General features: G+C 41.1%; 83 protein-coding genes and 1 pseudogene (1 of these 84 running past the window's edge). 49 read left to right on the plus strand and 35 right to left on the minus strand.

All coding sequences use genetic code 11. The annotated features are described in order from the left end of the window. Nucleotides 1–252 (plus strand): helix-turn-helix domain-containing protein (locus tag HDC92_RS06685; protein WP_183873184.1); only part of this gene is annotated, 252 nt, incomplete at its 5' end. A gap of 174 nt (nt 253–426) precedes the next feature. Here the strand turns inward: HDC92_RS06685 and HDC92_RS06690 are convergent. The 6 genes from HDC92_RS06690 to HDC92_RS25355 all read right to left on the minus strand — a co-directional run bounded on the left by HDC92_RS06690 (nt 427) and on the right by HDC92_RS25355 (nt 4,359). After that, nucleotides 427–1,221, minus strand: coding sequence for a helix-turn-helix domain-containing protein (locus HDC92_RS06690; protein WP_183873186.1), 795 nt, complete (start codon nt 1,219–1,221; stop codon nt 427–429). A 28-nt stretch (nt 1,222–1,249) separates the two neighbouring features. After that, nucleotides 1,250–1,678 (minus strand): hypothetical protein, encoded by a 429-nt coding sequence (locus HDC92_RS25120; protein ID WP_255484467.1) that lies wholly within the window; start codon nt 1,676–1,678, stop codon nt 1,250–1,252. Between the two features lie 93 nt (nt 1,679–1,771). Then, complete coding sequence (locus tag HDC92_RS25125) at nt 1,772–2,224, minus strand: NAD-dependent epimerase/dehydratase family protein (RefSeq protein WP_255484468.1); 453 nt, start codon at nt 2,222–2,224, stop codon at nt 1,772–1,774. A 155-nt stretch (nt 2,225–2,379) separates the two neighbouring features. Further along, nucleotides 2,380–3,171 carry a helix-turn-helix domain-containing protein gene (locus tag HDC92_RS06700; RefSeq protein WP_183873188.1) on the minus strand — a complete coding sequence of 264 codons (792 nt, stop codon included), beginning with the start codon at nt 3,169–3,171 and terminating at the stop codon, nt 2,380–2,382. Further along, complete coding sequence (locus HDC92_RS06705; RefSeq protein ID WP_183873190.1) at nt 3,171–3,980, minus strand: oxidoreductase; 810 nt, start codon at nt 3,978–3,980, stop codon at nt 3,171–3,173. The genes HDC92_RS06700 and HDC92_RS06705 overlap by 1 nt, the downstream gene beginning before the upstream one ends. A gap of 109 nt (nt 3,981–4,089) precedes the next feature. Further along, a complete protein-coding gene (locus tag HDC92_RS25355) occupies nt 4,090–4,359 on the minus strand; it encodes a zinc ribbon domain-containing protein (protein WP_221270929.1) in 270 nt (89 codons plus the stop codon). Between the two features lie 626 nt (nt 4,360–4,985). On the opposite strand from HDC92_RS25355, the pseudogene HDC92_RS06715 reads away from it, so the two are divergent. The 6 genes and pseudogenes from HDC92_RS06715 (at nt 4,986) to HDC92_RS06740 (ending at nt 10,382) form a co-directional block, all read left to right on the plus strand. Further along, nucleotides 4,986–6,409: pseudogene (locus tag HDC92_RS06715) on the plus strand (DUF3375 domain-containing protein). Nucleotides 6,410–6,412: 3 nt separating this feature from the next. Then, nucleotides 6,413–6,976, plus strand: coding sequence for a DUF4194 domain-containing protein (locus HDC92_RS06720; protein WP_183873194.1), 564 nt, complete (start codon nt 6,413–6,415; stop codon nt 6,974–6,976). A gap of 3 nt (nt 6,977–6,979) precedes the next feature. Then, nucleotides 6,980–8,125, plus strand: a complete 1,146-nt coding sequence (locus HDC92_RS06725) for an ATP-binding protein (protein ID WP_183873196.1) — start codon at nt 6,980–6,982, stop codon at nt 8,123–8,125. Continuing rightward, entirely contained in the window at nt 8,100–8,453 is a 354-nt protein-coding gene (locus HDC92_RS06730; RefSeq protein WP_183873198.1) for a hypothetical protein, read from the plus strand. Before HDC92_RS06725 ends, HDC92_RS06730 begins: the two co-directional genes overlap by 26 nt. A gap of 58 nt (nt 8,454–8,511) precedes the next feature. Further along, a complete protein-coding gene (locus tag HDC92_RS06735; protein ID WP_183873200.1) occupies nt 8,512–9,198 on the plus strand; it encodes an SbcC/MukB-like Walker B domain-containing protein in 687 nt (228 codons plus the stop codon). A gap of 2 nt (nt 9,199–9,200) precedes the next feature. Continuing rightward, nucleotides 9,201–10,382 carry a Wadjet anti-phage system protein JetD domain-containing protein gene (locus HDC92_RS06740; protein WP_183873202.1) on the plus strand — a complete coding sequence of 394 codons (1,182 nt, stop codon included), beginning with the start codon at nt 9,201–9,203 and terminating at the stop codon, nt 10,380–10,382. 83 nt (nt 10,383–10,465) lie between these two features. Here HDC92_RS06740 and HDC92_RS06745 read toward each other — a convergent pair whose 3' ends face one another. From HDC92_RS06745 to HDC92_RS06775, 7 genes are all read right to left on the minus strand, one after another. After that, nucleotides 10,466–10,837, minus strand: a complete 372-nt coding sequence (locus tag HDC92_RS06745; protein ID WP_183873204.1) for a hypothetical protein — start codon at nt 10,835–10,837, stop codon at nt 10,466–10,468. Beyond that, nucleotides 10,834–11,361, minus strand: a complete 528-nt coding sequence (locus tag HDC92_RS06750; protein ID WP_183873207.1) for a peptidoglycan-binding protein — start codon at nt 11,359–11,361, stop codon at nt 10,834–10,836. The genes HDC92_RS06745 and HDC92_RS06750 overlap by 4 nt, the downstream gene beginning before the upstream one ends. Beyond that, nucleotides 11,280–11,687: a hypothetical protein gene (locus HDC92_RS06755; RefSeq protein ID WP_183873209.1), complete on the minus strand. Its 408-nt coding sequence runs from the start codon at nt 11,685–11,687 to the stop codon at nt 11,280–11,282. The genes HDC92_RS06750 and HDC92_RS06755 overlap by 82 nt, the downstream gene beginning before the upstream one ends. A gap of 127 nt (nt 11,688–11,814) precedes the next feature. Beyond that, a complete protein-coding gene (locus tag HDC92_RS06760) occupies nt 11,815–12,462 on the minus strand; it encodes a DUF6266 family protein (RefSeq protein ID WP_183873211.1) in 648 nt (215 codons plus the stop codon). Between the two features lie 248 nt (nt 12,463–12,710). Continuing rightward, complete coding sequence (locus HDC92_RS06765) at nt 12,711–13,910, minus strand: hypothetical protein (protein WP_183873213.1); 1,200 nt, start codon at nt 13,908–13,910, stop codon at nt 12,711–12,713. Next, nucleotides 13,907–14,551 (minus strand): DUF6266 family protein, encoded by a 645-nt coding sequence (locus HDC92_RS06770; protein WP_183873215.1) that lies wholly within the window; start codon nt 14,549–14,551, stop codon nt 13,907–13,909. The genes HDC92_RS06765 and HDC92_RS06770 overlap by 4 nt, the downstream gene beginning before the upstream one ends. Nucleotides 14,552–14,555: 4 nt before the next feature. Then, nucleotides 14,556–14,813: a hypothetical protein gene (locus HDC92_RS06775; protein ID WP_183873217.1), complete on the minus strand. Its 258-nt coding sequence runs from the start codon at nt 14,811–14,813 to the stop codon at nt 14,556–14,558. Between the two features lie 284 nt (nt 14,814–15,097). On the opposite strand from HDC92_RS06775, the gene HDC92_RS06780 reads away from it, so the two are divergent. Further along, nucleotides 15,098–15,280, plus strand: coding sequence for a hypothetical protein (locus HDC92_RS06780; protein WP_183873219.1), 183 nt, complete (start codon nt 15,098–15,100; stop codon nt 15,278–15,280). Between the two features lie 49 nt (nt 15,281–15,329). On the opposite strand, the gene HDC92_RS06785 is transcribed toward HDC92_RS06780, so the two are convergent. Then, complete coding sequence (locus HDC92_RS06785; protein WP_183873221.1) at nt 15,330–16,796, minus strand: GntR family transcriptional regulator; 1,467 nt, start codon at nt 16,794–16,796, stop codon at nt 15,330–15,332. Nucleotides 16,797–17,055: 259 nt separating this feature from the next. Between HDC92_RS06785 and HDC92_RS06790 the strand changes: the two genes are divergently transcribed. From HDC92_RS06790 to HDC92_RS06810, 5 genes are all read left to right on the plus strand, one after another. Continuing rightward, nucleotides 17,056–17,670 carry a hypothetical protein gene (locus HDC92_RS06790; protein ID WP_183873223.1) on the plus strand — a complete coding sequence of 205 codons (615 nt, stop codon included), beginning with the start codon at nt 17,056–17,058 and terminating at the stop codon, nt 17,668–17,670. A 240-nt stretch (nt 17,671–17,910) separates the two neighbouring features. Further along, a complete protein-coding gene (locus HDC92_RS06795) occupies nt 17,911–20,304 on the plus strand; it encodes a protein kinase domain-containing protein (RefSeq protein WP_183873225.1) in 2,394 nt (797 codons plus the stop codon). 11 nt (nt 20,305–20,315) lie between these two features. Continuing rightward, nucleotides 20,316–20,747 (plus strand): MauE/DoxX family redox-associated membrane protein, encoded by a 432-nt coding sequence (locus HDC92_RS06800; protein ID WP_183873227.1) that lies wholly within the window; start codon nt 20,316–20,318, stop codon nt 20,745–20,747. Between the two features lie 79 nt (nt 20,748–20,826). After that, a complete protein-coding gene (locus tag HDC92_RS06805; RefSeq protein WP_183873229.1) occupies nt 20,827–21,096 on the plus strand; it encodes a DUF6520 family protein in 270 nt (89 codons plus the stop codon). A gap of 63 nt (nt 21,097–21,159) precedes the next feature. Then, complete coding sequence (locus HDC92_RS06810; protein WP_183873231.1) at nt 21,160–22,197, plus strand: hypothetical protein; 1,038 nt, start codon at nt 21,160–21,162, stop codon at nt 22,195–22,197. 23 nt (nt 22,198–22,220) lie between these two features. Here the strand turns inward: HDC92_RS06810 and HDC92_RS06815 are convergent, their stop codons facing one another. The 5 genes from HDC92_RS06815 to HDC92_RS06835 all read right to left on the minus strand — a co-directional run bounded on the left by HDC92_RS06815 (nt 22,221) and on the right by HDC92_RS06835 (nt 30,291). Continuing rightward, complete coding sequence (locus HDC92_RS06815) at nt 22,221–23,744, minus strand: TlpA family protein disulfide reductase (RefSeq protein WP_183873233.1); 1,524 nt, start codon at nt 23,742–23,744, stop codon at nt 22,221–22,223. Continuing rightward, entirely contained in the window at nt 23,734–25,137 is a 1,404-nt protein-coding gene (locus HDC92_RS06820) for a RagB/SusD family nutrient uptake outer membrane protein (protein WP_183873235.1), read from the minus strand. Before HDC92_RS06820 ends, HDC92_RS06815 begins: the two co-directional genes overlap by 11 nt. A gap of 10 nt (nt 25,138–25,147) precedes the next feature. Continuing rightward, the gene (locus tag HDC92_RS06825; protein WP_183873237.1) at nt 25,148–28,387 is read right to left on the minus strand and encodes a SusC/RagA family TonB-linked outer membrane protein; all 3,240 of its coding nucleotides are present in this window, start codon (nt 28,385–28,387) and stop codon (nt 25,148–25,150) included. Between the two features lie 122 nt (nt 28,388–28,509). Further along, nucleotides 28,510–29,676 carry a FecR family protein gene (locus HDC92_RS06830; protein ID WP_183873239.1) on the minus strand — a complete coding sequence of 389 codons (1,167 nt, stop codon included), beginning with the start codon at nt 29,674–29,676 and terminating at the stop codon, nt 28,510–28,512. A gap of 57 nt (nt 29,677–29,733) precedes the next feature. Next, nucleotides 29,734–30,291: an RNA polymerase sigma-70 factor gene (locus tag HDC92_RS06835; RefSeq protein ID WP_183873241.1), complete on the minus strand. Its 558-nt coding sequence runs from the start codon at nt 30,289–30,291 to the stop codon at nt 29,734–29,736. Between the two features lie 158 nt (nt 30,292–30,449). Here HDC92_RS06835 and HDC92_RS06840 point away from each other — a divergent pair, with 158 nt between their 5' ends. From HDC92_RS06840 to HDC92_RS06855, 4 genes are all read left to right on the plus strand, one after another. Beyond that, nucleotides 30,450–30,836 (plus strand): helix-turn-helix domain-containing protein, encoded by a 387-nt coding sequence (locus tag HDC92_RS06840; protein WP_183873243.1) that lies wholly within the window; start codon nt 30,450–30,452, stop codon nt 30,834–30,836. 385 nt (nt 30,837–31,221) lie between these two features. Beyond that, nucleotides 31,222–32,055, plus strand: a complete 834-nt coding sequence (locus HDC92_RS06845) for an NEW3 domain-containing protein (protein ID WP_183873245.1) — start codon at nt 31,222–31,224, stop codon at nt 32,053–32,055. Nucleotides 32,056–32,059: 4 nt separating this feature from the next. Then, entirely contained in the window at nt 32,060–33,007 is a 948-nt protein-coding gene (locus HDC92_RS06850; RefSeq protein WP_183873247.1) for an ABC transporter ATP-binding protein, read from the plus strand. Nucleotides 33,008–33,012: 5 nt separating this feature from the next. After that, nucleotides 33,013–33,978: an ABC transporter permease gene (locus tag HDC92_RS06855; RefSeq protein ID WP_015808682.1), complete on the plus strand. Its 966-nt coding sequence runs from the start codon at nt 33,013–33,015 to the stop codon at nt 33,976–33,978. Between the two features lie 16 nt (nt 33,979–33,994). Here the strand turns inward: HDC92_RS06855 and HDC92_RS06860 are convergent, their stop codons facing one another. Together HDC92_RS06860 and HDC92_RS06865 are read right to left on the minus strand one after the other, a co-directional pair. Further along, nucleotides 33,995–34,420, minus strand: coding sequence for an HIT family protein (locus HDC92_RS06860; protein ID WP_015808681.1), 426 nt, complete (start codon nt 34,418–34,420; stop codon nt 33,995–33,997). Between the two features lie 149 nt (nt 34,421–34,569). Continuing rightward, nucleotides 34,570–36,435 (minus strand): FG-GAP-like repeat-containing protein, encoded by a 1,866-nt coding sequence (locus HDC92_RS06865; RefSeq protein ID WP_183873249.1) that lies wholly within the window; start codon nt 36,433–36,435, stop codon nt 34,570–34,572. Nucleotides 36,436–36,762: 327 nt separating this feature from the next. On the opposite strand from HDC92_RS06865, the gene HDC92_RS06870 reads away from it, so the two are divergent. Next, nucleotides 36,763–37,737, plus strand: a complete 975-nt coding sequence (locus HDC92_RS06870) for a DUF1080 domain-containing protein (protein WP_183873251.1) — start codon at nt 36,763–36,765, stop codon at nt 37,735–37,737. A 300-nt stretch (nt 37,738–38,037) separates the two neighbouring features. Further along, complete coding sequence (locus HDC92_RS06875) at nt 38,038–41,265, plus strand: chondroitinase family polysaccharide lyase (protein WP_183873253.1); 3,228 nt, start codon at nt 38,038–38,040, stop codon at nt 41,263–41,265. 50 nt (nt 41,266–41,315) lie between these two features. Here the strand turns inward: HDC92_RS06875 and HDC92_RS06880 are convergent, their stop codons facing one another. Further along, on the minus strand, nt 41,316–42,524 hold the full coding sequence (locus HDC92_RS06880; protein WP_183873255.1) for a glycoside hydrolase family 88 protein: 1,209 nt from the start codon (nt 42,522–42,524) through the stop codon (nt 41,316–41,318). 264 nt (nt 42,525–42,788) lie between these two features. Here HDC92_RS06880 and HDC92_RS06885 point away from each other — a divergent pair, with 264 nt between their 5' ends. The 8 genes from HDC92_RS06885 (at nt 42,789) to HDC92_RS06920 (ending at nt 58,661) form a co-directional block, all read left to right on the plus strand. Next, nucleotides 42,789–45,950, plus strand: a complete 3,162-nt coding sequence (locus HDC92_RS06885) for a SusC/RagA family TonB-linked outer membrane protein (protein ID WP_183873257.1) — start codon at nt 42,789–42,791, stop codon at nt 45,948–45,950. Nucleotides 45,951–45,968: 18 nt separating this feature from the next. Then, the gene (locus HDC92_RS06890; RefSeq protein WP_183873259.1) at nt 45,969–47,618 is read left to right on the plus strand and encodes a RagB/SusD family nutrient uptake outer membrane protein; all 1,650 of its coding nucleotides are present in this window, start codon (nt 45,969–45,971) and stop codon (nt 47,616–47,618) included. Between the two features lie 2 nt (nt 47,619–47,620). Next, nucleotides 47,621–49,258: a sulfatase gene (locus HDC92_RS06895; RefSeq protein ID WP_183873261.1), complete on the plus strand. Its 1,638-nt coding sequence runs from the start codon at nt 47,621–47,623 to the stop codon at nt 49,256–49,258. Between the two features lie 11 nt (nt 49,259–49,269). Further along, nucleotides 49,270–50,772 (plus strand): sulfatase, encoded by a 1,503-nt coding sequence (locus HDC92_RS06900; RefSeq protein WP_183873263.1) that lies wholly within the window; start codon nt 49,270–49,272, stop codon nt 50,770–50,772. A 7-nt stretch (nt 50,773–50,779) separates the two neighbouring features. After that, nucleotides 50,780–52,174 (plus strand): sulfatase, encoded by a 1,395-nt coding sequence (locus HDC92_RS06905; RefSeq protein WP_183873265.1) that lies wholly within the window; start codon nt 50,780–50,782, stop codon nt 52,172–52,174. Between the two features lie 130 nt (nt 52,175–52,304). Continuing rightward, nucleotides 52,305–56,375, plus strand: coding sequence for a two-component regulator propeller domain-containing protein (locus HDC92_RS06910; RefSeq protein ID WP_255484469.1), 4,071 nt, complete (start codon nt 52,305–52,307; stop codon nt 56,373–56,375). Between the two features lie 102 nt (nt 56,376–56,477). Beyond that, complete coding sequence (locus HDC92_RS06915) at nt 56,478–57,398, plus strand: ROK family protein (protein ID WP_183873269.1); 921 nt, start codon at nt 56,478–56,480, stop codon at nt 57,396–57,398. 15 nt (nt 57,399–57,413) lie between these two features. Further along, nucleotides 57,414–58,661 carry an MFS transporter gene (locus tag HDC92_RS06920; RefSeq protein WP_183873271.1) on the plus strand — a complete coding sequence of 416 codons (1,248 nt, stop codon included), beginning with the start codon at nt 57,414–57,416 and terminating at the stop codon, nt 58,659–58,661. On the opposite strand, the gene HDC92_RS06925 is transcribed toward HDC92_RS06920, so the two are convergent. Beyond that, the gene (locus tag HDC92_RS06925) at nt 58,658–59,143 is read right to left on the minus strand and encodes an Lrp/AsnC family transcriptional regulator (protein ID WP_015808631.1); all 486 of its coding nucleotides are present in this window, start codon (nt 59,141–59,143) and stop codon (nt 58,658–58,660) included. The genes HDC92_RS06920 and HDC92_RS06925 overlap by 4 nt on opposite strands. A 466-nt stretch (nt 59,144–59,609) precedes the next feature. Between HDC92_RS06925 and HDC92_RS06930 the strand changes: the two genes are divergently transcribed. The 7 genes from HDC92_RS06930 to HDC92_RS06960 all read left to right on the plus strand — a co-directional run bounded on the left by HDC92_RS06930 (nt 59,610) and on the right by HDC92_RS06960 (nt 74,580). Continuing rightward, the gene (locus HDC92_RS06930) at nt 59,610–62,357 is read left to right on the plus strand and encodes a hypothetical protein (RefSeq protein ID WP_183873273.1); all 2,748 of its coding nucleotides are present in this window, start codon (nt 59,610–59,612) and stop codon (nt 62,355–62,357) included. Next, a complete protein-coding gene (locus HDC92_RS06935) occupies nt 62,357–63,904 on the plus strand; it encodes an MGH1-like glycoside hydrolase domain-containing protein (protein WP_183873275.1) in 1,548 nt (515 codons plus the stop codon). Before HDC92_RS06930 ends, HDC92_RS06935 begins: the two co-directional genes overlap by 1 nt. Then, a complete protein-coding gene (locus HDC92_RS06940) occupies nt 63,901–65,529 on the plus strand; it encodes a glycoside hydrolase family 28 protein (RefSeq protein ID WP_183873277.1) in 1,629 nt (542 codons plus the stop codon). Before HDC92_RS06935 ends, HDC92_RS06940 begins: the two co-directional genes overlap by 4 nt. A gap of 17 nt (nt 65,530–65,546) precedes the next feature. Then, entirely contained in the window at nt 65,547–68,369 is a 2,823-nt protein-coding gene (locus tag HDC92_RS06945) for a glycosyl hydrolase family 95 catalytic domain-containing protein (RefSeq protein WP_183873279.1), read from the plus strand. Next, on the plus strand, nt 68,366–71,881 hold the full coding sequence (locus HDC92_RS06950; RefSeq protein ID WP_183873281.1) for a malectin domain-containing carbohydrate-binding protein: 3,516 nt from the start codon (nt 68,366–68,368) through the stop codon (nt 71,879–71,881). The genes HDC92_RS06945 and HDC92_RS06950 overlap by 4 nt, the downstream gene beginning before the upstream one ends. Nucleotides 71,882–72,013: 132 nt before the next feature. Beyond that, the gene (locus tag HDC92_RS06955) at nt 72,014–73,597 is read left to right on the plus strand and encodes a sodium:solute symporter (protein WP_183873284.1); all 1,584 of its coding nucleotides are present in this window, start codon (nt 72,014–72,016) and stop codon (nt 73,595–73,597) included. A gap of 47 nt (nt 73,598–73,644) precedes the next feature. Beyond that, the gene (locus HDC92_RS06960; RefSeq protein WP_183873286.1) at nt 73,645–74,580 is read left to right on the plus strand and encodes a dihydrodipicolinate synthase family protein; all 936 of its coding nucleotides are present in this window, start codon (nt 73,645–73,647) and stop codon (nt 74,578–74,580) included. 5 nt (nt 74,581–74,585) lie between these two features. Here the strand turns inward: HDC92_RS06960 and HDC92_RS06965 are convergent, their stop codons facing one another. After that, on the minus strand, nt 74,586–75,458 hold the full coding sequence (locus HDC92_RS06965) for an AraC family transcriptional regulator (protein WP_015808623.1): 873 nt from the start codon (nt 75,456–75,458) through the stop codon (nt 74,586–74,588). 243 nt (nt 75,459–75,701) lie between these two features. Here HDC92_RS06965 and HDC92_RS06970 point away from each other — a divergent pair, with 243 nt between their 5' ends. From HDC92_RS06970 to HDC92_RS07035, 14 genes are all read left to right on the plus strand, one after another. Further along, nucleotides 75,702–77,315: a fucose isomerase gene (locus tag HDC92_RS06970; protein WP_183873288.1), complete on the plus strand. Its 1,614-nt coding sequence runs from the start codon at nt 75,702–75,704 to the stop codon at nt 77,313–77,315. 41 nt (nt 77,316–77,356) lie between these two features. Further along, a complete protein-coding gene (locus HDC92_RS06975) occupies nt 77,357–78,031 on the plus strand; it encodes a DUF3826 domain-containing protein (RefSeq protein ID WP_183873290.1) in 675 nt (224 codons plus the stop codon). 229 nt (nt 78,032–78,260) lie between these two features. Further along, on the plus strand, nt 78,261–81,404 hold the full coding sequence (locus HDC92_RS06980; protein ID WP_183873292.1) for a SusC/RagA family TonB-linked outer membrane protein: 3,144 nt from the start codon (nt 78,261–78,263) through the stop codon (nt 81,402–81,404). A 10-nt stretch (nt 81,405–81,414) separates the two neighbouring features. After that, nucleotides 81,415–83,292 (plus strand): RagB/SusD family nutrient uptake outer membrane protein, encoded by a 1,878-nt coding sequence (locus HDC92_RS06985; protein WP_183873294.1) that lies wholly within the window; start codon nt 81,415–81,417, stop codon nt 83,290–83,292. 39 nt (nt 83,293–83,331) lie between these two features. Beyond that, entirely contained in the window at nt 83,332–84,294 is a 963-nt protein-coding gene (locus HDC92_RS06990; protein ID WP_183873296.1) for a hypothetical protein, read from the plus strand. A gap of 250 nt (nt 84,295–84,544) precedes the next feature. Then, nucleotides 84,545–87,706, plus strand: coding sequence for a SusC/RagA family TonB-linked outer membrane protein (locus HDC92_RS06995; RefSeq protein ID WP_183873298.1), 3,162 nt, complete (start codon nt 84,545–84,547; stop codon nt 87,704–87,706). A 10-nt stretch (nt 87,707–87,716) separates the two neighbouring features. Continuing rightward, entirely contained in the window at nt 87,717–89,528 is a 1,812-nt protein-coding gene (locus HDC92_RS07000; RefSeq protein WP_183873300.1) for a RagB/SusD family nutrient uptake outer membrane protein, read from the plus strand. A 14-nt stretch (nt 89,529–89,542) separates the two neighbouring features. Beyond that, entirely contained in the window at nt 89,543–91,087 is a 1,545-nt protein-coding gene (locus HDC92_RS07005) for a DUF5123 domain-containing protein (RefSeq protein WP_183873302.1), read from the plus strand. A gap of 404 nt (nt 91,088–91,491) precedes the next feature. After that, nucleotides 91,492–92,115 (plus strand): hypothetical protein, encoded by a 624-nt coding sequence (locus HDC92_RS07010; RefSeq protein WP_183873304.1) that lies wholly within the window; start codon nt 91,492–91,494, stop codon nt 92,113–92,115. 316 nt (nt 92,116–92,431) lie between these two features. Continuing rightward, nucleotides 92,432–92,719: a hypothetical protein gene (locus tag HDC92_RS07015; RefSeq protein ID WP_183873306.1), complete on the plus strand. Its 288-nt coding sequence runs from the start codon at nt 92,432–92,434 to the stop codon at nt 92,717–92,719. A 200-nt stretch (nt 92,720–92,919) separates the two neighbouring features. Further along, entirely contained in the window at nt 92,920–95,883 is a 2,964-nt protein-coding gene (locus tag HDC92_RS07020; protein ID WP_183873308.1) for a hypothetical protein, read from the plus strand. Beyond that, the gene (locus HDC92_RS07025) at nt 95,880–100,373 is read left to right on the plus strand and encodes a DUF6443 domain-containing protein (protein ID WP_183873310.1); all 4,494 of its coding nucleotides are present in this window, start codon (nt 95,880–95,882) and stop codon (nt 100,371–100,373) included. Before HDC92_RS07020 ends, HDC92_RS07025 begins: the two co-directional genes overlap by 4 nt. Before the next feature lie 7 nt (nt 100,374–100,380). Further along, nucleotides 100,381–100,710 (plus strand): DUF6984 family protein, encoded by a 330-nt coding sequence (locus HDC92_RS07030; protein ID WP_183873312.1) that lies wholly within the window; start codon nt 100,381–100,383, stop codon nt 100,708–100,710. A 332-nt stretch (nt 100,711–101,042) separates the two neighbouring features. After that, entirely contained in the window at nt 101,043–101,570 is a 528-nt protein-coding gene (locus HDC92_RS07035) for a hypothetical protein (RefSeq protein WP_183873314.1), read from the plus strand. 187 nt (nt 101,571–101,757) lie between these two features. Here the strand turns inward: HDC92_RS07035 and HDC92_RS07040 are convergent, their stop codons facing one another. The 11 genes from HDC92_RS07040 to HDC92_RS07090 form a co-directional block, all read right to left on the minus strand. After that, on the minus strand, nt 101,758–102,150 hold the full coding sequence (locus tag HDC92_RS07040) for a VOC family protein (RefSeq protein ID WP_015808617.1): 393 nt from the start codon (nt 102,148–102,150) through the stop codon (nt 101,758–101,760). Between the two features lie 116 nt (nt 102,151–102,266). Further along, on the minus strand, nt 102,267–103,562 hold the full coding sequence (locus HDC92_RS07045; protein WP_183873316.1) for a nucleoside hydrolase-like domain-containing protein: 1,296 nt from the start codon (nt 103,560–103,562) through the stop codon (nt 102,267–102,269). Then, the gene (locus HDC92_RS07050; RefSeq protein ID WP_183873319.1) at nt 103,559–105,040 is read right to left on the minus strand and encodes an FGGY family carbohydrate kinase; all 1,482 of its coding nucleotides are present in this window, start codon (nt 105,038–105,040) and stop codon (nt 103,559–103,561) included. The genes HDC92_RS07045 and HDC92_RS07050 overlap by 4 nt, the downstream gene beginning before the upstream one ends. Nucleotides 105,041–105,042: 2 nt before the next feature. Further along, entirely contained in the window at nt 105,043–106,017 is a 975-nt protein-coding gene (locus HDC92_RS07055; RefSeq protein ID WP_015808614.1) for an ABC transporter permease, read from the minus strand. Nucleotide 106,018: 1 nt separating this feature from the next. Next, the gene (locus HDC92_RS07060) at nt 106,019–107,524 is read right to left on the minus strand and encodes a sugar ABC transporter ATP-binding protein (protein WP_183873321.1); all 1,506 of its coding nucleotides are present in this window, start codon (nt 107,522–107,524) and stop codon (nt 106,019–106,021) included. 7 nt (nt 107,525–107,531) lie between these two features. Then, on the minus strand, nt 107,532–108,158 hold the full coding sequence (locus HDC92_RS07065; RefSeq protein WP_183873323.1) for a DUF2291 domain-containing protein: 627 nt from the start codon (nt 108,156–108,158) through the stop codon (nt 107,532–107,534). Nucleotides 108,159–108,161: 3 nt separating this feature from the next. After that, on the minus strand, nt 108,162–109,094 hold the full coding sequence (locus HDC92_RS07070; protein WP_183873326.1) for a D-ribose ABC transporter substrate-binding protein: 933 nt from the start codon (nt 109,092–109,094) through the stop codon (nt 108,162–108,164). 41 nt (nt 109,095–109,135) lie between these two features. After that, on the minus strand, nt 109,136–110,098 hold the full coding sequence (locus HDC92_RS07075; protein WP_015808610.1) for a transketolase family protein: 963 nt from the start codon (nt 110,096–110,098) through the stop codon (nt 109,136–109,138). A 10-nt stretch (nt 110,099–110,108) separates the two neighbouring features. Next, entirely contained in the window at nt 110,109–110,933 is an 825-nt protein-coding gene (locus HDC92_RS07080; protein WP_183873328.1) for a transketolase, read from the minus strand. Then, nucleotides 110,912–112,318, minus strand: a complete 1,407-nt coding sequence (locus HDC92_RS07085; protein ID WP_183873330.1) for an L-fucose/L-arabinose isomerase family protein — start codon at nt 112,316–112,318, stop codon at nt 110,912–110,914. Before HDC92_RS07085 ends, HDC92_RS07080 begins: the two co-directional genes overlap by 22 nt. Before the next feature lie 2 nt (nt 112,319–112,320). Continuing rightward, nucleotides 112,321–113,085, minus strand: a complete 765-nt coding sequence (locus HDC92_RS07090; RefSeq protein WP_015808607.1) for a DeoR/GlpR family DNA-binding transcription regulator — start codon at nt 113,083–113,085, stop codon at nt 112,321–112,323. A 311-nt stretch (nt 113,086–113,396) separates the two neighbouring features. Between HDC92_RS07090 and HDC92_RS07095 the strand changes: the two genes are divergently transcribed. Further along, nucleotides 113,397–115,343, plus strand: the 5' portion of a protein-coding gene (locus tag HDC92_RS07095; RefSeq protein WP_183873332.1) for an outer membrane beta-barrel protein. 864 nt of this gene lie beyond the right edge of the window; the window shows 1,947 of its 2,811 coding nt (coding positions 1–1,947); its start codon is at nt 113,397–113,399; its stop codon lies beyond the right edge, outside the window.

The following is a 115,343-nucleotide window of genomic DNA, read 5'->3' on the forward strand; positions in this document are numbered from 1 at the left end:
CTTTCTCGCTTTGCATACCTTACGGGTCGTAGTCTTTCGGGATTTAAACGTGATTTTGAAAAAATTTATAGTATGACACCTGCAAAATGGCTTCAGCAAAAACGTTTGGATGAAGCCTATTATCTTTTGAAAGAAAAAAAGCAAAAGATTACAGAGGTGTACATAGAAATTGGCTTTGAAGATTTATCCCACTTTTCCTATGTATTCAAAAAGCATTTTGGCATTCCGCCGAGTAAATTATCTAAAGAATAGCAGCAATTGATTAAAACAGTATTATCGATTGTTCTGTGAACAGTTAGCTATTTCTGATGAACTGACAAGTTTATTCTTTGAGAATTCAATGTACCAACTACATAAGTTTTTCCAAACTCCATTGAAAAAGTGTAGCAAAGCAACCACAACACATGAAATATTTTTAAAGCTGTTTTATTTGTTAAGAAAAATTCCTGAAGGTGTTTGTCCAAATTCTTTTTTAAAGGCGAAAGAGAAATGCGATAAATCCTCAAAACCAACTTCCAGATAGACATCACTTGGCTTTTTATTTTGCTTGCTGATTTGAAAATATGCTTCATCCAAGCGTTTCTTTTTAAGCCAACTTGCGGGATTGTTCCCAAATGTCTTTTGAAAGTCCCTCTTAAATGTTGATAAGCTTCTACCTGTGAGGAATGCAAAACGTTCCATGCTAATATTAAACCTGAAATTTCGGTTCATGAATTCTTCCAGGTTGATTTTTTCGGGAATGCCGAAGTTGAAAAAGACATTGGCAAAAGCAGGGTCATTTTTCAATAATATGAGCAATAACTCTTCTCGCTTTACATCTGCAAAAGTTTGATCAATTTGGTCGTTGCCATTATAATAAGGTGCTAAAGACCGGATGAAATTTTTAATCAATTCATCTTCTTCTGCAAATAGAAAAGAATTATCCGTACCAAATACACCAATCGATATTGGATGTTTTTCCAAAAAGCTCCTTAAAAATGGTTCATCAAAAGTGATTACTATTTTTTCAAAAACAGCTTTTTCATTTTTATATTTGGTATAGCGGGCAAGATGATTTTTCCGGGCAATGCAATAATCGCCCGGATTAATCGAATAATTTTCTCTTCCGTCATAAGCCTTCATCGAACCTTGTAATAAACACAAGAAAAAATGCTCAGGAATAAACTGCTCCGGCGAAATTTCAGGGCCTAAATGGCAAGATTGTGTTTCGTTGAATTTCAATTTTATAGTAATTGGTATTTATTGTAAATTAAACATTTGTAAAACAATCAGCGCTTGAAAGTATCGCTTCTTCTTTGCTGCGTGGCTGCCAATTTAGAACATCCTTAGCTTTCTGATTAGATATTTTAATATAAAATTCCTCAGATGTAGCTTGCATTTCTGCAATTTTTCCAGCCTTTTCAGGCCTTTCATTTTTGATTAGCTGTGCAATATCGTAAAAACTTACTGCTCCTTCAGCAGTTGCTAAAAAACGTTGTCCATTGGCTTCTGGATGCAACATTGCCTTGATATGGATATCTGCAACATCACGCACATCTACCGCACCAAAAGTGAATGCCGGACTTTCTCTAACCGTGCCTTCCATAATTGCTTTGATTACACCTTCATAAGATGCAGGATAAATATTTCCGATGACCGGACCAAAAATACCAACTGGATTAACAACGGTTAATTCCAAATCACCTCCCTGCTTTTGGATAAAATCCCAGGCTGCTTTCTCGGCTATCGTTTTTGATTTGATATAGGGCTGGATTGGTCCATTTTCATCCGTTCAATCTTCTTCAGTGAAGATATGATCTTTTGGATTTTTACCATAGCCAATTGCCGCAAACGAAGAAGTAAGTACAACACGTTTTACGCCTGCTTCTTTTGCAAACTTTAAAACTCTTAAAGAACCATCCCGGGCAGGTATGATCAGTTCATTTTCGTCTTCAGGCTCAACTAACGGAAATGGCGATGCCACGTGTAAGACATAGTCGCAATTCTTCAAAGCCTCGTCCCAACCCGCATCTGCTATTAAGTCTGCCTCAAAAAAAGATAGTTTTCTAAAATCGGTTATCCCTGCTTCTTCTAAAGCATTAATGACGCTTTCTTTCCTGGCTAATGAACGTATTGTGGTTTTAACGGTATATCCTTGCAGCAATAGCTGTGAAATAGTATGAAAACCTACAAAACCTGTTCCGCCTGTTACTAATACTGTTTCTTTATTTTCTTTATTTTCCATTTTTTAAATTTTAATAGTACAAAATTACCTAAAGCAGCACTGCCTAAGTTTGTTGTAAAGGTCAATTTTGCTTTGGTGTGGAGGTCAAAACATATCGATACAACTCACGATGCTGAAAATAATAAGACTTTCTATTAGAAGATGAAGCTTATGTGCTAAACGAAAGAAGCATTTACGCCAAATTCTCGCTTGAAAGCTGTTGAAAAATGGGATAAGTTTTCAAAACCAACTTCTAAATAAACCTCGGTAGGTTTTTTTTTCTTTTGTGAAATGAGAAAATAGGCCATTTCTAGCCTTCGTTTTTGCAGCCATCTTTCGGGTGTAGCGTTGAAAGTCTTTGTAAAATCCCTTTTGAATGATGAAATACTCCTACCTGTGAGTTTTGCGAATTGTGGAATAGGGACATTGTATGAAAAATACCTGTTCATATAGGCTTCCAAATCAATTTTATAGGGTTCGCTAAAATCAAATAAAAAGTTTCTAAGAGCTGGATTTCCAAGCAAAATTTCAATCAGTTCTTTTGTTTTAGTCTGTGCTAAAATTGAAGTTAGTCTATCTGGTTGCTGAAAATAAGGCATCAACGAATTGAAATAAGCTTTCATGAACTCATCATTCTCTATTTGCAGATTGGGTTCTCCTAAATAAATCCCGTCTGCTTTGATATCATATTCGGCACTAAAATTCTTCAAGGTTTGCTGGTCGATACAAATACTGATGGACTTAAAAGGTTTTTCGCCATCTGCTTTTTTTACAGTTTTTACCAATTGATTTTTTCGTACCAAAGCCAAGGTTCCCGGCGGATGAGAAATAACTCCTTCAGGTGAAAACACCTCTGAAAAGCCTGATATAATAAAAACAAGCCAATGTTCGGATACAAATGGGTCGTGAGTAAATTCACCCGTTAAGGAAGAAAATAAAATGATGTTATGTTGATTTTTTGTTTCCATTATCCTTTATATTGGCCCATAATTATTTTGTCTAGCATTTTATCTGAAACAATTTTGCGTGCCAATAGAATTTGCCTGGCATTAGAGCCGCCAGAATATCTCGTTTTAGGATTTTTGGCCTCGATGCTATCTTTTACGAGTTTGGCAATTACTATAGGTTCAGGGAAATTCTTGTTTTCGTTTAACTTCTCTAAACTTGCCGCCATATCCTTGTAAACAGTATTGGCCGATGTACGCTGCAATGTTTGGTTTGCAACGTCAGCCCACTCTGATTTTATACCACCAGGTTCAACAACAATCACATCAATTCCGAATGATTTTACTTCCAGTCGTAAACTATCGCTCAAAGCTTCCAAAGCAAATTTACTTGCGTGATACCAACCTGCCATTGGAAAAGCTATCTTTCCACCAATCGAAGAAATATTAACTATTTTTCCGTATTTGTTTTGACGCATTTTTGGTAGTACCAACTGGGTTAAACGCATTGCTCCAAAAACATTTACCTCCAGTTGGTAGCGGGCATCATCCATCGAAACATCTTCGATAGCTCCTGATGAACCAAAACCGGCATTGTTGACTAAAATATCAATACTTCCCGTTTCTTTATAAATTTGATTTACACAGGCTAAGATACTTTCTTCTTTTGTCACATCCAACGAAATAGCTTTAATACCGTGATTTTTTAAATCTTGCATTTTATCGGTTCTACGAGCTGCACCATATACATTGTAGCCATTTTCAGCTAAATAAATTGCGGTTGCTTTTCCAATTCCTGCTGAAGCTCCAGTTACTAATACTGTCTTTGTCATGATTATTTATTTTAATGTTATGAAGCAAAATTACGTAAGTGAGAGGGGCACAGGTTTTCTGAAAGGTCCAAATTTATTTGCTGAGAAGTCCGCTTGTTTTGTTGTAAGCTTAACCAGGATTTTTTATGAGGTAATTATCGGTTATAAGGTTTCGTTTTATAGCTTTAAAAAGCGAAATAAAACAGCATTTTGGCTTCCATTTTTTGATATAATTAATAAGAGCCTCATTTGTTTTATCTGCGCGAATACGATAGCTGCAAGTCGATACACAATGATAATAAAAGTACCGGGCAGTAAGTCCTTTAAAGGCACTGCCAGATAGTTTTTTTCCGCAATCGGGGCACAGCAAAAAAAATCTTAAGATTAGCTCTTCTGGCAAGGAGACTTTCCTATTTCCATTTACTGGCTTTTTTTCCGATTAAGAATATCCTGGACCTTATTAAACAGGTTTACAGTAATATAGGTTCATGTATACCTCTGATCAATTGTTCGGGATCCTTTTTATATGCTGGTACAAAAATATTACCGCAATAAGTTGGGTTCCGGATTGCCTGATAAAAACTATTCCTTGAACAAAAGCAGACCTTTTCTTTTGGCAAGAAAATAAATCTGGCTTACATTATAGTTATCATGCGCAATTTCATTAAAAGCCCGTTTCATTATTTTAGCTTTACTACAGTCCGGGTATATATATTTATGGCCATTCTCTGATACTTTATTAGTATATCCAAGGAATTTTGAAAACAACTGAAGAAATAATGGAGGAAGCAAATCGCATTTGGAAATCCAGATCGAAACCAAAGTCCTTTAATTGACTTGGTTTTTATTATACTCAGCCATAACCATGCTTTTAGATGGGTTGTGGCTAAGTATAGATAATTATAGCTAACCATAACTATCATTTTATATGGCTTAAGGCTAGATATAAATTAGAAAGCTCGTTAATAATTTGGTTTTTTCATTGAATATAATTACGTTCACATATAACTAACGGTCATAAATCCAATGAATTACGATAAAGCACTCTCCTTATATCGAAATGATAAAACACTGCAAATTCTGCGGGCAAACCATTTTCCATTATTGGTTAGCTTTTTTCATCTGGTATTTAAAGCCCAAAATAGAATATCTTATACGCAATCTAGGTTAGTAAGTCTTTTAGGTGATTTTATATTTTCTTTGGATCGGCAGGGGATAAAAGAATACCCTAACGCAGCATTAGATTATCTTCAGGACTGGGTTGACAGGGTTATCTGCGCAGGTATTATGAAACGGCCGATGAACCCGTTTATGAGTTGTCTCCAGCATCAGAAAATGCCTTGAAATGGTTAGATGATTTAAATAAACAACAATTTGTGGGCACCCATAGCAGACTTATCCAGTTTTTTTCACTTTTGCAGCAAATTGTAAATAAGAATGCCGGTCCCTATGACCGGATCAAACATTTAGAAGAAGAACGCAAGAAAATTGACCTCGAAATAGACGAAATCAGAAAAGGTAATTACGAAAGGCCTTCAGATACTCGTATTAAGGAAGATTATTTTCTTGCCGAAGAAACAGCCCGAAGTTTGCTGGCAGATTTTCGACAGGTGGAAGAAAATTTCCGCGAGCTGGATACCCAGACCAGACAAACCATTATCAAGAGTAACTTAGCAAAAGGAGCTCTGCTTGATGACATTTTTGAACAGCAGGATTATTTGTGGAACACCGACCAGGGTAAAAGTTTTAAGGCTTTTTGGGAGTTTCTGATGAGTGAAAGCATGCAGAAAGAATTGGAGCATTTGCTCGAAAGGATAAATGATATTCCCGCAATAAAACAGGTCAAAAAAGAACAAATTGTCGATCGTATTAAAACAAATCTGGTTGATGCCGGTGATAAAGTTAATCGCAGCAATGATGGTCTTATAGCGCAGTTGCGCAAATACGTTGAACAGAAAAACCTTTCTGAAAGCAAATACATTATGCAAAGTATAGAGGCGATTGAGCATCTTTTGATTGAAAATAAAGAAACTATAGATGTGCAGCAACCCCTAATGGAAATTGATGGCGTATTCAGACCCTCATTTGTTATGGAGAGACCTCTTTTTACGCCGCCAATAAAGATAGCTTTTGAACAAACCACTATCAATGAAGGTTTTGCAGATGTCAATACCGATATCCTTTTTGACCAGTTTTATGTTGATGTAGAAGAATTGAATAATAATATTAGGTTACTATTACAGCATAAGTCGCAAGTTTCACTTTCAGAGCTATTGCAACATTATCACGCATCCAAGGGCATTGCTGAAGTATTAGGTTATATGCAAATCGCTACCACCAATAACAAACATTTTATCAACAACAACCAAACGGAAATATTCAACCTTTTGAATTCCGATACGGGAAATCAATACGAGTTAACAGCACCATTGATCATTTTTAACCGATAGACTATGAAATTAGATTTTTCTCTAAGCCTGATTTCCTTACTTAAGGGAGTAGTTACTAGTTTTCAAAAGGAAGCCTGGGAAAATTTGATACAATTTGAACCCCAGGTAAAAAGATACTATTTACCCTTTGGATTGGATCTTTATCTAGATAGGAGTGATGGATATGCATTTTTAAGGCAGTTGGATGTAGAGGATGAGCAGCTGCCTCGCCTGGCAGAAAAACGGCAGCTTAATTTTTTTGTCTCCCTGCTGTGTCTTACATTAAGAAAGTTTTTGCTTGAACAAGATGCAATTGGCGGTACAGTCAGGGCAATTGTGACAAGGGATGAAATTGTAAACCGGCTTAAAATATTCCTTCCAATTGCCAACGATGAAGTAAAACAGCAGGATAAAATAGTTGCCACTATCAACAAAGTTATGGATATGGGTTTTCTGCGTAAGCTCGATGAGCAACAGGAAAGCTACGAAATCCACCGTATCATCAGGGCATATATAGATGCAGCAGTGATTGATGACACACTGGCCCGACTGCAAGCGCATGCAACAGACAAAAATATAACTGATTAGCAAATGAGTGAAGATTTTTTAAACGGAGAGGATCTGAACAAAGCAGGTTTCAGGTTACAATATCTGGAGGTTCTAAATTGGGGTACATTCGATAAGATGCGCTGGCAAATTCAGCCTGATGGTCAAAATGCGTTGCTTACCGGCGATATAGGTTCCGGTAAATCCACCTTAGTTGACGCATTGACCTGTCTGCTGGTTCCTCACAATAAAATAGTGTTCAATAAGGCTGCCGGAGCAGAAGGAAAAGAACGTAATCTATTGAGTTATGTAAAAGGAGAATATAAAAAGGAAAAAGAAGAGATTACTAAAGTTGCCAAGAAAATATACCTCCGTCCTGATGACAATACCTATTCAGTAATTACAGCAAATTTCCATAACGAGGGATATAATGAACACATCAGCCTGTCACAGGTATTTTGGATTGGCAAAGAGGGTAGGGTTGACAAGTTGCTTATCATCGGATCACTACCGCTTACCATTTTAAAGCATTTTAGCGGGTTTTCCGATATCAATGATTTGCGTAAAAGATTACGCAATACCGAGGGTGTACAATTGTTTAATGACAATTTTAGTCAATATAGTGAGCATTTCAGACGGCTTTTTGGAATGAACAGTGATAAAGCTATAGATCTTTTTTACCAGACTGTGTCTATGAAGTCTGTAAGTAGCTTAACAGATTTTGTACGCGATCAGATGCTTGAGCGTACAGATGTTAAAGAACAGATCTCTGCATTGCTCAGTCGTTTTGATGATTTAAACAAAGCACATGCAGCAGTGGTAAACGCGCGCGAACAGTCTCAAATTTTGGCGCCATTAACTTCCTCCGCAATTGAATACGATGAGGTTGCTAAAAAGATAGATCATGTGGAGGCTATGTTGGACGTGGTACCTGCATGGTTTGCAAGGCAAAAGCTAGGCTTATTAAAGGATGCCATACAACACCAGCATGAGAAATTGAATAATGCAACCGGTCTTCAAAAAAAATTGGCAGATCAGGTTAGTGAACTAGAGAATAAAAAAATAGGGTTGCTGCAGGACATAGAAAACAATGGAGGAAAACGTATTGAACAAATTGACCAGGAAATCAGGCAACACGATATAGATACAAGTTTCTGCATCGCAAATGGAACTGTATTTTCCGATAGTTGACAGCCATTTGTCCGGAAAAGAATTGCGTCTGAATACAATTGATAAAGAGCGGGACCAATTTAAACGGCATTTTGAAGGAGAACAGGGCGAGCTCAAAAAATTAAGACATAAGCTGGGTATGTTACGTTCCACAGTAGAGCGCAAAATGAGGGAAATTAAAGAGCATTCTAAAGTAGAATATAATGAAATCTCGGAAAGCATAGATGCACGTTCTGAGTACATAGCAAAATATGAAAAGCTTAAAACTGAAGATCTGAAAAGACATGAGAACCGATTTAAGGAAGAACTAAACAAAAACACGATCAATAAGCATTGCCACATTCGATAGCAAGCTTGAGAAGCACGAAAATGATATCAGGCAAAAAATCAAGTTGATAAATGAGCATTTGAGTGAAATTGTTTACAATTCTACAAAGGATTCCTACATCATCATACTGATAGATCCAACGGTGAACAAGGAGGTGCGGTTATTTAGAGAAGAACTCAAAAAATGTTACATCCATTCGTTTAGTAGCAGTACCGACCTGTACACTGAAGAAAAGTATGAACAGGTGAAGCGAATTTTAGACCGTTTTGCAAGCGGGGATAATATTGATCGGGATTGGACCAATACTGTGACCGATGTTAGGCAATGGTTTGAATTCAATGCGAGTGAAAGACTTAACGAAAATGACGAAGAAGTAGAGTTTTATGAAGGTTCTGGTGGTAAAAGTGGCGGGCAGAAAGAAAAACTGGCTTATACCATACTTGCAAGCGCATTGGCCTATCAATTCGGCCTACAGTTTGGTGAGCGAAAAAGCAGAAGTTTCCGTTTTGTAGTTATTGATGAGGCTTTTGGACGCGGAAGTGACGAGAGTACGAGATACGGCCTTGAATTGTTTAAGAAGCTAAATTTACAGCTGTTAATTGTTACACCTTTACAAAAAATACACATCATAGAAGGACATGTCAATTCTTTCCATTTTATCAGCAATAGGGATGGCAACAACTCACAAGTAAGCAATTTTACCAAGACAGAGTATCATAAGGAAAAAGCCAGGTTTAATGGGGTATTTCAAGAAAACGATGTTTAACTATGATCAGTCCCGAAGAAATAAAGCGCCAGGCGTTAAAATGGTGGGAGCCATTTTTGCGAAGTAAATTCAATACTGATAATAATGAGTTATTTTTTCCTAAGCAAATAGCCCGCATTGGGAAAGTACATGCATCACAGATTACCATTAGGCTTGAGTTATACCAGCAGCAAATAGAAAAGCTATACAAATATTCAAAAAATGTACTTGGTTCAGGTTACCGGATTAAAACCGCTGATAAAACTTTTAGACGAATAGGGACACATGAAATCCCTGATGTTATTGAGTTTGAGACCACTGAAGATTATTTGTCATTTATAGGGAAGAAAAAAGAATACAATTCTTTTTTAAGCAACTGCGAATTGTTGATGTGTAACCTACCTCAACTTAAAGACTGGATTAGGGATAACTCTATGGTTTTGACCAATTCTACTTTAGATTGGAATTCAATAATTACTGTATGCCGGTATTTTATAGCCACACCAAGACCCAACGTATATCTGCGACAGTTGCCCATACCGGTGCATACCAAATTTATAGAGGAAAACGCTGCTCTATTGCAGACCCTACTAAATGTTCTTATACCAGGTGATATCCGCAACCCAAAGCAAAAACGTTTTGTTGAAAGATATTATTTAAGGCACGACGAGCCACTGATCCGTATCCGAATGTTAGATGAAAAGCTGGCCCTGCAAGGAGGAATTACCGATCTAACTGTCTGTCTTTCCGATTTTAATCGAATGGATTGGGGCTGCAGTACCGTACTGATTGCTGAAAATAAGATGAATTTTTTAACTCTTCCGGCAATGCCCCGCGCTATCGCCATTTGGAGTGGTGGAGGATTTAACGTTAGCCATTTGAAAAATGCCTTATGGCTTCTAGATAAGTGTATTTTTTACTGGGGAGATATCGATGAGCACGGTTTTCAAATCCTGCACCAGATCCGCAGTTACTATCAACACACGAAAAGTATAATGATGGACAGACAAACATTTGATGCCTTCCAGGATTTTTGTGTAGAAGGAGAACGTAACCGATCTGAAAATCTACACTTTTTAGATCGGGAGGAGGCTGAACTATATGCTTACTTGAAAACTTTAAGTGGTAGAAATAGACTTGAACAGGAAAAGATACTTCAGGTATATGTTAATCAAATCATTGCTCAATTAAACACTTCATTGTAACTGTAATATTAAAGCCTTTCAATTGTGCAGTCAGCAACTGCACAATTTGAAGGCTTCTTTAGTTATCTACATTGCCTATTAAATCACCTCTTTTTAAGCAACACATAACATCCAACAACCATTAACCCAAGCCCAATATAAATCCAATATTTTGTGGGTTCGATTTGTTTTGTATGGTTTTCTTTTTTATCAATTTTGTTTTCATTAGTTGCCAGGTTAATGGCCTTTGCTATGCCCCGCTTTTCTTTAATTTGCTGAAACTGGTACAGGCCACTGTCATTCCAATAAGTGAATACCTGTGTTTCTTTATCTGCATTTTTCAAAACCAGCATATCAGCTTCCGATTGCTTTGAGGCGGTCTGGCTTGCAGAACTGCTGGTTTTGCTTGTCTTTTTAAATAGGTTACAACCTGCTACAAGCATGGCCAGTAAAAGGAAAATGGTTAAAACTCTCATTGCTTAACTCCTTCCCCCGTCCAATCCGCGTAACAATATATCATTCTGCTGTGCCTTACGCGGCGATATACACCATTACCTTCCCTTGATCCGGCAACATTTGTATTCCCCTCAATCGAGCCAACCCAGCTGTTTTTTGTCCATTCGACAATGCCGCAGTGCGCTATGCGTTTCAGGTCATTAAAATAAATGCCTAAAACCAGGCCGGGCACCGGTTTCCCGGCAAGTCGATTTTTTGGAAACAAGGCAGGGCTCCAGGCGGTCCTGGGCTGCGGATAACCCGCCTGCCCAAACACCCAGGATATAAAGGAAGCACACCAGGGCACTTTCTTTAAACCAGCATAGACATTGTACTGATCTACCCGCACGCCACTGTTTTCCATAGTTTCCTGAACACCAATCTCTTTTTTTGCAATAGCGAGAACCTTTTCCCGGCCATCATTTATAGAACTGCTGCCAGTACGCCAACTGCTGCCCACAATAGCAAACCAAGCGATGCCCAGTAAAATCCTAATTGTTGCCATGATTCCATTTTTTTAAATTGTTCAACCATATTGCCAAGTAGGGGCAAACCGAGTTTTATCCAAAACTGTTGCAACAGCCACCAACACAATCCTAAAATTGTGGTAAAACAAATCAGGCTAAGCAAGATCAGCAGCCATATATTCGGATGGATGTAGCCCGCTGTCGGATCAGCATGCACAAGTAGTTGTTGCAGCAATAGCCATAACAACAGAAGTACTCCAACCAACGCATACGCCGGATAATTGCGTGTGCTGTTTTTAATAAACCGATTAACAAATGGATCTCTTTCCGAAATCTCATTCTTCACTATTTTTAAAGTATTCATCACATTAATTTTTAATTGTTTACAAAAAAGAAGGCTGCCCAGGCAGAGGTTGCGAACTGCGCGTCACACGCGGTGTCCACCTAAGCTGCAAATCAACTACCCGAACAGCCCTTCCTATCAATTCAGCTTATAGCACAATGAACGCTCCGACGTAAAAAGTATCGGACACCATTTTTTTATGGATTACTGAACTAAAGTTAATGTAGCAATGCACCTCATCACCACTGTAATCTCCAGGTACTAATAAATTGTAGCTTAAAGCTGTTCGGGCGGCAGCACCTGGCAAAACAACTAGGCTGTCTTTTACAGGGTTATATACCACCACATTGGCCCTGTCTGTAGCATCCTTATACTTCCCGTCGGGCACCGTGTTCAGCCAAATAAAATCGATACGGGCTGCTACTGTAATGGATACCTCAATGCCATTGGCCAGCAACAATTTACCCCTATTGATCTTCAATTTGCTGTAGTCGATGCTGAAATTGGGTGCTACGCCGGTAATGGCTTCACGCAGGTTGTAGGAAACGGCTTCGTTCATTGCGCTGGTTGGTCCGCCAGCGGCTCCAAAGCCCTGGTCAACTAAACCGCCAATCCGAGCTAAAAATTTGGTAACCAAACCAAATTTAAAACGCTGATTGATCTGCGCTTCAGTAGGGGGTTTGTTACTTATCCTGGGTAAACCCCTGATCACATCTAATGTACGCCAATAAGCGCCTACCACGCTGCCTGTCTTTTTGCGGAATCCACCGAGGACTCCTTGTCTGATAATTCCCATAATTTTAAGGATTAAAAGGTTAAAAAATCTGTTCGTTCGTCAACCTGAAAAATCTTTGGCGACCAGTCGATCCTTACGCCTTTAAGGATGGACTGGTACCCCGGAGTTGAGGGCGGATATTTCATTGATGACCATGCAAAGAGAAATATTTATTCAGAACTGTGGCAGTCCCGGGGGGTATGGTACCCACTATGTAAATCAGCTTAAAAACAGGGTTGCTGCCAGTACCAGGGCAATAAAATTTTTATTTAAATAATAGTGAATTCCTCATCCAGATGCTTTATCATTTGCATCAACTTGCTCTTGATGTGTTTAGCTGTACTTTGCACCACCTGCTTGTACTTGGTTTCCAGACTGGCTGCAGAAATGCCGCTGCTCCCTGTACCCGGCGTGTTAAAACTTCCGGCCACAAAGGCCATCAGCTCTGTACGCACACCAACATCTATTACTTTTGCTTTAATCAGCAGTTTAAAAAAGTAGGCCAGCTGGTCTACGCTCATATCAGTGCGTATCTTATAGCTTCCATCAGGAGCATGCATACTGTTTTTGTAAGCAGGTGTAACGATACCAGGCCTTGCAACAGGCATGATAACCTGTTTTAACCGTTCCAGACACCCCAGTTCGGTTTTCACGAACTTTAAAAGGATCTCATTGATCTTGCTGCAGTTCGGATCAAAACCCTTTGCAGCCTTCCGAAAATTATGCATACTAAAATCATGTTGGTACCTGTACAATTTACTGCACTTTTCGTCAATGGTCTCCATTTCTGCAAGGTCTTCAGTAATGCTTTTCTGGTAATATTTTATAAAGCTTTCCGAATTAAAATTGGTTTCATACAATTGACGGATCAACGGGGATGAAATATAATTTTTATCCCATTTTTCGCATTCCTGTATCAATATGTCCATCACACGTTTCAGGTAAGCTATTTTGTAATAGCTGCAACGTTTGCTCCGCAATAGGTCTGAAACCGGATCCTTGATTACCTTTTGCAGTTCAGCTTCTACATTTAATTTTGTTAAGCCTGCACATAGTATGTCAAATTGATTTGCTATAATTATCTGTTCCTTTTTAAGATGCAGTTTAGGTAAACATACTTCATCGCTGGCATAGTGGCTGCAATGTTCATTAATATGCCCTATAATTTGATCGAGGCAGGTCACGACAGCCTTTTTTAGTGGAAGCAGTGGTTTGGACAATTGCTGGTGGCGGTCGGCCGCATCCAGCAGATAAATGCTTTCACGTTGTACCTGCCGGATCTGTCGTCGGATCAGCTCTTTTCCAAAAATGCTATAGGAAAATTGATCAAGATGCTTAAGCATTTCTTCAGCCACTCTGGGTAAAGTTTCTATCCAAACATTTATTTCCTGTTGTGTCATTTCATACTTTCTTAGGTCCATATCATTCACAATCAATTTTCTGAGCGTTAGGGTTGTGTGCGTTCTCATAATGGTTCCATCCTTCCCATATAAATGCTGTCGGCTATCTTTTTTCGGTTCAAAGAACTTACACTTAAATAAACTTCCAGCGCATGGCCAATAAATTGTGGGTTAAAACTAAAATGATGCTGCAAAGCCATTCTTTTAACACCTCCGGTAAAACCATCGGCCAAATTCAGGTCCGGGCAGTAAAGCACCAACATCAGCTGGTCATCAAATGAAGCCCTGCTATCTTCATTTTGTAGCCAGGTAATTTCAATCTGGCTGGCTGCAGTTAACCTTACAGTTGCGGTATTTAAATTTGGTAAATCACCCTGGCTGATGATCATCTTTGAAAAATCGGTACCCAGGTTAGGGTAGGTTCCTGTAATTGCCGCATGGTAATTAACCGAATAGGCAACGCTAAGTGCCGTTTTGCGAATGGCTAGATTAGCAAAGCCAATAGTTACATAAGGTTGAAAAGGTACAAGCAACTGGTTTACAAATTTCATTTTTTGCCGGTTGGCGATCTGCGCTGTTGTAGGTGGGATGGGTTCAGCTTTTGTCCTCGGTGCCTGTTTAATGTAAGGGATTCCCATCCATGATGAGCCTATTATCGGACCTAATTTACCAGTTATGGGGCCCAAAATGCCCCTTTTTAATTTTGCCATAATTTTAAATGTTAAAAGGTTTATGTTTCAGGGTTAATAAATTCATTTTGTGAGCGCAGTACCACTTTTTTGCAATAGGATAGGAGCAGGTCTTCGCCGGGAGTAATACAGGATCAGCTTGTCCTGAAGTATTCCTACCCAAGTCCTCGCTGATGCCTCTTTCAGTCCTGCTGCCGGGTACACACACCAGAACCTGGGTTGCAGCCATCACGGCAAAAGGCGTGGCTTTTAATAGCATGGTATAAGCTGCGGCTGTTTTCATAAACCGAAAATACCTTTGATGAAAAAGCTTAGGGGCGCTTTGTTCGCTTAATGCGTAATCACTTATGATATGCGTTTTTAGTTACAATATTTGGTTTTGTGCTTAGTGTGCGGCGATTGACATGCTATTCGCTATGTGCGTTATTAAATTATTGATTAACCAATAATTAGTATATTGGCGAATTAGTGAATTTTTTAACCAGCTGCAAGGCTAGGTTCCACAAAGGTTAATTGACCATTGTGCTATTCGCCACTTATTCTGTTGCGGTACAACTAAACCTTAACATGGAACGAGTATGCATATATCCCGAGGATATTTGTGCGATTACCGGACGTAAGCAACGGTATGCGCAAAAATTGCTGAAACACCTGAAATTAATTTTGAACAAGGAAAAACATCAGTGTATTACCCGGCAGGAACTTGCCGACTACCTGGACATTGATGTAGAGCTGATCAGGTTAAAATAGCGATGTAAAGAGACAATCCCGGTTTTAAAAATGATCGGGATTGTTTATTTTAACCATGGCCCGTATTGTTAAACTTTTCATACATAATTTTAGCAGCTTCTTCTACTTCATTCAGGTCAAAAGACCCGAAACCAAGACGCATGTCCTGAATGTGATCATTTGGTCTTTGACTGTAAGGCAGGTAGGGAACTGTTTTTCCTATCGCTGTAAGCATTTCCATATATCCCTTTAACAACTGCGGACTATGAAAATGAAGCCAGAAAGTTAAACCGCAAACAGGTTTATAAATCGTAGCCATACCGCTTACATAGTTCTCCAATTGCAAATTAAGCTGAAATCGATGTTCTGTTTTCTCAGCCTTTAAACGATGCAGCGGGGCGGTCCATTCACCAGTGTTCAGCAGATCGGCAATAACTAGTTCATTCATGATATTACGGTAAGAATAAGGGGATAGCGGCCAGCTTTTAAACCTGTTGATCATAGGAGCGGCGGCCAGAATGGTCCTGATGGTTTGCGCGTAGGTAGTTAACATACTTAAAGCCCCTATATAAATTACATGACCTTCATGTGCATAATTGATAAGCGGTTTAAATTGGGCATAATCATACAAAAACTCATGCTGATCGTCTTCCTCAACAATATAAAAACGATTTGCTTTCGCGATATTTAATAAAGCTTCACAGGTGGCAGCGCTTAAGGTATTGCCTTCGGGATAACTACATTCCGGCCGTAAATAGAAAGCCTTAATTTTTGTTTTTTCCAGCAATGTAGTTAACTTATAAACCAGATCGGGGTCAAGTGTGCGCATATAAATCACCTGTGCGCCGGTTTTTTGAAGTACAAGGTTAAGTTCCATATCCTGTACCGAGGTGCTAACAACAATATCCCTTGCTTCCAGCAAGGTGCAAAATACGCTGGTTAAACACTCGGTGCGACTTGTAATGATGTGCATACAGTCAGGATCTCTGCTAAAACTTCTTCTGGCCCCGTTGTATTCCAATACTACATTTTTTAAGATCTGACCATTTAGATAAGTTAATTGCTGTACCTGGCTTTTGGTTGCATAAGATCCGGCACGGACTTTAAAGCGCTTATAATATTCAGTAGATGGGAAATATTGCGGGCTAGGCACATCGAAGCCTACACTGACAAAGGTGTGTTTGAAGTTGAACGGTTTGATCAGCTCAAGGTTTAGCTTGTGCAGGGGTACAGGCATTTTGAAAATTGAAACTGTAGGTGGGTACAATAAATCGTGTCCTGGAAAATCCGGAGATACCTGTGTACCAGAACCTATCCTGCTTTTTAACCAGCCCAGTTCAGTTAACCTGGCATAAGCCCGCATCACCACATTTTTATTGATGTTGTTTTTCTTTGCTACAAGCCTGTAAGGGGGCAATAGATCAAATGGTTTGAGTTTGCCCTGTTCAATTTTATCGATAATATAGTCCTGAACCTGAGAGGTATATAACCCGCGGTTTAGGCCAGGAATAAGCCACAGTTCTTTGTCCGGCTCCATAAGAACATATTTTATGAATAATAAGGCCACGAAACTAATGTAATTTGCGAAATGTCCAGAGAGGTTAAAATTGACCCGTTAGAATTAATGGAATTGACCCATAAGAAATAAAGCTGGTTTAATGAACTTCGCCCTCTTAAAAATAACTAACCAAATATTAATATAAAAGACTAATGATTTTGTGTTTAAAATCAAAAAAATAATGTGATTTGAGCTGAAGATGCAATTTTAGCCACATAAAATCCTCAGAACCAAACTTATGGACAATATTAAAAAAACACTGATAGATCAATGTATTCTGTCGCATTTTGTTAATCCTAAAGAAAGTTTAATTGATCGGGTATATGCGGCCTGCCGGTTACACAATACCATCAAAGGTCAGGAGCTGGAAGTACCAGGCGAATTTAATGAAGGTAGAATGTGGCTTCCTGTTTCATCAATGGTACATAGTTTTGTTAAAGACACTGCTACAAATAATACCTGGGGTACCAGGATCTGGAAAAAAAAACAGTTTATCTTTTTTACCCCCTGTTTACTGGAAAAGAAAGGGCGAACCGATTATATAGGTATGATAGAAGGGGGAACGGTATTGTCTATCGGTTATCCGGAACTGGAAGATCTGATGATCAGTTACGCAGAGGTTGATAAATGGATAAAATATCTATCCTCAAAAAACGAGCAGTACTACCAGGAACGGGCGCAGCTTTTGCATAAAGAGCCTATAGACCGTGTAGCCCAATTTATTAAAGAAAATCCAGCCTTCGTTGGTTGCACAAGTCAGGCTGTACAGGCCAGTCACGTTCGGTTAAAGCGGGGCGGGTACATCAACCAGCTCAAAAAAATAAAGGAAAGGAATTTAATAGGACAATCCTAAACGCGCTGCTGTACAACAAGAATGTACACAGCCAGACAACAGGATTGTATACCCGTGAACAACACGTTCTTAGCATCTGCAAGTAATTTTGGGTATGAAAAAACTGATCATAAAACCCTATTTGAACCGTGGCCTTTTCTGGATGGCGAAAGTCGGAACAGGTAAATATACTGCTAACGAAAGGGGGTAACATTATCAAAAATTTTAGGAAATGTCATCAGAAGATGGAATAAATATAATATGGAAACTACGCTAAACGCAACGCATAAAAAGGTCATTACTAATGAAGACTATAGTCTGGTTCTTGATAAAATGGGTGTTGATTATACATCAGACCATCTTTTTCTGGCTGTTGGCCAGCCTTCAATATCCGGTATGTTGGTCGTATATGCATCAGTTATACGGAACCAGATTGCTGATTTTCTGGTTGAAGTAGTGCCTGTACTAACCGCAAACAATATAAGCTTTCGGATAGTGAAAGACAGGCAAACTGCTAAACAAGTTTTAAGTGGCATTTATGGTGTAGATAATATTGGCAAAATAATGACGATTTATATTCCTGTAGGGGAAAATGAAAGTGGGATACTACAGGAGCTTATAGGCATATCAAAAAATTATAAGGGCCCTGCTGTTCCTGGCTGCTTACCACTGGGTGGGTTGTTATACATAAGTAATTCAGTAAACGGAAATGGAACAGATGTTATTACTCGTGCAAATAGACAAGGGTTTTTAAACCATACCTATCTCATTACAGGCACACTTAAAAAACATATAAAAGGTGATGTTTTAACAGCACTTTATTTGAAGAAGTTTTATATCCCCGCTAAATGTGTAATTAAAGAGGGGGTGCATTATATGTGGAGTGATGATGCAGGAAGGGACATTACCGACAGGTTGCTGTGGCAGCAAAAAATACACCAGGACCTGGCCGAAAGGGTTAATACACCTAAAATTCTGGAAGTATTTGAGACAGCGGATAGTACCTGGCTTACTATGGAGTTTATAAAAGGTAAAACCTTAACCGAGTTTATCAATACGCTTTATAGTGGCCGAACCTGGTTACAGCTGGACATCAATGAGCGTAAAAAATTATTAGTACTGCTTTTAAAAGTAATAGAAGCCATTGAAATATTACATAGTGAGGGTTACCTGCACAGAGACATTACTCCAGAGAATTTTCTGGTTACAAAAACAGAAAAATTGTATATGATCGATCTGGAATTGGCCTACCACGAAAAACTGATGTACCCGCTGCCAGCGTTTGGTTTGGGTACTCCGGGCTATATGTCGCCAGAACAGCAACAGAATAAAATACCTACTGTTAAGGAAGACATATACAGCCTTGGGGCATTGATGATAGTTTTTTTTACCAATCTCCCGCCATATAAGTTCGAACTTAAGACACCAGGTTTAGCTGAGATCCAATTGCATTACTTTATCGGAGATTATATGATATCGGGCTTACTCGAAGCATGTTTTTTTGAAGAACCCATGGAAAGGCCATCCTTAGATACCATTAAACAGATTATCCGGAAATTTAAGGGACAAACTGACCCTGCAATAACCGGAATTGATGAAGTAGCACTTGTTCCTGAAAGATCAGCGATAACAGCCTTTATTGATACAGCGCTGCAGGGCATGATTTATTCCTTCTGTGGGCGAAACAAGTGTATCGCCATATCTGCCTTACCTGAAATGGCATACCTGTTTTATTTGACGGGGGCAAATTATACTGCTAACCAAATGCACCAGTATATCAGCTCCTTTTTACTGGAGCATATCGAAAATCACAAAAACTTTCAACCAAATAAATCACCTGGCCTTGTAAACGGACTTGCCGGCAATGCACTGGCATTACATTATGGAATGCTAACGGGCTTATTTAGTATCACTGCCGAAAATTTGACGCGGCTGACCTATTGCTTTTATAGTTTATCGGATGGTTTGTTTTTACGTTCTGGCATAGCAGGCCAGGCTTTGGCAGCCTGCCTGATTTTCAATAATGATCCTACCGCTTATTTGAAGGACCGGATCATGAGCTACCTGAATGTACTGGTTACTGCGCAATTAAGGGATGGTTCCTGGTCTGGAGATACCGGGATAACAGATCAGCAATTGTTTGGTTTAACAGATGGGATGCCCGGGATTATCATGGCCCTTATTCAGTGTGATAGGGTGCTGCCCGGCAACGAAGCGAAATATGCTATTGAAAAGGGATTGCTATGGCTTAAAAGAAATTTTAATCAAAGGCTGATGATTAATGAAGTTGCTTTTACTGCATTGACATTTTTGCATGCCTACGAGCATCTGAAAATTAAAGAATACAAAGAAATAGCAGAAAAAATGCTTTGGAAGTGCCCTGCTTACGCAGTAAGTGCAAATTACAATCTGGAAACAGGAATGGCAGGGATTGGGCTGGTATATACTGAAGCAGCCAGAATTACACAGCATCAGGAATGGAAACGGCGGGCCTGCTGGATATATCGCTTGTTTGAAAATACGGCAATAAACGTTGAAGACAAAAAAATAAGCTGGCATACCTCATCGACAGATCCTGATGATTTAAGCCTGCTTACCGGTATCAGTGGTATTATTTATTTCCTGCTTCAATTCAAAACATTATTTAATGAATAATCCAATCACAGATGAAAATAAACAAAAGCACCATTGTAGCTATCATTGCCTATCTTTTTGTACTGCTCTTTTTATATGCGGCGACAAATAAGTTGCTGGATTTTGAAAAATTTAAGGCCCAGATTGGGCAATCTTCAATGCTGACAGCCTATGCTCCGGTTATAGCCTGGGCTATTCCATTGCTGGAAATAGTGATTTCCGTATTTCTAATGGTACCCAAAACGGTAACTGCTGGACTGTATGCCTCATTTACGCTGATGGTGATGTTTAGTGCTTATATCAGTATAATGCTAACCCTGAGTGAGCATGTGCCCTGCTCGTGCGGAGGTATTTTACAAAAAATGAGCTGGGGGTCGCATTTGATTTTCAATATCGTATTTGTAATACTGGGACTTGTTGGAATATTACTTAAAACCAAATTTACCTTAAAGGCTAAAGCCTGAAGTAAGACATTTTATTGCAATAGATCAGAGGACGCTGAAAATCTGTGAAGAGTAGGCATTTAAATTAAAGATTAACAAAATGAAAAAAATCTTTCTTTCTGCCTTAGTAGCTACAGTAGCTATTGGTGGAGCATTTTTATCTCAAGGTGAAGCTAAAGCTTCAGGAAAAGTAACCAGGACACCGGGCATTTATTACCTGCCATCTAACCAATGTGCAACAGTAGATTGTACCGGAAGCGGAACAGACTGCGACATCTTATTTCCAGACCTGCCAGATACACGTACTGTTACCGAAGGAAGCTATGATTGTGACTTTCCTGTACAACCAATTGTAGGACAATTGAATTAATCCTTAACATCCGGGTAAGCAAGTCTTCCTTGCCCGGATGTATTTATTTTAATATATATTGATATGAAGAAGTTGTTGCTGATCATCCTTTTTGTTGCATTTGGATTATTGATAGTATTTCTGCTATATGTTTCATCCCGGAGCAGTATTGATCAAAAAAATGGTTTTAACAGAACCTTTAATAATATCGGAATAAAGAAATTAAATGAATTTGATTTAAAGTTTGCTAATTATTACATCAGTGGTATAACGAACAGCAACATTTTTTTAGGTAACCATAAAGCTACCTTACATGGTGTAATGATCTCCGCTGATCTCAGAGACACGGTACATATTAATAATCCCAATTTTATTAAGGATACGATAGATATATGGGCAATAAAGGTTCAGATTGATTCGCCAAATGTATATTATATGGAAAGGATGACACCAGCGTATGCCCAGGCCATACTTCCGTTTGCTGAAACAAAAAGAATAGACCTGAATGATATAAAATTTGATCGCATCAAGGTGATTTCGAAAAACAGTTTTGTTATCAGGTATTTTCAATCAAAACACCGTGTTTTACAAAAGATTACCATTCAACCAACAATCAAAAGAAAGGGGATATTCAGGTTATCTGATGGAATAAATAATGATTTTGCACTTGATGGCTACCTGGCCTATAACAAGGCAACCGGAAAGCTCATTTACATTAACTATTATAGTAATAAGTTTATCTGTTTGGATACCAATATGAACTTCGTTTATATAGGCAATACCATCGATACCAATCGTATAGCAAAAATAAAAGTAGCTGAAATCAATAAAACCAAAACAAAGGAAAAGCTGATGTCAGCTCCTCCTTTGCAGGTAAACAAAAGGGGGTATGCAGATGGCAAGTGGCTTTACATCCAATCGTTGCTGGCCTCTGACCAGGAACCTTTAAAGCAATTTAACACCTATACAGTAATTGATATTTACCATATTGAAAACGGAAAATATAGCCACAGCATCCAGGTGCCCAATATAAACGATAAAAAGCTTACAGATTTCATAGTGCTTAACAATAAATTGTATGCACTGTATGACCATTATATGGTTAGTTATGAAATCCATTAAGCCGATCTCTGCAGATGAGATAATCAGGATTGTTCCTGTAACAATGCCGATCTGATGAGCTTTAAAACTTCTGAACCACTAAGCCCAATTTCAATCTTGGTAATCAAATTGCCGTTTTTGTCTACCAGGATAATAAAAGGTGCTGCTACAATATTGTAATATTTAGCATAAGGGTGTTGCATTCCCTTTCCTTCCATATACAGATTGATATGAGTCGGATTGGTATACAGACCACTTCGTATTCCGGTTCTCCATCTATCTTTACTGTTGTCAACGTTTAAACTCACAAACTTAAATCCGGGTTCATTTTTTAAGTAGGGCTGCACCTCCTTTTCAAACATCTTATAAAATAGCGCACAACCACTACATCCAACGCCCCACATATCAATAAGTACAACATTACCTTTCAGCTCTTTAAGGGAAATTGTTTTTCCACTGGTATCCGGAAATTCAAAAGGAAAGGCAGGGCTACCACTTTTGATGGAAGATTTTTGGATCAGCACTTTTTTCAAATAAGGATCCTTAATGATTGATCTGGCATCTTCCAGACATGCTACAAAATCATTTGGACTGTAATTTTGAACATTAAGTGTATTGCCCGGGAAGTAAAGAAAGTAGGTTAGCAATCTTTCTCGCAAAAATCCTTTGTATCTGGCTTTAAGTTTATCATATATCCGTTTAAAAGGATAATCATTACCATTGTTTTCAAACCAGGTTTCAACTTGTATGTTGTTTACCAGATAACTAAGATAGGAGTTATTGTAGCCGGCTATATTTTGGTTCACCTCAATTTCCGGGAGCTTATGGGCCATAAAACTTTTGATGATATCTGCCTGCACTTTCGGATCTTTTGCCTGCATGTATTGAAACCTTAGCTGACTACTCCACATGATGTATTGTGCAATATACTTTGCTGTAAGGTAATGGAACATAGCTGGACTTAGACGGTTTTTAAAATTTTTGATAATAGCGGTGACTTGCTCATGCTCTGCCAACAAAAATTTATAAACCTGATCGTAATATGAATAGCTGTACTTAATACCGGTGAGGGGCTTGTCCATCTGGTTTCTTCGGTAGTTCCAACCTACTCTGAAAATATCCAAACTGTCTTCACAGCTATATTTTCCTACATTATTACCGCTATACTTTGGTATATTGCCACTGTATTTATTTGTCGGGTTGGCTACATACGCATTGATCTCAAGAAACAAACTGTCACCTGGCTCAATTTCTCTTTCAAATAACATATAATTGCGGCCTTTTAAATTCATTCTGATCGCAGCTGGTTGATGAATGGTATCTAACACAACCAGAAAACTTCCATCAGTATGCACGGGAACAGTTAGTTTCTTATAACTCCATTTTGGATTGTCTTCATTTATATTCACAACAATGCTGTCATCGGGATTTAATCCTCTGGTTATTTTGCCGAAGATTTTAGCGGGAAGCTTTTGCCAGGCTTGACCAAAAACCGGCACATTGATAATCAAAGCTAAACCTGCCAGAATAAATATTGTTCTGGCAGGCTGGTTTATTTTAATATCCATCGTTCTGTTTTACGTTAGGATTAGTATTAAGTTCAGTTTGTGGAATTGGAAATAATTTGTCTGTGTTTTGCCAGTTGGAACCTTTGATTAAAGGCAGTATAACTTCAGCGCGATTGGTGCGGTTAAGATCGAACCAGCGGTGGGCAGATTCAGAGAACAGTTCAAAACGACGTTCATTTTCTACAGCGAGCAAGGCATCAGGTTTGGATAAGGTTAGTGGGAGCGCAGGCAGGGGGTTGGGGATGGCTACAGTTGGTGCCGGTCTTGCTCTGGTGCGCAGCGTGTTGAGGTCTGCAATACCTAGCTCAACTTTGTCCAGGTTAATCCTTGCTTCAGCCCGGATCAGGTATTGCTCAGCCAGCCTGAGGACCATGGAATATTCTGATAAAGCGCTTATTGCGCCAACTTTATATTTTGAAGGGTAATAATAGGTTTTATTGCTTGCCGTTATTGTTCCGATCCATTGCAACCTTCGCTTGTCGGAAGGGTCGAAGGCATCTGCCAGGTTTTGGGTCAGGGAAACATTGGTTGGTGTACCGGTTAAAAGGAATAATACCCCTTCGTTAGTATTTCTGCCTGCTGTGTTTGGATAGAGTTGCCAAATGGCTTCTGTGCTGTTTTTAAGAAATACCTGGTTCAGGTCAGTTTTTAAACTGAACATAGCCGTGTTGGAGATGAGGCTGGAAGCCTGAATCTCGGCATCACCGTATTTTTTTGTATAGAGGTATACTCTGGCCAGCATCGAAGTGGCAGCCCATTTGTTGGGTCTTACCCGTTCAACGGTATAAAAATCGTTTCCTAATAGCCGTTGGGCATCCACCAGGTCATGAATGATTTGATCATAAACTTTGGTTTGTGCAGTTCTGGCAGACATGCCGTTTGCCTGATAGTCTGTAGTTAAATTTAAAGGAATGTCTCCATATAAATTTGTGAGGTAGAAATAACAAAACGCACGTATAAATTTAGCCTCACCTTCAAGCTGCATTTTTAGTTCATTCCCAATTGCCGAACTGTTTGCAACTTTTTCCAGAATGATATTTGCAGTATAGATATATTGGTAAGACTGGTTCCAGCTAGTAGCAGAGCTTGCAGGTAATATTGCATTCTTATAATATTCATCCAACTGAAACGGGTAGTTTATAAATTCATCTGCACACATTCCGGTTAAGGTTGCTATGCTGTTTACAAGGCCATTTGGATAACCAACAGTAGCCATATTGCTATAAATGCCGGTGATTGCCCCTTTTGCCGATTCCTCATTGTTAAATACCAGGTCTGCAGAAATGTTATTGATCGGTGGTTCTAATGAAAGGAACTGGTTACATGCTGTAATCAATAAAAGCAGGATCACGGTTGAAAATGTCAGGAGTTTTTTAAAAAAATATGTTTTCATGATAATTCGATTAAAAAGTAATTTGAAAGCCTGCAGTTACCATTCTTAACGGTGGAAGAAAGTTAACCGATTCAGGATCTAAGCCTAAATAATTGGTGATGGTGAACAGGTTTTGTCCCTGCAGGTAAGCTTTTGCATTTTTAGCGCCAATAGATTTTAGGATTTTATCAGGAATGCGATAGCCCAGGGCTATGTTCTTTAGTTTGAGGTAAGAAGCATCAGAGATGCCAAGTTCTCCGAGAGAGCTGGCATAGGTATGTGTCAATGTTGATGTAGCTGCACTGTATTTCTGGATATCTGTTACATCATCTGGTTGCTGCCACCTTCTTAATACTATATCTAGTTGATTGGTGAATGTTCCCGGGGCACTGTTTACTATTGCGTTTCTGCCATTTTGTTTAACAAATTGAAAAAAGAAATCCAGTTCAAGCCTTTTATAACTGATTGAATTCTGGATGCCACCTGAATAGCGTTGCCCTACAAAAATAACTTTTCGGCGGTCTCCGGGATTGGATATGGTATTACTTCCGTCAAAATCTGTAAAAGTATATAGACCAGTTTGAGGATCAACGCCTTTACTTTCCAGTACTTTAGAAATATTCATGGACTGGCCAATGATATAATTTAATGAAAACGAAGTGGCTTTTTCGATACCTGGAAATTCGGCGAGTTTATTTCTAGGGACCGATAAATTTATTGAGGCGGTCCATTTAAAATTTTTATACTGTAATGGAGTTGCTGAAAGTTCAAATTCCAGGCCTGTATTCTGAATTGTTGCGGCCAGATTTCTTTGTATGCTAGGGAACCCAACACTTGGTGCGAGCGGATAAAAAATAAGTTGATTTGAAGACCTGTTCCGGAAGTATGTACTGGTTAAATTTAACTTGTTTTTAAAAAAGCCCAATTCAAGTGATATTTCTGCTTTTTTGTTGGTTTCCCATTCAAGGTTTGGGTTAAAAATACGACCCAAAGATAATGCCGGCTGGGCCTGGTAAGGATTAGTATTGGGCGACCAGGTATCCAAATAAGCATAATCTCCTACCTGATCGTTTCCTGTCAAACCATAACTTGCCCGTAGTTTACCATAACTTAAAAATGAAAAATTGTTTTTAAGGAAATTTTCATCACTAAATATCCAGGCAAGGCCAAGGGCTCCAAAATTGCCGTACCTGCTTTCCGGCCCAAAACGACTGGAACCATCCCGTCTTCCTGTGATATTCAGGTAATACCTATCTTTAAAACTATAATTTAACCTTCCGTAAACGGATAAATACCTGTAAACTGAGCTATATGCATTGTCAACTTTTACCGTAGCTGCTGCCGCCTTATTTTCTAATAGTCCATCGTTGACATAACCAGTTCCTTGAATGAGCTGATTTTGCGCTTGATTTTGTTGTATTGTGGTTCCGATTAAAATACTAAGCTTTCCAAAGCTTAAACTTTTATTCCATGATACCTGTGGTTCAACACTCAGGGTTTGGTTTGAACTGTCATAATAATTTGCTGTCCTGTTATTTGCAGTTAGTGCCTGCAATGGATCTGTTGCTGATAATGGATTCGTAGATACTTCAGCCCTTTGCATCCTATTATAGCCGATAGCAGTCTGGACATTTAAATTTTTTGCAATCTCGTAGCTCATTGTACTGCTTGCGCCAAAATTATAAGTGTCAGCATTGTACTTTTTAAATAAACCGATGAGGGGATTGTTCCTGAAGGTTCCGTTTTCCCAGTTCAGTTTACCATCAGGGGTTAATGCGGCAGGCGCGTTTGGTGCCAGCCGCATGCCTAAAGCAATATCGGTGGTAGGCAGTGAATTGTTTTCAATATTGAGATTGGCCGATGCAGAAATTTTGAACTTCTGATTGGCTGAATGATGGTTTATATTGAACATAGAAGATTTTCTTTGATATTTTTTGTCTCCTGGAAAAACGTTTGTTTCCCGATAGTAATTTCCGCTGATTAGAAATGTAGTATTCTGGCTACCTCCGGAAATTGACAATTGAGCATTTGTGGTATTTGCTGTACCTCCCATGAGTTCTTCCTGCCAATCTGTATATCTGGTTTGGTCCCACGTCCCATTTACATCATAAGCAGAAGCCCCAGGTGTTGTACCATCGTTTTTGAATGCTTCTTTACGCATTTCAATGTACTGTTCTGTATTTAATAAATTTAGCCGTTGCGCAATATTGCCTGCACCCTGGGCAAAGTTTACATTAAAGTTTAAATCTCCGGCTTTGCCTTTTTTGGTCGTGATAAGTATTACACCATTAGCCCCTCTGGAACCGTAAATTGCGGTTGCATCCGCGTCTTTTAAAATTTCTATGCTTTCAATGTCGTTGGGATTGATCACGCTTAATGGGCTAGCCCCAGGAAGAACAGCTATATTGATAGTGGTTGATGACATGCTGGTTGAAGGAAAGGGCACACCATTTACAACATAAAGTGGATCATTGCCATTGGACAGGCTATTCTGCCCTCTGATCCGAACCCTGACCCCTGCACCCGGAACACCGCTGGCCTGTATGATTTCAACGCCGGGTACTCTTCCCTGCAAAGCCAATAGTGGGTTATTTACTGGTTGCTGCTCAATTGTTTTGGCACTTATTTGTGTGATGTTGCCCGTCCTCTCTCTACTTTTTACTGTATAGTAACCTGCGTTCACTTCAACTTCCTTGAGCTTATCAGTACTGGAGATCAGCTTAATTATACCCAGCTCTGTTTTGGCTGGCACTTCTTTGGTTTCAAATCCCACATAGGAGATCACCAAAATTGCCTCTTCGTTTACATTGGTGAGTGTAAATTCTCCTTTGGAATTAGTTGAGATAGCATTATTGCTGCCTTTTATCTTAACTATTGCTCCGGATAACGGCTGGTTCTGATCATCCACCACACTGCCGTGTACAGTAATAGCAGTAATGTAATCAAGAAGACGGTCTTGAAAGGAAGGCTCCTTTTTTTTGATGATGATGGTCTTTTTGTCGATGATGTAACTGAGTGGTGTATGTTCAAGTACTTTGTTCAGTACATCTTTAAGCGGTGTGTTTTTGAAATTGACATTGATGGTAGTATTGCCCTTAAGGTTGTCTTCAATCCAGACGACATGGTATCCTGTTTGTTTTTTGACCGCATTAAAGATTTGGATAATGGTGGCATTTTTTTGTTTAAAGGTTACTTTTTGGGCATACGTAGATGCATTTACCTGCAGTACAGTGGTTACAATGATCAGTATTGTGGAAAAAAATCTATACATTTGTTTATTCGGTTTTATAGTTATGAGGTCATTCAATTAATTGTAAAACAGCTTATTAGCCAGTGGTGTAGCAAGCACTTCTGGCTTTTTTATTGGTGCAGTTTTATCGTTTTTTGGTTTGTTTATTGCACGGTAATCCTCCTTCCTTCCACTTTAAAGTGCATCTGGCCGGTTAATTCCAGCATACAGAGTACTTCAGATATTTTACTAAACCTTTTGATACTTCCGTTGAGGTTTATTTGACCTGTACTTTTGTTTTCATAAATAACTTTAACATCATACCAGCGGGCTATTTTTTTCATGATATCGGCCAGTGGTTCATTGCGAAACATAAACTCCCCATTTTTCCAGGCAATGGCTAAATCGGGATCGGCCTTGTTTACTTGTATGGTATGGCCAGTATTTGTAGCTTGCTGGTTGGGGCTAAGAATGATGTTATTTCCTTTGGCATCAATTTTTACACTGCCCTCTAATAAAGTTGTTTTGGTAGCTGGTTCATCAGTATAACTGTTGATGTTGAAATGGGTGCCCAATACCGTTACTTCCTGTGTAGCTGTTTTTACGATAAAAGGCTGTTTTCTGGCCCTTTTTTTCAAGCCGAATAGTGATTTTACCTGCGCTACTTCAAAATATGCTTCCCCGTTAAGCTCAACACTCCGGTTAGCTAAACCCAGAAAGCTTGAAGGGAATTTAAGGGTAGAGGCTGCATTTAGCCAGACATTGGTACCATCAGGCAAAGCAATGTGATATTGGCCACCTTTTGGAGTAGATAAGGTATTTAATGATATTGAATTTTTTTGATTGGATACAACAGAAGCGGTTGTACTATCTGACTGTACTTTAAAAATGAGTTCTCCATCAGCATTTTTGATGATTTCGATGTTTTTATCTACTGCAATTTTGCCATTTTTTGCATTGCTAAGATCAATAGATGTACCACTCGCCAGCAATAAAGTTGCCCTGTAGCCACCAGGATTGATATCATTGACGTAACCTGTAGGTAGTGGTGTTTTAACAAATAATAAGCTCCAGATGCTTAAGCAGATGATTGTTGCTGCTGCTGCAGCGGCAATACGGAAAGGCCAGTTAATTTTTTTGATTGGGATATCTTTATACACTAATCCGGTACCAATACGTTTGTCGGCATCTATTAATTCTTTTTCCGTTGGTAGCGTTTCATCCTGGCTCATGTACTTTAAAAATGCAGCATCCATGATCGCCTTTTCCTTTGGCGTAACTTTATCATCTGCATAACGTTGCCATAAATCATCTATGTCTTTCCTTGTCATGTATTTATTTTTTTCGTTACTTAATACATGGTGCAAAAGAGTGGAGGATGGTAGTGTTTATTTTAATTTTCTTTTGAAAATTTTTAGTGCGCTATTGATCTGATATTTGACCGACTCGTCTGATAGTTGAAGTTTATCGGCAATAAGTTTTCTACTTAGATTTTGGTACCTGCTTAAAATAAATACTTCCTTTACTTTAGGTGGTAAGCTATTGATAATATTATCGATTTTTGTTAACAGTTCTTTTTCCAGCATGTAATTATCAGTGATATTTTCTCCTTCACTTATAAAATATTGCAGGAAGTTTAAAAACTTATCATGTGTTTTTTGTTGACGAATGTACATTAACATTTTTCGCTTGATAGCTGTATGCAGATACCCTGAAAGCGATTCAGTAATTTGAATGCTTAGCCGCTTTTCCCAGACATAGGTTAGCACATCCTGAGTAATATCTGTAGCCAGATCGTGATTGCCATCAACGAGTTTACGCGCATAAATATACAGTTTGGCCCAGTATCTGTGATATATTTCAGTAAAAGCATAATGGTTACCCTCTTTTAAAAGAGTTACAAGTTGAGCGTCATAAAGGGTACCGTATGATCCTGCTCTACCCATATTAATTGGCCTTTTTGATATAAACGAGCATTGTTTTGAAGTAGATTTTATTCATTCCATTCATTAGCTTATGCGAAGCTCCTGTTATTACGTTGTTGATGCTATATTTTTTCAGTAGTTTTACCTGTATAATTTATTGTATAAAACTACTGCTTGGTATGAAGGGAAATTTAGATGTTGAGTTCACTAAACTGGAAAACAAGGTAATTGGCAGAAATATTTCTATGTACAGAAAAATACGTGAGATTAAAGCTTTTAATATTGCTGAGCAACTTGGACTTAAAGAAGCGGCTTATTCGAAGTATGAAAGAGGTGAAACTGCGATCACGGTAGATTTTGTTCAGAAAGTAGCGCAGATCATTAATATTGACCCAATTCAAATGATGACAGTATCACCGGGACATATGATAAATCCGTCTATGGCAATTCAGACAGATAGTTCATTTCGTTCCAGGGACGAAAAGCAAAATGAAGCTATCCTTACTTTGATCAATAGCCAGATCGAAATGAATAAGAAGATTATGGAGTTGTTGGAGAAGAAATAGCATTCTTTTTTACTTATTGGAATAAACTGAAGAGCAAAGAGCCAAAACAGCTAAAAAGCAGGTTTTAAGATCTATATTAGTAGGCCCAAATAATATGGGATTTAAGTAGTTCTATTATTTCTAGTTCAAATTCTGGAAGTTAACATTACTAACTTATTGATATTTCAATTTATTTGCTGAAGAACTTAATATAATTCAGAATTTAAAAATAATTGAAAGCGGTAAAGCTAAATTTAGCCCCCTTTATCTGATAGTCTCTTTTTTTGTTAAAAAATGTTAAATCCATTTGAAAATTTTATTTTGTTGTTTTGATTTGTTCCGTCAAATTAAAACATTGAACAAACATTTTTTTTAAGCTATTATTATAAATTCTAGTATTTAGATCATGTTAGCAAAATTTTCACTTACCCCTCTCTTTTTCCTATTTCTTTTTGCATGCCCTCTGGCCTTGTGTGCCCAAAGCCCGGCTGTAAACATTGATGGTAAATCCGGCTTTACAGCAAAGCTGATGAATATCGAGGCTGCAACGAATGAAATATTTCGTTACAATGCCAGTTTGCATAATGGGTCTGGAAAACCGGCCGTATTTGAGTTCAAAACCAATCTGCCCATTGGCTGGATGATCAGCTACAAGGTTGATGGAAGCCAGGTTACCTCTCTCAATATGGATCCGGGAAGTACCCGGGATGTCTCTATCGAGGTCAATGCCACAGCAAGTACCGTACCCGGGAAATACAAGCTGCCTGTAAAGGCCATAACTGCTGCCGATACCCTATCCCTGAATCTGGAGGCCGTGGTAAAGGGATCTTACGGGATAACACTGACCACACCCACCGGAAAGTTAAGCGAAGAGCTTACTTCTGGCAGCCACAAGGAAATCCATTTGGAGGTAAAGAACACAGGTACCCTGCCATTGAACGATATTGAACTCAGTTCACAATTGCCCAGCAATTGGGAAGCGACGTTTGAGCCCTCAAAGGTTAAACAGCTGGAGCCAGGGAAGAACATAGCCATCACTGCAAAACTTAAAGTTCCTGATAAGACGATAGCGGGCGATTATGCGGCTACCTTTACTGCAACAAATAGCAATGGCAATTCCCAAGCTGCCTTTAGGATGGTCGTGACCACTTCATTGCTATCTGGATGGATTGGTATACTGGTTATTCTGGCTGCCATTTCCCTGGTGTATTATCTTATCCGCAAGTACGGTAGAAGATAGAAAAATGAAGGATCCTATTATACAACTCAAAAGCCTGACTAAATGTTATGGCACGCAAAGGGCCGTTGATGACCTGAGCCTGGACATCTATAAGGGAGAGATTTTTGGACTGCTGGGACCAAACGGCGCTGGCAAAACGACCACCATACTGATGATGCTGGGGCTTACCGATCCGACAAGCGGTTCTGCATTTGTTTGCGGTTATAACGCAACAAATAATCCGATTGCTGTAAAAAGAAAGGTAGGCTATATGCCAGACAGCCTGGGCTTTTATGACAACATGACTGCACTGGACAACCTGAAGTACATTGCAAGGCTGAACGGGCTGACCGAAAAGGAGATCAAGGTACGCACGGTGGAGACAATGGAAACAGTAGGGCTTTCTGCTGCCTTGAACAAGAAAACGGCTACTTTTTCCAGAGGTATGAAACAACGTTTGGGCCTGGCCGATGTATTGATTAAGCAGCCCGATGTGATCATTCTTGATGAACCAACTTTGGGGATTGACCCTAGTGGCGTGCGGGAGTTTCTGGCACTTATAAAGCGCTTGAGCAAAGAGCAGGGACTGACCGTTCTGCTTTCCTCGCATCATTTACACCATGTACAACAAGTATGCGATCGGGTAGGGATTTTTGTAAAAGGCAAACTATTGGCCCAGGGCAATATCGATACCTTATCTGGCAACGTGTTTAACAACGCAGGGCATGTTGTATCCATCAGGTTAGCAAATGTCATTCCTCAGCCCTGGGCATTGGAACAGGAGCTGGAACAATGGGAAACCATTAAGCAGATCAGGATAAATGAAAAGACGATAGAATTTGAGTGTACGCAGGACATTACGCCAGCACTGGTCCGTTTTTTTGTGGAGAAGGGATGCGACATTACTGGCGTACATCAAAAAGATTATGGCCTGGATGACATTTATCAAAAATATTTTGAGGACATTAATTGAAGATAATGAAGAGTCAACCACTTTCCAGCCCTTTTAATGTGATGGTTCATAAAGAAATGGCAGACCATATCCGAAGCTGGCGCTTTATCGTACTGATGGGGCTGATCATACTCACGTTCGTTGCGTCAATGTATGTATCCCTGGGCAATATCCGATCGGCTATGAGTAATGTTAATGATCCGGACCATACTTTTTTATACCTTAAACTGCTAACTGCCACAGATAATTCGATGCCGCCCTTTCACGTGTTTCTAAGTTTTCTGGCCCCTTTACTGGGGATCAGCCTGGGCTTCGACGCGATTAATGCCGAGCAGAACAGCGGAACACTGACGAGGCTTATTGCACAACCCGTTTACAGAGACAACTTACTATTGGCCAAGTTTGTAAGTGCCCTTATTCTGGTAAGCGCCCCATTCCTGGTTTTGGCCTTGCTGATGATAGGAGGAGGGCTGGTTTTGACGGGGGTAAGGATAGAGCCCCAGGAGCTGCTGCGGATACTGGGATTCATGATGATCAGTATGATCTATGTTGGCTTTTGGTTGAGCTTATCCATCACCTTGTCGGTCAGGTTCAGGCAAGCAGCAACTTCAGCCCTTACGGCAATAGGCATATGGTTGTTCTTTACAGTATTTTACCAGATCATTATCAATCTTATAATCAGGTCTTTTTTGCCCGATCCTACCTTTTTAACACAAGATCAGGTCCTGCGTTACAATGAATTGATTCTGGATTTGCTGCGCATTGCACCCAATCAACTTTATACAGATGCCAGCACTACATTGTTGATGCCTTCTGTTCGAAGTCTTGGTCCGATGACGATGGAGCAAATGGCCGGGGCAATACCCGCTCCTCTACCTTTCAGAGAGAGTCTGATGATCGTATGGCCACAGGTAAGTGGTTTGATAGGGGCAACGGTAGCTTGCTTTGCACTTGCTTACTATTTGTTCATGCGCCGGGAAATCCGAAGTTGAGTAGATATAAATATTTTTAAAGCGCTGCTTTAATTTTATCAATAATTTCTGAATATTCAACATCAGAAAGTGCAACTTTTTGCGGGTTCATTTCGAAAACAGCACCAAATCCGTAGCCGTCTTTATATTTAGGAACGATATGCATGTGTAAATGAGACAGGGTATCCGCATAGGCCCCATAGTTGATTTTATCAGGATTAAATACAGCAGCAATAGCTTTTGCTACCTTTGCCACATCTTTCATAAATGCATTACGTTGCTCATCACTCAATTCATGGAACTCAATTCCATGGTCTTTATAGACCACATTACAGCGACCCGGATGTGATTGCTCTTTAAACAGAAACAATTGAGATACTTCTAAATCTCCAACTTTAATCATTAAACGGTGTAATGTTTCATTGTTTTGGCAATACAAACATTCTGAAATAGGCGTAGGCATAATATATTTAAATAATTGATTTTATTTTAGCAGTTGTCAAATTTAAAAATACTATGGATAGTTACTACAGGGTATCAGCAATTTTTCATTCCAGTATTAAATAAGCCTGCAAATCATCAAGATCTGCAGGCTTATTTTTTATGCTTTATTTATTTAGCGAAGTAATTTCTTAATTCACCTGTATTTTCTGCATAGTTCCAGCGGATCTGGTCTGCTTTTCCATCACCATTGATGTCAGCAAAGTAAAAATTGGTGTTTGCACTTTGCGAAGTACCCCTTAAAGAATAAATTGGCCCGTCAAATACACTGCCTGTTGTTGCATAATATACTTTTAGTTTACCCAGGTAAAGATCTGGTCTCCAGTAAATCTTATCGGCACGGCCATCGCCGTTTATATCAGCAAAATAAAATTCGGTTGAAGCGGAAACACTGCTTGCGCCCGAATTGCTGAAGGTTGACGAAGCCGTAAAAGTACCATCACCATCAGACAGGTAAACCATAGTTTTGCCTGAATTTAAAGTAGGGTGCCATAATATCTTATCCATTTTACCATCACCATTTACATCAGCATAATAAAAAATTGTTCCGCCTGTTGTACTGGCACCTTCGGTACCAGCAACTACAGTTCCGCTAAAGCTACCACCAGAAGTGGCTAAGTATACGCGTGTTTTGCCGGAATCGAAGGTGGCGTTCCAGTAAATCTTATCCGCTTTGCCATCGCCGTTCACATCGGCAAAACTGTACACTGTGGTTGTACCTGCGCTGGTTCCTTCCGGGTTATCAACCACGGTTGAACTGAAGTTGCCACTGGTAGTGGCCAGATAAACCCTGGTATGACCCGAGTTTAGGGTAGGGTCCCATAAAATCAGATCGGCCTTTCCGTCGCCATTTACATCAGCAAAATGGTACCTGGTGGTACTGAGGGTGGAAGCACTGGCGGTATGGACCACTGCAGGAGAGGCAAAAGTACCGTTTCCGTTAGAAAGAAATACCTGGGGCCTGCCGCTGTCATAAGTAGGGTTCCAGTATACTTTATCTTTTTTACCGTCCCCGTCTATATCGGCAAAATAAAATTTAGTATTTGCATTGGCGCTCTTTCCGTTTGCATCGGTATGCGGACCACCAAATAGGCCTGGTACATAAGTGGCAATAACCGGCCAGTGATCTGAAGGCCAATAGCCACCATAACTGGTTGTGATGACATTCCAGCTGGTAAAACCCATACTTCTGTCGCTCATGATCCAGTCAATTTTATTGGTGCCGGTTGAGGTCCAGCCATGAAAGGTAGGGTCGCCGGTGCTATCACCAAGCGCATCTACAACATCCAGGCCATCTTTCAGCGCATTGATTTCGGTTGTACCTGGTTTGGCATTAAAATCACCGAAGACAATTACGGGCAGGTTGTCGGTATTCTGGGCGTTCACCATTGCAACCAGTGCATTGGCATTTGCGATCCTTGTGGGTTGTGAATCAAACTGCCAGTGGCTGTTGCTGATAAAATACCTGTTGGAGGTACTGTTGTCGAGCAGCACTACCCAGGTGGCCGTATTGATGATGGGAGAGGCGCCTAACCTTACTGTGCCGCTTCTTTCAAGTGTAAACCGCGAGTTTTTAAAGAAAATAGTTTTAGGAGTAGCGGTAAGCGTGGTACTGAAATATTCTCCATAACCCAATGTGGCCATTTGGGCCCTAAACCAGGTTTTGAAAGTATCATCTGAGAATTCCTGCACCCCAAAAATATCCGGATTATTGTCTACAATAATCTGGCGGATATTTCCCTGCCGTTGTGTAATGGTTTGGGGGTCGCCGGCATCATTATGCCTGACATTAAAAGACAGCACTTTGAAAGGGCTTTCGCCGGCGAGCAGCAGTTGTACGTCGCCTGCCGATTTGGGCTTTGCACCATTTGCCTGTTCTTTTAAATCTGTGAGCTGGGTTTCTTTGCATCCAGCCAGGCACAAGCCAAAGCTCAATGAGAGGAGCGCTTTTTTGAGCATTAAATTTGTTTTCTTCATTTTGATGTAGTTTAAAGTAATATTTGGTTTTTTAAGATTTGATTACCTGGTAAAACAACACTCAAATGATGTATTTCTAACTATGCCTGCCTGAATATCCTGTTACATCATTTTATTTTAAAACATTATTGAATATAATTAAAGTAAATGTAAATACTAATATAACAATTTTTAATAAAAGTAAATGTTATGAAATTAATAAATAAATATTATGAAATAAATTACATGGTGATATTTGTGAATTTGGGCCTTAATCTATACCGAAATCAACATATTGAACCTTGTACAAAAAATAAATAAAAGTTATATTGGCCTGAAAAAAATCTTATGTATAAAAAAATCCTTGTATTGGGTATAGGTTGTTTACTGATGACAGGTGCTGCCGAAAGGGCGTATGCATCAACTAATACTGTGCTTTCTGCCGCACAAAAGCTGGCCGAAGCTAAAGATTTAATCGGGCGCTGGGACATTACAGTTGATGAGGACGGTAAATCTGTTCCTTCCTGGCTGGAAGTAAAGCTTTCAGGTTACAGTACTTTAGTGGGTTATTTTGTTGCAGCTTCGGGAAGTGCGCGTCCTGTAGCTGAAGTGAAATTTGACAATGGTAAATTTAAGTTCGAGATTCCACCACAATGGGAAAAGGGTACGCAGAATTTTGTAATTGAGGGGGAATTGACCAGTGCTGGAATACAGGGTACGATGCTGACCAGTGAAGGTAAAAAATACAATTGGAAAGGGGTAAAAGCACCATATTTAAAAAGAACAGCTGCGCCGGTATGGGGTAAGACCATTAACCTTTTTAATGGAAAAGACCTGACTGGCTGGAAAGCGACAGGTAAAAACCAGTGGGAAGTAAAGAATGGTATCTTAACCAGTCCGAAGCCTGGTTCAAACCTGATCACTGAACAGAAGTTTAATGATTTTAAACTCCATGTAGAATTTAAATACCCTAAAGGTGGCAACAGCGGTGTGTATTTAAGAGGCAGGTATGAAACACAGATAGAGGATAGTCCGAAAGATGCCCATCCCAACAGTGTGCTGTTTGGTGGAATATATGGTTTTTTAACAGCTAATGAAATGGTTACACTTGGGCCAGACCAATGGCAGACTTATGATATTACATTGGTGGGCCGTATGGTAACTGTAGTGGCGAATGGTAAAACAATCATCAGCAATCAGGAAATTCCGGGTATTACCGGGGGTGCACTGGACAGCAATGAAGCTGAGCCGGGACCAATTTACCTGCAGGGCGATCATCAACCCATTGAATTCAGAAAAATAGTGATTACACCGGCCAGGTAAAGAACAATAACGTTCAGTAATAAGCCGGCAACAGTTAGGAATGTTGCCGGCTTTTATAATAATCTGTAATTTTTGTGTAAAACACTTATCTTTAGTACCACAATGCTTGCCTGTTGTTAAAGCAATATCCTTTACGTGTTAGGCGGATCTATTGATTTCTTTTTAGGGTGACAGTTTTGAAACAGTGGAGCTATGTAAGTACTAAGAATTTACACGTATTCATCAAATTCAATAGTATTTCGAACGAATTCAAAACTTTGCTAAGTACTGTATATTTAAATTCGTTTTTAAAAATATAAAATGAACTACAGCAGAGCCACATTGGTACTTACCCTGATATTAAGTACCATTGCACAATCCCTAAAAGCACAAAATGAATCAACGCCAACTTTTGTAAACGATATTGTAACCAATTATCTTACTTTCGAAACGACCAATGATATTACAAACTGGAAAGCCGAAAAAGGGGGGCTTTCTTTTTCAGATGCCCATTTTAAAGACGGGAGGCAATCGCTGTTGTGGGCGTATCAAAATGGTGCCACTTTAGAAATTGCCAATTTAAAGGGTTTAAAAGAAGCCGGAGATTTTTATCCTGGTGGTCAGCCAGAAGTTTATGAACCTTCATTTTATAAACAGGCACGGTACGGGGGCATAAAAATGTGGTTGTACCAAGAAACGCCATCAAGGGGCAAACTCACTTTTCAGGTAGGTAGCAATTTGCAGATGGCAAATACGGCTCCAAAATATCGCTTTTCGGTAAACCTCAACTTTACCGGCTGGCGGGCCGTTTGGGTAAATTTTGAAGAGGATGCCAAAGTAAAAAACTACAAGGGAAGCAATGAAATGACCAGTTTAGTGGCCTCTGTTCCATCGGGGCAGAGCGGTAAAATATTTATCGACCATTTCTTGTTACTTAGTTTTGTGTCCAATAAACGCCATTCCGATCAGCAATTCGAAAACCATAAACTCAACCTCCGCTCTGGCGATGGCTACGAAATACTGGAACCTTACCAAATATTTTTAGCCAAACAATTTAACCAACAGGTAGATGTAAAAAAATTAACCGAAGAAAGTAAGACCATAGCAGACCGTTTAGAATTTTTAATACTTGGCGATAAAACCAGTGATTGGAAAAAACGCAATACCGGCATCGAAAAAACAATAGACGGAAAAATTAAAAGCGCCTCAATAGTTTTCAATAAGCTTGAAATACATAAATCAAGCAATGCTGTAAATGGAAGGCCGTTATTTAGTATCCGCGATGAACATATCGCTAAAGAAGGTTTAATTTACGATGAGGCGATGCTGCCAACCGTCTTTCCATTAGCAATGGATTACAGGCTTAATGGCAATAAAGCATCCAAAGAAAAACTGATGCTTATTTTCGATTATTTGCAGGACCAGGGTTGGGCAGCGGGTAGTGCTTTTGGCACGGTAGACCATGTGATAAAGCTTAACCCCATTGCAATCGCTCTGTTTTTGGTAAGAGATGACCTGAAAGCGCAAAATAAACTAAAAGCAGAAACCGATATGCTGATCTGGCATACCCGGTTGGGAAGTATGTTAACCATCGATTACACCCGGGGAGAAAATTCTGATAAAATCCGCGGAGGTGCCCTGGCCAAACTCATTACCATTTTATTAAAGGAAAATGATAGCCGTAAGCAAGAGTTGTTGCAGGATTTTAAAAGCTATATGGATTATGTGGCCAGTATTTCGCCCGGCTATAGCGACACGTTTAAACCCGATTTTTCCATTTATCACCACCGGGGAACTTATTTAAATACTTATGGCACCAATGCGCTAAACACCATGGCGCTCATCCATTGGCTGCTTAGTGGCACAGCTTATCAGCTTTCGCCGCAAACTACCAGCAACCTTAAACAGGCATTAAAGCGACAGGCAGAAATTGCCTATGGAGTAGATATTCATTATGGTGCCGGTGGCCGTTTTCCGCTGGGCAACAGCTCACTTGATGGATTTACCTTTCCGGCACTGGCCTATATGAGTATGAATGGTGATGCTATTGCAGATCAGGAAATGGCTGAGCTGTTTAATTATATATATGATATTGCCGATCCAGAGGCAGTAGTCAAAATGCTTAGCCCATCGCTTACTTACTCTGGTACCTTTGGTACTTTGAACTTAGTTGAGCGACTGCAAAAAATGCTGGGCGCACATAAACATAAACCAGTCAATGGCATTACCGTAATGCCTTATTCTGGTTTGCTGGCTTACCGCACAGCCGGAGCTTTTGCAACTGTAAAAGGATACAACAAATACGTGTGGGATTTTGAAAGTGGTGGTAAAGGGGAAAATAATTTGGGTAGATACCTTGGCCACGGTATGCTGGTAACGGCTCAGGGCGATGAAAAGATGGGTTTCAAAGGTTTGGGCCTGGGTTTGAATGAAGGGTTCGATTGGTCTATGCTGCCCGGAGCGACCACTAAAATGTTGCCGGCCGATAAAGTACTGTACTACACAAAAGGTGACCAGAAATACATAGAAGGCAAACACCGCAATTTCTCTGAAAGTGTGGTGGCTAGTGGACTGCAACAGGGTACCAACGGATTGTTTGCCTTAGACCTGCGTGATGATGTTTTTCCGGATAAAGATAAATCTTTGTTCGATAACAGTTTCATGGCCAAAAAAACCTATTTCTTTATTGGTGATGAAATCATTTGCCTGGGTTCTTCTATCCAGAATAACGACATTAGATACCCAACTGTAACCACGTTGTTTCAGTACAGAAGCGATGAAAAACGGAAAAACAGTTTTAATGGTAAGGAAATCAGTACCCTTAACCAAAAAGCCGACGGAGGATACTTTACCGATCAGAACGGCTTGCATTACATCATTCCCAAAGGGCAGCCTATTGTGCTGGGCCAGAATAAGCAAATTTCTTACAGGGGCGCTAATGTAGGCGACCAAAAGTCGATTGTTTTAAACACATCCGGAGCTTATGAGAAAACCCAGGAGGTATATACAAAAGCCTGGTTTGATCATGGTACAAACCCTAAAGATAAAGGGTACGAATATGAGATTGTATTGAACACGCCAACAGCTGACCTGAAACCGTATCTGCAAAATAAAACCTATGAGGTGATGCAAAAAAATGCATCGGCCCATATCATCAGGCATCTGTCCTCGGGCATTACAGCTTATGCCATTTATAGTAGTTTACAAGCCTTAAAAGGAACGCTTATTCATGTTGATAAGCCTATGCTGGCAATGGTAAAAGAACAGATGGGATACTTATTACTTACTCTTGCCGATCCTGATATCAGGCAACCAAAATGGAACCATAATATGAGCCATATGCCCGATAGCATTACCAATGGCTGGGGCACAGGGAGTATAGCTACACTTACCCTAAAAGGAGAGTGGCATATAGCCAAACGGGTGCAGGAGGTGGCTACCGTAAGTTACGTGAATGGCAACACCATCTTGAAAGTTTTTTGTAAAGAAGGTAAAAGCACAGATATTCCGTTACAGCACCGTAATATGAACAATATAGATACAGAATAACATAGAAAAGGCTGTCACTGACAGCCTTTTCTATGTTATCTGCTTTAAAATCAAGACTGATTAATTGTTTTCAGGTCAATTTTTTTAATCTCTGCATAGCGTTTCAAAGCCTCCAGATAGTAATAGTCGGCATAATTCAAAGGTGTATCGATTTCCGAATTGTACAGCAATGCACCTACACTATGTTTCAATATAAAAAACTGGTTCTCGCCGGGTTTCGCCAGGTATTCATCTGATGACAATGTTTTCAGGATATCCTCGGCAAATTTAAAATATTTCTGACCATCTTTTACCTGAGTGCTCAGGTCTAGCAGGGCCGAAGCAATTACTGCAGCAGCAGAAGCATCCCTTGGCGACCTGTCGCGGTTGTGGACATCAAAGTCCCAAAGTGGAATTTTATCTGCCGGCATTGCAGGGTGGTTCATGATGAAAGCAGCGATATGCTCTGCATGTTCGATGAATTTTTTGTCTTTCGTATCCTTATAGCTCATGGTATAGCCGTAAAGTCCCCAGGCTTGCCCCCGTGCCCAGGCCGATTCGTTGGTAAGGCCCTGATGGGTTTCACGTTGCAGTACTTTTCCAGACAGGGTATCGTAACTGATCACATGGTAAGAACTATAATCTTTTCTGAAATGGTTTTTCATGGTCGTAACCGCATGTGTTTTAGCAGCATCGAACCATTCTGGCTTATTGAATTCCTTTCCGGCCCAGTATAAATACTCCAGGTTCATCAGGTTGTCTATAATTACCGGAAATTGCCAGTGGCCAAAATCCCATGAGCGGATGGCCCCTACTTTTTTATTGAAACGGGCATATAAATTGGCCGCACCGTTTTCTAATGGCTTCAGGTAAATCTTGTCTCCGGTTATACGGTAGGCATTGCCATAAGAACAATACAACATAAAGCCCAGGTCGTGCGTATCTTTGACATATTGTATCGTATCTAAGGCAAGGGTAAATCTTTTGGCTTCGGCCGCCAGGTTTTTATCGCCCGATAGTTCATAACCATACCACAATGTTCCCGGGAAAAAACCTGTGGTCCAGTCGCGGGGAGGGGCCAGTCTTACCGTCCCGTCCGGATTGACAGACCTTGGGTTCATTCCTGGTGTATAGGTTTGTGCAGCCCGTGTTAATTGTGATACTGCGGTTTTAGTTGATTTCTTTAACCAGTCATCGCCGTTGCCTTTCGTAACTGTCATCCCGTTTGCAGAGCCTATTAATACAATAGTCGCAACAAACGCACTGAGTAGTGATTTCATAATTATTTTCCGATCTAAGTTTTGTTTTTTAATAATGATGAAGGTAGCGAGTGTAAAGATGTAAGGCTTTAAGTATCGGATATATTCATTTAGGAATTGGTGAATGCCTGATTTTTTTTGGATTCCAGCATCTATTTTTGTGAAATAATGAAGTGATTAATCAAAAGTGATAGCATTTTGAACAATACCTAAATTCATTCTGGCTGGAGTGCTATACATTCGTTTTTGTCAATAAACCAAATTATGTAAAACTAAAAAAATGTTATGAATAGATTTTTACTGCTATTAATTATTGTTGCGGGTAACCTTACGCTCTATGCCCAAAATACAACTACAAAAGGAGTTGTGTCTGATGCCGGAGGAGAACCGCTTATGGGAGTAAGCGTATCTATAAAGGGAGTAGGTAAGGGAAGGTCAACCGGCGTGGATGGAAGTTATACCATAAGTACAAGTAATGCCGATGCGATATTGGTTTTCTCCTATATAGGATATAAAACTACAGAAGAACCTGTAAATGGCAGGACTACGATTAACGTAAAACTGGCTACTGATACTAAAACCATGAACGAGGTGGTGGTAATTGGTTATGGAACAGTTAAACGTAAAGAGCTGACTGGCGCAATATCGTCTGTAAAAGGTGAAGAGCTAAGCAAAGTGCCGGTACAAAATGTAGCCAGTGCATTGGCCGGACGCATTGCAGGCGTACAGGTTACAGCTGCTGATGGTACACCGGGGTCAAACCCATCTATCACCATACGTGGCGGGGGCTCGATTACTCAAAGCAATGAGCCATTATATGTCATAGACGGGATTCCACAAACCAACGGACTGGGCTTTCTTGACCCGATGGATGTGGAAAGTATGGATGTGTTGAAAGACGCATCTGCTACTGCGATATATGGTGCCAGAGGTGCGAACGGTGTAATTCTGGTAACTACAAAACAACCTAAAGCAGGTAAACTGGCCTTATCTTATGATATGTATTTTGGTGCTAAAGACATTACGAAAACACTGCCTGTATTAAACCCATATCAGTATACCTTATTACAATATGAAAAAAGTTTGGGTAATGCTACTGAAGAAGCCAAGTTTTTAAGTAATTACGGTGCTTTTGCAGATCTTCAAAGTTTATATGGAGATAAAGCTGGGGTAAACTGGCAGGATCAACTGTTTGGTGGCACATCCAATAGCCAGTATCATAAATTTGGTGTAGGGGGTGGAAGCAAAGAAACCAGGTTCAATTTCTTTTATTCTCATAACAATGATGAAGGGATTATGCTGAACAGCGGTTCCAAAAAGAATGTGGCCAAATTGAATGTAACCCATAACGCCGGTAAAAAATTAAGGGTAACTGGTATTGTAAACTATTCTGATCAGAATACCTTTGGGGTGGGTACGAGAGAAGGTAATACCAGGTTTAACCAGTTGCAAAACGTCTTCCAGTTCCGCCCAACTTTTGGTTTAAAAGGTACGGATGCAGATCTGATTGGAATGGAAGAAGATCCATATTTACAGGATGATAGTGGCAACACCTTACAAAACCCAATTATCAATGCACTTTCTCAGCAAAGGTCTTCGGCCAATAAGATCTTAAATTTAAATGCTGCTGTTGATTATGAACTGTTTAAAAACATTACTTACCGGGGTTTGGTAGGTTTAAGAACATCAGGTACAAAAACTAAAATATTTAATGATTCCCGTTCCGTAAATGCGAAACGTTCTGGTGGCCCGAATGGATCCATTGCCCAGTCGGACAGGAACGACTGGAATTACAGCAATACTTTAACCTATTCTAATGTGTTTAACCAGGTGCATAAACTGGATGTATTGGTAGGGCAGGAACAGTTGTATTCCCAATCGGAAAACTTCAGTGCCAGTTCAAACAGGTTTCCGGACCAGAGTTTAGGACTGGACGATTTGTCGCAAGGTGTTTTACCTGGAATCCCAACTTCGTTTTCTGAAGATGAGAAAATGTTTTCCCTGTTTTCAAGAGCTAATTATACCTATAAGGGTAGGTATATCTTTTCTGCAAGCTTAAGGGCTGATGGTTCCTCTAAATTCGGTTCAGACAATAAATATGGCTATTTCCCTTCTGGTGCATTTGCCTGGCGGGTAATTGAAGAGGATTTTATGAAAAAGATCCCCGTGATATCTGATCTGAAGCTGCGTTTAAGTGTTGGGGTGGCCGGAAATAACCGGATTCCTAATTACCTTTCTCAGGCACTGTTCCAATCCGGTTACTATCCTTTGAACAATGAGAACGTAATTTCTGTAGGTTCGAGAACATTGCCTAACCCTGATTTGAAATGGGAAAAAACACGTACACAGAACATCGGTGTGGATGTAGGGTTCTTTAACCAGCGCATACAGCTAACGGTTGATGCATACGATAACCGCACAACAGATTTATTGCTGAATGCCGATGTACCTAACCTTTCTGGTTACAGTACCATGCTGATCAATGTAGGGGCCACCAGTAACAGAGGGATTGAGTTTACTTTAAATACGGTAAACCTTAAAGATGCCGGCGGATTTAGCTGGAATACCACTTTTAATATGGGCTTTAACTATAATAAAGTGATTTCGCTTACCAGTGGAAATCAATTTATGTATGGTGCAGCAAGCTGGGGTGGTTTACAGGAAAAAGACTACATTATACGTGTAGGTGGTGCTGTAGGCAAAATGTTTGGTTATAAATCTAACGGTCTGTACCAGGTAAATGAATTTGATTATAACCCTACAACTAAAGTTTATACCTTAAAAACAGGGATTCCTTTTGACGCCAATAATGTACCAAAACCTGGCTTTTTAAAACTGGTTGATCAGACGGGTGACGGAAAAATAAATTCGGACGACAGGGTAGTGATCGGAAATGCAAATCCGAACTTTATCGGCGGCATGAACAATACCTTTTCTTACAAAGGTATTGACCTGAGTGTTTTCTTAAACTGGTCGTATGGCAACGATGTGTACAATGCCAATAAGCTGAACATGAGCCAGACCAACCTGGATTATAAAAATGCATTTGCTTATGTGGCCAACCGCTGGATGAGTATTGATGCTGCCGGTCAGCGCGTAACAGATCCGGTTGCTTTGGCTGCATTGAACGAAGGCAAAACCATACCGCTCTATAATGGTGCGGGCACGGGCTTAAGGCTTTACGACCAGATGATTGAAGATGGTTCCTTTCTGCGGATCAGTAATGTGAGCCTGGGTTATACCTTGCCAAAAGCTTGGTTGTCTAAAGTGAAAGTTTCGGGTGCAAGGATATATGTAACAGGATATAACCTGCACACCTTTACCAAATATTCAGGTTACGATCCGGAAGTAAGTACGGCAAACAGTACAGGACTTACCCCGGGAGTTGATTTTGGGGCCTATCCAAGAACCCGTTCTTTTGTTGCGGGTGTAAATGTTTCTTTTTAAATTCTAGACTGTAAGATCATGAACAAATATTTTAAAACTACTGCTATCAGAACTGTTAAATTAATGGTTGTAGCATCAGCAATATTGGTTATGCCTACTTCCTGCAAAAAATGGCTGGAGGAGAAACCTACTTCTTATTATGCTGCCGATACTTTTTTTAAGGATGCAAACGAAGCCAAAATGGCGGTGCTGGGCATATATGAATCGATGTCTAACAATAACACTTATGGTTTCTACATGTCATTGGTATTTGATATCGACAGTGATATTGCCCAGATGGACGGAACAGGTTTGAGCAATGATCCCCGTGTGGCTGCGCATTATGCAATGACGCCGGTACACATTTATGTAGCCGCATGCTGGCAGTTACTCTATAAAGGGATAGACAGGGCCAACCTGGTCATTGAAAGGATTCCGGAAATGGACCTTTACAAGAACGGCACGGATGCGCAGAAGAAAGATCTGGCACGTTTGCTGGCCGAAGCCAAATTTTTAAGGGGACAATATTATTTTGACCTGATCAGGTTATTTGGTGATGTGCCGATGAAACTGAAGCCTACAGCAGCTACAGATAACCTGCAACTGCCCAGAACTGATCGTGAGCTGGTGTACGACCAGGTGTTCAAAGACATGAACGAAGCGATTCCGGATTTGCCATGGGCTTCCCAGAAACCTGTGGATGAGCGGATTAGTAAAGGGGCGGCCAAGGGTATGCTGGCAAGGGCAGCGTTGTACAGGGCAGGTTATTCCTTAAGGGCAAATGAACTGATGGAGCGCCCGGCTAAGTACAAAGATTATTATGCCATCACTTTAAAGGAAACAAAGGAGGTTATGGAATCGGGAGAGCATATACTGAACTCCAGCTATGAGCAGATTTTTAGAAACCACTGTAAACTGATCCTTGAACCTAAGGAAAGCATGTATGAAGTGGCCTTGTATAATCTTGATGGCGGTTTGGCAAACAGTGGTGTTATAGGCACCTGGAATGCCCCGGTAGCAGCTGATAAAAATCCTTACGGCAGGGCAAATTCTTTTTACAAAACCACTGCCTTATTCCAGAAAAGTTATGCAACTGGTGATTTGAGAAGAGATGTTGCGGTAGGAACTTATCAGCTGGACGTAAATGCGGCAAAGATAGAATTTACCGGTACCAACGACTCCAAGTGGGCACCGGGTAAATGGAGACGCGACTGGCAGAATACCGGGCCTAAAGATTTGAACAATACAGACATCAACTGGACTTTATTGCGTTATTCCGATATTTTGTTAATGCGGGCCGAAGCAGAAAATGAAATAAACGAAGGGCCTAATAGTGATGCTTATCTTGCTGTAAACATGGTGCGCAGAAGGGGATTTGGTAAACCCCTGACTACGGTAAATGCTGCGGTCGATTTGCCTGCTGGTTTAAACAAAGATACATTTCTTGCCAAACTGCAAACAGAGCGTGCTTATGAACTTTGTTTTGAAGGCACCAGAAAATCTGACCTGATCAGGTGGAATATTTTAGGGCCAAGCTTAAGGGCTGCACAGGCAGCGCTTAAAGTTTACAGGGCTGCTTATCCTTATGTAGCTGGAACAAACTTTGTCGACAATAAGCATGAGCTTTACCCAATCCCTCAGGGAGAACGTGATTTAAACCCCAAGCTGTCCCAAAATCCTAAATACTAAAAATGGGTAAATTGAAATTAATTTTACCGGTTTTGTTTGCCGGTGCCACCTTAATGTCTTGCAAGCAGCCTAAACCTGCTGAAAGTGCCAAAAGGCCCAATATTGTGTTCATCATGACAGATGACCATACCATTCAGGCCATAAGCGCTTATGGCAGCAAACTGGTAAAAACGCCCAACCTGGACAGAATTGCCAGCGAGGGCATGTTGTTCAACAACTGTTTTGTAACCAATGCAGTTTGCGGGCCATCCAGGGCTACTATCCTTACCGGAAAATATAGCCACCTGAATGGTTTAACAGACAATTCAAAGGTATTTGACAGTACTCAGGTCATTTATCCGCAGTTGTTAAAGAAAGAAGGGTACCAGACCGCAATGATTGGCAAGTGGCACCTGGGCTCAACACCAATGGGCTTTGACTATTACAGTATTTTGCCCAACCAGGGACAATATTATCAGCCTGAATTTATGGAAAACGGGCATCTGGTTAAAGAAAAAGGATATGTAACAGACCTCATCACCGATAAGGCCATCGGCTTCCTTGAAAAAAGGAACCATGACAAACCCTTTCTGATGATTTACCAGCACAAAGCACCGCACCGCAACTGGTTGCCGGCACCAAGACACCTGGGTATGTTTGACGATACGGTTTTTCCTGAACCTGCCAATTTATTGGATGATTTTAAGGGCAGGGGCAGGGCAGCAAAGGAGCAGCTGATGAACATTTCTACCGATATGTGGCCTGCATGGGACCTTAAAATGCTTTCTACAGCCCAGCTTGATTCTATGGCGAAACTATCTGTTTCCCTTAAGTTTAAAGATGCCAAGGGTGATGATTATCAACAAGCCAATGATCCTTCACTGGATAAAGCCCGTTTTTTTGAAGTGTACAACCGCATGACAGATGCTGAAAAGGTACAATGGAGAAAAGTATATGACAAACGCGTAGCCGAATTTAAAAGGCTGAACCCGAAAGGGGCCGACCTGGTGCGATGGAAATACCAGCAGTATATGCGCGATTATCTAGCCTGCGTGGTTTCGGTAGATGAAAATGTAGGCAGGCTGATGGATTACCTGAAAAAGATAGGGGAGCTGGACAATACCATTATTGTCTATACTTCCGATCAGGGCTTTTATTTGGGTGAGCATGGGTATTTCGACAAGCGTTTTATGTACGATGAATCTTTCCGTACACCTTTAATGGTGAGGTATCCACCTTCGGTTAAAGCCGGTTCAGTAAGTAATGCCTTTGCCATGAACCTCGATTTTGCACCAACTTTACTGGATTATGCAGGGGTAAAAATACCAGCCGATATGCAGGGCCTGTCGTTACGTCCGGTATTGGATAACGCAGGAAAATCGCCTGAAAACTGGCGCAAGGCTGTATATTATCATTATTATGAATTTCCAAGCTGGCACATGGTGAAAAGACACTATGGCATCAGAACGGACCGCTATAAACTGATCCATTTTTACAATGACATTGATGAATGGGAATTATACGATATGCAGAAAGATCCGCATGAGATGCAAAACCTGTATAACGATAAGGCCTATGAGCCGATTATTAAAGACCTGAAAGTGCAAATGAAAAAGCTGCAGGTACAATATAAAGATACGAATCCAACTGAAGCTTTATAAAATTGATAAAGATGAAATTTAACAAATTGAAATATTTCCCTGCAGCACTTTCAATGGTACTGATCTGGGCTTCCTGCACTTCGCCGGAAAAAAAAACGGATCGTCCGAATATCCTGATGATCATGTCCGATAACCAATCCTGGAACCACGTAGGGAGCTATGGTGATCAAACGGTACGCACGCCCAATATGGACCGGATTGCGAAAGAAGGGGTACGTTTTACCAATGCTTTTTGCAGTTCACCTTCCTGTACGCCCGCAAGGGCTGGAATGCTGACCGGACAGGATATATGGAGGTTAGAAGATGGGGGCAATTTATGGGGTGTTTTACCGGTTAAATATAAAGTATATCCGGATTTGCTGGAAGAAGCTGGCTATGCCATAGGTTTTCAGGGAAAAGGCTGGGGCCCGGGAAGCTTTGAGGCCAATAAACGCCCAAGAAATCCTGCAGGGAATGAGTTTAAAAGTTTTGGCGCTTTTTTAAAAGATAAAAAAGAAGGTCCCTGGTGTTATTGGATCAGTAGTCATGAACCTCACCGTCCTTATGTGGAAGGTTCCGGCGAAAAAGCTGGTATCGATCCAAATAAAGTAAAAGTTCCTGCCTATTTGCCAGATCATATCAGTATAAGAAAAGACATTGCAGATTACTATGCTGCGGTTGAAACCTTTGATCGTGAACTGGGCGAGGCCCTTGACCAGTTGAAAGCAAGTGGTGAGCTGGACAATACGGTAATTGTGGTATGCAGCGACAACGGCTGGCAAATGCCGCGTGGACTGGCCAACTTGTACGATTTTGGTACACATGTGCCCCTGATCATTTCATGGCCAGGTAAGTTTAAACAGGATGTAGTTGCCGATAACCTGGTCACACTGAATGACCTTGCCCCAACATTCTTACAACTGGGTAAGGTACCTGTACCGGCCGATATGACGGGTAAAAGTTTATTGCCCATTGTTGAGGCAGGTAAAAAAGATGAAAAACCCCGGGATTATGTAGTACTGGGAAGAGAGCGTCATGCCTTCGTTCGTCAGCATGGCCTTGGCTATCCTGGCAGGGCAATTCGTACTAAAGATTATCTTTACATTAAAAATTATGAACCAAATAGATGGCCGGCAGGTGATCCGCCGTTTTATGGAGACATTGATCCCTACATGTTCAACTGGCCGGGTGAAACCAAATATTACCTGATAGAACATAAAGATGATCCGAAAGTAAAGTCTTTCTTTGAACTGGGAATGGGCAAACGTCCGGCAGAAGAATTATTTGATATCAATAAAGATCCGGATGAATTACACAATCTGGCAGCACTTCCTGAATATCAAAAAATAAAAGAGGAGCTTGTTGCTAAATTGCGTAATTATTTAGTAGCAACGAAAGATCCGAGAGAAACTAATGGTAATACACAGATCTGGGATACTGCTGCTTATTTTAGTGAAATAGATAAAACGCCAAAACCAAGTAAAGAGATGCAAAAGCGTTTTAAATTAGATTCCAGTTACAATTATTTGAAGTAAACATAACATGAAGATGTACAAATCGAAAGGCTGGTTGATAGCCATGCTTATACTTGCAGGTTTTGGAGATGCAGGGGCGCAAACCTCAAAAGCAGCAGCTTCCAGGCCTAACATCATTATCATCATGACAGATCAGCAAACAGCTGATGCCATGAGCAATGCTGGTAATAAGGACCTGCATACATCTGCAATGGATGTTTTGGCTGCAAACGGTACCCGTTTTACACGTGCCTATTGTGCCCAGCCGCTCTGTACACCTTCACGCTCCGCGATATTTAGCGGAAAAATGCCACATGAAACCGGCTTTACGGGGAATACACCGGAAAAGGACGGACAGTGGCCCGATTCTGTGCTGATGATGGGCAAAATATTTAAGGCAGGAGGCTATAAAACCGGCTATGTCGGAAAATGGCACCTGCCTGTTCCTGTTACTAAAGTAGCACAACATGGATTTGAGACTATTGAGAATACAGGTATGGGCGATTATACCGATGCAGTTACCCCATCGCAATGCGCCAACTTCATTAAAAAGAATAAAGACAACCCATTTTTACTGGTAGCATCCTTTTTGAACCCACACGATATTTGTGAATGGGCAAGGGGTGATCATTTGAAAATGGATGTTCTGGATGCAGCGCCGGATACAGCATTTTGTCCGAAATTACCTGCCAACTGGCCAATTCCGGCTTTTGAGCCTGCCATTGTAAGGGAACAGCAAAAGGTGAACCCGCGTACTTATCCTTCGGTAGGCTGGAACGAAAGCCAGTGGCGCAAATACCGCTGGGCCTATAACCGCCTGGTAGAGAAGGTTGACAATTATATGGCCATGGTATTGGGTTCGTTAAAAAAATATGGTATAGAAGACAATACCATCATCATCTTTACCAGCGATCATGGTGATGGTTATGCGGCACATGAGTGGAACCAGAAGCAGATTTTGTATGAGGAGGCTGCCAGGATACCTTTTATCATCTCGAAGATCGGACAATGGAAAGCCAGAACCGATGATCAGCTGGTTTGCAATGGCATCGATATTATCCCCACCATATGTGGCTTTGCCGGAATTGCTAAACCTGTTGGTTTAAAAGGCCTGGATTTAAGTAAACGTATTGCCAACCCTTCGGTTAAACTACGGGATACTTTAGTGATAGAAACCGATTTTGCTGATAACGAACTGTTGCTGGGCATTAAGGGCAGGGCAGTGATTACCAAAGATTTTAAATACATTGTTTATGACAGGGGGGAGATCCGGGAACAATTGTTTGACCTGGAAAAAGACGCAGGAGAAATGGATAACCTGGCTGTTAAACCCGCCTATAAAAAGAAATTGAATGAAATGCGCGCTTACCTGAAACAATGGTGTAAACAGCACCAGGATTCGTTTTATGCATTAAAAAAATAAATAGCAGGAGCGGGTTTGTATGATTTAAAATTAAAAATAAAGCTTATATTAAGCAGTATTTATGGTTTTTTGTCGGATGTGGTTAATTTTGACATGGGATTTAAACACAGGTTTTTTTAATGCTGACCGAATGAGGAGAGGTGCTTTATATTGTTATTTGTTGGTATTGCTGTTGGCAGCCAGATTGCCGGTACATGCCCAGACCAACCCTGATCAAAATGTAAAGCGTTATTTCAGAAGTATTTCTGTAGATAAGGGCTTGTCGCAAAGCACGGTTTTCGCCATTGTACAGGATACACTGGGATTTATGTGGATGGCCACCCAGGACGGACTTAATCGTTATGACGGGGAAACTTTTACAGTATACAGACCCTCCAAAGGCGATAAAAAAAGCATACAGTCGAATTACATCAGGAGCATTTATCTTGACCACAAGGGCTTGTTATGGGTTGGTGGTAACCAGGGTGTGAGCCGGTATGATTATGCGAGTAACAATTTTCAGAATTATAAGTTGCCAAGAAAGCCTGGCGAATGGTACATTTCATCTGTCATACAGGATGCGGATAAACTAATATGGGCCAGCTCCAGTGCGGGTGAACTGTTTTGTCTGGATCAACATACTGAGCAGTTCAAACAGGTTAATTTTGATGCATCTGCCTATGGCATTAAAAGTGTACGCCACCTGGCGCTGTTGAAAAACACGTTGCTGGTAGGCACAGATGTGGGACTGTTTAAAATGAACATGAAGAGCCGTAAGCTGACTTCGTTTAATCTGGGCTCGGCTAAACCCATCAATGAAGTTTTTATTGATGATCAGGTATTGTGGGTGGGAACAGAAGGCAACGGATTGATCAAATATAACCTGACTACCGGCGATTGGCAAAATTACAGGCACCTGGTAACAACAGTAAATGGCAGTCTGGCCGATAATGACGTACGTGGCATCAGTAAAGATGCTCAGGGAAACCTCTGGTTGGGTACATTCAGGGGCCTTTCTATCCTCGACCCTAAGACCGGTATTTTTCAGAATTACTATCACCAGGCTTCTATTCCTTATACCCTGAGCCAGAATTCTGTACGTTTTGTATACCGTGACAAGCAAATGGGTATGTGGATGGGTACTTTTTACGGAGGCATAAACTATTACCATCAAAACGACATTAAATTTAACCTGCTCAATCAGAATACAGGTGGCCTATCCTTAAATGACCAGGTAGTTAACCTAATTAAAGAAGACAGTAAGGATAACTTTTGGATTGGTACAAATGATAAAGGACTGAACTACTGGGACCGCAAAGCTGGTACAATCAGGTATTATACTTATAAGGAATCTGATCCGAATTCACTGAGCTCGAACAATATCAAGTCGATTGCTTTTGATCAAAGTGGTAAACTATTGGTAGGTACACATAATGCGGGCTTAAATTACCTGGATCCGGTTACCGGAAAAAGTAAAGTTTTCAGACATGTGGCCAGTGATCCGAAAAGCATCACCGGCGATATGGTATATGCCCTTTTAAAAGATCATCAGAACAGGATCTGGGTAGGAACAAGGACGGGGCTGGATCAGTTTAATGTAGCCGATCAGTCTTTCTCACACATTTACATCGACAAGGCAGGCAAACGTTTAACTTCTGATGAGCTCACTTATTTGCTGGAAGATTCCAAAAAGAGGATCTGGATCGGTACAACAAATGGTGTGAACCTGTTTTATCCCGAAAACCTGTTGTTTGATCCTTTTCCGGGTGCAATGCTGAGCAACGATGTAGTGAGCTGTATTGCTGAAGACCATAAAAAACGGATCTGGGTAGGTACCAGGGATGGTTTAAATCTTTTTGATGAAAATACCCGTTCTTTTGTAACTTTTAATACCCGTAAGGATTTTCTTAAGGGTACCATTTATGGCATACAACCAGATGATGATGGCTACCTTTGGATATCCACCAATAAAGGCCTGGTGAAATTTGACCCCGATACCCGTAAAATACAAATGTTCGACAACAAGGACGGCTTGCAAAACAACCAGTTTAATTTGTATGCTTTTTGTAAAGCCAATGATGGAATGATGCTTTTTGGTGGTATAAACGGGATATCTTATTTCTATCCCAGAACATTAGACCAGGCCCCGCTTAAGCTGAAGGTGACTTTTACCGGGTTGGAAGTGTTTAATAAAACAGTAGTTCCTGATGATGGTTATGGCATTTTGGACCAGCACATTGACCAGGCTGCCAAACTCACTTTTGGACATGAATTTAAACAGTTCAGCATTTTCTTTAATGCTTTTAACTATATCTCACCCAACAGAACCAAATACCAGTATAAACTGGAGGGCTTTGATGCCGACTGGCAGTTAACAGATAATGTACCGAAGGCCAGTTATACCAATCTGCAACCTGGTAAATATATATTTCACGTAAAAGCGATTGGGCCGCTTGGGGAAAGCAGTGCAACGAAAAGCCTGGAGATAGTAGTGTTGCCACCCTGGTGGAACAGCAACTGGTTTTACCTGCTGGTTTGCCTGTTGGGGGCTGGAGCTGGTTATATTGTATATAGGGTGGTTTCTGAGCGTATCAGAACACTGCACCAGTTAAAGCTGGAAAGAATGGAAAGAGAAAAGGTCAATTCCATTAACCAGATGAAAATGGATTTCTTTACCAATGTATCTCATGAATTCAGGACGCCACTTACCTTAATCCTGGCTCCGCTGGAAGAGATCATGAACAAGCCTGTAACAGATAAATCGTTGCGCAGGCACCATGAACTGATGCTGTTGAACGCAAAACGGTTGTATCACCTGGTCGATCAGTTGTTTGAATTCAAAAAGACAGAGCTGGGCACCAAGAAACTGAAAGTGAACCGGGCCGATATGGTGAGTTTTATTCATGAGGTTTATAGCTCTTTTAGTACGCTTTCTGCCAAAAACAAGATCAAATACACTTACAATTCCACCGAAGCACGACTGCCTTTTTATTTTGATAAGGATTCTATTGAAAAAATACTGTTCAACCTATTGTCCAACGCCTTTAAATATACGCCGGAGGCAGGATCTATAACAGTTGAACTGACCAGGAAGAACAATGATGCGGTGATTAAGGTAAGTGATACGGGTATAGGGATAGACATAAAACATCAGGATAGGATCTTTGACCGTTTTTATCAGGTGAGCGGAGCCGAAATGAACCTGGGCTCGGGGGTTGGACTGGCCTTTACCAAACGCCTGGTAGAATTGCACCATGGTACCATTACAGTAGAAAGTGCCCCCGGCAAGGGTAGTATGTTTATCGTTTCTATTCCACTTGCTGATGAGCAGTATGATGCGGATGAACACAGTGGAAGCCAGCATTATGAGCTGTCGGTTGAAAATGACGAGCAAGGAAATTTTGCTGAAGATGTGGCGTTTGAAAACCCCATAGCAGCAGATGACAGTCAGGAAAAAGAGAAGTTGCTGGTGGTAGATGACAATCCTGAAATTGTAGATTACCTTAAGAATTATTTCAGCAACATTTACCAGGTTAGCGTTGCCTACGATGGTAAAGAGGCACTGGGCCTGCTGGATGAGGAACAGGTAGACCTGATCATCTGTGATGTGATGATGCCAGAGCTGGATGGCATACATTTTTGCAAGAAGATCAAACAGAATATCCGGACCTGTCATATTCCGGTAGTGTTGCTTACAGCAAAAAATGAGACCAACCACCAGATCAAAGGGCTCGAAGTTGGGGCAGATGATTATGTAACGAAGCCTTTTTCTATCGCTTTACTGGAGGCCAAGCTGCAAAATATCAGTCGTTCCAGAAAGCGGCTGAAAGAGTATTATTCAAGTTCAACGGAGATTATTCCTGAAAATATTGCTTTTAATACACTTGATGAAGACTTCTTAAGGGAAGCAATAGCAATTATCGAGTCGCACATTACAGAATCAGATTTTTCAGTAGATAAATTCAGCAGGGAAATTGGCATGAGCCGTTCCAATTTGTATTTGAAGCTAAAAGCCATTACCGGTGAATCTGCAACTGATTTTATCAAAAGGATCCGCTTTAAAAAAGCGGTAGAACTGATGGAATCCAGACAATATACCATTGCACAGGTAGCCTACATGTCGGGCTTCAATTCTCCTTCCTATTTTTCGACGGCCTTTAAACAATATTACGATTGTATGCCTACAGAATATCTTGCAAAAAAGGATTTGGAAGGCAATTAACGGAGTTTAACACAAAACCTAAATCATAAAAGACAATATTGAAATCCTTTCCTAAGGTTTAGCCCTAATTTCGGTTTATAATAATTTGAAACCTTAGAAAAATTGGCACAATCTTACGCAATCGGAATTGATGTTGGCGGCTCATCTTTAAAATGCGGCCTGGTAAATGAAATGGGAGAGGTCATCTATTCCTTTTTATTTCCACTAAACAATGTTTTAACAGAAGGGGAGGTCATAGCCCTGATCAATGCGGCCATACGTAAGTGTGTGGAGCATGCCCCTGCACAGGTAATTGGTGTTGGTATTGGTTTTCCGGGCATTGTTGACCAAAATGTAGTGATTGGCGGAGCAGATAACCTGCCCGGCTTTGAAAACCTAGACCTGGGCAGGATCATTGCCGGCTCTACCAGTTTAAACGTGGTGATAGACAATGATGCAAATATGATGGGTTGGGGAGAACTGATCTATGGTTCCGCCGGCAATTGTACGGATGTGGTTTTTATTACCGTAGGAACGGGGATAGGTGGTGGACTGATCATCAATGGAAAACTTTACGGCGGGTATAAAAACAGGGGCACAGAACTGGGACATATTACCATACAGCACGGAGGTACCAGATGTTCCTGCGGTTCTTCCGGTTGCTTTGAAGCTTATGCTTCTGTAGCTGCATTAATTAATGATTATGCTGAGCTTCATGGAACAGATGCAGAAGGCATTACAGGTAAAATGATTGTAGATAAATACCGGTCTAATGAGGTACAGGCAATTGAAGTGATGGAAAAACATTTCGACTATATGGCCACAGGCATTGCCAGCTTTGTCAATGTGTTTAGTCCGCAAAAAGTAGTTATTGGTGGCGGCATCAGCGAGTCGGGCGATTTTTATATTGAAGAGATCAAAAAGAGAGTTTTGGAAATAGCTATGCCCGGCACAGTTCAATATACCCGTATTGTGGCCGCAAAATTAGGCAATCAGGCCGGCTTGCTGGGCTGTGCGGCAAGGGTATTCTCAAAATTTAAATAATTTAACAGAATTTATATGCAGCGTAATAATTTTTTAGTTGGTGTTATTTTACTGATCTGGTTTGTCATTTCATTTGTTACCAATATTTTGGGGCCATTGATGCCAATCATTATCCAGACTTATAAGCTGAGCTTAACGATGGCAGCTTTTTTGCCGTTCTCCTTTTTCCTGGCTTATGGTATTATGTCTATCCCCTCGGGTATCATGATAGAAAAGATCGGTGAGAAAAAATCCATGCTCATCGCTTTTTCGCTGAACTTTATTGGTGCCATATCCTTTGGCCTGTATCCGCAATATGGCATTGCGTTAGGATCACTGTTTATTATTGGAATGGGAATGGCTATGCTCCAGGTCATCATTAACCCGCTGATGCGTACTGCAGGGGGTGAAGAAAATTTTGCTTTCTTTTCTGTGCTGGGGCAACTGGTATTTGGACTGGCCTCTTTTGTAAGCCCCTTTGTATTTTCCTATTTGCTCACTGCACTTACTGCCCATCCCATTGAAAACCCTTTAGTTGGGGTATTGGCTGGCCTTGTTAAAGATGGTTTGTCCTGGACAGCCCTTTACTGGCTGTTTAGCTTTATCTTTTTATTGATCCTGCTGCTGCTTTCTTTTATCAGCATGCCTGCGGTAGAACTGAAAGAAGATGAAAAAACTGGTGCTGGCAGTGTTTATTTAGGACTGTTAAAGAATAAGGACGTTGTACTTTTCTTTATCGGTATTGTGACTTATGTAGGTACGGAACAGGCCCTGGCCAACTGGATGTCTGAATTTTTAAGAACTTATCACGGAGTTGATCCCAATAAAGATGGCGCCCAGGTAGTAGCATGGTTCTGGGGTTTAATGTCATTGGGCTGTTTACTTGGTCTGGCGCTCTTAAAGCTTTGGGATTCCAAACTCATTCTTAAAATGGCGACAATAATTTCCATTGTGGTGGTTTCACTGGCTTTATTTGGCAGTAAAGAACTGGCTTTATATTCATTTCCGGCAGCAGGTTTTTTTATCTCGGTTATGTTCTCCATTATTTTTTCGCTGGCTTTAAATTCGGTTTCGCAGCATCATGGTTCATTTTCAGGAATTTTGTGTTCAGGTATTTTTGGAGGGGCATTGGTACCCCTGATCATTGGTGCGCTCGGAGATCTGATCGGTTTGCGTTTTGCACTGGTGTTCTTGTACTTTACACTAGGTTATATTTTGTTCCTGGCCTACTATGCAAAACCAATGATCAATAACAAAACGGTAAAGTTAAAAGAGCTTTTTTAAAAGGTTGATGGCATTTCAATAGGATAAGCCAGTTCACGCTTGGCCTCATTGATTACAAAATAGCTCCTTAGTGAACCTACATGTGAAAGTTTTGCCAGGCGTTCTACCAGAAATTCATTGTACGAAGTCATATCGCGCACCACTATTTTTAAGTTAAAATCGAAAGATCCTGTCATGTGGTAGCATTCCATAACTTCGGAAAATTTTGAAGCTTCATACTGGAAGGCCTTAAGTGAATCTGTAGTATGTTCATTCAATTGCACATGGGTGAAGGCAATCAGGAATTCACCCATTTTTTTTCTGTTGATGAGCGTCATGGTACCGGTTATATAACCCAGCTTTTTTAATTTGTCTACCCTGTCGTAAATCGTATTGCTGGCTTTGTGCAGCTTAAGCGCAAGTTGTTTATTGGTTAACTTCGCATCTGTTTGAAGTAAACGCAAAATTTGCAGATCAACCTGATCCAAAGTGTTTGTATTCATATTGATGTTTAAGCTAAAGTTGGTCTGTTCAGGTGGTTAACCTGCGCAAAGAAAATGTATTTCATTCAGATTTTCAAATACTTACAGGTAATTTTGTGTGTGCGGATAATATTTTATTATGAAGAAATATTATTTGGTGAAGTTGTTTATATATGATAATATTTCCGGTTTTTACAGATTAATTGCCCATAAAAAAAGCTGCCTGAATTTTCAGGCAGCTGCTTAAAGAAATCTATTTTGGGGGACTACTTCTTTTTAAGTGTAAGTTCTGTTGTGTATGCCCTGCATTTGACGTCATATAACAGCTTTTTTACAGTAAGAAATAGCTGATGATAATATCCTATAGTATTTTGGGGAAATGCTACAGGAAAGACTATGGGCTGCCTGCTATATTTGAAATTCGCATAGTTTAACCAAATATATCCTGAACTTTTTGAAGCTTCAGGCCTTCTGAAATCTGTAGTAAATGAGAAATTTCCACATTTTTATTTTTATATGTCTTTCGCTTTTTAGCCATGCTGAATCGCATGCTGCCGGAGTTGATAAAAAAAGCAAGCTCACCATTGTCATTCCCATTCAAAACAGTTCAAGGATTAAATTCGGTGCGGGTAAATTAGCAAGTACGTTAAAGTTAATTGGTTATGATGTTAATATTGTACAAAGAGACAAAGCTCCGGCCACAAAAAATGTAATCGTTATCGGTACAAAAAACGATAAGCTGTTAAACAGTTTGGCTGCGGCTATGAACGCTACTGGTACACAGGCCGGAAAAGAGGGGTTCAGCATCACTTATGCTAAAAACAGAAACCTGGTTATTGAGGGTACTGATCCTTCCGGAGCTTTATACGGTTGTATGGAGCTGGCTGATGAAATAAAAAATACAGGTAAACTACCTGAAAAGATTGCCCTTACAGATCAGCCGGAAATGGTATTGCGCGGAACCTGTATCGGACTCCAGAAACCCGACTATCTGCCGGGCAGGGATGTTTACGAATATCCTTATACCCCGGAAACATTCCCCTGGTTTTATGATAAAGCACTTTGGATCCAGTATCTGGATATGATGGTAGAGAACCGATACAATTCACTTTACCTCTGGAACGGTCACCCTTTTGCCTCATTGGTAAGGTTAAAAGATTATCCTTATGCAGTGGAGGTAGACGATGTTACTTTTAAGAAAAATGAAGAAATGTTCCGGTTTCTGACTGAAGAAGCGGATAAACGTGGCATTTGGGTAATCCAGATGTTTTACAATATCATTATCCCTAGACCTTTTGCCGAAAAACACAACCTCAAAACGCAGGACCGTAACAGGCCGATTATTCCTCTTATAGCCGATTATACCCGCAAATCTATTGCCGCCTTTGTAGAGAAATATCCGAATGTAGGTTTACTGGTGGCCTTGGGCGAAGCTATGGAAGGCGTAGGGCAGGACGATGTGGACTGGTTTACGAAAACCATTATTCCGGGGGTAAAAGATGGCTTAAAGGCTGCGGGTATTAAAAATGAACCACCAATTGTATTGAGGGCCCATGATACCGATGCACCCAGGGTAATGACCGCTTCCTTACCTCTGTATAAAAATTTATATACAGAAAATAAGTTTAACGGAGAGGCGCTTACCACTTATGAGCCCCGGGGAAGCTGGGCAGCGCTTCACAGAAAATTAAGTGCCGTTGCTCCGGTACATATTGCAAATGTACATATCCTGGCCAATCTGGAACCTTTCAGGTATGGGTCTGCCAATTTTATCCAGAAATCTGTACAGGCAATGGATAAAATATATGGGGCAAAAGGACTGCACCTTTACCCGCAATCGGGTTATTGGGACTGGCCATACACAGCTGATAAGATCGGCCCCAGGCAGTTGCAGGTTGACAGGGACTGGATCTGGTACAAGGAATGGGGCAGGTATGCCTGGAATTCCAAAAGGGACAGAAATGAGGAAATTGATTACTGGGGAAAGGAGCTTGCTGGTAAATACGGCACTGACCTGGCCAGTGGTAAAGCCATCCTGAACGCATATGAAGAATCAGGAGAAATTTCTCCTAAACTGTTGCGCCGCTATGGGATTACCGATGGCAACAGGCAGACTTTAACACTGGGGATGCTGATGACCCAGCTGATCAATCCTTACCGTTATGGTTTATTTACCTTAATGTATGAATCTGAAGCCCCGGAAGGAGAGATGATCATTGAGTACGCAGAGAAAGAATGGAAAAAACAAGGCCATATTGGAGAAACCCCTGTTCAGATTGCCAAAGAAGTGGTGGTACATGGACAGCAGGCCCTTGCAGCTATAAATGCAGCGGCAGCAACAGTTACCCGTGATACCGCAGAATTTAGAAGGCTCAAAAATGATATGTACTGCTACAATGCCATGGCCAATTTTTATGCAGAAAAGGTTAAATCGGCACTATGGGTGTTACGCTATAAATATTCAAACGATGTATCCGACCTGGAAAAGGCCCTGCCCCTTTTAGAAAAGAGCGTAAGTTATTATGCTGATTTGGTTAAACTAACAGAAAATGATTACCTGTATGCCAATAGTATGCAAACCAAACAGCGTAAAATACCTATGCGTGGCGTTGATAAAACTTTTATCCACTGGAAAGAGATGCTGCCGGTTTTTACGAAAGAACTGGACCATTTTAAAAAAAGCATAGATTCTTTGAAATCGGCAGGCAAGGGTAAAGCAATTGTATTACAGCCTTTTAAAAATGCAGCGGTTAAAATACTGTCGGACCAGGGAACTTATATTATTGGCAGGGATGCGGTGGTATTTACAGATTCAGCAGCTAAAATAAAGGATTTCACGGCACAGCTGAATGGGCTTAAGGCTGTAAAAATGGCTAAAACAGAACAGCTAAAAACGGGTACTACACTGAAGTTCAGTAATACCGTCCCGGTGAAGGTTTTGGTAGGTTTTTTTAATAAAAAAGGCCCCTCATACCTTAAAGCTCCTGAACTCGAAACCGATGCCAGTGCAAACAATTACGGGCAATCGGAGATAAAGATTTCCAATGCCCTGGTTGTGGCGGGTTACCCGCCTGTCAATGTACATGCTTATACTTTTGAAGCCGGAACAAATACTTTAACTTTAGGAAAGGGCGAATGTCTGATCCTTGGCTTTATCAATGAAAAGCAGGAAATGAGGATCTATAATGCGGGCCTTGACGGGCAAGGGAAAGACATTGACTGGTTATTTGAATAATGATGAACATAAAGAATTTTATACTCATGGCATTGTTCCTGTTTTTTACAGGAGTTGCTGCTGCGCAGTTGCCTGCAGGTACGGCCAAACTTAAAAAGTACGTAACCTTTTTTAATTCCATTGATGAAGAAGCAGTGAAAAACTTTGTGCCCAATGCTGCGGCATTCGACTGGCTGGCACAAAATATTCCCTTGCTGGAGTGTCCGGATGAAGTATTGGAACAAAACTATTATTACCGATGGTGGTCTTTCCGTAAGCATCTGGTAAAAACACCTGAAGGCTTTATCTTTACCGAGTTTATTGAGCCTGTTAACCATGCAGGCAAATACAATTCTATCAGCTGTGCACTTGGGCACCATATTTATGAAGGGCGATGGTTAAAGAACACGGAATATTTAAAAGAATATATAGATTTCTGGCTGTACCATGCCGATGTTGGTCAAAGCAAACCGCGCTTTCACCAGTTTAGTAGCTGGCTGGATGACGCAGTGTACCAGAACTACCTGATAACACCGGATGCAGCGCATTTGAAACGCATATTGCCTGCCCTGGATGCTGATTATGCTAAATGGGAAAAAGAAAGACAAGTAAAAAGCGGCCTGTTCTGGCAGTTTGATGTCAGGGACGGAATGGAAGAGTCGGTAAGCGGGTCACGGAAAGATGAGAACCGCAGGCCTACCATCAGCAGTTATATGTATGGAAATGCAAAGGCCCTGGCCAATATTGCCGCAATTACAGGAGATAAGGCATTAACGGAAAAATATAATGTTAAAGCTGTGCAGCTTAAAAAACTGGTACAGGATAGCCTGTGGGACAGTAAAGGCAGTTTTTTTAAAACGAGGCACCCTAACGGAAAACTTGCTGTTGCGCGTGAGGCCATTGGCTTTGTGCCATGGGATTTCAATTTACCTGCCGATCAGCCAGTATATGCCAGGGCATGGGACCAGTTGCTGGATACTGCCGGGTTTAAAGCTCCCTGGGGCCTGACCACTGCCGAAAGGAGAGAACCTACATTCAGGACAAGGGGATCCGGCCATAGCTGCGAATGGGACGGTGCCTTATGGCCTTTTGCCAGTTCGCAAACTTTAAAAGGACTGGCAAATTTGCTTACCAATTATAAAAATCACGGTAAAATGACGGCAACTGTTTTTTATGATGAACTACATCAATATGCGCTTTCTCATCAGAAAAATGGTAAACCTTATCTGGGCGAATACCAGGATGAAAAGAATGGGGAATGGCTGAAAGGGGATAACCCAAGGAGCAGTTTCTATAACCATTCTACTTTTTGCGATCTGGTGATCAACGACCTGATTGGCATTAAACCAAGGGCTGATCAGGCCGTAGGCTTCCAGCCATTGATCCCTGAAGGGAAGTGGGACTGGTTTTTACTGGATAACCTCAGTTATCACGGCAAAACATTGCAGCTGCGCTGGGACAAGACCGGTAAAAAATACAATAAGGGCAAAGGATTATACATCTATGCCAATGGAAAAGAAATTTATCGTGCTGCAAACTTAAAACCTGCAGTAATTAAAATGAAATGATCATCAAGAAAATAGCCGAAATGAAGTTTTATAGCCCTTGTCCTGTATTTAAGATAATTGTTGTCCTTTTTACCTGCCTGCTAAGCTTTGGTTTAAGTTCCAATGCACAATCCTATTACAATGTATTGAAATATGGAGCAAGGAACGACAGCAGCAAACTCGCAACCCAGGCCATTAAAAAAGCGATTGATGCGGCTTCAAAAGCGGGTGGCGGAACGGTTTATTTTCCTGCAGGAAAATACCTTACAGGGGCTATTCACCTGAAAAGTAACATTACCATTTTTATTGACGCAGGGGCGGAACTACATTTCAGTGATAATTTTGATGATTATTTGCCGATGGTAAAAAGCAGGTATGAAGGGGTGGATGTGACTAGCTTTTCGCCTTTATTTTATGCTTATAAAGCTGAAAATATTGCCATTACCGGGCGTGGTATTATAGATGGCCATGGTAAAAAATGGTGGGATTTTGTAGAAGGGTATAAAGCAGACCAGCCACGTTCTAAATGGCAATATATGTTCGACGACCTGAACAGGGAGATCTTATTGCCGGATGATCCGAAGCAGATGAAAAGGGGCTTCCTGCGTCCGCCATTTATTCAGACCATGTACTGTAAAAATGTATTTATTGAAGGGATAACCATTCGCAATTCCCCATTCTGGACGGTTAATCCGGAGTTTTGTGAAAATGTAACCATACATGCGGTAACTATCAATAACCCGGGTTCTTTTGCACCAAATACAGATGGGATTAATCCTGAATCCTGTAACAATGTACACATCTCCAATTGCCATATCAGTGTGGGTGATGACTGTATTACCATTAAATCGGGCAAGGATGCACCGGGCCGGAAAATGGCAGCGCCGGCACAGAATTATACCATTACCAATTGCACCATGTTATCGGGCCATGGCGGTGTAGTGATAGGCAGTGAAATGTCTGGTGATGTACGAAAGATCAGCATTTCCAATTGTGTATTCGATGGAACAGACCGCGGGATCCGTATTAAATCTGCACGCGGCAGGGGTGGCATAGTCGAAGAGATCAGGGTAGACAACATCATCATGAAGAATATAAAACAACAGGCAATTGTGCTCGATCTGCAGTATGCTAAAACAACATTAGAACCGGTTTCCGAACGTACGCCAAGGTTCAGGAACATTCATTTCAGCAACATTACCGGCCAGGTAAATGAAGCTGCCTATTTAAACGGACTGGAAGAAATGCCCATAGAAAATATCAGTTTTAATGACATCAATATGGAGGCAAAAACAGGTTTCGACATCAGGAATGCCAGCCGTATCGCATTCCATAACGTAGAGGTAAATACAGAAATAGGACCGGCTGTTAAAGCTGAAAATGTTTCTGCACTGACTATAAACGGTTTAAAAAGTTATACACCACATGCAAATGCAGCTGTAATTACGCTTAAAGATATAAATGATGCCTTTATTTACAACGCTTTCCCGGCTGCAGGAACAGATATGTACCTGAAAATCAGTGGAGAAAAAACTAAAAATATCACGCTGGGAAACAATAACTTTAAGCATGTAAAAACTCCTGTGGTAACGGAAGGGAAAGTTACAGACGCAGTACGGGTTATTTCGGGGGATACCATTAAATAATTTTAATCTGTATCATTATGATCCATCTGTTAAAAAACCAGATATCCGCAGTATTGCTGGCGGGTTTTGGTATAACCAGTTTTACAGCCCTTGCCCAGCAACCTGCTTACCAGCTCTGGTACACTAAACCTACGGAAAAATGGACGGATGCCCTTCCAATCGGGAATGGTCGTTTGGGTGCCATGATTTTTGCAGGGGTAGAAAAAGATCACATTCAGTTTAACGAAGAGACTTTATGGACGGGCGGTCCAAGAGATTATAACCATAAAGGGGCTGCAGCTTACCTGCCGCAGATCAGGCAATTGCTTTTTGAAGGTAAACAGCAGGAGGCCGAAAAGCTGGCTGCTGAGAAATTTATGGGCAGCATGAGTGGGGCGGGCGACCGGACCAAATGGGTTGGCGACATGAAGGCTTTAAAGGGATTGCAAGGCAATCCGGCGCTTGAAAACTACGACGATCAATCCTGGAAAAGCATTAAGGTACCCAGTTATGAAGGCTGGGAAGCTGTGGGACTCTCGGGCCTGGATGGGGCAGTATGGTTCCGCACGACGTTCGAGGCTCCGGCCAACTGGCAGGGCAAAGACCTGGTGCTCGACCTGAACCGTATCCGTGATCAGGACCTGACTTATGTAAATGGTACCCTGATCGGCAATACCGATGGTACCGAACCCAGAAAGTATACCATACCGGCCAAACTGCTTAAACCTGGAAAAAATACCATTGCTATACAGGTACTCAATTATTTTGATAAAGGTGGACTGGCAGGTTATAAAGATACAAGCAAAGCCATTGCGGTCTATCCGAAGGATGCACCGGGAAATGGAGTGTCGCTGGTTAAAGAATGGAAATATAAGGTGCAGAATGATGAACCGCCGCTGGTTCCTCAGTTTCAGGCCAGTTACCAGCCATTTGGCGACCTGTACCTGAGCTTTAAAACCGAAAATGAAGCGGTTACAAATTATAAAAGGAAACTGGACCTGAACACAGCAGTTGCCAGTACCACCTACACCTTAAAGGGCATAAACTATCTGCGGGAATATCTTGCTTCGCAACCCGATCAGGCAATTGTGATACGTTTAACGGCCGATAAAAAAGGAAGCATCAGTTTTGATGCCCTTTTGGGAAGTCCGCATAAGTACTCAGGAGTTAAGAAAATAAATGCCAATACCATTGCACTTTCTTTAAAGGTGAGGGATGGCGTGTTAAAGGGCGAAAGCCGCCTGCAAGCCATCATTACTAAAGGAAAGTTACTGGTTACGGCCAATAAGATCAGTATTGTTGCTGCGGATGCCGTAACACTTTACCTTACGGCCGGCACCAGCTTTGTAAATGACAAAGATGTTTCGGGCAACCCAGCCAGTGCAGCTGTTAAAGCACTGACCGGCTTAAATGGAAAGAGCTATGCCCAGGTTAAAGCGGCACACATCAAAGAATACCAGAAATACTATCCTGCTTTTTCAGTCAGTTTTGGGCCCGACAGTAAAGCAAGCTTGCCAACAGACGAACGGATAGAACAGTTTTCGGACGGGCATGACCCCGCTTTTGCCGCCTTATTTATGCAATATGGCAGGTACCTGTTAATTTCCAGTTCCCGGCCGGGAACGCAACCCGCAAACCTGCAGGGCATCTGGAATGAGCTGCTTACCCCACCATGGGGCAGTAAATATACCACCAACATTAACCTCGAAATGAATTACTGGCCAACGGGGGTATTGAACCTGTCTGCAATGGCCGAACCCCTGATCCGGAAAATAAATGCGCTGGCAAAAAACGGGGAAGTAACAGCTAAAGTGCATTACAATGCTAAGGGTTGGGTATTGCACCACAATACAGACCTCTGGAATGGTACAGCCCCTATTAATGCCTCAAATCATGGGATATGGGTGTCTGGCGCAGGATGGCTCAGTCAGCACCTATGGGAACATTACCTTTTCACACAGGACCTAAATTTCCTTAAAAATGAAGCCTATCCGGTAATGAAACAGGCAGCCGTTTTCTTTAACGACTTTTTAATTAAAGATCCCAAAACAGGCTGGCTGATCAGTACACCATCTAATTCTCCTGAAAATGGGGGACTCGTAGCCGGGCCCACTATGGACCATCAGATCATCCGTACCCTCTTTAGGAACTGCATTGCTGCAACAGCGCTTTTGGGCGTTGATGCTGATTTTAAAAAAACACTGGAGCAAAAAATAACGTTGATAGCACCAAATCAGATTGGTAAATATGGTCAGCTACAGGAATGGCTGGAAGATAAAGATGATACCACCAATAAACACCGCCATGTTTCGCATTTATGGGGCGTACATCCGGGCAATGACATTACCTGGGATACACCCGACATGATGAAGGCAGCCAGGCAGTCGTTAATTTACCGTGGCGATGAAGGTACAGGCTGGAGCCTGGCCTGGAAAATCAATTTCTGGGCACGGTTTAAGGACGGTAACCATGCCATGAAAATGGTTAAAATGCTGATCAGCCCCGCGGCAAAGGGTGGCGGAGCCTACATCAACCTGTTTGATGCACACCCACCTTTCCAGATTGACGGCAATTTTGGGGGAGCCGCAGGCATTGCAGAAATGCTGCTGCAAAGCCATACCCAGTTTGTGGAACTGTTGCCGGCCTTACCAGCGGATTTGCCGGAAGGTGAGGTAAAAGGAATTTGTGCACGCGGGGGCTTTGTATTGAACTTTAAATGGAAAGATGGTGCATTAAGCGCAGTCGAGGTCTATTCAAAAACAGGTGGTGTTTGTTTACTGCGCTACGGAAATAAGATTACCAGTATTGCCACTCAGCGAGGGGCAAGCTATAAATTTAACGGAGATTTAGAGAAATTATGAGTAGAAGAAGTGCTGTGGCCTTTCTGATTTGTATGCTGACAAGCTTTACAGTTTTTTCACAAACAGGCCAGCGCAAAAGCATCGCATTGAATCAGGGATGGCAAAGCATTGCAGATGATACGAATATCAACGCATACAAAGGATTTGAAGCTGTAGGTTTTAACGATAAAAGCTGGAAAACGGTAGATGTTCCGCACAACTGGGACCAGTATGAGGGTTATCGCCGCATGCTGCATGGCAACAGGCATGGCTATGCATGGTACCGCAAAACTTTTGTCAATAAAGCACAGAAAGCGGGTAAACGGTTTTTCTTATATTTTGAGGGCGTAAGTTCTTATGCCACCGTATGGCTGAACGGGAAAAAAGTAGGTTACCATGCGGGTGGGCGTACCACCTTTACACTGGATGTAACGGAAGCGATTAAACTGAATGGCCAGCCCAATGTGCTGGCGGTGCGTGCAGACCATCCGGCCAATATCCGTGATTTACCCTGGGTAGATGGCGGCTGTTCAACGGAACGTGGTTTTTCCGAGGGTTCGCAGCCGATGGGTATTTTCAGACCGGTACAGCTGCTGATCACCAGCGATGTCAGGATTGAACCTTTTGGTGTACATATCTGGAACAACGATCAGGTTTCTGAAAAATCGGCATTGCTGAACTTTGAAACTACTTTAAAAAATTACAGCCTGCAAAGTAGGGACATTACTATTGTACATACACTTTTAGATCAGGCCGGCCACAAGGTTAAAGAATTTAGCCGTTCGGCCAAACTCTCCGGAAAAACAACCTTCAGTTTTACACAAAAGGACAATGAAATCAGCAATCCTAAGCTTTGGTCTTTGGAAAATCCATATTTATATACGCTCAGGACGGCTGTTATTGAAAATGGAAAAGTAATAGACCAGGTAGACAACCCTTATGGCATCCGTTGGATCAGCTGGCCTGTAGGTGAAAATCCGGCAGATGCGAGACGGTTCTTATTAAATGGTAAACCTGTTTTTATCAATGGAGTAGCCGAATATGAGCACCTGATCGGACAAAGTCATGCTTTCAGTAACGAGCAGATCCGTTCGCGCGTGATGCAGATCAAAGCAGCAGGTTTCAATGCTTTTCGTGATGCACACCAACCGCATAACCTGCTTTATCAGGAATACTGGGATAAGCTTGGCATTTTGTCCTGGACCCAAATGGCCGCACACATCTGGTACGATACACCGGAATTCAGAAAAAACTTTAAAAATTTGCTTACAGACTGGGTTAAAGAACGCAGGAACAGCCCATCAGTTGTGTTATGGGGACTGGAAAATGAAAGCACCCTGCCCGAAGATTTTGCCAGGGAATGTACAGAGCTGATCCGACGGCTGGATCCAACGGCTTCTTCACAAAGAAAAGTAACCACCTGTAACGGTGGTAAAGGAACAGACTGGGACGTGCCGCAAAACTGGACCGGTACCTATGGTGGTGATCCATTAACCTATGCAGAAGATGTGCAGCGGCAGGTCCTGATAGGAGAGTATGGAGCATGGCGCACACTTGATTTACATACAGAAGGGCCTTTTATGCAAAAGGGCCCATATAGTGAAAACAATATGACCCAGCTGATGGAAACCAAGGTACGTTTGGCCGAATCTGTAAAAGATAAAACAGCCGGACATTACTTCTGGCTATTCAGTTCGCACGATAATCCGGGCAGGGTACAGGGAGGAGAAGGTTTAAGGGAACTGGACAGGGTAGGGCCTGTAAATTATAAAGGCCTGTTTACCCCCTGGGAAGAACCTCTGGATGTATTTTATATGTTCAGGGCCAATTATGCCCCAAAGGAAACGGAACCTATGGTGTATATCGTATCGCATACCTGGCCCGAAAGGTGGTTGAAACCCGGCAAAAAGGATAGCATTACCATTTACTCCAATTGCGATGAGGTGGAGTTGTTTAATGATGTAAATGCCATTTCACTGGGTAAAAGAAAACGTGCTGGTACAGGTACCCATTTTCAGTGGGATGCGGTCGATATACAATACAATGTACTTTATGCCATTGGCTATGTAAATGGTAAGGCAGTGGCCAAAGATTATATTGTGTTAAATAATTTGCCTAAATCACCTCATTTTGAGGAGTTCAATAAGGGGGCTGAAAATATTACTAAACCCGCGGCAGGATACCAGTACCTGTACCGTATCAATTGCGGCGGACCCGAGTATAAAGACCAGAACGGACAATTATGGTCGCCCGACCGTGCTTTGACCAAAGGTGGTTTTGGTTCGGTATCCTGGACAGCTGGTTTTCCTGGTATGCCGGCTTTTTTTGCCAGTCAGCGCCGTACCTTCGATCCCGTCAAAGGAACTGCAGACTGGCCGCTGTTCCAGTCTTTCCGTTACGGCAGGGACCAGCTTTCTTACCATTTTCCTGTACCTGACGGTGAATACCTGGTAGAACTTTATTTTATTGAGCCCTGGCTGGGTACAGGCGGTGGAATGGACGCAAAGGGGATGCGTTTGTTTGATGTGGCGATCAATGGAAATACCTTATTGAAGGATGTGGACATCTGGGCGGTGGCCGGACACGATACTGCATTAAAAAAGACAGTTAAAGCCAGGGTTAAAGGTGGAACGTTGTTGCTCTCTTTCCCCCGGGTAAAATCCGGACAAGCCCTTATTTCTGCAATAGCTGTTGCATCGGTAAATAAAAATATTATTCCCGCTAAACAGAGCAATGCTATTATTGAACCTTTAAAAGCTATACAGATATCCACCTGGATGGATCTGGGCGATCAGCAATATAGCGATGGGCAAGCAGCTTTTACCAGTCTTCCATCTGCCCTGTACGGAGCAGAATGGATCCGGACAGCAGGGCAATCGGCCATTGCCGAAGCATTTAAGGTTTCCGGTGATGCAGATGTATATGTAGCAGCAGATGCTGTAGCCCAGCTCGACTGGCTGCAGGGGTATGAAGATACCAAAAGCACAATCACAAACAATGCAGGTACCACATTTAAAGTGTACCGCAAACATGCTGTAAAAGGAGAGCATATTGTACCTGGGCCAAAAGCAGCGAATACAAGTATGTATACCCTGGCAGTTTTACCGAAAACCAATATGCAGCCGGCCTACGACCTGAAAGCGGTAACCAGCTACAAAGCTGCAGATGCAGCTTTAAAAGGAGAAGGTCTGGTTAAGGAAATATTGATGGAAAAGGAACGTGTTACCTTTAAAAAGCCCTCGGGCGACGTTTTGGAATTTACCATCAGTGTTGGCGTTGCCGATACCTATTCGATTACCGTTAAATACCATAACCCTTTTGAACACATACTGAAAGGAAAAATAGAAGTTTTGACCATGGATGGAACCGTGCTGAAACCGACAGAAGCCATTGCATTCAGCCCTGCAAAAAAAGGAAAATGGAATTACTTTAGTACCAATACCGGTACCATGATCAATGCAGGTAGCTATAAGGTCCGCCTGATTGCAGAAGATGCAGCAGGGCTTAGCATTGATGCGGTTGATGTACAATAATCTGATTATTTATAAAATAACCAGATGAAATAAGATAAGATATTATAACATATAGCGAAAATATTATATTAATATAGATACCGGCAAGTAGATATTTGCTTTAACCAATTTATAAATCAGCCAATCGCCAAAATGAAGGGTCTCCCTATTTTCGATCTTGTTATAATTGTCATTTACCTTATCGGAATGATATTGGTAGGGATTTATTTTTCCCGCAACAACAAAAACTCTGACCAGTTTACCAAGGCCTCGGGCCTGATACCTGGATGGGCCATCGGCTTGTCCATTTATGCTACCTTTTTGAGCAGCAATACTTTTTTAGGCGTGCCGGGCAAAGCTTTTGGCAGCAACTGGAATGCCTTTGTCTTTAGCCTTTCCATGCCGCTGGCCGCCTGGGTGGCTTCAAAATACTTTGTACCTTTTTACCGAAGTACAGGCGAAATCTCTGCTTACACACATTTGGAACATCGTTTTGGCGCATGGGCACGCACTTATGCCGTAGTTTGCTTTTTACTTACCCAGCTGGCCCGTATGGGTTCTATCTTTTTTGGGATTGCCTTAAGCTTACAGGCACTTACCGGATATTCCATGCAAATGATCATGGTGGTAATGGGGGTTTGTATTATTATTTATACGGTGCTTGGTGGTATTGAAGCTGTGATCTGGACAGAAGTGGTTCAGGCTGTAGTCAAAACTTTTGGAGCCTTGCTTATCTTATATCTCATCATTACCAATATGCCTGGCGGGGTGTCTAAAGTAATTGAGATAGGTAAATCAGCCGATAAGTTTAGTCTGGGTAGTTTTTCTCCCGATTTTATCAGTTCCTCTTTCTGGGTGGTTTTATTGTATGGTTTCTTTATCAACCTGAACAACTTTGGTATGGACCAAAATTATGTGCAGCGTTATCATACAGCTTCTTCTTCAAAAGCAGCTTCCAGATCTATCTGGTTATGTGTATGGTTATATGTACCTGCCTCCCTGATGTTCTTTGTTATAGGCTCTGCTTTGTATGCGTATTATGAAGTAAATCCTGATCTGATTGCAAGCATAAAACACCAGGTAGCGGTAGAGCGTTTGCCTTTAAATGCTTCTGTTACAGAAATAACAGATCTGGAAAAAACTTTACAGCCTGCCGATTATGGTGATAAGATCATGCCTCATTTTATGGTCACAAAAATACCCGCCGGATTGGTTGGTCTTATCGTTTCAGCCATTCTTTCTGCTGCCATGAGCACCATAAGCTCGGGGATGAACTCATCAGCTACAGTGTTTACCGTCGATATTTATAAAAGATATTTTAAACCCGATATCACTGAAAAACAAAACCTGTCGCTCCTGCATATCGCTACCGTTGGATTTGGGCTTTTAGGGATGGGCGCAGGTATTGCTATGATTGGTGTAAAGAGCATCCTTGATGTGTGGTGGGAGCTGTCGGGTATTTTCGCTGCGGGTATGCTCGGCTTGTTTTTACTGGGCATAGCCAGCAGGCAAACCAAAAACCATGAAGCATTTATTGCTACCATGATCGGCATTGTGGTCATCATCTGGATGACATTCTCTGCACTTTTGCCAGCGCAATATGAGTTTTTGCGCAACCCGCTCCATAAAAATATGATCATTGTAATTGGTACCCTCAGTATTTTCCTGGTAGGCGTACTGTTAACAAAACTGAAAAATAGAAATTTAAAATCTGCTGATGGAAACATGCCGGTTTAGCACCGGAGCTGTCTGAAATAAATATAAAAATTACTACATAATATAAAATGGAAAACTCACAAAAAGGGTTCATCCCGGTCATGCTTACGCCTTTTTTTGGCAATGGGGATATAGATTACGATGCACTTACCCAGCTTACAGAAGTATACTTAAAGGCCGGAGCCTCAGGCTTATTCGCCAATTGTTTGTCAAGCGAAATGTTTGAACTGAGCGATGAAGAAAGAATAAAAGTGATCCGTCATGTCATTAAGGTGGCCGATGGGGCCGTACCTGTAGTGGCTACAGGTACATTTGGCGGAGAGATCAATAAACAGGCCGATTTTGTAAAACGGGTGAATGATCTGGGTACAGAGGCGGTAATTATTATTGCAGGTCTGCTGGCTGCCGAATATGAAACAGATGCTGTATTTGATGAAAGGGTTTTTGACCTGATCGGCCAGACAAAAGATATTCCGCTTGGTTTTTACGAATGTCCGGTACCTTATAAAAGAACATTAAATGCGGGTCAGCTGCAACAATTTGTGGAAACTGGCAGGGTAATTTATCATAAGGATACCTGTCTGGATCTTGGCCAGATCAAAGAAAAACTGGCAGTTACACAGGGTTTTCCAAAATTTGGACTGTATGATGCTTATATGGTACATGCTGTAGATTCTTTAAAAGCAGGTTCAGCAGGTCTATCCTGCATCCAGGGTAATTATTTCCCTGAACTCATTGTGTGGTTGTGCAAACACTACAACGATGCCCGGCTCGAAGATGAAGTACAGCGTGTGCAAAAATTCATGATCGACAATATGGATGTTATGCACAACGTATATCCGGTTGTATCCAAATATTTCCTTCAAAAAAGAGGCCTGAACATTTCAACCTTTACCCGCAGGGATGTAGGAACCTTTAACACTTCGGTAGTTAAGGAAATAGAAGCACTGTTTGCCGATTACAGCAGTTTGAAAAATGAGCTGGACATTCCTGTCCTGATTTAAAACGGTTATTCGTTCAGATACTTGCGTTTATAATCCAGTGGGGTCATGCCTGTTACCTTTTTAAAATGTCTGTAAAAATTAGACACATTGTTGAAGCCACAATCAAAGCAGATCATTTCTGTAGGCAGTTTATTTTCAATTAAAAAGCGACAGGCATGGCTTACACGGATCTCTATCAGAAAATCGTAATAGGTTTTTTTGGTCATCAGTTTAAAATACCTGCAAAAAGAAGTAATGCTCAGGTTACTTAATGAAGCAATTTCTTCCAGGGTAATGTCCTTTTTATAATTGGTCATGGTATAAGTGCAGATCTTATTGATCCGCTGCGTTTCCGACTCGTTGCTCTGATAAAAAGTATTTTTACCGGTTACTATACCAGCATATTCATCGGTTTCTGCCAGTGTTTTTAAAATAGAGAGCAGAATGATGATCCGGTCCAGGTTGGTGGCCTCGATAGCCGATTTCATTAGGCCGGCCAGTTTATCCCTGGTCTTACCATTAATTACCATCCCACTTTTTGCTTTCTCGAACAGTTTGGGTATCAGGTAAGCCTCGGGTAGGTTCAACAGGTATTTACCCAAACAATCAGGTAAAAACTGGATCACCATCGCTTCTACATGCAAATCGGGATTATTTTGAAAGTACTCATCCTTGCAGCGCCAGGTATGCGGCAGGTTCTCGCCCAGTAATATCATTTCACCCTGTGTAAAATTGCTGATGTTATCACCAATAAACCGGACACCTTCACCTTTTATAATATAGTGAAGTTCCAGTTCCGGATGGTAATGCCAGATGTTTCCGAAGTCTGGTTTAACATCATGACGAATACTGAACGAACTTTGAGGCGTACTCGGGATTTTGTGAAAATGAGGCTTCATTTTATTTTTATATTTGAATATTATATTTATATTTAATTATTCAAAACTGAGTTTTTGCAAATAATAAGGGTTATTGATCAAATGTATGTCTTTTTATGACAATATCCTACATTAATTTGCTAATAACCATCAGTAATTGAATGACGCTATTGTGGAGTTTTGTATAAGGCCATGATGGCAATAACCAAATTATAAACCGACAAATTATTTTTTAGTAAATATTTTGTTCAGTAATAAATTAAAATGCAAGGGGTAAATAGAGAAATTATTCTGGTTTCAAGTGGTGATCTGAGACTGTCGGCAAATCAAAATTGCTGGGAAGCACAGTCGCAAATGGAGCGCGACCTGACTACAGCTATTGGTAAGTTAGGCTGGACAGTAAGACGCGCCCATGCTTATGATGCCAATAAAAAACACGGCTTCATTGATTCCCAAAGAATGGGAATGGATGTATTCCGGAACATCAACCCCGAACAACCTTTAATTGTTGCCGAAAGTGTTTGGCAATATTCACATCACGTATTTGCCGGGTTAACTACGCACAGGGGGCCTATATTAACGGTAGCCAACTGGAGCGGACAATGGCCGGGCCTGGTAGGTATGCTAAATTTAAATGGCTGCTTAACAAAGGCCGGTGTAAACTATAGCACGCTGTGGTCTGAGCAGTTTACCGATGATTTTTTTATTGCCGGTTTAAACGAATGGCTGGCTACAGGTAAAGTAAGCCATAACTTAAGCCATGTAAAGAGCCTGGCACTCCATAAAATTCCATTCAGTGAAGAAGAGCAGGGCAGAAGTTTTGCCAGAAAGCTGAAAGAAAGAAAAGTGATCATGGGTGTATTTGATGAGGGCTGCATGGGCATGTACAATGCCATTGTGCCTGATGAATTGTTGCATCCAACAGGTTTTTTTAAAGAAAGGTTAAGCCAGTCGGCACTCTATGCAGCCATGAACCGTGTTAAGGATAGTGAAGCAGAGGCTGTTTTAAACTGGTTGCTGGATAAAGGTATGCAGTTTAACTGGGGCGAGAACCCTGAGGCCGAGCTTACCCGGGCGCAAAGTATGGAGCAATGCAAAATGTACATTGCGGCTGTACGCATTGCTGATGAGTTTGGCTGTGATACTATTGGCATCCAATACCAGCAGGGATTAAAAGACCTTACCGTGGCAAGCGACCTGGTAGAAGGTTTATTGAATAATGAAGACAGGCCTCCTGTATATTCAGAAGGCGGTAAGGAACTATATACAGGTAAAGCATTGCCGCATTTTAATGAGGTAGATGAATGTGCCGGAATTGATGCTTTGCTCACTTACAATTTATGGAAGGAGCTGGGCATGGAAGGAGAGAATACTTTACATGACATCAGATGGGGAGAGCATTATAAAGGTGCAGGTATAGATGATTTTGTATGGTTGTTCCTGATTTCGGGTGCTGCACCTGCAGCGCATTTTGAAGGGGGCTATGCTGGTGCAAGTAGCGACAGGCAGCCGCCAATGTATTTCCGTTTGGGTGGGGGCACCCTTAAGGGCATCAGTAAACCAGGTGCAATTGTATGGAGCAGGGTGTACGTGATGAACAATGAGCTGCATTGCGATTTAGGGGTAGGCGAGGTAGTTGCCTTGCCGGAAGAAGAAACTTACAGACGCTGGAACAATACCACGCCTGAATGGCCCATTATGAATGCCGTATTAAAAGGTGTAAGCAGGGACCAGTTAATGGGACGGCACAAAGCAAACCACATCCATGTTGTCTATACGCCTGATGAGGCTGCAGCGCATAAAGCATGTCGTATTAAAGCGGCAGCGATGGATGAATTGGGTTTGAAGGTACATTTTTGCGGAGAGGTAAACCTGTAGAAAGGTAATTTTTAAGAGAATACTAACCAAATTGATAAATTATGAAACGTGTATATCTATTGCTGTTTATCATGCTCCTGGGCACTGGCATATTTGCACAGAACAATGCCATTCCTGCAAATGAAAAGGAAGCATATTTAAAGGTTATTACGCAACGTGCAGATAAAATTGCATCAGTACTGAATATCAGTGATGAAGCAAAACTGCAGAAAGTGAGCCATATCATCAGAGATCAGTACAGTAACCTGAATGATATTTATACTGAACGGGATACGCGTATTAAAGAAATCAAAAAAACTACCGAAGGCGATAAAACCGCAACTGAAGCTGCTGTTAAAGCCGAAAACGATAAAACAGATGCTGAACTGGCCAAGCTACATAAAAAATATCTGGCTAAACTTTCTGCTCAGTTAACTGAAGACCAGGTAGATCAGGTGAAAAACGGGATGACCTATGGTGTATTGCCCCTAACTTATAAAGCCTATCAGGAACAGATACTTACCCTTACGGAAGAGCAGAAGAAACAAATCTTTACCTGGTTAACCGAAGCAAGGGAGCATGCCATGGATGCAGAGTCGTCTGATAAGAAGCATGCCTGGTTTGGCAAATATAAAGGAAGGATCAACAATTACCTTTCGGCAGCAGGTTATGATTTGAAAAAAGAAGGTCAGGAATGGGAAAAAAGAAGAAAATCAACAGCAAAGACAGATAAATAAGAAATACCGCTCTCTATTTGGTTAGAAAAATTCCCGTTACTGATTAAAGTAACTGTTGGTAACGGGTTTTTCTGTTCTTGATAGAAGAAATTAACAATTAAACCTATACAATTTGATTAGACATTTACTTTAAAACCGAACCATTTAACTCGCTTATTATTAAGCTGTAGCTAGAATATCAACTGATTCATTAAAAGCCAAACCAGGTATAAATAAAAATTAACCAAGTATGAATATTAGACTTTTACGAACATTAAAAGGGGTGGTACTGTTATCCCTTCTTATTTGTGCCTCTTCATATGCGCAAGTACGGAAAATTACAGGGAAAGTAACGGACGGCACTGACGGAGGGGGAATGCCGGGAGTTAATGTCAGCATTAAGGGCAAACCCAGCAATGTAAGTACAAATGCCGATGGTATTTATACCATTCAAGCTGATCCGGCAACAGATGCATTGGTGTTCTCTTATATCGGTTTCAAAAGACAAACCATTGTATTGGCAGGGAAAACAACCTTAAATGTTGCTTTAGCCTCCGATAATTCAGATTTGGATGAGGTTATCGTTGTAGGTTATGGTACGAAGAAGAAATCTGAAATTCTGGGATCAGTCGCAGTGATTAGTGGTGAAGAAATTCAGGATATTCCTGCGCCTAACATTGCAGGAGCTTTAAGAAACCGGATAGCAGGTGTTGGTGTTAGTCAGGTATCAGGTCGTCCGGGCGCTCCCATCACATTAAACATTAGAAATTCAACAGCATCGGAGACAGCAATTACAGTCGGCGTTACCAGTGAACCCCTTTATATTATCGATGGGATTACAGTAAGCAAAGAAGCCTTCGATAACATTGATCCATCTATGGTCGATAATATTTCTTTTTTAAAGGATGCATCAGCCGCAATTTACGGGGCAGCGGGTGCAAAAGGTGTGGTATTAGTTACAACTAAACGAGGAAAAATTGGAAAGCCAACGCTAAGTTATAGCGGTTATGTCGGGGTTTCCGATGCCGCCAGAACTCCGGATATGTTATCGGCCTATGATCAGGCTTTATTGTTAAATGATGGTTACAGGCAGTCAAGTGCTGCGCTTTCCAACTTCTTTTTACCGGCAGATCTGGAAATTCTCCGGGGTCAGAATTATAAAAGCTGGTATGATGAAATCTGGCAGGCTTCCACTACACAGCGCCATAACATCAGTATATCAGGTGGTAGTGATAAAGTCACATTCTTTGGCGGTGGTAGTTACCAGAACGAGGATGCGAATTTTAAAGGGATGAACTTCGATAAATACAGCTTCAGAAGTGGCGTAGTAGCTACTATTGTTAATGGTTTAAAAGCAGACGTAAATTTCAACGTGGATTGGAACATCAGAAATGCACAACATAATCTTACAGATCAGGACGATGTATTTTTAGAACGGATTATTACCGTACCAAGGTGGGTTCCAAACAGTATTGATGGTAAATTTGTAAACTTTAACAATACGGTCAATCCAAATGCTTTACTTAATTCTGGTTATTACAACAGACGTAAATCAAAAGGATATAGAATAAATGCAAATTTATCTTATCAACCCGTATTCCTGAAAGGTTTCAACGCAAAATTCCAAATTTCTCAGGGAAGTAATTCAACAAATAGCAGAACTTATATTCCGCCGTATCAAACCTATAACTTTGCAAAAATTGGCAACAACGGTCAGTTGTATACGGATCAACTCGCAGCAGTTTCTCCGGTTGTAGAGCAGGTAGCTGCTGGTAACCAAAGAATTAACCCTGGACTGGCTGAAAATAACAGCTATCAGGGATTTATAACATTACAATATGGAAGAACCTTTGGCAGACATACCTTTGATGTGCTGGCGGGTGCTGAACAATCAGAATCAAATGGCGAGAGTTTATCTGTATACAGATCAAACCAGTTGATACCAGGTGGCGAAGACCTATGGGCTTTTGATGTGAACACACTTACTTTACAAAGCGCTGATCGTAGCGAAACTGCCAAAAGATCAGTATTTGGCCGTGCATCATACGATTTTGATAAAAAATACCTGGTTGATTTTGTAATTCGTTCTGATGCTTCTTCAAATTTTGCACCAGGTAAACGTTGGGGGTTATCTCCCAGTATCGGTTTGGGCTGGATTATAAGTCAGGAGAATTTCTTCAAAAATACGCAGTTCCTGAGTTTCATCAATTATTTGAAGTTTAAAGTGAATTATGGCATAACTGGTGATGATCGTGTGACTTCAAGATTATGGCAAGCCCGTTACACCATCGACACGAACAATGGTTACATCTATGGCAATGCAAATGCCAATGGATTAAATCCGTCGTTTTTTCCGAATCCAGATCTTACCTGGGAAAAGAAAAGAACACTTAATGTAGGTATAGAGACAAGCATGTTCAACAACAAACTGGATGTCACCATTGAGACCTTTCAAAATCGCAATTATGATGGAATTGATAGAGGTGGAAATAACTTGTATCCGCTATACGGAGGATTCACCGCTCCAGTTGTTAACTACAGGGAAACCTATAACTGGGGATCGGAGTTTACCATTGGCTATAAAGCAAGGTTGACCACTGATCTGAGCATGAACGCAGGTGTAAACTTCACCTATGGTAATTCTGTAAATACACAACTGATTTATGCACCAGGCGATTTAATAAATAACGTAGGTCCGGATTGGGTTACTTCATTCGGTACTGATCCGCGTAAATATAACTCCAGCAACATTGGTTTAAGAACTGTAGGTATGTTCAGAACGCAGGCCGAGGTTGATGCTTTTATGACGAAAAATCCAAATTATAGGGTATATACCAGAATTCCGGAACCAGGCTTTCTATATTACGAAGATACAAATGGTGACGGTGTGATCACCGATAACGATATGGTTCCTCTTTATGATAAAACAAACTCATGGTTTGGAGGAGGTTTTAATTTGAACTTTTCTTACAAGGCATTGTCTCTGCAAACCAATATCGTTGCCAGATTTGGCGGTAAGGTTTTTTATGACAGCAAGGCCAGAGCCCAACCATCTGTTACTAAAAATGTATTGTCGATTTGGAAAGACCGTTGGACGCAGGATAATCCTATGGAAGGAAAATATCCTCGTTTTGATGATCCAACCATTTCTAAAAACTCGGATTTTTGGGCAGTAGATGCTACAATGATCCGCATCAATAACATGACACTGAGCTATAAGGCACCAACTAAGTTTGTGAATAAGCTTGGCTTAACCGGAGCCAGATTGCTGCTTACAGGTAACAATTTGTGGACTTTGGTAAATCCATTGGCATATAAAGATCCGTATTCGTCAACTGCCTACGATTATCCAGTCTTAAGAACAATTTCATTAGGCTTAAATGTTAACCTATAATTTTTGAATCATGATTAAGCAATTTAAAACCAATATAAAAAGATCTTTAATTATCCTTTCTTTGGTAGCTTGTTTGCCAGCTTGTAAAAAGGGCTTTTTCGATCTTCCTGATCGTGGCGGTGTTGATAATGCCATCTGGAGTACAGATGGAGCCGTTCAACTTCACCTCAACAGAACATACGATGTTGTCATTCCTACCTTCCCTTTTCAGGTAACCATTAACGAACGAAATGGTGTGCATTTGGCCAGCGATGAAAACTATTTCGCAGAGACAGATCAATATACACGTGCAGCATTAGGTTTGCAGGGCTTTCTAACCAATAACGATGTGAGATGGGCAGGTAACAGGTATAATAACAATTCAACTGCAGGTGAAAATAAATACTTTGATGTTCAGCGATGTAACGAAGCTATAAAATTTCTTCCGGAAGGTACTTTACCTGAAGCAAAAAAGAATGAGTATTTAGGGCAATATTATGCATTAAGGGCGATGACCTTTTTTGAACTCGTTAAGGTGTATGGTGGTATTCCATTGCCACTTGAACCTCAGGCCCCGTTGAGCGTTTATACAGGGGGCAGGAAAAGTGCTAAAGAATGTTTTGATCAGATTATTTCCGATTTGGATAAATCAATTACCATGCTCGAAGGCTTTGCTCCGATTGATGACACTGGCCGTGGAAAAATTACCAAGCTGATTGCCGTTAACCTTAAGGCCAAAGTGTTGTTTTATTGGGCTAGTCCGCAATTTAATCCCACTGACGATCCAAAACATCCTTACCAGTCGGCCAGATGGACAGATGCGTTAAATGCGAACAAAATAGCCTATGATATGAGCATCGCAGCTGGAAGAAGGTTACAGGCCAACTATGCCGATATTTTCAGGGTAGAAGGTACACTGAATACAGAAGCTATTTTAGTGAGAACACATTCTGCTACAGTTGAAAGAAGAGGTCATGATACTGAATATAAATCCAGACCTACTTCTGAAAGCGGCGGCCCTACAACAGGTTTTATGCCGTCCTTAAAAATGCTTCAGGCTTATCCGATGAAAGATGGACTTCCGATGGGAACTTCTACAGCTTATCCATACGACGCGGTTATGTTCTGGCAAAACAGAGATCCGAGATTCGAAGCTACAATAGCCTATAACGGTGGACCCTGGGCTTTGAGCGGTAACGCTGCAAGAAGACAATGGACCTATAACCAGGCTGTAGGTGAAAGCAATGGCAATGGGGTATATTGTAAGCGTTTTACTTCTCCAACTTTAGCTGCAGCAAGCGTAAGATATACGAACAATATTGGTGGAAACGGGTTTGACTGGATCGAACTCAGACTCGCCGAAGTGATGTTGAATTATGCGGATTGCTTAAACGAAACCGGAAATTTGGGTGGGGCAAAGGATATGGTTCGACAAATCAGGGTAAGGGCCGGAATAGTTGCGGGTACTGCAGATTATGGGTTGGCACCAGTAGGCGGCCCCGACGCAATGAGAACACTCATCCTTAATGAGCGGATGGTTGAGTTTGCTTTCGAAAATAAACGCAATTCCGATTTGAGAAGATCACGTACCATGCATTTGTTAACCGGAAACATGCAGAAGATCGAAATTACCCTTGTAAAACCTCCTGTTGGAAGCGTACTAAATGATAAAGGTGTTTTGGAAGCGGTAACTAATGGGGTAATGTTTAGGGAAACACTAAATACCAACGATAAAGCTGTGTTTACGAAATACTTCAATGTAACAGTTACCACAAACGGCAGTTATTCATCTTATAACGTTCCGGTGTTTCATTATTTTTATACATTCCATGATGATTTCGTAAATAACGGTTTAAACATAGCGCCAACAATTGGATGGTCTGGAGGTACATTTGATCCACTTGATTAAACTGAATTTATAGAGAATCGCATTTTAAAATTTAAAGAAATGAAAATTAAAAATATATCAAAGTTCTTCCTTCTGGCATCAGGTATCTTTATCCTCACGTCTTGTAAGAAGGAAGCCAACAGCATTTTCGATATGTTCGAAGATGTTACGGTTACATTTAATAACAGCGATCCTAAGGCTGTAGTTGATTATAAACAGGTGAACGATAATACTGAAGTTTGGGTTGATTTTACCATCAATTCGGCAAAGGAAGATATGTATACTGTTACGGTAGAGCGGACAACGGGTACTGGTTTCGATCGCTCCACAGTATACACACTTAGCAATGACCAACGCAGAAGCTTTTCAAATGTTTACAAATACACGATGCAACGTGATGGTAAAACAAGTTTCCGCGTTTTCGCAAGGAACCAAAAAGGTGTCTACATAGGCGATGGTTATAAAAAAGTTGTTGTTGAAGGAAATCCGAGCTATAAAGTTTATGCGAATAGAATTATTTATTTACCTGATACAGTTGCAAAGGTACAGCCATCATTCTTTTCGTTAAATGACGGAACGTCTTTTAGTTACAACAATGGCAGTACTAATGCTGCAAAAATTGACTTTGGTATTTATAGAAGAATGTACACTAATTCATCGGGTGGGATAGAATATGCGATCAATCTGTACTCTCCCAGTACTCCGGTGATTCCCTTAACGGTTTATGATTTGAGTAGCTGGAATCCAAAAAGGACTACGAAATTCAGTGCTCCGGTGACAAGTCAGGCTACACCATTTGTAAACTCTGCGGTTTCCGGATCAACTATCGAGGCGCTGGCTAAAGCAAGAACCATTAACCTGAATGCAACTGTAGGCGCCACTGCGGCTGCAGGATTGGCTGCAGGAAGTGCTGTGTTTTTCCTGACACCCGAAGGTAAATATGGTATGATGGTCATCAATTCAGTTACTTCAGATTATGAGAAGAGACCATTAATAAATGTAAGTGTAAAAATCCAAAACTAATTATTGTGTGGTTAACAAGGCTGCTACCGAAAGGGGCAGCCTTTAGCCAATAAACCCTATAAATTTAAAAACCTAAACAAATCCCAATTTGAATAAAACTTTACTATAGTCCGGATCTTGTTAACAGCTCTTCCTATTTATAATTAAAAACCACCTAACCAGCGGTTTTATCAGCATTCCATATTTATAAGGGAGCTGTTTGATTGAACCAGACCAACCAATTAACCAAGTATAAACCAACAAACTAAGCATGAACATTAAACTTTTACGAACGTTAAAAGGGATTTTCTTTTTTTCCCTTTTTTGCTGCGCATCGTCTTATGCACAGGTAAAAAAAATTACAGGTAAAGTAACCGATAGCGGTGACGGAGGTCCCTTACCAGGCGTAAATGTGAGCATTAAAGGAAAACCAAGTAATGTGAGCACCAACGGAGATGGAATTTATACCATTCAGGCCGATCCCGAAACTGATGCCCTCGTATTCTCCTATATTGGCTTTATCAGGCAAACTGTTAACCTGGCCGGAAAAACAACTTTAAATGTTGCACTAGCTGCTGATAACAAGGCATTGACCGAAGTAGAGATCATTTCAGTTGGTTACGGGACGCAGAAGAAACGTCTTGCTACCAATGCTACCGAAAACATCAATATGAAGGCGATAGAAGATTTACCTGTAGGTAGTTTAGCTGCGGCTTTAAGAGGGCAACTGGCTGCCGTAAGTGTTAGTGGAGGTCAATCCAGACCCGGACAAAATGCGACTATAACTGTTCGTCAGCCCCGGATCTATTCTAAAGATGGGGGAACAACAGATCCTATTTATATTGTAGATGATGTTTTCAAAACCGCTACAGAATTTAATTTACTGGATCAGAGTGAAATAGAAAGCATTACAGTGTTAAAAGACGGAGCAGCAGCAATATACGGTGTTAATGGTAACCAGGGAGCCGTGTTGGTTAAAACCAGAAGAGGACAGATCGGCGCACCCAAAATTAGTTATAGCGGCTCAGTTGGGATAACAGATGCGGTTATGCTCCCAAAAATGATGAACGGATATGAACAGGCCAGGTATTTGAATTCCTATAACTATACCAATAACCCTACAGGTTATTTAACCAGTGCTGCAAGGTATACACCTGATGAGCTGGATTATTTTAAGAACCACAATTATGACTGGTTAGATATGGCCTGGAAAGCCTCTACACTGAACAGGCACACTTTAAATATTAGCGGTGGGGCAGAGCGGGCCACCTATTTTGCCAGTGTTACCTATAATGCACAGGATGCAAATTTAGATAACATAAATTCAGATAGGATGACTTACAGGGCCAGTTCAGATATTAAACTGGCAACTGGCCTGAGTGTAGGGATACAGTTAAGTGGCGATGTGTATAACAATAAATCCTATTGGTTAAAGCAAGGCGGGGAGAGCATAGAAAAAGATGTGCTGGCACTGATGCAGACACCACAGTTTAATCCACCCTATATTAACGGATTGCCTGTAAACCTTACCAACGCAACCAATGCAACTACTGAGAATTTCCATTTTTTTGCTGTACAGAAAAATGGCGATTATACCAAAACCAGGACCTCGGGATTAAACGTTAACCTTAACCTCAACTACGATGTTCCTTTTATTACCGGGCTGTCTGCCAAGGCAACCTATAACCAACGCAGTAACAATAGTTTTGGTAAACAATACGGTACCGCTTATGATGTTTACAGGTTTACCATGCTGGGCGAGAACAAGCATATTTACGGGGGCGATATTTTAAGTAAAACCGCTTTGAAAAATGGCTATATGCTGCGTTTTAATCCTACTTATGATAAAAATTATCAGCTTAACGGATCTTTAAACTATAACCGGAGTTTCGGAAAGCACAATATCTCTGCGCTGGCTATGTTTGAGCAAAGGGAATCTTATGGGGATGGTGTGGCTACGTATATTGAAGACCCGATCATGGGTGGAGAAGATAACATGAATTATTTTTATGGAACTTCAGTAATGCAGAGTGAATCTGAAACCGAAGCCGGATATCTGTCTTACATCAGCAGGTTAAATTACAATTATGCCGAAAAATACCTGTTTGAAGCAACCCTGAGGGCCGATGCATCTACTGGTTTTGCTCCTGAAAACCGTTGGGGTTACTTCCCTTCATTTTCTGCAGGCTGGATAGTTAGCCAGGAAAATTTCTTTAAGGACCATGTGAAGTTCATGAGCTTTCTTAAAATAAGGGCGGCATTAGGATTTGCCGGAAGCGACAGGACAAGGGCTTTCCAATGGTACGACCGCTATAGAAAACAAACCCAAAGAAGTGCTGTTTTTGGTGGTGATGCAGACCGGACTCTGGTGTTCAATCAGAATGGGATTTCCAATAGAAATGTACTCTGGGACGATGCCACCAAAATGGGCATCGGTGTTGAAGCCAGGTTTTTAAGAGACCGTTTATCGGTAACTATTGACGGCTATAAAGATAAGTTCCGCAATATGCTTACCCAGCTGTCATCATCAGTTTCGTTATTGGTTGGTGAGGCCCTGCCTTCAGAAAATTACTCAAAAATAAACACATTTGGTACAGAAATTTCCTTGGGATGGAACGATAAAATCGGTAAGGATTGGTCTTACAGGGTAAATTCATTCTTCAGCTGGTACGACGATAAAAGTATATTAAGGGATGTTACCGCTGGTAATAAAGGCACCATGATGGACCCCACCGGACGTTCCACAGACCAGGGTGTTTATGGTTATAAATATGGTGGTATGTTCAGGTCGCAGGCCGAAGTAGATGATTTTTTAGTTAAAAACCCTGGTTATACCCTTTTTGGTGCAGTGCCTAAACCCGGTATGATCTGGTACCAGGATATATCCGGACCAAGAACAGGGGGCGACTTAACAAGCACTGATGGTGTGATTACAGAAGCTGATCAAACTTTTATCACTAAAAAGGCCGATAACCATTATGGCGTAGGATTCAACTTTAACGTAAGTTACAAGTCGTTAAGCCTGGGTGTAACATCAGGGATGTCATGGGGCGGACAAGCCGTAGTTGAAGGTGATGCCCGTGCCAGGGCAACAGCTACGCTTAACAAACCTGCTTTCTGGGCCGATCACTGGACCGAAGAAACGCCCAATGCAAAATACCCAAATCCATTTTACACAGCAACCTATACCGGTGTTTCTGAGTTTTGGTTTAGAAGTTCAACCACCATCAGGGTCTCAAACTTAAACCTGTCCTATACTTTACCTAAAAACCTTACCAACAGCATAGGTATTAACAATGTAAGGGCATTTGTGGTGGCTACAAACCCATTTGATATCTATAACCCTTTCAAAGATTACAAATACACATCTGGGGCATTCAATGTATATCCGGTGTTAAAAACCTGGTCTTTTGGCTTAAATGTTGGATTTTAAAAATAAAAACATGAAATTAAAAACTATCATATTTTATACTGCTGCTGTTTTACTGGGATTGAGCAGCTGTCAGAAAGTTCTGGATAAAAAAGATTTATCGTCTCTTGACGGAGACCTGATCTTCAGTGATTCAACGCTTGCATTTTTTAACCTGAGTTTTGTGTACGACCAGAACCTGCCTGCCTGGTTTGGAAATACCGGTGGTGCAATCAGCGCAAACGGAACATTCTCTGAGGAAGCCCAGGGCACACATTTATTTTTTCAGGGACAAGTGATCTCCACTACTGTCGGAGATTTCGGAACCGGTTTGAGCAATACCAATAACTGGGGGAAGATCCGGAAGATCAACGAGTTCATCAGGGATGTTAAAAAAGGAGGGATGCCTGACGGTACCAAGAACAGAATGATTGCTGAAGCTTTATTTTTCCGGGCGTTCAGGTATTTTGATCTGGTACGCTTATATGGCGGAGTGCCTATTGTATTGGAGCCTATGGATCCGATCGGCGAAGCAAATAAACAAGGGAACATGTTGCCAAGGGACCCAACATCTGCATGTATCAAGCAAATTGTGGAAGATCTGGATTTCGGCATTCAGAACCTGCCGGGCAAATGGCCAAATTCAGCAGATTGGGGAAGAATAACAAAAGGAGCTGCGGCTGCATTTAAAGGTCGTGTACTGTTAACCTATGCCAGTCCGCAATTTAACCCGGATGACACTCAGTTAAGGTGGCAGGCAGCCTATGATGCGAATCTAAAAGCTAAGGAGCTGTTAGACCAGGCTGGCTTTGGCTTAAACTCATCTTATGCCAACCTGTGGTTTCAGGAAGTGAATAACCCTGAAGCAGTTTTAATAACTGGCTACAATACCAAGACCGGAGATGTTTCAAAAAAGAACAATACGTACGACCTGCAAACCAGGCCCATTTATTTAAGTAATGGGGGTGGGGGCTCCAATGCGCCAACATGGGATTTTGTAAAAGATTACCCGATGAAAGATGGTAAAAAACCCGGTGTTTCTACTACCTATCCGTATGATGAGCAGCATTTTTATAAAAACAGGGACCCGAGGTTCGACAATACCATTGCTTACAATGGATGTACCTGGCCTATATTGGGTAATACCAGCTATAGATTATGGACCTACTATACTTCTACAAATAGTGGCGGCACATGGACTACATCAGAGACCAATGCCAGCAATACAGGCTTTTACCTGAGAAAAGCAGTTAGCCCCACAGCAACTACAGATGTTTTACCAAACTCAGGAACAGACTGGATAGAACTGAGGTATGCTGAGGTATTATTGAACCTGGCAGAAAGTGCTTGTGGAATTAACAGAACAGCACAGGGGCAGGAAGGTTACCAGGGCTTAATCGCTTTGCGTAAAAGAGCGGGACTGGATGCGGGTACCGACGGGTTATATGGTGTTGATGCTGGCTTAGGCCGTTCGGCCCTATTTGAAGCCATTTTATATGAACGTAAAATAGAACTGGCTTTTGAGGGTAAACGTTTCTGGGATTTGCGGAGGTGGAAAAAGTTTGAATCTGTTTTAAATGGCAAAAGGAGGACAGGGCTAAGGGTGAGGTTAAAAACAGGAACGGGTATGCCAACCCCGGCAGATTTCCTGAACAACAGGAACAACCTGAACCTGGATGATGTTTACACCAATAATTTTGACTTTGAAGTTCAGGTAAAAGATGGGGCAGACATTAACTGGAGACCAGAATATTATTTCTTCGCCATTCCGGACGGAGCGCTGAACAACAATACACAGCTAAAGCAAAATAATACCTGGGGAGGAACATTTAATCCGCTAAACTAATCATGAAAAACGATATGAAACTCACATATAAAATATTTATGGCGTTCATCCTGCTGTCGGGATTTGTCGCTTGTAAAAAAGCAAAGGGGCCGGATATGAACTATTATATAGCTTCCCCACAGAATTTAAAATTAAATGCGGTAAAAACAACACTACATGCTACCTGGGAATATTCAGGTAACGAAAATAGCGGTTTCCTGGCGCAGGTAGCCGCAGATGCTAATTTTACCACTATTTTAAAGACAGATACTTTAGGTTCAACAGTAACTGCTGTTGATTTTACCAATCTGGGCTATTTTTCGGAAGCCTATGTAAGGGTAAAAGCATTATCCAGTAATATTGTATTGCATTCTGGCTTTATTAACGCTTCCATAAAACCAGAGAGCATTTTAAAAACCGTACTGAAATCAGAATTAACGGCAACGTCGGCCGTATTGCGCTGGAATGCGCCGAGTTCAGGAACGGTAACCTCCGTTTTAATCATAGATAACCTTAAAAAAACAGAACGTACCATACAGTTGTCGGCCCAAAATGTCAGCAGCCAGTCTGTGTCAATAGACGGACTGGAATCAGCAGGCAATTATACTGCTGTAATTTTTGCCGGAGAAGACAGAAAAGGGGTACTTACATTTAGTGCTGTAGATCTGAGAATGAGCATCACCATTGAAGGAAGTTCTGTAATTTATGAAACTTTGCACGCTGCTGTTGCAGCAGCAGCTTCGGGAAGCACAATCAACGTTGGCGGCGCCAAATATGATTTCAATTCTCTTGGAACTATAGAGATCACAAAGGCACTTACCATAAGAGCTGTTCAGGGTGGAGCTATTCCGGAAATTTCTGCACAGGCTTTTAATCTTGTAGGTAATGTAGCCTCGTTCAAGTTGTCGGGCATAAAAGTAAGCGGCAGTTCGCTTTACATCATTGTTGCTACAGGACTTACCTCTGCATGTAATGTTACCATAGAAAACTGCGACATGACCAAAGCTACTGCAGGTTTAATTTACGTAGCGGCAACTGGTACAGCTGCTAATGTTAATTTTACAGTTGATAATTCTATTTTCCATGAATTTGGGGCTACTGGAGGAGATTTTATTGATTTCAGGGCCGGAGTGTTGAGCGGTACAAAAATAACCAACTCCACTTTTTATAAGTTAGCCAGAGACTTTTTCAGGATTGAATCTATCGTTTCACTCCCTGGATCTAATGGTCCGGTATTGATTGAGAATTGCACGTTTGACAATATATGTGGTGTGGATGGTACCCAGGGAAGGTTCCTTTATCCCCGTATAGCTAAAGTTACAGGTGTTACTGCAATGAAGATCAATAAGTGTATTCTGACCAATAAATTCAGGACCCAGACGAATGGTGTGACCCCAACCGTTGAATTTACCAATAACAATGTTTTTGGAAACTACTCAACTGAATGGGCAAGCGGTACAGTAAGCAGCGGGGTAACTACATTAGACCCTCAGTACACAGATGCTGCTAAATTTAATTTTACCGTTGGCAATGCCACAATCAAAGCCGCAGGATTAGGCGATCCGCGCTGGTTAAAATAAAAAGCTTTATTTCCAGCGGATATACCATGCTGGAAGTATACCTTAACGGTATAAAGTAATTTTGAAAGATAATTATTGTGTGTGTTTAAGGCTGTTACCGAAAGGTGCAGCCTTTTTGAGGATGTTTTCTTTTGAATGAGTCCGACATGAGTCCGGGGTGAGTCCGAGGTGAGTCCGACTTTTTACTGGAAAAAGGCGGACTCATCGCATAGTCATTACGCACTAAATACGCATGCATATCAAAAGTAAATAACACCTGATTACTGCTTCAATAAAATATTAAATACAAATAGGTAAATTTGATAGAAACCACTTCAAATATGTTAACAATTATGTGTCCTATTACTCAGTTTTCTTTAAAATGGTATTTCCTGACATTGTCAATATGTCTCACCACCTTTCAATTGAACGCTCAGGAAACAAAAAAAAATGTTCGGCCTCCATTTGATTTTAAAACGGATACTGTAAGGTCCAGGTTTATCTCCTTTCAGGAAGCTTCAACATCGGAAGTGAATGCGGCTTATAACCGCAGTGTTGATTCCACCTTTCATTTGGATAAGAACTATATTTTTGAGCTGCGGTTATGGAAAAGACACCTTTCCTATAACTTTGACGATGTTTTTATACTAAGGCTAAAGAACAATAAATGGACTGCCAGATACTTTGATCTCAAAGATAGTTTTGGTGACAAGACTAAATTCACTGAAAGAAAGGTAGACCAAACCAAGGCAGACCAGCTTTGGGTAAAGCTGGTCGAAAACAAAGTGTTAACAATACCTGATGAGAAAGTATTACAGGACAGGTTGCTATTGTACAAAATAGATAGCGCCAATATAGATTTAGTAATTCAAAGAATAAGCATGACAGATGGTGTACTGTATGGTTTTGAGCTAAGTACACCAGATAAAAAAAGGCATTTTAGTTATAGCAATCCCGAAAGCTTATTAAAGTATTACGGAAATGTGGAAGAACTGTATCGTGTTGTGATCATAAATATGTTGATTCAAAAATTCCTTGAGCTGCAGTAATTTTTATCCGTATTTGGGATGTTAAGGGCTGTGTATAACTGTGCACAGAGAGTAAAAGCGGAGTGTTTTTTACCTGATTTGCTGTATTAATTATCTCAAAAAATGATTTGCCGGGGCAATTTTTAGCCCCGGTTTTTTTATGTAAAATCGGTTTTTGATCGGATTGTTGCATTATTTTATGGTTTTAAATGTGTTTAAAGGCCGATTTTTAGTCCGGGAAAAATATTTTCAAATAAATAGTAAAGGGCAAACTGGTTGCCCTTTGGTTTTTTAATATTGGCAGGTTATTCATTAAAGATGATTTAAACAGGTTAATATGAAAGTAGATTTAACGCTTTTAAAAAGAATTAATAAAAATATTTCAAAGGGCAGAACCGGTAGCCCTGAATGCTTTGCAAAGGCTCTGGGGATATCCAGACGTAATCTGTACCTGTATATTGAATTTTTAAAAACAAAATTTGATGCACCAATTGCCTATTCAAGATCTAATGAAACTTTTTATTTTACGGAAGAGTGGAAATTTTATATTGGTAATTTGATGCCTATAAAAACCGGGCTATTAAAGGAGCTTTTAGAGGTTGTTGAAAATTTAGAACCTTTATGAGGCATTTTGCGCGGCACACTGTCGTGTTTTTGTCCTGGACAAAATTGGACTTTTATTTAAATCGGTCTGTTTTAAAGTGTGAGTTGCTCCTTAGCTTCATTTTTTAACTCAAAAATTATTTTTAGTTATTTTCTTCCGTGCAAGCCGGCTGCACGGTGATTTTGTAGTATTGAATTATTAAAAGTATCTATTAAAATAATATGAAAATAAACCTATTTGGTATCTGCATGGCTTTCTTTTTTTGCTGTCTCCCTTTTTGTTTGGTTGCACAAAATTTGCCAAATGTGATACCGCCATCACCGCAGACGCAGGAATTAAATAAGTACATTGATTTTCCCGTAGATTTAAGTACAGGTGTTCCGGAGATATCTATCCCATTGTATACGATTAAAACAAAGGGGGTAGAAATTCCGATCACGCTGAACTACCATGCTTCGGGTATAAAGAGCGGGCAGGATGATGGTGATGTTGGCGTGGGATGGAGTTTGAGTAATAATTACCGGATTTCAAGAACGATATATGGACATGTCGATAGGGAGGATATTGAAATGGGTTCATTGTCGTCCTATCAAACAAACCTCAACTCCTTAACGCATTTAGCTCTGGATAATTATTTAGGTAGATTTTTTTCAGAATATCCAGGATCAGTAAATTCAGATCCACATATGCCCCCTCGTTCCGGAGGTCTCTTGGATGGCGAGTACGATCAATTTCATTATATCGTGCCTGGTCAGGGAGGAAAGTTCATAGTCAGTAATAGAACAACTAAGACTGTGAGTGAATTTTCGCCCACAACGAATAAGTTCAACTATATCGAAGGAACCGCAGCTAACAATGTAACGTCAGGAATTATCGGCTTTAGTATGAAAGATGCAAGCCAAAATATCTATAGTTTCGGTGAACAATCGAATAACTTGGGAGCTAAAGTATTAGAAACACATAATGGTACCTTAAACGGAAGAGATGTTACGGCGTGGGCACTGACAGATATTGATACCAAATATGGAGAAAAGATTAAGTTCGCATACACCAAAAAAGATATTTCGACCAAGTATGCACTTCAAGCAACATTAACTGTCATTGAGCCCACTATGTCAGGTGGAGATGCTTGGGAATATCAATATAGTGATGAATCTGACAGTAGAAATTATTCCATTTTTTCTATTTCCGCTATAAGTACACAAAACGAGAGGATTAATTTTGTCAAAAATGGGAATAACCCAAAAATAACGCAGATCAATGTTACAGATTCATTGACTGGCATTCTAATCAAAAGAATTGAATTTTTTTATTCCGAGATTTCTATATATCCATCGGGATATACCTTTCTGGATTCTATTAAGATTTTCGACAAGGGCCTGTTGAACTATGAAAAATATAGTTTTGATTATTATAACAAGGATCTGCCATCATCAACTATTTTGGTCCCAGATCAATGGGGCTATAACAAATTTGAAAGCGACAGAGGTAAATTGTTGCACCAAGAATTTGGTAGTGATAATGGAAATGCCCCCAATTCACCTTGGGCTTCTTATTACGGGACATTGTATCAAAATTCTGGATATGGTGGACATTTTTCAAATCGTAAATCAAATAATAATCCAAGTATTTTTAGCTTAAAAACTATTTCTTATCCCACTGGAGGGAAAACGCTTTTTGAGTATGAACCTAATAAAATTTCTTACGAATATTCGGGGGGCATCCGGATAAAGGCCATAAAAAAAATTGCGAGTTTGGGACAATACAATGCTAATGGTTTTGAACTGAGTAGATATTATAGTTATGGGCTTAATGATTCGGGAAACGGTTATGCTGATTATTATTTGGACCAAAATGATTTTAGGCATGAACAAATCTCTTTTGGTTCAGATCCAACATTTCAAGTAGAAATTTCTCCTGGCGTTTTTGCTGATGGAGGAGCGCATAATCTTCCTAGAAAAAAGACAGTTTATTCATCAAATCCGGTAGGTGAGCCCAATCAAATTACCTACTATCAATATATTAGTGAAACGAATAACTTTCAGGGCGGAAAAACTGTTTATTTTTTCAGTGCAATTCCCCCGATCGCTGTTGATGCCTATCCCGTTACACTTATATCCAATGAGTCGAATCTGGGATATTATAGCTCAGATCCAAAATATATATCTAATTATACTGAATGGCATAAGCCAAAACTATTAAAAAAAGAATATTTCAGTTCGGCCAATATCCTTCTTAAAAAGGAAGCTTACACTTACATGGCAAATCCTTATTTAGACTTCTATGGATTAAAAGTACATCCTTTCGCTAAATTTAAATATGATTATGGTAACTACCCTGAAAATTATAGTTTTTTGTCGTCATTTTATAGTCATGGAATTTATTCTATAAGTACTGGAAGGGACCTATTAACAAATAAAAGTGAGGTTACCTATTCTGGGAATGATTCGCTCAAAGTGTCAACAACTTATCAATACAATAACCTAGACCAGGTTATTAAAGAAACAACAGTTGACAGCAAGAGTCGGGTTATAGAAAAGAGCAGTATATATCCGGCAGATACCCCGTATGAATCCAATGCCAGTCGGATGCTTCAGACCAATGATGTGAATAAGGTTTTGGAAGAAACGGTCAAGGTGAATAGTGATATTGTGAGCCAGATCACAAACCAGTATTACGAACTGCCAGGGGAAATCTTTGTTCCTGACAAGATCCTGCGCTATAATACCGATACGAAACTTCAGGAGGATGGTATCGTTTTCCACAAATACGATGCAAAGGGCAATGCGCTGAGCCTTTCCAAAGCCAATGATGTTGTGATCAACTATATATGGAGTTACGCTTCGAGGTTTCCTATTGCCGAAATAAAGGGGACAGATTATCAGATAATAGAGAATACATTGGGGCTTAGTACCATCCAGGAATTTAGTTCCCGGGTTAATCCTACGAAGTCAGAAATAGACAGTTTTCTGGCGCCAATTAGGACAGCAATTAATACAGGCACGTTAAAAGATGTAGAAATCAGTTCCTTCAGCTATGATCCGGTAGTAGGTATAAAAAGCCAGACTGATTCCCGCGGCAAGTCGACGTATTATGAATACGACTCCTTCGGCAGATTGAACGTGATCAAAGGGGATAACGGAGCCATAGAGAAGAAAATGGACTATAACTATCGGAACCAATGATGTTTAAAATAAGAAAAGTAAGTATGGCAAAAAGAAGTCTTAACCTCGTACCATCTGGATCTCTTGGAAAAGCTATTCGCAGTTTTATCTACCTGTTTTTTTGTGTTCCGATCCTTTCTTTTGGACAGACTGGAACCTCGTTTTCAAATCCCATAGAGCTGGGTTCGGTAACTTCTTATTTAGCTCAAAATTTCCTGATGGCTTATTCTACAGGTGATTACAGTAATATTTACGGTAATTCTTCTCCGGATATTGTTCACCGCTTCAGGGTTACCGGAAACTCTGTTGTTGATGTTTCGGTATATACCTCAGCCTTAAGCAGGGTGTACATTTTAGATGAACAGTTTAACCAAATATCAGTTGATGATTTCAGCCCTTCTTCCTCGTACAAGAGTTTAAATTTATCGACCGGAACCTATTTTCTGGTTTTTGAAGCGGGTGTGTCAGATCCCAGTGAGTCGGCCGTTATAGAGACGAATTTTTACGTCAATGATGATAGTGGGATTGTAGCGCCAAATGCTGGAACCAACTTGGCGAATCCGATCATTATCCCTACTAACCCGGACGGTTCTATAGCCTTTACTGATCTAAGAAACTTTGAACCTATATTTGGTTATGGCAATGACCACTATGTTGGATCGTATGACGATATTTATTACCGCTTTGAACTTCCCCAGAGAACAAACATAAAAGCACTTAGAAAGGAAGTTTATTTTTATGGAGATTATTCCCTTCATGTGCTGAATTCGGCAGGAGGAGATATATTTTCGACAACAACCTACGACGGGAACATTGACGTTGATCTTGATCCAGGCGTGTATTATCTAGTGGTTGATGGTGAAAGTCTTAGTATGGGAGGAAATTATCATATCAGCCTGCAAACCTCTAAAAAGCCATCCGAAGGCATCGCACTATCAGATGCCATCCTGATTGGCAATTATAGCCTTGGCGGATCATACAGTTACCATGACAACCGGAGCAACGCAACTTCCGAAGGCTATGGCAATGGAATGGGGCAGCCCAGCGATGACATCTACTATAAGCTTATTGTTGGCAATACATCCACTGTGGCAGCGTCCCTCTGCGGTTCAGACTTTGATACTTACCTTTATGTTTTAGATGCAAGCGGGACAGTGCTCCAGAGCAATAACGACAATGGTCCATCCTGCACAGGGACACGGTCCTCACTACTGGCAAGTAATCTCGCCGCTGGCACCTATTACATCGTCGCCGAAGGTAACGGTACGGCCTCAGGGAATGTCAATCTCACCGTATCTACAGAGGTGCAGGGCAGTCCAGATCCTGTTGCCAGCCTCTCGCCGATCAGTGTAACGGGTTCGGAGAACTATATCCTGACCAGAACGGTAATGGCTGATAATGTTACCACCGATCTGCAGCTATCCGGTCTTTCCAGAAATTCCATCCGGGCAGAGGTCATGTATTTTGATGGCTTGGGACGCCCCATACAGCAGATCGCTATCGGAGCTTCGCCCACTGGGAAAGATATAGTTACACCGCTAGGTTATGACGCCTTTGGCCGGGAAAATAAAAAATACCTTTCCTATGAAGCTCCTACAGGTGGCCCCTCTCCATCGGGAAGCATGCGTACTGATGCCCTTGCTACGGTATATACGAACAGTGCGCAGTACCAGTTTTATCAGCAGGATCAAACCTCTATACCCAAAATGCCAAACCCTTATACCCAGCAAGTGTTCGAGCCCTCGCCACTGGACAGGGTAACTGAAAAGGCAGCCCCGGGCAAAGTATGGGAAGTAGGCAGTGGGCACACGGTAGGAAATGCCTATGCTGTTAACAGTGCCAATGAGGTTAGGTTATGGAACGTTACGCTCAGTGGAGCCGCTAATACTGGCGCGTCTACCGGAGGGCAATATTATCCGGTCGGTGAACTGTACAAGAGCATCGTGCACGATGAAAACGGCAACGCCTCTATCGAGTATAAAGATAAAGAAGGTAAATTGATCAGTAAAAAAGTGCAGGACGGTGGCAGCAAGGCCAGCCCGATCTACATGAGCACAGATTATATCTACGACCGCTTTGGCAACCTGGCCTATGTTGTACCGCCAGCACTGGAGAATTTAACTTCCTTTACAGAGATAGACACTGAGTTTTTAAATTATATCTATGCCTACCATTATGATGGAAGAAAGAGGTTGATCGAAAAGAAAATCCCAGGAGAAGGCTGGAGCTACATGATATATAATGCTGCAGACCGGCTAATCTTATCCCAGGATGCTTCGCATCGTGATAGAACTGGAGGAGCCATTTGGTCGTTTATTAAATATGACCGCTTAGGCCGGCCGGTTATGACAGGGGAAATGCGCTCTTCACAATCGAGAAGTGCGCTGCAAAATATAGTGGCTTTGAACATGAAGCCAACAGGAAGTTTGCTGTTATATGAGAGCAGAAGCAACAGCGAGTATTTTGGGTATACAGCAGTAAGTTATCCCGATCAATCCGATCCTGATGTGCAGGTTTTTACGGTTAGCTATTATGACCGTTATGATTTTCTTAATGTTCCGGCAATTTCGGGGAAACTACAGATCAACAGGTTCCGTGTACCAAGTGGTACAGCGACGGAAAGCACCGCTGCTATTGGTCTGGAGACTGTCTCTCTTAGCAGAATCTTGGGTACAAATGATTTTCTTCTTTCCGAGACGATCTATGACAGTAAAGGGCGGGTAAACAATATAATTGCAGAGCACCATTTGAATGGTGTTGATGAGATCAGCAATAGCTATAATTTTGTCGGAGAGTTATTGACGACAAACAGAAAACACTATAAAGACAATGCACTAGCTTTAACTATAGACAAGCAGAGCACTTATGATGATGTAGGCAGAGTAATTCAATCGAGTGAGCAGATCAATCAACAGAATCCCGTAGTAACAAAATATAGCTATAATGCCCTTGGACAGCTGGAAGTTAAGAAAGCGGGTGGCAAATCAATTGTTCATAGTTATAATCCAAGAGGTTGGCTTTCAAAGACTTCATCTTCCTTGTTTAACTTCTCTTTGTACTATGATTTACCTTTTGACCGTTCCAATGCGCAGTTCAGCGGAAATGTCAGTGAACTGATCTGGACATCGGGCATTGATTTTACGCCCCATCGATATGCCTATGGCTATGACCGTGCTAGCCGGTTATTAAGTGGCATCAGCGATGAGAGTTATGGTGAAACTTTGACATACGACAAAATGGGAAACATCAATAGCCTTGTCAGAACAGGTATAACTTCAATAGCTGGAGCATCTGGTGCATTTGTTTACGGCTATGGCAATTCCGGCAATCAATTGCAGAGCTTTACCAATGGAGGTAGTTATAGCAGGAGTTTCCAATATAACAGTAAAGGAAGCGTGGTAGCTGACGGACAGATAAAAATAGCGTATAATGAATTAAATTTACCAAAGCAGATAAAAGATTATAGTGATAACATAAAAGTTGATTATCTTTATGATGCGCAGGGCAGGAAACTGACGAAACAGAGTCCTGCTGAAACAAGGTATTACGTCGATGGAATAGAGTATATGCAAGTTGGTACTGGAACAACGGTTGATTTTTTACATACGGAAAATGGTATCGCCAGAAACAATGGGGGCACATACCTCTATGAGTATTTCTTAAAAGACCACCTGGGCAATACCAGGGTAGTGTACAATGACGCTGGCACTGTTTTGCAGCAGACGGACTATTATCCTTTTGGTATGGAAATCAACCGTAAGGTTACTTCTCCAAAAATTAATTACACCTATAACGGTAAAGAGTTGCAGGAAGAGCTTGGACAGTATGATTATGGAGCACGTTTTTATGATCCGGTGACTGGGAGGTGGGGCGTAGTGGATCCGATGGCGGAGAAGTTTTATTCAGTGAATCAGTATAATTATACAGATAACAACCCTGTTAACAATATCGATCCGAATGGGATGGAAACTTGGTATGGTGATGAGGCAAAGGCAGTATTATCTGAACTACAAAGAGAACTTGGTGGCCCTAAAGACCCAGAAAAAAGGAAGAAAGATAAACAAGATAATAAGGATCCGCAAGAGCCGAAAAGCACTGACAAAGAGCGTCAAGAAGCTTATGATTCTTGGATGAATAGTTTAATTAAGTTGAATAAGGTTATGCTTAACTTAATGGAATTTAAGTTATTCTCAGAGGGTTTTACACAAACATTTCCAGCAAAAGTAAAGACTCCTATTCCAAAATTTGTAAATAAAGAGTCTGTTGTTCAATTTGGTAATCCTGAAATATCTAATCAAGTTTCTCATGCGACTAGGCATCTAGAGGCTGCTGGACTTAATGTTGAAAAAATAAAAGAAGCTATAATAACGAATTTGAAGCCGGCTGCATCGTATAAAGTTAATGTAAGAATTACAGGGACTGTTAATGTGAATGGCGTAAAAATTGACTATAGCGGCGTTAAATTACCTAATGGAACAATAAATATCGGTTCAATTAAGCCGCCAAGATGATAAAAATATGTTAACAAGAAAATTAAAACCTGAAGAAGTCGCTTTAATAACCTGGATGATAAAAGATAAGGATGAAGGCTCGTCTATAATAGATACGTTAAATGAATTGATCGTTGAAGAAATGGAAGATGGAGGGATGGGAAGTTTACGGGTGGTTGTAGATGGAGAGGACAATAGACTTTTTTCAAGAGAATTGGCGAAGGTAGATTTATTTGATGCAGATCAAGTGCCAGTTTTTATTTCAGTTAATCTGGATACTGATGGGCATTTTTTTGAATTGGAAATTTTTAAAGGAGATTTCAGTCCTTTGAAAAAGTTTCCTCCCGTTCCTCAATAATTTTCTTATATAGATAAGGACTTTGCTGGTTAGTCAATAGGCTGCATATGTGCTTATACGGCCTATTGTTGTTTTTATACTGAAAACTCTGTTTTTGGGTACCCAAAGCTGCTTGCTTTTGTAGGGGCAAAAAGGAGAAACCTTCGTAACTCGGTTTCTGTGTTGCAGAGGGTTATTTATTACGTTTTAAGATTTCGTTCTTTTATTGTAGACCACGCTTACCAGCTAATTGGTTTTTTACAAATGATATTAATGAGTTTGCTTTACCTAATTTAGCGCAATACCCATGGAATGTTCCTTTTCAATTTTGGAAGTATAAAAAGAAATAATATATGAATAATGATAAAATCAGTGGATTAGAGATTCTGAGGCACGGCAATAATTACTTCTCAATAAAAGATTTAAATGATGATATAGATATAAGTAAAAAAAGATGGAATATTTTGCTTGAGATGTTAATAGATGATTCTTCCTGCATATATTTCCATGGCATAGAATTAAATTATACTGATGACAATCTAACTAATATAGTCTCATGGTTAAATGAGAATATATTAGTTGATGATAGTGATACGAATAATTTATTGTTTAAAATTAAAGCATCGTCTATTTTACTGAGCCGAAATCTGGTCTCGACTCTATGGAATTATTATTGGAGTCCTAGCCTTATTTTCATGAATGATAGAAAGTATGAAGATCTTTTAAGAGAATTGATTGAAGGACATTTCTATGTCAAAGACATTTTGGAACAGATTGAAGGGATTAAAATAATTTATATGGGAGCTGAACGAGATGTATTATGGTTACAACACAATTTTGAAGATTTGGACCAGGATATTATAGGGCAAGCATTAATTTAAGATATATAGATTTGGACATACTATGACTCGCTAATAATACGGGGTTTTATCCCTATATATCTAAATCATCTGTATGTCCTAGCCTGCCATAAAAAGCTAAGGCGTGTGCACCAACATTCACCTACCACATAAAGATTAAATTAGCAAAGTTGGATCAATGAAAATGGTTTGTCTAGTTCTCTGGTCGTTACTCCATAGAAAACAATCCAAAAGGGTTTCCTTCAGTATCTACACAAATAGAGCAAAAACCATATTCACCAATAGAAAATTTGGACTGGCTCACCATGCCGCCAGCGGCTTTGATCCGGGCTTCTTCTACGCTGCAATCCTGACAAGGGAAATAGACCATGGTATTTACACAATGCCCGTCGCCTTCTTTGGTGCCAGCCATTTCTATTAAGGCCCCGGATACACCTTGATTTTCTATAGGGGAGAAGAAAGCCATTTTCATGCCCGCAGGTGAATTGCCTGGTCCGGCACTATCCCTGAATTTTGTTCCTATAACAGCGCTGTAGAATTTTTTTGCACGTTCAATATCCTTTACATAGATTTCAAACCAGCAGATGATGTTTTGGTTCATTGTTGTAGATTTTAGATTTGTATACCAAATTTAAGCTTAATAATTTGAAATACAGCTGGCTGATCGCGTCATATAATGGGGGGATCTACGACAATGGTTATTGGAACAGCTACTGGTTATCGCAGCCATTCCCAGCGCTTTGCCCAATCCAGCATTGCCTCATTTCTCCATTTCAGAACTGTTTTTGCACCCTGTCTTATCCCGTCGAAAAGTCCTGGATCTACCTTGTCCGTATACCAGTTTGCCCCCAATTGATAATCTGTAGGACGTTTTTTGCCGGGCCAGATGTTATCCACTACCAACTGTCCGCTTTGTTCCGGAAAGCCGGGTATTTTTGAACTGATCTGATAACTGAGTACTTCAGTTTCTTTAGCGGCATATTTAAGTCCGTAGTTGCCATTGCCCAGGTAAAAGCCATCCCATTTCTGAATGCCGATTCCGGCTTTGACTGTCATTTTGAAGCAAGCTGAATCGGCCGGGATATCAATTACCGGCCCTTTAAACTGAAAGTCGAGCAATGCATATACGGTTACTGTATGGGACAGTGTGGTGCTGTGGTTCAATATAATCCTGGGGCTGTGGCTCAGTTTTTCGAAGCTTCCGCCCCAGCTTTCTTTAAACGGATCGGCAGGGTTTCCATCCATCATATAGAGCAGGGAAGGGGTATCGCCCATTTTAATTTCCCCTTTATAGTAATTTTTAAAATCAGCACCAAGGTGCCCGGCGGCCTGAATATAATTGTCATAATAATTTTTGCCTTTTAATTTTTCAGGCACACCATGATCTGAAAAGAACCCATAGTAAGAGCCATTGGTTTCAATAAACCAAAGGTCGGGGAAGTTTTGGGCGATATAGGCATAACTGGAAGCGCTCCACTTTTTATTGGGGCCACCAATCCAGTACACCTTAATTTTACTTTTTATTTCAGGTGCATCATGCAGGGCCTGGGCCAGGTCTTCCAGTCCGCCCCAAACCAGCACCCATAAGGGCTGCGTGCTTTTCTTGCTGGCACATTTAATGATCCAGTCGGAGCCTTCGGTAGCTGTGGTATAACCGATATAGGGCGCTGCGCCATGCCTGCCCTGTTTGGTTACTTTGCGTAAGGCATCTGGCGACGGGTAATCTTTAATGTGCTTTTTCAGCTTCGGCAAATCCTTTTCATATAAATCAATCATTCTGAGGATTTCCTGTTTGCTGCCATTTCCATAGGAAGGAGAGGATATCAGGCCTTCTGTATTGAATATATTGCTGTACATCAGAAAATGGGTTAAAGATTGGTTGTCATCCGGATCTGTGCCGCCAATATCGGTACTGATGAGGATGCGGGGCTTTACAGGTACGGGTTGCTGGGCCGTTAATGTAGTGCTGGCTGCAAAGAACAGGCAAATAGAGGTCAGTGCTTTTAAATTCATGTTATCGCGTTTTCCCAGCCTTGGTAAGCCTGGTTGATGCTGGTCTTATCTGTTGATGGCTGTAATGTTTCCTTATTGGAATTTAATGTTTTGAGCTGGGTAATGTTTTTGAAAAGTCCGGATTTTAATCCGGCCAGATAAGCTGCTCCCAATGCAGATACATCGGGCATCCCCATATTGCTTACATTTTTGTCCAGCAGATCGGCCATGAACTGCAATACAAAACCATTGCTGGTTATGCCGCCATTTACCATCAGTTCATCTAATCTGATACCGGTATCGTTTTGCATGGCCATAACCACGTCTTTTACCTGGTAGGGGATAGATTCCAGTGCTGCCCTTACGATATGGTTTTTATTGGCACCAAAAGTTAAGCCCTTAATTTCTGCTTTTCGGCTCATATCCCAGTAGGGGGCGCCCAGGCCGCTGAAGGCCGGAACCAGGTAAACGCCGTTATTGTTGCTCACTGCTTTGGCCATACTTTCCGTTTCTGCGCTGTTTGAGAAAAGGCCAAGTTCATTTTTAAGCCATTCTATAGTAGAACCACAGGATACGATTACGCCTTCAAGCGCATAATTTACCTGTTGCTCTGTGCTCCAGCAGATGGTACTGATCATGCCACTGCCTGATGATTTAAGTTCAGGGCCAATGTTCATCAGGATGGAACATCCTGTTCCCAGGGTTGCTTTTGCTGTTCCGGCTGTGAAACAGCCTTCGCCAAAGGCTGCGGCATGCGAATCGCCGATCATTGCGGTAATGGATAATCCTTTTGGCAGGAGCTTGTTAAAGTGGCTGGTACCAAAAAAGGAGGATGATGGTTGAATGGAGGGGAGCTTAAGCCCGGCCAAGCCAAAAGTATGCAGCAGTTCCTGATCCCAGTTTAGGGTAGCAAGATTAAAAAATAAGGTTCTGGAGGCGTTGGTATAATCGGTTAAATAGGTTGTGCCACCGGTTAGCTGATACAGCAGCCAGGTATCTATCGTTCCAAAATAAGCCTTCCCGGCATCGATGGCCGTTTTTACTTTTTCGTTGTGCTGATACAGCCAGATCAGCTTGGTGCCCGAAAAATAGGGATCGATAATTAAGCCGGTTTTAGACTTGATCATTTCAGCCAATCCGTCAGCTGTTAATTGATTACAAATGTTTACCGAGCGCTTGCATTGCCATACAATGGCATTGTGCAGGGGTGTTCCCTGCTCGTCCCAGATCACAAATGTTTCCCTTTGGTTAGAGATGCCACAGGTTTGTATGTCATCAGGATTGCCGCCTTTGGTGCTGAAATCATGTAAACACAGTTGCATAGACGTCAACACATTCTGGTAAATTTCCTGCGGGTCCTGCTCTACAAATCCCTCACCGTAAAAAATACTTTTTAGCGGGGCCGAGCCTTTGGCCACTACCTTGCCCTGTTCATCAAACAGCAGTGTTTTTGTACTGCTGGTGCCCTGATCAATGGCCAATATATATTTTGTGCCCATCACTATTCAGCTTTTGAATTGACCTTGTCGACAATTACAGCCAGCAAAATAACGGCACCCTTTACTACCTGCTGCCAGAAAGGCGAAACATTTAACAGCACCAACCCATTGTTTAACACACCTATAATTACAGCACCCAGTACTGTACCCATTATGCTGCCCTTGCCCCCTGACAGGGAAGTACCGCCTATCACTACAGCTGCAATTGAGTCCAGTTCGTAACTGTTGCCGGCATTGGGTTGTGCAGAATCCAGTCTGGAAGTAACTATAAGGCCACCTACGGCAGCCAGGGCCCCGGCTATGGCGTATACGATTATTTTAACTTTGCTGATGTTGATGCCCGACAGCCGGGAGGCATTTTCGTTGCCACCTATAGCATAAATATATCTTCCTAATCTGGTTTTTGTGGTCAGCACTACAGCGGCCAGCACTACAATAGCAGAAATCCATACCGGAACAGGGATGCCCAGGAACCAGCCTGTACCTAAATAGGAAAAATCATCGCCCAGGCCAGAGATAGGAAAACCTTTGGTATACAGTAAGGTTAGGCCCCTGGCAATGGTTAACATGGCCAGGGTGGCAATGAAAGCCGGAACTTTAAACTTAGTAATGGCCCAGCCATTAAATGTACCCAGGGCTGTTCCTGTAAGTATGCCGGCCAGCATGGCACCTAAAATGGTAAAGCCAACAAAAAGATTGGCTTCGGGTATGGCAATGCCATTTTTAAGCAAGCCTGCAGTTAATGCGCCGCAGAGGGCCAATACAGAGCCAACAGAAAGGTCTATCCCCGCAGTTAAAACCACCAGGGTCATGCCAACAGAAATGCAGATATTTACAGAAATCTGTCGCATTACATTCCAGCCGTTGGAGAGGGTAAGGAACTTATCGGATACCATACTGATCAATAAGCAAAGGATAAACAATGCGATCAGCGATTGAAATTTTATGAGGTAAGGTTTGTATAATCTTAAGTCCATTTTAAATTGATTTTGGAATTGCTGCTTTTAAAATACATGCTTCACTGGCTTCGCTGATGGGGATCTGTGCGGTAATGGTACCTTCCGACAGGACCATTACCCGGTCTGATACCGCTAATATTTCCGGTAGTTCTGAAGAGACCATGATGATGCCCATCCCCTGGGCTGCAAGGCCCAGGATAAGTTTATAGATCTCGTTCTTTGCATTTACATCTATGCCACGTGTAGGTTCGTCCAGCAGGAAGATCCTGGGATGGGTGGCCAGCCATTTTGCAATGACAATTTTTTGCTGATTGCCGCCACTCAGGTTACCTGCAACCTGCTTTCCGGAATCTGTCTTAATTTTCAGTTCTGCGGTATATTTATCACTTAACATTGCTTCCTTTCCAATTTCCAGGATACCCAGGTTTTCCATTTCTTTTAAAGTAGTGATACTTATGTTTTTCTGAACATCCAGGCCAAGTAAAAGGCCGTCTCTTTTCCGGTCTTCCGGAACCAGGGCCAGTCCGGCCTTTATGGCATCTCCGGCAGTGGCAATGCTAAGGACCTTGCCCTCAATTTTAAGCTCGGCGCGCATTAGTTTGGGATGAAGGCCAAACAGGCTTTCCAGCAGTTCAGTCCTTCCTGCGCCCATCAAACCAAATACGCCTAAAATCTCGCCTTTATTGAGGCTGAAGGATATATTTTTAAGCAGATAGGTATGCTTTTGGTCCGGATGTTTAAGACAAAGGTCTTTTACACTGAACAATTCTTCCGGGCCGGCTCCCGAACCTTCTTTTTTAATGAGGTTAATTTCCCTGCCCACCATTTTATGGATAATGTCATCGGCCTTTATTTCACCGATCTCGCCACATTCAATCACCCTGCCATCCCTCATGATCACATACCTGTCTGCAATCTTAAACAGTTCATCGAGTTTATGGGAAATGTAAACAATGGCTTTATTTGCTTTACGGAGGTCGTTGATGATGTCAAACAGGATTTTTACTTCCGTATCACTGATGGCTGAAGTGGGCTCGTCCATAATAATCACTTCAGATTCAGTAAGCAGGGCCTTTGCAATTTCTACTACCTGCTGCTGCCCAACTTTGATATCAATGATCCGTGTATCAGGATCAATGTTGAGCTTTAAACGGCTCAAGAGTTCCTGCGTTTTCAGGCGCATCCTCTTTTTATCCAGATCGCCCCATGCTGTGCAGAGTTCCCTGCCTAAAAATATATTCTCTGTAATGCTCAGATAGGGGATAAGGTTCAGTTCCTGGTGGATAATGGAGATGCCACATTCCTGTGCCTGTTTAGGGCTGGAAAAGCTAACGGTTTTGCCTTTGAAAATGATTTTGCCTTCATAATCGGGATATACGCCCGAAAGGATTTTCATTAAAGTGGATTTTCCGGCTCCGTTTTCGCCAATGATAGCGGTAACCTGAGCGGCACGCACTTCAAGGCTGATCTGATCCAGTGCTTTTACCCCCGAGAAATTTTTACTTATGTTTTCTACAACCAGCATTTATGCATTATTTAAGTATTTTTAATTGTACGGGTGTAATTTCTATATCACTCAGGTTTAAGAACTTTTTGTTCATTTCTATGGCACCGGTAAATGTAATGTGGTCGCCGGTTTTTACAGTTCTTTTAAAATCCGGCAGCACTTCTTCTCTAATGATCTTATTGATACCTGCCGAAATTTCATTGAAATCTGAAGTGTTGTCAAATTCATTCCTATTGATCAGTCCGGAAGCATCTCGTACTGCATTTCCATACACATATTCCGTCTCGATCTTTACCGTTTTGTTGTCTGTAGCTAAGGTTACGGTGAGGTCATTGTCGCCGACCTGTTTTACACTGCCTTCAGCTTTAACCATAAAATATTTTAGTTCTCCTATTCCTAAAGCATTGCTATATTTTTTGAATGTATTTTCAGGATCAGTATGGAGCAGGCTGATGAGCTGCTCAAGGGGCATGGCCTTGTTTAAGGATGGGAGGAGTTTCTTATCCCAGAATGTCCTGGTATAAGCAGTGGTGTTGATTTTTCCTGATGGGGTATTGGCCTGTACTTCATTCAGTTTTTTGAAATAGACCGAATGATAGCCAACAAAAAGAACAATGACCAAAGCAGCAAAATATTTTAAGAACTTCTTCATGGCTTAATTTGAAATGTAATTTTTAATATTTTCAGCAGTAACAAGTTCAACTGCTACAGGAACTTTTTGCGGGAAATCACGCTTGCCTTTAAAATATTCCTGCGCATAAAGTGCGGCAGTTTCGGCCATGATTTTGGGGTACTGCATTCCGGTAGCTTTGATCTTCCCTTCCTTTATAGACTGCAGGGCATCATCGGCCCCATCAAAACCAAATACCTGCACGTGGTTGGCCTTTCCGGCAGCAAAAAGGGCCTGATAAGCCCCCATGGCCATGGCATCGTTTCCACAAAAAACGGCATCAATATCTGGATTTGCCTGTAAGATAGACTCCAGTACTTCCATTGCTTTGTTCCGGTCAAAATCTGCACTTTGCTGTGCAACCATTTTCAATCCTGGATAATGGTCTGCCACACTATGAAAGCCTTTGGAACGTGCCCAGGTATTGTTGTCGCCCACCAAGCCAAGTATTTCGACATATTTACCTTTCTTGTTGAGTTTTTTCACGAAATATTTGCCAATCGCTATGCAGCCGGAGTAACTGTCGGACAAGATCTGGGAAGTGGCAGCTTTGGTAGAGTTGACCTCCCTGTCCATACAAAATACCGGCACACCTGCTGCCTTTGCCTTTGAAACGTTTGCAATGGAGCCATCTGCATCTGTAGGGTTAAACAAAATGGCATTAAAGCCCGAACTGATGGCATTTTCGAAGTGGTCTGCTTCCAGTGCGGTATTGTTCTGGGAATCAAATATTTTTGCTTCATAGCCTAAAGACCTGGCTTTTGCTGCTGCGGTTTCTGCAAGCACCACAAACCAGGGATTATTTAAGGTTGAAACAATTACTGCAATTTTTTTAGGTTCACCGGCAGCATTTTTATTGCTGCAGGAAGCTAATGTCAGTAAGGACAGCAGTAAAAAGAATGCATAAATTCTTTTCATTTTTACAGGATTATATTTGGTTAGGTTTATATGGGTTCGGATCAGCTGAGCAGCTTCATTGCTGCGGCTAAAATTCCATCTTCTGATATTCCATAATGGTTAAAAATGTCGTTTTGCGAGCCCGTTACAGTGTATTCGTCAGGAATGCCTATGATTTTAAAAGGGTTTCTATAATTATTTTCCATTAAAAACGATGCACAGGCTTCACCCAGTCCGCCAAAGATACTGTGTTCTTCTACTGTAATGATGGGTTTGCCACCTTTGGCCAAATCTGCAATCAGGCCGTAATCCAGGGGTTTAATGGTGTGCATGCTTATCACAGCAGCAACAATGCCATGTTCGGCCTGTAATTTCCGGGCTGCCTGCAAAGCAGGGTATACTGTTTCACCGGTTCCGATAAGGGTCAGATCGGCTCCCGGCTTAATGATCCTTCCCTTGCCAAACTGAAAACCTTTATCGGCGCCTGTAAGATGGGGCATATTCTTCTTTCCAAATCTGATGTATACCGGCTGGTTAAGGGCTGCGGCCTGAACAATGGCCTGTTCGCTTTCATAATTATCTGCGGGGGCAACAATGATCATGTTATTTACAGCCCTTAAGGCTGCATAATCATGTAAACTATGATGTGTTGATCCTAAAGCACCATAGCTAACACCAGCACTGATACCGATTAAATTGACCGGATTGTCAGAATAAGCCACATCATTTTTGATTTGTTCAAACGATCTGGCGGTAAGGAAACAGGCCGGGGAAACTGCGAATACCTTTTTTCCGGCCGATGCTATTCCTGCTGCAACGCCAACAAGGTTTTGTTCTGCAATTCCAATCTCTATAATTTGTTTGGGAAACCGCTGCGCATAAGGCACCAGTTTTCCTGATCCCCTTGAATCGCTGGTTACTACAATAATGTCCTTATCTCTTTCAGCAAGCCGCTGCAAGGTTTCAGAGAAAACCTCCAGGTTTGCCTGTCCTATTCCTGGTAATTGATCTACAACTGTTTCCAATTTATTTAAATTATGATGAAGTCAAAGTATTGTCTAATTCCTGCAGTGCAGATTCATATTCCTGATCAGAAGGTACACCATGGTGCCATTTGATCTGATGTTCCATATAGCTGATGCCCTTTCCTTTAATCGTATGTGCAATGACCATGCTGGGTTTGCCTGCCTCAAAAGGAAGGCTGCTCAGCACCTCTTTTAATTGGACCAGGTTATGGCCGTCTACATGTCTGACCGACCAGCCGAAACTCTCAAATTTTTGATCGATAGGATCGGTATTGCACACATCAGCTGTTTTCCCGGTGATCTGGAGTTTATTGTGGTCGATAATGGCGCAGAGGTTATCGAGTTTATAATGTGCGGCAGTTAATGCAGCCTCCCAGTTAGATCCTTCGGGCAATTCCCCATCACCAAGCAAGGTGAAAACCTTATAATCTTTATCATCCAGCTTTGCTGCAATGGCTGTTCCAACACTTAAAGGTAAGCCATGGCCCAATGCGCCGGTATTTTGTTCTACACCGTTCACTTTCTTTGTAGGATGACCAATATAATGGGATTTGTAGCGGCACAAGGTCTCGAGGTCCGATTCCGGAAAGAATCCTTTATCTGCAAGTACCACAAACAGCGCTTCAACACAATGGCCCTTACTTTGAATGTAGCGGTCCCTGTCGGGCGATTTGATATTCTCGGGCCCAACGTTCATGATCTCGTTGTAAAGTACGTTTAAAATATCAATACAGGATAAGCTGCCGCCGGTATGTCCGGCTTTTGCCCCGTAAATGTATTTGAGTATCTTTTTACGGTAGCCGATCGATTTTGCTAGTGCTGATAAATTTCCCATCCCATATAATTTTCAAATGCTTCTTTCAGTACCGCCCCGGTTTTGGAAGCGTTCATGACTACATGGTGCTCAAAGCCATTTCTGCAAACGTACTGCATCAATCCCTGCAGATTATTGATTTTGGCTACGGCCCTGTTGCCAAAAGTATTGAGGGCATCGTCGGTAAGTTCTCCTTCACCAAAATAAGCCTTGATTACCCCCCGGGTATCATCCGTGCTGATCCTCCCATAAGTTAAGGGCATTGCAGGTGTGCGGCCGTCAAGTGCACCGTAAGTATTTTCGACACCCACCGTAGTTCCTAGAATGGGCGCATTGCTGATCTGTATATCTGGTAAAAACGACTTTGCCCAGTTTCCGCAATGGAACAATACGCATTTTTCGTCGTCTGCAGCATAATTGTTGTTCCAGTCTACCAATGCACTTGGCGAACCCGATGCCAGCTGCATGGCATACATGGTTAGGGTACCTGTAACATCAACTTCACAGGCACTTGGAAGCATGTTTTCACTCATTATGCTCATCGATGTGCATACATTACATCCATAGTTTTGCTGCAGCGAGGTCCAGCACTGAATGGCAGTTGCATCCAGTGCATGTGTTTTCATAAAGTCGTTCAGCACCACGTCAAGCTTTGCAATCTGGATCAATGCTTCGGACGGGGTAGCGCCAGATGGTGCATAGTTGTGGATCTTTTCGAGGTGGTCTTTTACCACCTGGTCGTCTTTACTTAGTTTATTGGCGCTGCCCAGAATTTCTGAAAGGTCGGCTGTAACTACAGAAATGCCGTGTCGCTGTAATATTTTTTCGCTGTAACGTACGGTATTAAATCCACCTGGTCTGGCACCTATTGCACCAATACGTACATTCCTTAAACCTTTTACCACCCTGCATACGGCAATAAAATCTTTCAGGTCTGCTATAAAAGAAGGGTCTGACGGATGGACCACATGTTTGGTGGTCAGGGTATACTTGATGCCAAATTGATACAGGTTATTACAAACAGAGATTTTACCGCACCAGGAATCCCTTCTCCGTGCCACATCTAGTTTATCCAGGTCGTCAGGATAGGCCTGAATAAGTACAGGAACATTTAATTGTGAGAGTTTTAGTGTTTCAGCAACGCCTCTTTCATCACCAAAATTGGGTAATACCACTAGAACCCCAGTAATTTCCTCACGGTGTTGTTTGAACAGTTCAGCACATTTTTGTGCGTCCTGAAAAGTTTCCACACCCCCAAGTTTCGATTGGGACTCTGCTAAAACTATAGCTTTGATGTTCAGTTTATCCAGTTCCTTTAAAATTTCCGTTCTGGCGTCAGCCACAAGTCTGTCGGGGAAAAAGTCCCGGTTGCCTATAATTACGCCTAGTGTAGTTTGCTTTTCCATCCTCAGTCTGCTATGATCAGCTCTATTTCGTTTTCGTTTAATAAGTTCTTATATTTTTCCTGTATACCTGCATCAGTAATGATGTAATCTATGAGCGACAATGCACCCAGGCTGGCCAGAGAGCTTTTCCCGATTTTGGTAGAATCTGCCACTAAATAAGTGGTTTCGGCTGCGTTGATCATTGCCTTTTTGACCACCAGGTCGCTAATGCTCGGGTAGGTTAACCCGGCTTTGAGTGACAGGCCGGCTGTGGCAAGAAAAAGTTTATGCACGTTTAGCCCGTTAAAAAAATCGGCGGCCTTTTGTCCCGTTAACGATAGGGTAGGTGGCTTAAATTCTCCACCTGTCATGATTACTTCAATTCCGGGTTCTACACCCAGCAGCAAAGCAATATTTAAGGCATTGGTTATGACCGTTAAATTTTTAATTCCTTTTAGTTTTTTAGCGATTTCGGTAGTAGTAGAGCCCGAGTCGAGGATAATGGTATCTCCTGCTTCTATAAATTCGAGGCATTTTTTTGCGATCAATTCCTTTTTGTCCAGGTGGTCCTGATGGCTTAAGGAAAATGTGCGCACCTGGTTTTCCATGTTCTTTAAAAAGGCACCCCCGTGTTCCCTAAGTACCAGACCTTCTTTTTCCAGTTTTTCCAGGTCCTGCCGGATGGTCACTTCTGTTACTTTAAAGAGTTTTGCAAGGTTTACCACCTTTGCAGATCCATCCTCTTTTAACAGTTCCAGTATCTTGTCTTTTCGTTGATTAGCAAGCATGATGATTAAAGGTGTTTTTATTTGGTTATCTTCAAATAAAACAAAAAAATAATTAACAAACGAAAAAAATCGAAAATAAACAAAGATAGACGATGGCTTTTTTTTTCGGTTTCTAATTTTAAAAAGGATAAAATAAGCGTATTAAATTTTTTAGAGAATTGCTTTGGTGTGGAATGGGATATTCCTGCGATGAAACGGGATAACTCCCGGACGAAGTAAATTCAGACGATAAAAGTGTAAATAATAATTAATCATGATTAAACCTATATCATTAGTGAGGGTCTTACCTTAAACCAAACCAAATGTTACCAATGAAGAAATGCGCTTTTATTTTACTTGCCCTTGCCATGTTTGGAACCACTCAAATTAATGCTCAAAACAAACCTTCAAAACCAGTTGCCCCTCCATTACCATTACGGGAAATCAGCGGTATTGTAAAAGACAGTACTGATTTAGAGGTGATTGGTGCAACTGTAAGTCTTACTTCAGATAAAGACACCTTAAAGACGGCTACCAATAATAATGGGGTGTTTGTATTTAAAAATGTAAAATCGGCCACCTATACCATCGTAGTCCAGAGCATCGGGTATATGAAAACGCCTGCAATGCTTTTTAAGCAGAACGACCGCATACCAAGAATTGTGATGGATCCTATTGTGCTTAAAGAAGAAAAAAACACTTTAAATACGGTGGTCATTAATGGAGAACCCTCTATTACCTATAAAACAGATACCATAGAATATAAGGCGAGTGATTATGTAGTGCGGGAGAATTCGACCGTGGATGAATTGTTGAAAAAGATGGAAGGGATGGAAGTTGGAACAGATGGTAGCCTTGTGCACAACGGTGAGGCCGTTTTAAAGGCCAAGCTAAACGGAAAAGAATATTTAGGGGGTGATGTGGCCAATGCCATTAAAAACCTGCCTGCCGAAATTGTAGATAAGATCCAGATTGTAGATGATTATGGCGATGAAGCTGCACGTACAGGAGTTAAAGATGGAGATCCTCAAAAAATACTGAACATCACTACAAGGACAGATAAATCGGTAGGTAACCTGTTGCGGTTAAACACTGCAGGAGGAAACAATAAACGTTATGATGCAGGTATTTTTGGGACAAGGATCAATGGCAATCAGCAGATTGGTGTTAGGACAGGCTACAAAAACACCGTAAATGGTGTTGCCGGAAGTGGTGGGGGTGGCGGAACAGGTGGCACAACGAACGATGGGAATGCTTCCTTCAGTATCCGTGATAAAATAGGAAAGAAGATTGAAGTTAACATGAATTACGGATTTAACGGAAACGATATAAATGCTTTAAACAGTAGCTTTACACATTCATTTACCAATTTCAGAGATCCTGTAACGCAAAAAGATACTTTAATTGCCACCAATACCACCAGGGGCAATGTAAGTGATAACAATTCGAAAAACCACAACTTTAAGGCCGATATAGATTTTGAACTGGACAGCAATAATTTCATTAATTTCTCGCCATCAATTAATTATAGTTCTTCGCTAAGTTTAAAGTCTGATTCTTCTTACCAGACGGGTTTCCGGCATCAGCGCCAGATCAGCTCAAATGCAAGTACAAATACCAGGCCCCAGCTGGGTGCTGCGATCAGTTATACCCATCGGTTTGGCAATAAAAGAAGGAGATTGTCCTTACATGCCAATTTAAACAGCAATAACAATGATGTGGAACAGCAACGGGAGGCCAATATTGTTTATTTTCTAAATGAGGACGAAACGGAGCGCAGGGATTCCCTGGTCAACAGGATCATTGCGCGAAAAAACCTGCAAAATACATATAGGGGTAGTATAACTTATGTAGAGCCGCTGTCGTTAAATACACAGCTGGAATTGAATGCCCAGTTAAATTACAATGGTTACAGTAATGATGCCACCACAAGGAATGTGACGCCCACCGGTTATTCGGAAGTGATTGATTCTTTAAGTAATATTTTTGATTATTCTTTTACCCAGGCGCGCATTTCACTCAACTTCAGATATGGTATGGTGAATACCTCCAAATTCAGGTTTTCGGCTGGTTTAACCGGAATACCATCTTTGCTTTCCGGCACCAAAGTAAGTCTGGGCACCAGCACTGAACGTAAGAGTTTTAACCTGATCCCCATTGCAAGAATGGAATATTTATGGTCCAGACAGCATAAAATTTCCCTTAATTATTCCGGTTCTGCAAATGAGCCTTCGTTTGACCAGATCCAGCCTGTAAAAGATGTAAGCAACCCTCAAAAC

It is taken from the genome of Pedobacter sp. AK017, assembly GCF_014200825.1.
Classification (GTDB): Bacteria; Bacteroidota; Bacteroidia; order Sphingobacteriales; family Sphingobacteriaceae; genus Pedobacter; species Pedobacter heparinus.

What these genes read in the sequence shown, in the direction of transcription:
- HDC92_RS06795 (WP_183873225.1), top strand. Translation starts at nt 17,911, where the DNA reads ATGGAAACTACGCTAAACGCAACGCATAAAAAGGTCATTACTAATGAA.
- HDC92_RS06775 (WP_183873217.1), bottom strand. Translation starts at nt 14,813, where the DNA reads ATGAAAACAGCCGCAGCTTATACCATGCTATTAAAAGCCACGCCTTTT.
- HDC92_RS06965 (WP_015808623.1), bottom strand. Translation starts at nt 75,458, where the DNA reads ATGAAGCCTCATTTTCACAAAATCCCGAGTACGCCTCAAAGTTCGTTC.
- HDC92_RS07045 (WP_183873316.1), bottom strand. Translation starts at nt 103,562, where the DNA reads ATGAATTTAAAAGCACTGACCTCTATTTGCCTGTTCTTTGCAGCCAGC.
- HDC92_RS06945 (WP_183873279.1), top strand. Translation starts at nt 65,547, where the DNA reads ATGATCCATCTGTTAAAAAACCAGATATCCGCAGTATTGCTGGCGGGT.
- HDC92_RS06850 (WP_183873247.1), top strand. Translation starts at nt 32,060, where the DNA reads ATGAAGGATCCTATTATACAACTCAAAAGCCTGACTAAATGTTATGGC.
- HDC92_RS06750 (WP_183873207.1), bottom strand. Translation starts at nt 11,361, where the DNA reads ATGGCAACAATTAGGATTTTACTGGGCATCGCTTGGTTTGCTATTGTG.
- HDC92_RS07015 (WP_183873306.1), top strand. Translation starts at nt 92,432, where the DNA reads ATGAAAGTAGATTTAACGCTTTTAAAAAGAATTAATAAAAATATTTCA.
- HDC92_RS06925 (WP_015808631.1), bottom strand. Translation starts at nt 59,143, where the DNA reads ATGAATACAAACACTTTGGATCAGGTTGATCTGCAAATTTTGCGTTTA.
- HDC92_RS06745 (WP_183873204.1), bottom strand. Translation starts at nt 10,837, where the DNA reads ATGAGAGTTTTAACCATTTTCCTTTTACTGGCCATGCTTGTAGCAGGT.
- HDC92_RS06955 (WP_183873284.1), top strand. Translation starts at nt 72,014, where the DNA reads ATGAAGGGTCTCCCTATTTTCGATCTTGTTATAATTGTCATTTACCTT.
- HDC92_RS06730 (WP_183873198.1), top strand. Translation starts at nt 8,100, where the DNA reads ATGGAACTGTATTTTCCGATAGTTGACAGCCATTTGTCCGGAAAAGAA.
- HDC92_RS06810 (WP_183873231.1), top strand. Translation starts at nt 21,160, where the DNA reads ATGAAGAAGTTGTTGCTGATCATCCTTTTTGTTGCATTTGGATTATTG.
- HDC92_RS06790 (WP_183873223.1), top strand. Translation starts at nt 17,056, where the DNA reads ATGGACAATATTAAAAAAACACTGATAGATCAATGTATTCTGTCGCAT.
- HDC92_RS06950 (WP_183873281.1), top strand. Translation starts at nt 68,366, where the DNA reads ATGAGTAGAAGAAGTGCTGTGGCCTTTCTGATTTGTATGCTGACAAGC.
- HDC92_RS06920 (WP_183873271.1), top strand. Translation starts at nt 57,414, where the DNA reads ATGCAGCGTAATAATTTTTTAGTTGGTGTTATTTTACTGATCTGGTTT.
- HDC92_RS06785 (WP_183873221.1), bottom strand. Translation starts at nt 16,796, where the DNA reads ATGGAGCCGGACAAAGAACTGTGGCTTATTCCTGGCCTAAACCGCGGG.
- HDC92_RS06940 (WP_183873277.1), top strand. Translation starts at nt 63,901, where the DNA reads ATGATCATCAAGAAAATAGCCGAAATGAAGTTTTATAGCCCTTGTCCT.
- HDC92_RS06705 (WP_183873190.1), bottom strand. Translation starts at nt 3,980, where the DNA reads ATGACAAAGACAGTATTAGTAACTGGAGCTTCAGCAGGAATTGGAAAA.
- HDC92_RS06970 (WP_183873288.1), top strand. Translation starts at nt 75,702, where the DNA reads ATGCAAGGGGTAAATAGAGAAATTATTCTGGTTTCAAGTGGTGATCTG.
- HDC92_RS06960 (WP_183873286.1), top strand. Translation starts at nt 73,645, where the DNA reads ATGGAAAACTCACAAAAAGGGTTCATCCCGGTCATGCTTACGCCTTTT.
- HDC92_RS06865 (WP_183873249.1), bottom strand. Translation starts at nt 36,435, where the DNA reads ATGAAGAAAACAAATTTAATGCTCAAAAAAGCGCTCCTCTCATTGAGC.
- HDC92_RS06700 (WP_183873188.1), bottom strand. Translation starts at nt 3,171, where the DNA reads ATGGAAACAAAAAATCAACATAACATCATTTTATTTTCTTCCTTAACG.
- HDC92_RS06855 (WP_015808682.1), top strand. Translation starts at nt 33,013, where the DNA reads ATGAAGAGTCAACCACTTTCCAGCCCTTTTAATGTGATGGTTCATAAA.
- HDC92_RS06800 (WP_183873227.1), top strand. Translation starts at nt 20,316, where the DNA reads ATGAAAATAAACAAAAGCACCATTGTAGCTATCATTGCCTATCTTTTT.
- HDC92_RS06995 (WP_183873298.1), top strand. Translation starts at nt 84,545, where the DNA reads ATGAACATTAAACTTTTACGAACGTTAAAAGGGATTTTCTTTTTTTCC.
- HDC92_RS06880 (WP_183873255.1), bottom strand. Translation starts at nt 42,524, where the DNA reads ATGAAATCACTACTCAGTGCGTTTGTTGCGACTATTGTATTAATAGGC.
- HDC92_RS06720 (WP_183873194.1), top strand. Translation starts at nt 6,413, where the DNA reads ATGAAATTAGATTTTTCTCTAAGCCTGATTTCCTTACTTAAGGGAGTA.
- HDC92_RS06815 (WP_183873233.1), bottom strand. Translation starts at nt 23,744, where the DNA reads ATGGATATTAAAATAAACCAGCCTGCCAGAACAATATTTATTCTGGCA.
- HDC92_RS06845 (WP_183873245.1), top strand. Translation starts at nt 31,222, where the DNA reads ATGTTAGCAAAATTTTCACTTACCCCTCTCTTTTTCCTATTTCTTTTT.
- HDC92_RS07050 (WP_183873319.1), bottom strand. Translation starts at nt 105,040, where the DNA reads ATGGGCACAAAATATATATTGGCCATTGATCAGGGCACCAGCAGTACA.
- HDC92_RS06875 (WP_183873253.1), top strand. Translation starts at nt 38,038, where the DNA reads ATGAACTACAGCAGAGCCACATTGGTACTTACCCTGATATTAAGTACC.
- HDC92_RS06725 (WP_183873196.1), top strand. Translation starts at nt 6,980, where the DNA reads ATGAGTGAAGATTTTTTAAACGGAGAGGATCTGAACAAAGCAGGTTTC.
- HDC92_RS06780 (WP_183873219.1), top strand. Translation starts at nt 15,098, where the DNA reads ATGGAACGAGTATGCATATATCCCGAGGATATTTGTGCGATTACCGGA.
- HDC92_RS06895 (WP_183873261.1), top strand. Translation starts at nt 47,621, where the DNA reads ATGGGTAAATTGAAATTAATTTTACCGGTTTTGTTTGCCGGTGCCACC.
- HDC92_RS06840 (WP_183873243.1), top strand. Translation starts at nt 30,450, where the DNA reads ATGAAGGGAAATTTAGATGTTGAGTTCACTAAACTGGAAAACAAGGTA.
- HDC92_RS06985 (WP_183873294.1), top strand. Translation starts at nt 81,415, where the DNA reads ATGATTAAGCAATTTAAAACCAATATAAAAAGATCTTTAATTATCCTT.
- HDC92_RS06820 (WP_183873235.1), bottom strand. Translation starts at nt 25,137, where the DNA reads ATGAAAACATATTTTTTTAAAAAACTCCTGACATTTTCAACCGTGATC.
- HDC92_RS06975 (WP_183873290.1), top strand. Translation starts at nt 77,357, where the DNA reads ATGAAACGTGTATATCTATTGCTGTTTATCATGCTCCTGGGCACTGGC.
- HDC92_RS06900 (WP_183873263.1), top strand. Translation starts at nt 49,270, where the DNA reads ATGAAATTTAACAAATTGAAATATTTCCCTGCAGCACTTTCAATGGTA.
- HDC92_RS06835 (WP_183873241.1), bottom strand. Translation starts at nt 30,291, where the DNA reads ATGGGTAGAGCAGGATCATACGGTACCCTTTATGACGCTCAACTTGTA.
- HDC92_RS07005 (WP_183873302.1), top strand. Translation starts at nt 89,543, where the DNA reads ATGAAACTCACATATAAAATATTTATGGCGTTCATCCTGCTGTCGGGA.
- HDC92_RS07035 (WP_183873314.1), top strand. Translation starts at nt 101,043, where the DNA reads ATGAATAATGATAAAATCAGTGGATTAGAGATTCTGAGGCACGGCAAT.
- HDC92_RS07030 (WP_183873312.1), top strand. Translation starts at nt 100,381, where the DNA reads ATGTTAACAAGAAAATTAAAACCTGAAGAAGTCGCTTTAATAACCTGG.
- HDC92_RS07025 (WP_183873310.1), top strand. Translation starts at nt 95,880, where the DNA reads ATGATGTTTAAAATAAGAAAAGTAAGTATGGCAAAAAGAAGTCTTAAC.
- HDC92_RS06935 (WP_183873275.1), top strand. Translation starts at nt 62,357, where the DNA reads ATGATGAACATAAAGAATTTTATACTCATGGCATTGTTCCTGTTTTTT.
- HDC92_RS06860 (WP_015808681.1), bottom strand. Translation starts at nt 34,420, where the DNA reads ATGCCTACGCCTATTTCAGAATGTTTGTATTGCCAAAACAATGAAACA.
- HDC92_RS07040 (WP_015808617.1), bottom strand. Translation starts at nt 102,150, where the DNA reads ATGAACCAAAACATCATCTGCTGGTTTGAAATCTATGTAAAGGATATT.
- HDC92_RS06760 (WP_183873211.1), bottom strand. Translation starts at nt 12,462, where the DNA reads ATGGGAATTATCAGACAAGGAGTCCTCGGTGGATTCCGCAAAAAGACA.
- HDC92_RS07060 (WP_183873321.1), bottom strand. Translation starts at nt 107,524, where the DNA reads ATGCTGGTTGTAGAAAACATAAGTAAAAATTTCTCGGGGGTAAAAGCA.
- HDC92_RS06765 (WP_183873213.1), bottom strand. Translation starts at nt 13,910, where the DNA reads ATGAGAACGCACACAACCCTAACGCTCAGAAAATTGATTGTGAATGAT.
- HDC92_RS07090 (WP_015808607.1), bottom strand. Translation starts at nt 113,085, where the DNA reads ATGCTTGCTAATCAACGAAAAGACAAGATACTGGAACTGTTAAAAGAG.
- HDC92_RS06980 (WP_183873292.1), top strand. Translation starts at nt 78,261, where the DNA reads ATGAATATTAGACTTTTACGAACATTAAAAGGGGTGGTACTGTTATCC.
- HDC92_RS25125 (WP_255484468.1), bottom strand. Translation starts at nt 2,224, where the DNA reads ATGGAAAATAAAGAAAATAAAGAAACAGTATTAGTAACAGGCGGAACA.
- HDC92_RS06910 (WP_255484469.1), top strand. Translation starts at nt 52,305, where the DNA reads ATGAGGAGAGGTGCTTTATATTGTTATTTGTTGGTATTGCTGTTGGCA.
- HDC92_RS06890 (WP_183873259.1), top strand. Translation starts at nt 45,969, where the DNA reads ATGAACAAATATTTTAAAACTACTGCTATCAGAACTGTTAAATTAATG.
- HDC92_RS07085 (WP_183873330.1), bottom strand. Translation starts at nt 112,318, where the DNA reads ATGGAAAAGCAAACTACACTAGGCGTAATTATAGGCAACCGGGACTTT.
- HDC92_RS06825 (WP_183873237.1), bottom strand. Translation starts at nt 28,387, where the DNA reads ATGTATAGATTTTTTTCCACAATACTGATCATTGTAACCACTGTACTG.
- HDC92_RS06740 (WP_183873202.1), top strand. Translation starts at nt 9,201, where the DNA reads ATGATCAGTCCCGAAGAAATAAAGCGCCAGGCGTTAAAATGGTGGGAG.
- HDC92_RS06990 (WP_183873296.1), top strand. Translation starts at nt 83,332, where the DNA reads ATGAAAATTAAAAATATATCAAAGTTCTTCCTTCTGGCATCAGGTATC.
- HDC92_RS07020 (WP_183873308.1), top strand. Translation starts at nt 92,920, where the DNA reads ATGAAAATAAACCTATTTGGTATCTGCATGGCTTTCTTTTTTTGCTGT.
- HDC92_RS07000 (WP_183873300.1), top strand. Translation starts at nt 87,717, where the DNA reads ATGAAATTAAAAACTATCATATTTTATACTGCTGCTGTTTTACTGGGA.
- HDC92_RS06755 (WP_183873209.1), bottom strand. Translation starts at nt 11,687, where the DNA reads ATGAATACTTTAAAAATAGTGAAGAATGAGATTTCGGAAAGAGATCCA.
- HDC92_RS06905 (WP_183873265.1), top strand. Translation starts at nt 50,780, where the DNA reads ATGAAGATGTACAAATCGAAAGGCTGGTTGATAGCCATGCTTATACTT.
- HDC92_RS06830 (WP_183873239.1), bottom strand. Translation starts at nt 29,676, where the DNA reads ATGACAAGGAAAGACATAGATGATTTATGGCAACGTTATGCAGATGAT.
- HDC92_RS06885 (WP_183873257.1), top strand. Translation starts at nt 42,789, where the DNA reads ATGAATAGATTTTTACTGCTATTAATTATTGTTGCGGGTAACCTTACG.
- HDC92_RS07065 (WP_183873323.1), bottom strand. Translation starts at nt 108,158, where the DNA reads ATGAAGAAGTTCTTAAAATATTTTGCTGCTTTGGTCATTGTTCTTTTT.
- HDC92_RS06930 (WP_183873273.1), top strand. Translation starts at nt 59,610, where the DNA reads ATGAGAAATTTCCACATTTTTATTTTTATATGTCTTTCGCTTTTTAGC.
- HDC92_RS07080 (WP_183873328.1), bottom strand. Translation starts at nt 110,933, where the DNA reads ATGGGAAATTTATCAGCACTAGCAAAATCGATCGGCTACCGTAAAAAG.
- HDC92_RS06870 (WP_183873251.1), top strand. Translation starts at nt 36,763, where the DNA reads ATGTATAAAAAAATCCTTGTATTGGGTATAGGTTGTTTACTGATGACA.
- HDC92_RS06805 (WP_183873229.1), top strand. Translation starts at nt 20,827, where the DNA reads ATGAAAAAAATCTTTCTTTCTGCCTTAGTAGCTACAGTAGCTATTGGT.
- HDC92_RS07070 (WP_183873326.1), bottom strand. Translation starts at nt 109,094, where the DNA reads ATGAAAAGAATTTATGCATTCTTTTTACTGCTGTCCTTACTGACATTA.
- HDC92_RS07055 (WP_015808614.1), bottom strand. Translation starts at nt 106,017, where the DNA reads ATGGACTTAAGATTATACAAACCTTACCTCATAAAATTTCAATCGCTG.
- HDC92_RS06770 (WP_183873215.1), bottom strand. Translation starts at nt 14,551, where the DNA reads ATGGCAAAATTAAAAAGGGGCATTTTGGGCCCCATAACTGGTAAATTA.